The following is a 109742-nucleotide window of genomic DNA, read 5'->3' as shown; positions in this document are numbered from 1 at the left end:
CACCTTCACCACGCGGCTGCCGGCCTCCGTGAACCGCCTGATCGACGCCTTCTGGGACTTCGTCTACGCCGCGATGATGGCGCTGCTCGCCTGGTGCCTCATCGGCGGCGCGCGCGACACCATCTCCAACGGCACCAACTCCATGGTGATCGGGGTGCCGCTCGGGCCGGTCTTCGCGCTCTGCGTCGTGCTGTGCGCCGCCGTCTCGCTGACCGCATTGCGCACGGGCCTCAAGCTGCTCAGGGTAGGCCGATGAGCGGAGCCGCCGTCGCCGCGCTCGGCTTCGTCGCCATGCTGGTCCTGATCGGCCTGCGCATGCCGGTCGGCCTGTCGCTTCTGGTCACCGGCGCCGCCGGCTATGTCTGGCTCTCGGGCTGGCTGCCCTTCCTCTCCTACATGAAGACGAACACCTATTATCAGTTCGCCAACTACACGCTCTCGGTGATCCCGCTCTTCATCCTGATGGGCGCCTTCGCGGAGCGCTCGGGGCTGGCGCGGGACCTGTTCGTGGCGGCGCGCGCCCTGATCGGCCACCTGCGCGGCGGCCTCGCCATGGCGGTGATCGGCGCCTGCACCATCTTCGGGGCGATCTGCGGCTCATCCGTCGCCACCACCGCGACGTTCGGGCGCGCCGCGCTGCCGGAGCTGCGCCGCTACGGCTACGAGCCGGGCTTCGCCACCGGCATCATCGCTGTCGGCGGCGTCGTCGATCTGCTGATACCGCCCTCGGTGATCCTCGTCGTCTACGCGATCGCGACCGAGCAGAACGTCGCCAAGCTGTTCCAGGCGGCGTTGCTTCCCGGCCTGCTCGCGGTCGTGTTCTACTGCATCGTCATCGCCATCGTCGTCAGGCGCAATCCCGGCCTCGCGCCCGAGCTGCCGCGCTCCGAGCGGGTCGACGCCGGCTCGGCCCTGGTCCGGGTCTGGCCTGCCCTGCTCGTCATCCTCGTCGTCATCGGCGGCATCTATGGCGGCGTGTTCACGCCGACGGAGGCCGCCGCGGTCGGCACGGTCTCGATGTTCCTCGTCGGCGTCCTGATGGGCCAGCTCGCATGGGCCGACATCCGCGAGAGCCTGATCCAGACCGCCGAGACCTCAGGCATGATCTTCATCATCCTGCTCGGTTCGGAGGTGTTCAACGCCTTTCTCGGCCTGTCGCAACTGCCGACGCAGGTCGCCGAGCTGGTCGCGGGGCTGGGCCTGTCGCCCTATGCGGTGATGGCGCTGCTGCTCGGCTGCTACATCCTGCTCGGGGCGGTCATGGACGAGCTCGCCATGATCCTGCTGACGCTGCCGGTGTTCTTCCCGATCGTTTCGGGGCTGGATTTCGGCATTCCGGCCGACGAGGTCGGCATCTGGTTCGGCATCCTCGTGCTGATCGTGGTCGGCATCGGGCTGACCGCGCCGCCGATCGGCCTCAACGTCTTCGTCATCAGCGCCATCGCCAGGAATGTGCCGATCGCCAAGACCTATCGCGGCGTCATGCCGTTCCTGCTGGCCGACCTCGTCAGGCTCGGGCTGATGCTGGCTTTTCCGGGCTTCACGCTCTATCTCGTTCGTCTGCTGAACTAGCCGACCCACCCATCCGGAGGCCCGAGTTGATCGTCCACGACCTCGACATCGACGCCGTCAAGGCCGGGCTCGCCGACGGCTCCATCCTGATCGTCGACGTGCGCGAGCCGCACGAGTTCGCGGCCGGCCGCATCCCGGGCTCGGTCTCGCTGCCGCTCTCGCAATTCAACCCCGCCGACATTCCCGACGCGCCGGGCAAGCGCATCGTCCTGTCCTGCGCCGCCGGCGTGCGTTCGCGCCGGGCGCTGGAATTCGCGCAATCGGCTGGCCTCGCCATCGACAGCCACTATATCGGTGGCTTCAAGGACTGGGCCATGCGGGGCGAGCCGGTCGAGCGTTGACGAGGGACGGCCGTCGCGCTTGCGCCCGGCGCATTGCCCCATATCGTCGTGCGGGGCTGACCTTGCCGTTTTCCTGAGCCAGTTTCGCATTCGAATGATCTGAGGATTTGAGCCTATGCGCCCGATGAAGTTTGGATTTGGACAGCCGGTTCGCCGTGTCGAGGATCACCGGCTGACGACCGGCGCGGGGCGCTACACCGACGACACCGCCGTCGAAGGCGCGCTGCATGCCTTCTTGCTGCGCTCGCAATATGCCCATGCCAGATTCACGATCCGCGACAAGGAAGCAGCGCGCCGGATGAAGGGCGTCAAGCTGATCCTGACCGGCGAGGACGTCGCCCATCTCGGCAACATTCCCTGCAAGGGGCTGATCAAGACGCTCTCGGGCGAGCCGGTGACGCCGACCGATGTGCCGGTGCTGCCGGTCGACACGGTCCGCCATGTCGGCGAGGCGGTCGCCTTCGTCGTCGCCGAGACGCTGGCGCAGGCGCGCGACGCCGCCGAGGCGCTTGACATCGACTGGGAGTCGCTGCCCTCCGTGACCGGCATTTCCGAGGCGCTCGACCCGAAGGCGCCGCAGGTCTGGCCGGACCGCAAGGGCAACATCGCCTTCGAGGCCGAACAGGGCGACCGCAAGAAGACCGAGAAGGCCTTCGCCAAGGCGGCGCGGACGGTGTCGGTGACGATCGTCAACAACCGCCTCGCCTCGAACTACATGGAAACGCGCGCCTGCATCGCCGAATACGACAAGGGTTCCAAGCGCTGGACCCTTACGCTCGGCAGCCAGGGCAGCCACGGCACGCGCGATATCCTCGCCAAGAACATCCTGAAGGTCGATCCCGCCCGTATCCGGGTCGTGACGCCGGATGTCGGCGGCGGCTTCGGCACCAAGATATTCATGTACCGCGAATATCCGCTGACCATGGTCGCGGCCGAAAAACTCAAGCGTCCGGTGCGCTGGGTCGCCGACCGCACCGAGCATTTCCTCGCCGACACGCATGGCCGCGCCAATCTGGCGACCGCGACCATGGCGCTCGACGCGAAAGGCAAGTTCATCGCGCTCAGGGTCGATCTCGCCGCCGAGATGGGGGCCTATCTCTCGCAGTACGGACCGTTCATCCCCTGGGTCGGCACCACGATGACGCCGGGCTGCTACAACATCCCGGCCGTGCACGTGCATTTCCGCGGCGTCCTGACCAACACCACGCCGGTCGACGCCTATCGCGGCGCTGGCAGGCCGGAGGCCGCCTATCTGATCGAGCGGCTGGTCGACGCCATCGCCATGGAGACGGGCAAGACCCCGGACGCCGTACGCGCGCGGAACTTCGTCAAGCCGAGCGAGATGCCGCACAAGACGCAGACCGGGCCGACCTATGATTCCGGCGAGTTCGAGGGCCATATGCGGCGCGCCATGGAGGTGGCCGGCTGGAAGGGCTTCAAGAGCCGTCTCAAGGCCTCGGCCAGGGCCGGCAAGATCCGCGGCATCGGCATGGGCTGCTATATCGAGGCTTGCGGCGGCGGCGGCCCGGAAAGCTCGACCGTGATCCTCGAGAAGGACGGCATGGTCACCGTGCTGATCGGCACGCAGTCGAACGGGCAGGGCCACGAGACCGCCTATTCGCAGCTCGTCTCGCAGCATCTCGACATTCCGATGGACCGCATCCGCGTGATCCAGGGCGACACCGACAAGGTCGAGACCGGATCGGGCACCGGCGGCTCGCGCTCGATCCCCGTCGGCGGCGCGGCGCTGAACAAGGCGACCGAAATCCTGTCGGACAACCTCAAGCAGTTGGCCTCCGAAAAGCTGGAGGCCGGCGTCGGGGATCTGGAGATCGTCGACGGCGCGGTGCGCGTCGTCGGCACCGACAAGGCGCTCGATCTCGCCGCGATCGCGGCGCTGCCCGGCGCGACCACGGCGATGCTGCGGGTTCATCAGAGCTGGACACCGCCGGAGGCGACCTATCCGAACGGCACCCATGTCTGCGAGCTGGAGGTCGATCCCGCGACCGGCAACACCGAGATCCTGAACTACGTCGTTGTCGACGATTTCGGCGTGACGCTGAACCCGATCATGCTGCAGGGCCAGGTCCATGGCGGCGCGGGGCAGGGCATCGGCCAGGCGCTGATGGAGGAGATCAGGTTCGATTCCTCCGGGCAGATGCTGACCGCGACCTTCATGGACTACGCCCTGCCGCGCGCGATCGACATCCCGAACTTCCATTTCGAGACCCGCAACGTCCGCTGCGTCACCAACGCCATCGGCGTGAAGGGCGCGGGCGAGGCGGGTGCGATCGGGGCCTGCCCGGCGGTGATGAACGCCATGGTCGATGCGCTGAACCGGGCTGCCGGGATCAAGGCGATCGACATGCCGGCGACGCCGGTGAAGGTCTTCAACGCGCTGAAACAGGCGGGCTATCCGCTTTGATGCAAGATTGGACTTGCTGCAATGCGGATCCAATCGCGTGATTGCGACTTGGCGACACGGCGCTCTTGCTATGAGTTTGAGTCGTTCTAAACGGGGCCGTCTTCCAGAGCCCTCGCAAGGGGTTCACGCATGATCCGTATCGCTCTCGTCGCCGCCAGCCTCGCTATCGGCCTCACCACCGTCGTGGCACAGTCCGATCCGGTCGCCGAGCGCAAGAATGCGATGAAGGGCGTCGGCGCCGCGACCGGACTCGGAGCCAAGATCGCCAAGGGCGAGGAGGCTTTCGACGCCGCCAAGGTCCAGGGCATCTTCAAGACCTATGTCGACGCCGCCAGAAAGATGCCGACGCTTTTCCCCGACAATTCCAAGACCGGCGGCGACACCTCGGCCGGGCCCAAAATCTGGGAGGACGCGGCCGGCTTCAAGGCCGCCTTCGTCAAGTTCGAGGCCGACGCCACCGCCGGCGCGACAGGCGCGACCGACCTCGCCGGTTTCCGAACCGCCTTCGGCAATGTGACGAAGAACTGCGGCTCCTGCCACGAGATCTATCGCATCAAGAAGTGACGCGGCGCGGTCGCTGCCGTCATGCGATGGGAGCTTCATGGAGCGGGCCGCCGGCGCGGGCGGCTCGCTTCTCGCCTCCGCAAGGCGCGATGCGACGAACCTTCTCGCCGGCTGGCGCGTTCGGTTTGGGTTGGTGTGAACTGGAATGGGTCGAGGTTCGATGCGCCGGCTTCCGATAACGCTCGCCGTCTTCGCCGTGCTCGGGCTCGCCGGCTTCATCGTGCTGACCGATCCGCGCCTGGTCTCGCCTTCGCCGCAGATCGGCACGCTGCCGGCGCCCGATATCGAGAACGGCAAGCTGCTTTTCGCCGCCGGCGGCTGCGCCTCCTGCCATGCGACGCCGGGCCAGGACGACAAGCTGAAGCTCGGCGGCGGGCTCGAACTCGGCTCGCCCTTCGGCAAGTTCAACGCGCCCAACATCTCGCCGCATACGCGCGACGGCATCGGCAACTGGGGCGTCAAGGACTTCGTCGACGCCATGGCGCGCGGCGTCTCGCCGTCGGGCCAGCACTATTATCCGGCCTTCCCCTACACCTCCTACCGGCTGATGCCGCCCAAGGCGCTGGCCGACCTCTTCGCCTATATCCGCACGCTTGCGCCCGTCGAGGGCAGGGCGAAGGACCACGAGTTGGCTTTCCCATTCAACATCCGCCGCATCGTCGGCGGCTGGAAGCTGCTGTTCTTCGACGGCGCGCCGTTCAAGGCCGACGCATCGAGGAGCGAGGAGTGGAATCGCGGCGCCTATCTCGTCAACGGTCCCGGCCATTGCGCCGAATGCCACTCCAACCGCAACGCGCTCGGCGCGATCGTCCAGGCGACGCGCTTCGCCGGCGGACCCGATCCGGAAGGCAAGGGCTTCGTGCCGAACATCACCCAGGCCGAGAGCGGCCTCGCCAAATGGTCGAAGAGCGAGATCGCAGAGCTTCTCAAGAGCGGCTTCACGCCGAGCTTCGACAATGTCGGCGGCAAGATGGCGGCGGTGGTGCGCAACACCGCGCAGTTGTCCGACGCCGATCGGCTGGCGATGGCGGAATATCTGAAGTCGCTGCAGGCTGTGCAGGGGCCGCCGAAGCCGGTGAAGACGGACGGGTAAACGACGCCGACCATTGCGTTTGCTGAAGGCGAATGGCAGGAAACCCTTCGCCGCACGTCGTTTCGGCGTGCCAAACCAGCCGGCCCGCATTTCGATTGCTTTCGATGACCGTCTCGACGTTCCGATTCTACCTGCGCGAGCAGACTCAGGCGGCGCATCAACGGCTCGACGACATGGTGGGTCCGATCGGCACAGCCGAACGGTATCGGGCCTTCGCGAGCGCCTCCTACGCGCATCGACATGCCGTGGAGGGCTATCTGCGATCGGTCGAATGGTCTTCGGCGGTCGGCGCCTGGCGCCCGGGCGCCATCGTCGACCTGATGGAACAGGATCTGGCCGATCTCGGCCTCGACCTGCCGCCGGTCGAACCACTCGACCTGTCAAATGACATAGCCCGCGCGATCGGTGTCGCCTATGTGCTCGAAGGGTCCGCGCTCGGCGCGCGACTGATCGCGCGCATGGTGGCCGATCTCGGCTTCGGGGCCTCGCATGGCGCACGCCATCTCGCCGCCCAGGAACGCGGTCTCTCCAACTGGCGCGATTTCCTCTTGCTCGTCGAGGAGCTTGAATGGATCGATCGCGACGTCGCAGCCGCAGCAGCGAGCGCCACTTTCGACCATGCGGCCCGTTCGATGAGGCTTAACGGGTTCTGCTGAGATGACGACCGTCGACCTGACGAATTGCGACCGGGAGCCGATCCACATTCCCGGCAGCATCCAGCCGCATGGCTGCATGCTGGTCTGCGACGAAGCCGCCGTGACGATCAGGCGTCATTCGTGCAACGCGGCCGCCTTTCTCGGGCTTCCGGAGCAGAATCTTGTCGGCCGGACGCTCGAAGACATCATCGGGGCCGCGCCGGTGCACGAGCTGCGCAACGCGCTGGCTCGCTCGAACCTGCCATCGCGGCCGGGTCTCATGCCGAACGTTCGGCTGGCGAATTCATCCGGGGCGTTCGACGTCAGCGCCCACCGCTTCAAGGGCAATGCGATCGTCGAGTTCGAGGTCGCGGCGGAGGAGGGATCGAACTCGCCGCTTGAATTCGCGCGCACGCTGGTCGGCAGACTGAGTCATGCGGCGAGCCCGCGCGAGCTGATCGCGGGCGCCGCGCGGTTGCTGCGCGCCGTCCTGCAATACGACCGCGTGATGATCTATCAGTTCGCCGCCGACGGGGCCGGCCAGGTGGTCAGCGAGGCCAAGCGCGCCGACCTCGAAAGTTTCATGGGCCAGCACTTTCCGGCGAGCGACATCCCGCGGCAGGCACGGCAGCTCTATCTGCTCAATACGATCCGGCTCGTCTCGAACTCCAGCGGCGAGCGTTCGGTGATCGAACCGACGCTCGACGCCGATGGCGAACCGCTCGACCTGTCCTACGCCCATCTGCGCAGCGTCTCGCCGATCCATTGCGAATATCTGCGCAACATGGGCGTGAGCGCCTCGATGTCGATCTCGATCATCGTCGACGGCGCCCTGTGGGGGCTCATCGCCTGCCACCATTACTCGCCTCGCGCGATGTCGATGAACCAGAGGATCGCGGCCGAGATCTTCGGCGAATTCTTCGCCCTCCAGCTCGGCGCGCTGACGCAGAAGGAAAAGAACGAAGCCGAAGGCCGCGCGAGGGCGTTCCTGAACACGCTGCTGACCGCGTCCTCCCACACGACGGACGTCGCCGAGCTGCTGAGATTGCATCTCGGCGATTTCCGTCAGCTCATGCCCTGTGACGGCGTCGGGTTGCTGATCGACGGCGCGTGGTCGTCCGTCGGCTCCGCGCCGCCGGCAGAGGCGGCGCCGCAGCTTGCGGCCTTCGTCGGTTCCGTGGCGTCGCGGGCGGTCTGGGCGACGAGCCATCTTTCGGAGTCGCTGCCGTCCGCGCGCGCCTTCAGCGCGTCGGCGGCGGGCGTTCTCGTGATTCCGCTGTCGCAGTTGCCGCGCGATTACCTGTTTTTCTTCCGGCGCGAACTCGTGCAGACGATCGAGTGGGGCGGAGACCCCAGCAAGACCTATGAGAGCGGACCGCTCGGCGACAGGCTGACGCCGAGGCAGAGTTTCGCAGTCTGGAAGCAGACCGTCGAGAACCGCTCCCGACCGTGGACGCGCGTCGAGCGGGACATGGCCGAATCGGCGCGAAGCGCGCTGGTCGAGGTGCTGCTGCGGCACAGAGAATTGCTGGCGGAAGAGCGCGAAAAGGCCGACATCCGGCAGAAGGTGCTCAACCAGGAACTTAATCACCGGGTCAAGAACATCCTCTCGCTGATCAAGTCGATCATCGCCCATCCATCGCGGGACGCCATCGACATCGAGGCCTATGTCGCCACCATCCAGGGGCGGATCGACGCCCTGTCCTTCGCCCATGACCAGGCGATGCAAGCCAGCGGGGGCGGCGTCCTCAAGGATCTGCTCGATGCCGAGCTGAGCCCCTACCGGACCGAAGCCGAACGCATCGTCCTGTCGGGCCCGCCCGCGGCGCTCGATTCGCGCGCCTTCGCCGTCCTGGCTCTCGTCGTCCATGAACTCGCGACCAACGCGGCGAAATATGGTGCGCTGTCCCGCGACAGCGGGCGGCTCTCGATCGCATGGCGGCGGGACGGCAATGGCGACTGCGAGATCGGCTGGCGCGAAAGCGGCGGGCCGATCGTCGTTCCGCCGTCGCGGGCCGGTTTCGGCAGTGCGCTCATCGCCCGCAGCATCCCGTTCGATCTCGGCGGCCGCAGCGACGTGTCATTCGAACCGGCCGGCCTCGTCGCGCGCCTGACGATCCCGGCGCGTTTCGTCAGCTGGCTGCAGCAGAACCCCGGAGCGCAATCCGTCCCGGTCGTCCGCGCGTCCGGTGTTGGCACGGCGCGGCCGCTGCGCGACAAGGCCGTGCTTCTCGTCGAGGACCAGTTCCTGATCGCGATGGATGCCGAGGACATGCTGCAGGCGCTCGGCGCGACGAGGGTGGTCGTCTGCGCGAGCATCAGGGAAGCCATGGCCGCGCTCGACCAGGGCCTGCCCGACATCGCCATGCTGGACATCAACCTCGGCAGCGAGACCTCGATGCCCGTGGCGCGACGCCTGCGCGAGCAGGGCGTGCCGTTCGTGTTCGCGACGGGCTACGACGACGGCATGCTGCTCGCCGAGGAAGCCGTCCAGGCGCCGATCGTGCACAAGCCCTATTCGGAGGCCGCGATCGCAGCCGCGATGCTGCAGGCCGTGTCCGCCCCGGCTGGATGAGCGAGCCGGCGGAGTCCATTCGTCGATCTTGAATGCCGCAACTCCTGACGCTATATTGCGTCAGCTAATGTGGCTCCGAGGCCGATCATGTCGCTTGCTCAATATGCCGATCACGGCCTGTTCGCGCCGCGCAAGATCGCCGAGGCGTTGCGCACGACGAGCGAGGAGGTCGCTCGCACGGCAGGCCTGGGCCGTGACGCGGTGCAGCGCCAGGAGCGGGTTCGCTCCGCCAGGACCCAGCGACGCTTGCGTGAGATGGTCGAGATCATCAACAAGGCGGAGCCCCGCTTCGGCTCCGCCTTGATGGCCTATGCCTGGTATCGCTCGGAGCCGCTTTCCGGGTTCTCCGGACAGACGGCGATGCAGCTCGTCCGCGGCGGCCGCGTCGACGAGGTTCTCGACTATATCGATGCGATCGACGCCGGCGTTCATGCCTGAACGCGATGCGCTATCGCGGAACGCTCTACCGGGCTCTGAACCCGATCTACGCGCGTGAACCGCTTTCGGGGCGGGGGGCGGCGCTGCACGGAGGCCGGTTCAACCCGAAGGGCATGCCGGCGCTCTACCTCTCGCTCGCGGTCACGGCCGCGCTGCGCGAGGCCAATCAGGCCGGCAGCCTTCAGCCGACGACGCTGGTCTCCTATCGCGCCGATATCGACGCCATTTTCGACAGCCGCGCCGAAGACGAGTTAACGCAGCACGGCATGGACGCCGCTGCCCTTGCGGATACGGGATGGCGCGACAGCATGCGGATGGCCGGGAAAGCGCCGACGCAACGATTTGCGCTTGGCCTGATCGCCCGGGGCTATCGCGGCTTGCTGGTGCGCAGCTTCGCTCCCGGCGCGAAACCGGACGATCTCAACCTCGTCCTCTGGAGCTGGGGCAAGGCAGCGCCCGAACGCCTGGAACTGACCGGCGACGAGGGACGTCTTTCGCGGTAGAGGGCTGCAAAGCGCCTATTCCATCACCGCCGCCTTGAGGATGCACACCATCATCGCCGCGCCCGGCTCCGAGCCGACGCAGCGCACGATATGGCGCCTGTCGCAGCGATAGCGCAAAGTGTCGCCGGCTTTCGCGCGCTGGACGATGTCGCCGACCTCGACCTCGAATTCGCCGGCCGTCACCGAGAGCGATTCGATCGAGCCGCGCTGGTGGCCCTCGGAATCGAGTTCGCCGCCTGGCTCGGCCTGGACATCGTACCATTGCAGCCATTCCACCGTCTTGATCCAACCGATGATGGCGAGCCTCAGCTTGCCGTCCTCGGAGACCAGGATCGGGGTATCGCTTCGGCTGGTCTTGTCGATGAAGGGCTCTTCCTCGCCGCTGGAGAGCACGCGCTCGATCGAGATGTCGAGCGCCTGCGACAGCCTCCAGATCGTCGCCAGCGTCGGGTTCGTCTCGTTGCGCTCGATCTGGCTGATGATCGATTTCGCGACGCCGGACTGCTCGGCCAGCTCGGAAAGCGAGAGATTATAGGCCTTGCGAAGGCGCTGGATCGTCTTGCCGAGCTGGCCCGAGATGACCTGGGCCCCGGATTCGAGCTCGCGTCCGGCGCGTTCCTTCGTCTCGATGCCCATGACGTCCGCTCGACCTCTCCGCCCGGATCGTTTGCGGAAGCGAACGATCGTTTGACGAAAAGGACTTTGCCCGTTCCGGTTCCACGGGGCAAGCCGGGCCCGCGCAGCGCCGCTCAGGTCGCGCGCGGCGGGCCGACCTCGCGCTGCTCGCGCTTGAGCAGGCCGAGCTGCTGCTCGCGCAGGATGACGTAGATGCCTGAGGTGATCACGATCACGGCCCCGACCAGAACCGTCGTCGCCGGCCAGTCGCCGAAGACGAACCAGCCGATCGCCACGGCCCAGAGCATCGTCGAATACTCGAACGGCGCGATCAGCGAGGCGTCGCCATGGCGATAGGCCTGGACCAGGAGGATCTGGCCGAGCCCGCCGAGGATGCCGACCGCGACCATCAGGGCTGCATCCTGCGGGGTCGGCAGGTTCCAGCCGAGCAGGATGGTCGAGAGCCCGAGCAGGCTGGTCATGATCATGAAATAGAACACGATCGCGCCGGTGCCCTCGGTGCGTGTCAACTGGCGCACCTCGATCGAGGCGAAGGCCGAGCAGCATGCGCCGGCGAGCCCGAGCGCCGCGCCGAAGGCCGGCCCCGCGGCAAGGCCGTTGCCGACGCCGCTGAGATAGGGGGCGAGCATGATCAGGACGCCGGTAAAGCCGATCGTCACCGCGCTCCAGCGGTAGACCCGCACGCGCTCCTTCAGGATCACCGCCGCGAGCACCACGACCGCGAGCGGCGCGGCATAGCCGATCGCGACCGAATCGGAGAGCGGCAGGAACTGCAGCGAGGCGAAACCGCAGAACATTCCCGTCGAGCCGATGACGCCGCGCTTGAGATGGCCGCGCAGGTTTCTGGTCTTGAGCGCCGCGACGACGGGCCCTTGCCAGGCGAGCCAGATCAGCAGGGGGATCAGCGCGAAGAAGGAGCGGATGAAGACGATCTCGCCGGTAGGATAGCGCGCCGCGAGCGACTTCACGCCGGCCGACATCAACGTGAACACCAGCGCCGAAAGCAGCTTGAGGGAAATGCCGAGAAGAGGGGACAACGGACCGGCGCGGCGGGAGGAGACAGCGGTCTTCTACAGGACCGCTCTCCTTAGACCATGGCGGCGAAGCCCCTCAAAGCGTGAAGAGCGCAACCCCGACCGGCGGCAGGCGGGACGAAGCCCGCCACGGCGCCATCAGAAACTGCCCCTGAACACGCCGCCGTCGATCAAGAGGTTCTGGCCGGTGATGTAGCCGGCATGCGCGCTGGCGAGGAAGGCGCAGACATTGCCGAACTCGCCCGGGTTGCCGAAGCGGGCGGCGGGAACCTCGGCCTTGCGGCTGGCCGCCATTTCCTCGGGCGTGACCCCCTTGATCGCCGCCATCTTCGTGGTCGAGCCCTTGAGCCGGTCGGTGTCGAACATGCCGGGCAGCACGTTGTTGATCGTGACGTTGGCATGGGCGACCTCGCGCGCCACGCCGGCGAGGAAGGCGGTCAGCCCGGCGCGAGCCGCCGATGAGACGTCGAGACCGGTCAGCGGCGTCAGCACGCTCATCGAGGTGACGTTGACGATCCGGCCGAAGCGGCGCGCGATCATGCCGTCGACGACGCGCTGAACCAGCTCCAGCGGCGTCGCCATGTTCTGGACGACGCCCTCGAGAAGCGCCTCGCGGGATACATCGCGAAACGGTTTCGGCGGAGGACCGCCATTGTTGTTGATCAGGATGTCGGGCGCGGGCGCCGCTGCAAGCAGCGCGTCCTGGCCGGCGCGCGTCGAGACGTCCGCCACCACCGCGATCACGGTCGCGCCGGTGGTGGCACGAATCTGGCTCGCGGTGGTCTCGAGCGTGGCCGCGTCGCGGCCATTGATCACCACGATGCAGCCGGCCTCGGCCAGCGCCTGCGCGGCGCCGCGGCCGAGCCCCTTGCTGGAGGCGCAGACTATGGCCGTGCGGCCTGAAATTCCCAGATCCATCAGTTTTCTCCGAAGCCTTTTCAACCCGAACGCCAGCCAGAGCACGCTTTCGATACGGCGTCATCAAAGCGCAATGCAAATCAGCCAAACGCCCGGCACATCGCAACGGCACGGGCCCGGCGGCATGAGCGACGACGACGACGCGAAGCAGGTCCGCAGCATCTTCATTTCCGATCTCCATCTCGGCACGCGCGGCGCGAAGGCCGACCTCGTGCTGGAATTCCTGCGCGCCTACGACGCGCCGCAGATCTATCTGGTCGGAGACATCATCGACGGCTGGCGGCTGAAGAGCGGCTGGTATTTTCCGCAGTCGCACAACGACGTGATCCAGAAGCTGCTGCGCAAGGTGCGCAAGGGCTCGAAGCTGACCTACGTCACCGGCAACCACGACGACTTCCTGCGCGATTTCACCGGGCTGCGGTTCGGCGGCATCACGCTGGTCGACGAGGTCATCCACGAGACGGCCGACGGCAAGCGCCTGCTCGTCATCCACGGCGACCTGTTCGACCTGATCGTGCGCAACGCCAAATGGCTCGCGCTGCTCGGCGACTGGGCCTACACGCTGGCGCTCAGCCTGAACACGGTGGTCAACAAGGCGCGTCGGCTGGTCAACCTGCCGCACTGGTCGCTTTCGGCCTGGGCCAAGCTCAAGGTCAAGAACGCCGTCAACTACATCGGCGAGTTCGAGACCTGCCTGGCCGCCGAGGCGCGCCGTCACCAGGCCGACGGCGTGGTCTGCGGCCATATCCATCACGCCGCCTATCGCGAGATCGACGGGCTGACCTACATCAACACCGGCGATTGGGTCGAAAGCTGCACGGCCTTCGTCGAGCATCACGACGGCCGCTTCGAGCTGATCCGCTGGCCGCAGTACCGGCTGAAGGGGCAGGCGCCGGTTCCCGTCGTCGTGCCGGCGCCGCCTCGGCCCGCCCTGGTGGAGGCCGCCTGATGCGCCTGATGATCGCGACGGATGCCTGGCGGCCCCAGATCAACGGGGTCGTCCGGTCGCTGGAGCGAATGGTCGAGGCCGGGCCGGCTTTCGGCGTCGAGGCGAGGATGCTGACGCCGGAAGGCTTTCGGCAGATCGGCCTGCCGAGCTACCCCGATATCCGGATCGCGCTGGCGACGCGCAAGGCGATCGCCCGCCGCATCGCCGATTTCGGGCCCGACCATATCCATATCGCCACGGAAGGGCCGATCGGCTGGCTGACGCGAGCGGTCTGCCTCGTCCAGAAGCGGCCCTTCACCACGAGCTACCACACGCGCTTCCCGCAATATGTCGCGGCGCGCTGGCCTATCCCCGAGCACTGGAGCTACCGTTTCCTGCGCCGCTTCCACGGGCCGGCGGCGGCGGTGATGGTCTCAACGATGACGGTCGAGGCCGAACTGCGCCGGCACGGTTTCGAGAAGATCGTGCGCTGGGGACGCGGCGTCGATCTCGGGCTGTTCCATCCGCGCCCTGCCAGCGTGCTCGATCTGCCGCGGCCGATCTTCCTCAGCGTCGGGCGCGTCGCGGTCGAGAAGAACCTCGACGCCTTCCTGTCGCTTCGGCTGCCGGGCAGCAAGGTCGTGGTCGGCGACGGGCCGGCGCGGGGCGATCTGCAGCGCGCCTATCCGGACGCGACCTTCCTGGGCACGCGCGAGGGCGAGGAGCTGGCGGCGATCTATGCTTCCTGCGACGTCTTCGTCTTCCCGAGCCTGACCGACACCTTCGGCATCGTGCTGCTGGAGGCGGCCGCAAGCGGCTTGCCCGTCGCCGCCTTCCCGGTGCAGGGGCCGAGCGACGTCTTCGCCGGCAGCGGCGCGGCGGTGCTGTCGGAGGATCTGCGCGCGGCGGCATTGGCGGCGCTGCGGATACCGCGCGAATCCTGCCTGGTGCTGGCCGCCGGCCATAGCTGGCGGCGCAGCGCCGAGCAGTTCTACGGCCATATCGCAAGTGTCGCGCGCGACGAGGCCGGCGCGCTCGCGCGCAGCGAGACCAGGACCGGCGTGCCGGCTTCCTCGGGCCTCAGAGCCTTCGCGAACGCTCATCGCGCGGAAGCGCCCGCTCCGGAGCGCCTGCGGGCTTGAGCTCGGCGCGGTACTGGTCGCGCCGCTCGTGAACGGAGGCGATGACGAGGCCCATCGGCACGCCGAGCCCGACGAGAGCCGCCTCCGAGAGCTGAAGGCTCGCCTCGATCGTCTCGGGCACCGCATCGTTCACGCCGATCTCGTAGAGATGCCGGGCATGGGCCGCGTCGCGGGCGCGGGCGACTATGATCAGGTCGGGTCTCAGCGCGCGCGCCGCCAGGACGGTCTCGTCGACGACGCGGGCGTTGTTGATGCTGACGATGAGCGCCGTCGCCTCCTCCAGACCGCATAGGCGCAGGAAATCCGGCCGCGTCGCGTCGCCGAAGAAGGCGGGCTTGCCGGCCCGGCGCTGGGCCGCGATCACCGATGCATCGGAGTCGATCACGATGTAGGGCTTGCGGTGGTCCTCCAGCATGGCGCTGACCAGCTTGCCGACGCGGCCGCAGCCGACGACGATGGCGCGCGCCGAATGATCGTCCGGCGGCAGGATTCTCGCCTCGTCGGGAACAGCGGCCGGCACGACCAGCCTCGATGCCCAGGCCCGAGCCAGGCGCGCCAGCAGGGGCAGCGTCACCATGGTCAGCGAGACGGCGGCGAGGACGAGGCTCGCGGCCTCCTGCGAAAGCAGTTTGGCCGCGACCGCGCCGCCGAACAGAACGAAGGCGAACTCGCCGCCGGGCCCGACCATGATGGCGATCTCGAGGGACGTCGCCGGCGACAGCCTGAAGCGGCGCGCCAAGGCGAAGACGATCAGCGATTTCGTCGCGAACAGGCCGATCGCGATGCAGAGGATGGCGACGGGATAAGCCGCCAGCTCGGCCGGGTTCACGCTCATGCCGACCGTCAGGAAGAAGACGCCGATCAGGAGCGACTTGAACGGCTCGATCGTCACCTCGATGGCGCGCCGATATTCGGTTTCCGCCAGCAGCAGCCCGGCGATGAAGGCGCCCAAGCCCATCGAGAGACCGGCCGCGGCCGCGATCAGCCCGGTGCCGAGCGCGATCAGGAGCGTCGCCGCCATGAAGCTCTCGGAGGAATCGGTCGAGGCCACGAGCCGGAACAGCGGCCTGAGCGCCACCCGGCCGATCACCACGATGGCCGTGATCGCGACGAAGGCCTGCACCATCGCCTGCGCGAGGCCGGCCAGCAGCGAACCGCCCCCGGCCTGCGCGCCGAGCACGCTGACGAGGAAGAGCAGCGGGATCACCGCAATGTCCTGGCAGAGCAGGATGGCGAAGCTGGCGCGGCCGGCCGAGGAGGTCATGCGGCGCTTGGCCGAGAGCAGTTCCACCACCATCGCCGTCGACGACAAGGCGAGGCCGAAGCCGATGATCAGGGCCGCCGCCGCCGGCTGCCCGAAGGCGTAGGCGACGGCGCCGATGACCAGCGCCGAGAGCACGACCTGACCAAGGCCCAGGCCGAAGACGAGCCGGCGCATCGTCATCAGGCGCTCGAAGGAGAGTTCGAGCCCGATGACGAAGAGCAGGAAGGCGACGCCGAGCTCGGCCGGGCCCGCCAGCGCCTCCGCGCTCGACACGGTGATCGTGCGCAAGAGCGGGATCGACGAGACGAGGCCGCCGAGGCCGAAGGGGCCGAGGACGGCGCCGCAGGCCATGAAGGCGACGACCGAGTTGACCTTGAAGCGCTTGGCGAAAGGCACGATCACGCCGGCTGTCGCCAGGACCACGATGGCGTCGCGATAGGCTGAGGGATCGACGGTTCCGGCCACGTGCTGTCCTGCTGAATCGTTCGAATGTGAATCGGTCGGGAAGTCCTCGCCGAACCTTGCGGTCTCGCCACCCGCAACACAATCGCGGTGGGCGCTGTCGCCGCGAGAAACTTGAGTTGCGGCATGGGCCGTCATGCCCGGCGGCTCCCGCAAGGCCTCACGGGCTTGGCGTTTCCAATCCAGGACATCCTGGTCTAGCGTCCGCGCAATCGTCCAGAAGGGTCGTCCATGCGCTTTGCCGGCACCGAAAACTATGTCGCCACCGAAGACCTCGCCGTCGCCGTCAACGCCGCGATCCGGCTGGAACGGCCGCTCCTGGTCAAGGGCGAGCCCGGTACCGGCAAGACCGTGCTGGCCGAGGAGATCGCGACCGCGCTCGGGGCGCCGCTGATCACCTGGCACGTCAAATCGACGACCAAGGCGCAGCAGGGGCTCTACGAATACGACGCGGTCAGCCGTTTGCGCGACAGCCAGCTCGGCGACGCGCGCGTTTCCGACATCGCCAACTACATCAGGCGCGGCAAGCTCTGGGACGCCTTCGTGGCGCCGGAGCGCCCGGTGCTGCTGATCGACGAGATCGACAAGGCCGACATCGAGTTCCCGAACGACCTGCTGCTCGAACTCGACCGCATGGAATTCCATGTCTACGAGACCGGCGAAACAATCCGCGCGGCGCGTCGGCCGGTGATGATCATCACCTCCAACAACGAGAAGGAACTGCCCGACGCCTTTCTGCGGCGCTGCTTCTTCCACTACATCCGCTTTCCGGACGCGGAGACGATGAAGGCGATCGTCGAGGTGCATTTCCCCGGCATCAAGAAGCGGCTGATGGAGGAAGCGCTGCGCGTGTTCTTCGAGGTGCGCGACGCGCCGGGCCTCAAGAAGAAGCCCTCGACCTCCGAACTGCTCGATTGGCTCAAGCTGCTCGTCGCCGAGGAGATGACGCCCGAGATGCTGCGCGAGCGCGACCCGCGCAAGCTGATCCCGCCGCTGCACGGCGCGCTCCTGAAGAACGAGCAGGATGTCGGCCTGTTCGAGAAGCTGGCCTTCATGACGCGCCGCGAACAGCGCTGACCGCCGAAGGCGCAAATCCGGGATTGAGCGCCATCCCGATGATCTTGCGCGCCGCTAACCAGGCACGGTCCCGGAAGCGTAATCGGTCATCGTCATCGAATACGACTTCAGCGGCTTGCCGTTGTGATGAACGTCGCCGACAAACCTCATTCCGACCTTTTCGGCGACGCGCATGGAGCCGGTATTTTCAGGATGGATGTCGGCGAGGACTCGATCGAGGCGCAGGCTCTCGAACGAGTGACGGATGAAGGGCAGGGCCGCCTCCGTGGCATGGCCCTTGCCCCATGAAAGCCGATTCAGCGCCATCCGATCTCGACCTCCGGTCCGACGCCGTCATGGGGGATCAGAAGTATCCATCCGAGAAAATCGGCCGGACGAGCCTTCGCGAAGATCGACCAATATCCAAGCCCCTCGCCGAACGATCTCTCGATCCTGTCGCGCAGGAAGCGCTCGTGCTCGGCAGGATCATTCCATGGTCCGACGACGTATTTCGTCACGTCCGGATCGCGATCCATCGCCAGACAGGCGTTGAAATCCGCAATGAAACGCGGGCGGATGAGCAGCCGCTTCGTTTCAAAGTTCGGCAACATTCGTCGAGCCCTTTCGCGAAAGCCATGATCGACAGCCTCTCGCAAAAACGCGGCCGTATCACTAGGTTCGCAGCATGCGACGCCTGATGCTGCTCCGCCACGCCAAATCGAACTGGCCCCAGGGCGTGGCCGACCGCGAGCGCCCGCTCGCGGCGCGGGGGCGCGAAGCGGCGCCGGTGATGGGGCGCTATCTCGCCGACGAAATGCTGCTGCCCGACCTCGTGCTGGTCTCCCCGGCGCGGCGGACGGCCGAGACCTGGGATCTGGTGGCCCCGATGCTGCCGCGGCGGCCGCCGGTCCATGTCGAGCCTCGGATATACGAGGCCGCGACGAAGCGGCTGCTGGAGGTCGTGCTGGAACAGGAAGCGCCTGTCCGCACGCTGCTGATGATCGGCCACAATCCCGGTTTCGAGGAGCTGGCGGCGCTGCTGACCGGCCATGGCGACCGCTATGCGGCGGCGCGGATGGCCCAGAAATACCCGACCTGCGGGCTTGCCGTGCTCGATTTCGCGGTCGAGGACTGGCGGGACGTCGCGGCACGCGGCGGACGGCTCGACCGTTTCGTGACGCCTGCCTCGCTCGGCGAAGGCCCCGACGAGTGAGCCTGGTCAAGTCGTGAGCACTTCCTATCTCGACGAGGCGCGCAATGCCGCGCTCGCCTTCGGCGACAGCCTGCTCGGGCTGGCGCGGCCGAGGCTCAGGCTCGGCGTCACCGGACTGTCGCGCTCGGGCAAGACCGTCTTCACCACCGCGCTGATCCAGAACCTGATCGAGGGCGCGAAACTGCCGGTGCTCAAGGCCTCGGCCCAAGGCCGGATCAGCCGCGTCAGGCTGTCGCCGCAGCCCGACCCCGACATCCCGCGCTTTCCCTACGAGGCGCATCGCGCGGCGCTGGGCGGCCCCGCGCGGCGCTGGCCGGAATCGACGCGGCGCATCTCCGAACTGCGCGTCGAGATCGACTACGAGCGCGCGGAGGGCTGGTTCAGGGGGCCGGCGACGCTGACGCTCGACATCGTCGATTACCCCGGCGAATGGCTGCTCGACCTCGCCCTGATCGGGCAGGACTACGTCGCCTGGTCGCGGCAGGCCGCGACCGATGCGCGCAAGGCCCACCGGCGCGAGGCGTCCGCCGCCTGGCTGGACGATCTGGCCGATCGCGACCCGGCGTCGCCCGCCGACGAACTGGCGGCCGAGGCGGCGAGCGGGAGCTTCAAGGCCTATCTCGCGCGGCTGCGGGACGATCCGGAAGCCGTCGCGGTGACGCCGCCGGGGCGTTTCCTGATGCCGGGCGACCTCGAGGGCTCGCCGGCCCTGACCTTCGCGCCGCTCGATCTCGGCCCCGACGCGTCGATCGTGCCGGGCACGCTGGCGGCGCTGATGGCGGAGCGTTTCGAGGCCTATAAGCGCGTCGTCGTCGCGCCGTTCTTCCGCGACCATTTCGCCCGGCTCGACCGCCAGATCGTGCTGGTCGACGCCTTGGCCGCGCTCGACGTCGGCGCGCCGGCTCTGGCCGATCTCGAAACGGCTCTGGGACAGGCGCTGGCGGCCTTCCAGGTCGGGCGCAACTCCTGGCTCTCCAGCCTGTTCTCGCCGCGCATCGAGCGCGTGCTGTTCGCGGCGACCAAGGCCGACCATCTGCACCATACCAGCCATGACCGGCTGGCGGCCGTGATGAGCCATCTCGTGGCGCGCGCCGCGGCGCGGGCGCAAGGGGCGGGCGCGCGCGTCGAGACCATGGCGCTCGCCGCGGTGCGCGCGACCCGCGAGGTCCGCATCAGGGAGGGCCGCGACGAGCTTCCGGCGATCGTCGGCGTGCCGGAAGCCGGCGAGAGCGTCGGCGCGGACACCTTCGACGGATTGACCGAGGCCGCGATCTTTCCGGGCGAATTGCCGGAACGGCCCGAGGCGATCTTCGATCCGGCCGCGCGCTGGGAGATCCGCGCGCCGCGCTTCCGGCCGCCGCTGGTCGCGGCCGATGCCGGCGGGCGGGTGCAGCCGCCGCCGCAGATCCGGCTCGATCGCGCGCTGGAATTCCTGATCGGCGACCGGCTGGCATGAGGGAGGCGACGAGGTGAACGGCAAGACTCCCCGCGCCATCCGGCTCGATCCCGCGAGGCCCGATGCCTCGGTCGACGTTTCGGCGCGCGGGAACGGCTTCTCGATCCTGCCCGAGAGCGAGCCGCTCGATCCTGTCGAGCCGGCGGCCGTGCCTGTCGCAAGGCGGCGCTTTTCCTGGGGCGGCGTCTTCGTCGCCGGGCTGTCCGGCTTCCTGGCGCTGGCGATCGGCGTCTGGGCCGAGCGCGCCGTCGCCAGCCTGATGAGCCGGAACCCGGCGCTGGGCTATGCCGCGCTGGCCTGCGCGGCTGTCGCCGCGCTCGCGCTGCTCGTCATGCTCGGCCGCATCCTGCGCGACATCCTGCGCGAGCGGAGGGTCGAGGCGCTGCGCCTGCGCGCGACCGAGGTACTGGCCGGCGGCACGCTCGACGCCGCCAAAAGGCTCGCCGGCGATCTCGTCGCGCTCTACGGCTCGCGCCCGGAGACGGCCAAGGGCCGCGCCGCGCTCACCGACGCGCTGCCGCGGCTGTTTGCGCCGCGCGACGTGCTGAGCGTCACCGAGCGCGCTTTGCTCGGCCCGCTCGACGCCGCGGCGCAGGCTCAGATCGCCCAGGCGGCGCGGCGCGTCTCGCTCGTCACCGCGGTCAGCCCGCGCGCGCTGATCGACATCGTGTTCGTGCTGGTCGCCTGCGCGCGGCTGCTGCGGACGATCGCGAGCATCTATGCCGGGCGGCCAGGCGCGCTCGGGCTCATCAGGCTCGGGCGGCAGGTGCTCGGCCATCTCGTCGTGACCGGCGGCATCGCGGCCGGCGACGCGGTGATCCAGCAGGTCGTCGGGCAGGGGCTCGCCGCGCGGCTTTCGGCCAAGCTCGGCGAGGGCGTGCTGAACGGCCTGCTGACCGCGCGCATCGGGCTGGCGGCGATCGCGGTCTGCCGGCCGCTGCCCTTCGTGGAGCGCGCGCCGCCGACATTGTCGGAGGTGGCGGGCGATCTGACGGCGTGGCGCGGCTCATCCTCCGAGGGCTGAACGACCCGGCAGTTTTTGCCGGACGGCGGCGAATTTGCCCGGTGAAAAACGTCGCTTAAACGCTGGAAAACCATCTAAGCGCTTGGAAAACAAAGCGCGTTTGCATGGCACAGGCCGTGCAGAACCGGCCTCGGGTTTGCGCGCGGCCAAGTCGGCCGCCAGTCGAGGCGAGGATCTCATGGGTGTTTTCAGTGCGTTGACGACGGCGGTGTCGGGCCTGCAGGCGCAGTCCTACGCGCTGGAGAACATCTCCGGCAACATCGCCAACTCGCGAACGGCGGGCTTCAAGCGCGTCGATACGACCTTCGCCGACCTGGTGCCGGATTCGGCGCTGAACCGCCAGATCGCCGGCTCGGTCGCGGCCTACAGCCAGGCGACCAACACGATCCAGGGCGACCTTTCGGCGACCCGAATCGACTCCAACGCGGCGATCAACGGCGACGGCTTCTTCGTCGTCGACCAGCGCCAGAGCGGGCTCGGCGCGAACACGCAGTTCACCAACTCCAACTTCTACACCCGCCGCGGCGATTTCGACTTCGACGCCAACGGCTATCTCGTCAACGGCGCGGGCTACTATCTCAAGGGTCTGAAGATCGACACGGTCACCGGCCAGCTCGTCGGCACCCAGCCGGAGGTGCTGCGCATCACCAAGGAGCAGTTCCCGGCCAAGGCGACGACCTCGATCGAGTATCGCGCCAACATCCCCGCCTATCCGAAGACCAACGAGGCGAGTACGACGGTTCCCGATTCGGAGCTGCTGCAGGCGCCGGGCGACTATCCCGGCGCCGACCCGCGCGCCACGCCGACCGGCACGGGCACGGTGGTCGGCAGCGACCTGACGAACTTCCTGAGCCAGTCGATCCCGGGCGGCTCGGTCACGGTCTACGACCAGCTCGGCAAGGCGACCAGCGTCGAACTGCGCTGGGCCAAGATCGACAACACCGCCGGTGGCGGCACCGATACCTGGAACCTGTTCGTCGCCGAGAACACGGCCGCGACCGGCGCGACCGTCGCCTATCGCAACGCCAACACCGCGATCACCTTCGGGGCGACCGGCCAGCTCACCGCGCCGGCGGGCGGCAACATCCCGCTGCCGACGATGACGATCGCCGGAACCACCATCACGGGAATCAACCTGACCACCGGAGGCAACGGCCTGACCCAGAACGGCGACGTCAGCGGCCAGATCGACGCCCGCAGCATCCGCCAGGACGGCTACACCGCCGGCACGCTCGACCGCGTCTCGGTCTCGGGCGAAGGGCAGGTCATCGGCACCTTCAGCAACGGCCAGGTCGTCGCGCTGGCGCAGCTCTCGGTCGCGCGCTTCAACGCCGGCAACTCGCTGAAGCGGCTCGATGGCGGCGCCTTCGAGGAGACGATCGAATCCGGCGCGCCGATCGTGGGCCTCGGCACCTCGCAGCTCATCGGCGGCAACGTCGAGCAGTCCAACACCGACATCGCCGACGAGTTCTCGAAGATGATCGTCACCCAGCAGGCCTATTCGGCCAACACGAAGGTCATCACCACGGCCCAGGAGATGCTGCGCGACGTCTTTAGCATCATCCGCTGAGGGCCGGCAGCGCGCCCCCGTAACGCGCGGTCCAGAAGGGCCGGGCTGACGACAGGAGTTGACGATGGGCCTCAGCTCGTCATTGGGAACCGCGATTTCCGGTCTGCAGGCCACGCAGATCGGCATCGGCGTGATCTCGCAGAACGTCGCCAATGCCGACAAGACCGGCTATGTGCGCCGCACGGTCTCGACCAACGACACCTATGCCGGAAACAAGGTCGGCGCCAACAGCACGGCGGTCCAGCGATTGCTCGACCAGGTCGTGCAGCGCCAGCTCTGGCAGGAATCCTCGGGCGCGGCCTACACCTCGGCGCGGGCCGATATGCTGTCTGGCCTCGACAGGCTCTATGGCGCGCCCGGCAGCACGACGGCTCTGGACTCCGTCTACAGCAGCTTCACCAGCGCCTTGCAGGCGCTGCAGAACGACCCCGGCTCCTACGCCGGCCGCACGGCCGTGCTCGACGCCGCCTCGCAGCTGGCGCAGCGGCTGAACGGTCTCTCGTCCGGCGTGCAGGCGCTGCGCACGGAGGCCGAGACCGGCATCGCCAATGCGGTGACGCAGGTCAACGAGCTCCTGAACGCGCTGACCACGGTGAACGGCCGCATCGCGACGGGCCAGAACGACAGCAACACTGCCGATCTGCGCGACCAGCGCGACCTGATCGTCGCCGAACTCTCGCAATACATCGACATCCGCACCAGCGAGGACGCGCGCGGCAACCTCACCATCGTCACCACCTCCGGCGCGCAGATCTTCGACGGCCGGCCCTCGGTCACCTTCGCCTTCGACCAGCGCCCGGTGCTCGGCGCGCAATCGCAGTGGAGCCCCGTCGCCGCCGAGCGCGGCGTCGGCACCATCACGTTGACGGACAATTCCGGCAACACGATCGACGCCATCGCCAACAGGGCGTTCCGCTCCGGCGAGATCGCGGCCTTCGTCGAATTGCGCGACAAGACGCTGGTCCAGGCGCAGGCGCAGCTCGACGAGATCGCGGCGCAGCTTTCCGGCGCGCTGTCCGACCGCGAGGTCGCGGGCACCGCGGTCACCGCCGGCGCGGCGGCGGGCTTCGAGGTCGACCTGACCGGCCTCCAGTCCGGCAACAGCGTCACGCTCGACTACAAGGTGACGCCGGGCGGCCAGCCGCAACGCTTCACCTTCGTGCGCGTCGAGAGCGCGGGCACGCTGCCTTTGCCGGCCAATGCCAGCGGCGACGCCAACAACCGCGTCGTCGGCATCGATTTCTCCGGCGGCCCGGCCTCGGTCGCGACGCAGATACAGGCCGCGATCGGCGGCGGCTTCACGGTTTCCAACACGGGTTCGGTGCTGCGCATCGTCGATGACGGCGCCGGCGCCACGCGCGATGTCGTCGGCCTGACGGCGCGCCCGACCGCGACCGGCCTGGCGTCCGCCGGCGGCGCGGTCGAACTGCCCTTCTTCGTCGATGCGGGGGCCGGAAACGCCGCTTTCACCGGGTCCTTCGAGGGAGGTTCGCAGGCGTTGGGCTATGCCGCCCGGATCGTCGTCAATCCGGGCCTGATCGCCGACCGCTCCCGGCTCGTGGTCTACAACACCTCGCCGGCGACCGCGCAGGGCGACCCGGCAAGGCCGAAACTCCTGCTCGAGCGGCTGAGCCAGAGCCAGCGCGCCTTCACCGGCGCGACCTCGCTCGACGGCTCGACCGCGACCTCGACGGGGACCGTATCGAGCTTCGTGCAGCGCGTCGTCGCCTCGACCGGGCAGGCGGCCGAGGCCGCCAAGCGGCTCGACGAAGGCCAGCAGGTTGCGCTGTCCTCGGTCCAGAGCCGCTTCCAGGCGACCTCCCAGGTCAATGTCGACCAGGAAATGTCGACGCTGATCGAGCTGCAGACAGCCTATGCCGCCAATGCGCGCGTCATCTCCACGGTCAAGGAGCTGATGGACGTGCTGCTGCGCATCTGAAGGGCCATCGTCATGACCATCACCACCAACGGGACCGGCGCCTACCGCGCGGCCAAGCCCAGCGAATTCGTCTCGACGCGCTCGCAGTTCGACGACCTGCAGCGCCAGCTCGCCACCGGCAAGCGCAGCGAGACCTATGGCGATCTCGGCATCGGGCGGCGCGCCAGCCTCGATCTCAACGCCAAGGTCGCCTCGATCGATTCCTGGCTGCAGGGCGTCAAGCTCGCCGAGATCAATCTGAGCCTGTCGGCCAAATCGGTCGAAAACTTCGCGAAGCTGACGACCGAGACGAAGAACGATGTCCGCTCGAACAGCTATACGGCGAGCGCCAGCGGCCGCTCCGCGCCGCAGGTGCTGGCCGAAGAGAAATTCAAGCAGACGCTCGATCTGCTCAACACCGACGTCAACGGCCGCTACCTGTTCTCGGGCCGGACCTCGGATATCGAGCCCGCGGTCGGGTATTCGCTGATCGTGGATGGCGACGGAGCGGGCCGGGCCGGGCTGAAGCAACTGATCTCCGAGCGCAAGCAGGCCGACCTGGGTTCCGGGCTCGGCCGCCTGACCGCTGGCGGAGCCGGTACGAGCGCGACGATCGCCGAGGAAGCGACCGTCCACGGCTATGGCTTCAAGCTCGCCGGCGCGACGACGAATTCGGCAGGGCTGGCGCCGACCTACACCGCCGGTCCGCCGGCGGACATCGCGGTCAACGTCGCCGGCCAGCCGCTTCCGGGCGAGAACCTGCGCATCCTCCTCGATCTACCCGACGGCACCAGGGAGGAGATCGTGCTCACCGCGCGCTCGGAAAGCTCGAACGGCTCGGCCTCGGACAGCTTCGTGATCGGCGCCAGCGTCAATGCGACAGCCGCCAATCTGCGTGCGGCTATCACGGCCGCGCTGACCAAGGAGGCGCAGACGACGTTGTCGGCCGCCTCGGCCACCGTCGCGGCAAAGAACTTCTTCGACGGCAGCCTCAGCAGCCCGCCCCTGCGCGTGCCGGGGCCGGGCTTCGCCACGGCGACAGCCGCGCCGACGGCCGGCACGGCGAGCAACACAGTGATCTGGTATCAGGGCGACGACGGGGCCGGTTCGGCGCGCGCCACGACGACCGTCCAGGTCGACCAGAGCCAGCTCGTCGCCACCGGCGCGCGGGCGAACGAGCAGACCTTCCGCGTCGGCCTCGCCCAATTCGCGGTGCTCGCGGTCGAGACCTTCCCGGCCAGCGACGCCAATTCGCAGGCGCGCTACGAGGCGCTGACCGATCGGGTGCGCGAGGCGCTCGGCTTCGGCGGCGCGGTCCAGAAGCCGTCCGAGATCATCACCGAATTCGGCACGGCGCAGAAATCGATCGCCTCGGCCAAGGAGCGGAACACCGCCGCGAAGAACTATTTCGACACGACGCTCGCCGGCATCGAGAACGTCACCACCGAGGATGTGGCGGTGCAGATCCTGGCCGTGCAGAACCGGCTCCAGGCGAGCTACCAGACGACCTCGATCCTGTCGAAGCTGTCCCTGACCAACTACCTCTGAACGACGGCCGTTTCGCCGGGCAAGGGGGCGTCGCCATGACATGGCGACGCCCCTGGTCGTTTGCGTCTCGTGCCGGCCTCAGCGGCCGCGCAGGCCGGCGGCGATGTCGCGGTTGATCTGGATCAGGGAGCCCAGCGCCTCGGGCGCGGGCGCGGCCGCTATCCGGAAGGTCTGGTTGAAGATGAAGTTGGCGAGGCCGAGGATGTTGCGCTTGATGTCGACGGGGAGGGGATTGTCCTCCGCGATCACGGCCGAGACCAGCAGCGTCCAGAGCTTGCGGTTGTAGCCCAGCGCCTCGTCGAGCTCGCGGAGGCGGCCCGTCCAGTCGTCGGCGATGGCCTGGAGCCGCATCGCCGCCTTGATCAGAAGCGAGGCTTCGAGGTCGCGGGGGGAAACGGTCGACTGGGCTGACTTGGCGGCGGCAACGTAAGCGCTAAACCCGTTTTGCATTCTCGATGAGTTCCGCTTCGTAGGCGATGAGCTTCTTGGCTGCCTTCAAAGCCTTGTACAGGTCGTTGCTTAAGATGCGGTTATTGATCTCGTGGATGTGCTCGAGCGCGCTCGGCGCGGCCTGGACGAAGTCGCGGACGAGGTCGAAATAGAGCTGGTGCTCGTAGGTCGGATCCTGGGCGAGATACATCAGCTGGATCGCGAGATAGATCTTCCTGGCCGGGCTGTCGGCGGTCGCCGCGGTGAGGATGTCCTTCTCGCGCAGGATCGGGGCGTCGCCCTCGATGAAGAAGCGCGTGCGCTGCTCGTCGTTGCGGATCACCACCTGGCCGATGATGATGCGTTCGCGCGGCTTGAGCTCGACCTTGAGAGCCATGACGGTCTTAGCCTTCTGGCTGGAGGGAGGGGCCTCGCCGGCGGTATCAGCCGAAGAGACGAAGCACGCCCTGGTCGGCCTGCGAGGCGAGGGAGAGGGCGGTCTGCGAGAGCTGCTGGCGGGTGTTGAGGGCGAGCAGCTTGGCGCCTTCCTCGTTTGAATCCGCCAGCACCAGGTTGTCGGCGCCGTTGGTCAGCGTGTTGACCAGGTTCTTGGTGAAATCCTGGCGGGTCTGCACGACCGAGAGGTTGGAGCCGAGCGTCGAAGCGATCGAGCGCAGCGAGGTCAGCGAGCTCGTCAGAGCATCCGCGACCGAGTTGAGCGAGACGTCGTCCTGGATGTTGAATTCGCCGGTGACGGCACCGGAGCCGGCGGCGGTCAACACGCCGAGATTGGCGGCGGTCAAGGTCTCGCCCTGGATGTCGAGCTTGGACTGGTTGGTGCCGGTCTTCTCGTTGAAGATGATCGAGAGCTTGTCGCCGTTGAGCAGGTTCTTGCCGTTGAAGCCGGCGTCCTTGGCCAGCAGATCGATCTGCGAACGGAGGTCGTTGAACTGCTTGATCAGATTGGAGCGAACGGTCGAATTGCCGCCGGCCGAGACGATGCCTGCGCCGGCGCTGTCGCCGTCGGCGACGGCCAGGCCGAAGGCGACGTTCTGGTTGGTGCCGCTGGAGGCGTTGGCGCGGGCTGCCGTCGCATCCGCGCCGGCGCCGATGCCGACACGAAGCGTCGCCGAGCCATTGCCGGTGACATTGAGGCGGCCCTGATCATCGACGGTCGCGGTTGCGATGCCCGATGCGTTGATCGCGTTGACGACGTCGCGGACCGTCGCCGTCGCGGAGAGATCGACCGTGTAAGTGGTCGCGCCGGCCGACACCGTCAAAGCGGTGGCGGGCGTTGTCGTCGCATTGATCAGATGACCCGATGAGGAGGACGTCGCGTCTGCTGGAGCGCCGGCGTTGCTGACACGCTTGTCGAGCGCAATGTCCTTGCGGCTCTTTCCGCCGGTCGCCGTGACCTCCGCGGCTTTGGCGAGCACGTCGGCCGTGCCGACCTTGTTGGGGCGGTTGGCGGCATTGTCGGCCTGCGCCTGCTTGACGGTCGATTGCAGCGACTGGACCAGCTTGGTGATCGAGTCGATGCCTTGCGATGCCGCCGTGATCGTCTGGATGCCGTTGGAGATGCCGTCGAGCAGCCCCTTCAGCTCGCCGGCGCGGTCGTTCAGGCCAAGCGAGGTGAAGAAGTTGACCGGGTTGTCGATCGCCGAATTGACGCGCTTTCCGGTGGCGAGGCGGTTCTGGATGACGCCCTGCTCGGCCGTCGTCTGCTGCAGCGAGAGCAGGTTCTGCCTGACGCCGGCGGTAAGAATCGTATTGGCCATCTCTCGGTCCCCTGAAAGCGCGATTCGGCGCAAGCCCGGTTTGATCTGGACCGATCATCATTTGTTAAGGCTAAAAATTGGTTAATCGCTTCGGAAGCCGCTCGGAGCATGATGCCGAAAAGTGTGAAGCGGTTTTCGGCATCATGCCCTGACTCTCGAGTGAGAGACGAATCCGGGTATCAGGCGCGATCGCGTAGCGATCTCGCCTGGCGTCATCCGGCTCCGACGAAAAGCGGCGGCGCTTGCGCGCCGCCGCTTTCCTTGTCTTCGGCCCACATCCTGTGGGCAGCCCGCTTCTGCGGACGAAGGATCAGAACAGACGCAGGACAGCCTGATCGGCCTGGCTGGAGAGCGTCAGAGCCGTCTGCGACAGCTGCTGGCGGGTCTGCAGGGCAAGCAGCTTGGCGCCTTCCTCGTTGGTGTCGGCCAGGACCAGGTTGTCCGCGCCCTGGGTCAGGGTGTTCACCAGGTTCTTGGTGAAGTCCTGACGGGCCTGGACGACCGAGAGGCTCGAACCCAGCGAGGACGAGGTCGAACGCAGCGAGGACAGGGCGTTGGTCAGGGCATCCGCGGCGCCGGCAAGCGCCGTGTCGCTCTGGATGTTGAATTCGCCGGTGGTCGCGGTGCCGCTGACGGCCGTGTTGATGCCGAGGTTGGCGGCGTTCAGGACGGAGCCCTGCACGTCGAGCTTGCTCTGCTGCGAGCCGGTCTTCTCGTTGAACGTGATCGAGAGCTTGTCGCCCTTGAGCAGGTTCTTGCCGTTGAAGCCAGCGTCCCCGGCCAGCTGGTCGATCTGAGTGCGCAGGTCGTTGAACTGCTTGATCAGGTTCGAGCGGACGGTCGAGTTGCCGCCGGAGGCCGCGATGCCCGTCGTGGCGTCGGCCGTCGCGAAACCCAGCACCGCGTTGGCGTTGGTGCCGGTGAGGGAGGCGGCGCGGGCGGCTGACGCAGTCGTGTCGGCGGCGAGACCGATCTTGACCGTGTCCGAACCGTTGCCGGTGACGTTCAGGCGGCCCTGATCGTCGACCGAAGCCGTAGCCACGCCCGACGAGTTGATCGTATTGACGAGGTCGCGAACAGTGGCGGTGGAGGCGAGATCGACGGTGTAGCTCGTCGCGCCAGCCGAAACGGTGAGGGCGACCGCGACGTTGGTGGTCGTGTCGATCAGGTTGCCGACGTCGGACGCCGTCGCGCGGGAAGCCGTGCTGGCATCGCCGATGCGCTTGTCGAGCGCGATGTCCTTGCGGCTCTTGCCGGTCGCCGTGACTTCAGAGGCGTCGGCGAGGACGTCAACCGTGCCGACCTTGGCAGGACGGTTGGCGGCGGCGTCGGCCTGGGCCTGCTTGATGGTCGACTGCAGCGATTCGACCAGCTTGACGGTCGAGTCGATGCCCTGCGAGGCGGCCTGGATGGTCTGGATGCCGTTGGAGATGCCGTCGAGCAGGCCGGTGAGCTGGCTGGCGCGATCGTTCAGGCCGGCGGCGGTGAAGAAATTGACGGCGTTGTCGACGGCGGAGTTGACCTTCTTGCCGGTGGCGAGACGGAGCTGGCCCTGCTGGGACGTCGCGGTCGTGGAAGAAAGCGAAGAAAGCGCGGCGCGGACGCCAGCGGAGAGCGAGGTAACGGTCATGTGAGTGAAACCTTCTGGTTTGATGCCTTCTGGCGTCGGGCCCTTCTGGCTCCGACCCACGGACCCTGACCGGCGAGCCCGTAACAAGCGGTAAATTTTTGCCGGCGGATTGTGCGGGCACGTGACCGAGCCGTGACGTGGTTAACGCCGCCTGAACCCGGCGCGGAACGATGCCGACGCCGCAAAACCAAAGCCGCCCGCATTGGCGGACGGCTTTCACATGCGTCGTATAGTGGCGCGGACGCGCTGATCAGGCGGTGCGTTCGATATAGCGCGCGGTGGCGTCCTCCGCGAGCCTGGCGCGCTCCGTCATCTCGCGCGAGTAGAGCCGCAGCTTGAGCGTGACCTCGTCGGGAAGCGTCTCGACCGTTTCGCCGGTCTCGACGTTCTTCTTCTGCAGAACGACGGTGCGGGTCGTCGGCTCGATCACCAGACGGCGTTCGATGATGTCCGAGAGATCGGTGTTCTTGAGATCCTCGGCCCTTGCCGACTGAGCCCGCTGGAGATCGCTCTCGCGCCGCTCGCCGCTGCGTTCGGCGGACGGCTCATCGCGGTCCTGCGAGGATTGCTTGCGGATGTCGAGCTTGACCGCCTCGCCGGCCTGCGCCGACTGGACGGTCTTCTCGGGCGCCAGATCGACCGGGACGCCGCCGGTCGCGGCGACGACGTCGGAGCGGGGGACGAGGCCGGCGGCGCTGGCGGGCGCGAGCCTCGGTGCGTTTCCAAGATCCATGTCTCACTCCTTCTGGAGCGTGGGTCGGCGGCGTCCGGCCGCCTCATCGCGTGTGGTCCGGATGGACACCGCCCATCCGATCAGGCCACGATGACAGGGAATCTTGAATCTTACGTAAGGGAATTAGGTAAACATCGACGGATGCCCGGAAGCACCCCTCACAGGTTGCGCGAGATCACCAGCGGCCCCGCATTGGGACGCGCGAAGGCGCCCGCGCCGACCGTCGCCGTCGGACCATAACCCGGAGCGCACATCGCCTTGTTGGCCTCGGCGGCGAGATCGCGGACGATCGATTCCGAGACGGCGCGCGCGGTCGCCAGCACCATCTGGTTGGTCTCGATCAGCGCCTGGAAGGCGTCATGCTCGGTCTTGAGGCGGCGGACCTGCTCCGGCGCGAAGCGCGCCAGCGCCACCGCGTTGAGCTTCACCTGCTCGACGCCGCGCATGTAGACGCCGGCGAGTTCGGTCTTGCGCGGCTCGCGCTCCATCGCTTCCCTGAGCTTGCCGGCGCGCAGCAGGCCGGTCTCCTCGCCGACGACATGCGACAAGGCGCCGAGCGCCTCGATCACCGCCTCGATCAAGGCCTTGGCGTCGAGCGGCCCGGCGATGCGGGGGCGTTCGTCGAGGACGCGTCTAACCGCGGACATTCTGCGCTCCGGCGATCGCGGCCCGCGGCGTCGACTGCTCCTGGACCTTGATCAGGTCGCGGAAGATCTGGTCCGACAGGCCGATGCCGCCCGCCTTCTGGATCTGCTTGGCGTATTGCTGGGTGAGCTGCGACTTGAAGATGCCGCCGCCGGCGCCGTTCTCGCCGAGCGGGCCTTCCGTGCCTTCGGGCGTCGCGAACAGGCGCTCGGTCACCTGCTCGAGGAAGACCGTCTCGAAATCGTCGGCCTGTTTCTTCGCCTTGGCCTTGGCGGGGTCGAGCAGGGCGTTCTTGACGCCGCCGAGAACGCTTTCGGCCGCGCTGATCGCGAGCTTGGCGGCGGGGAGGGCAAGGGCGGCAGTCATCACATCACCTCGATTTCGGCCTGCAGGGCGCCTGACGCCTTGATGGCCTGGAGAATGGAGATCAGGTCGCGCGGGCCGATGCCGAGCGCGTTCAGCCCGTCGACGAGCTCGGCCAGCGTCACGCTCTCGCGGACGAGGGCGAGCTTGTTGCCGCCCTCGGTGTCGACCTTGACGTTGGAGCGCGGCGTCACGACCGTCTGGCCGCGCGAGAGCGGGGCGGGCTGGCTGACCTGCGGCTGCTCGGTGATCGTCACGGTGAGGTTGCCCTGCGCCACCGCGACGGTGGAGACGCGGACATCCTTGCCCATGACGATGATGCCGGAGCGCTCGTCGATGACGATGCGGGCGAGCTGGTCGGGCTCGATCTTGAGCTGCTCGATGTCGGTGAGCATCCGGATCATGTTGCCCTGGAAGCGGGCCGGGATCTGCAGCACGACGGTCGAGGGGTCGGTCGGCTCGGCCGCGTCGCCGCCGAGGAAGTCGTTGATCGCGGCGGCCATGCGGCGCGCCGTGGTCAGGTCGGGATTGCGCAGCGAGAGGCGGAGCGTCTTCAGCTTGTTCAGGGCGAAATCGATCTCGCGCTCGACCAGGCCGCCATTGGCGATGCGACCGACGGTCGGGACGCCGCGCGTGATCTTGGAGGCCTCGCCCTCGGCCGAGAAGCCGGCGATGGCGACCGGCCCTTGCGAGACGGCGTAGACCTCGCCATCGGCGCCGAGCAGCGGCGTCGCCAGGAGTGTGCCGCCCTGCAGCGACTTGGCGTCGCCCAGCGCGGAGACCGTGACGTCGAGTCGCGTGCCCTGCGTGGCGAAGGGCGGCAGGTTGGCCGTCACCATCACGGCGGCGACGTTGGCGGTGCGCATGTTGGCGCCGCGGGTGTTGACGCCGAGCCGCTCCAGCATCGCCTGCAGCGACTGCTTGGTGAAGGGTGCGTTGTTCAGCGTGTCGCCGGTGCCGTTGAGGCCGACGACGATGCCGTAGCCGAGGATCTGGTTGGCGCGCACGCCCTCGACCGCCGCGAGATCCTTGATCCGCGACAGCGCCTGCGCCGGGCCGGCGGCGAAAGCCAGGCAAAGCGCAAGGCCGAGCGCCAGCAGGCGCGGCAGCCGTGTCGTCAGGAGGGAAAGGGCAGGCGGACGGGGCATGGGCTGAACCGCTGGAGGACAATCGTTCCGCCATCCGCCCTGCGAGCCGCGTGCCAGATCGCTCGCAATTGAAAACCTATATTTTCCAATCGTTTGGGTTTGGCGTGCAGGTTTGCGAAAGCCACGAAAACCCTGCCGAAGCTGCCGGCCCGGCAGTTTCTGCCGGGTGGTTTACCGGCTGTTAACCATGGCGGCCCAAGCGTGGGTCGTCGCATTTCGCAGGATGGAAGGAGCGCGCCATGATCCGTATCGACCCGCGCGCCCCGATCGCCGGCGCGGCGCCGGCCAGTCAGGCGAAGCGCACGGGCGCCGCCTTCGAGCTGCCGAAGAAGGACCAGGCCGCCCCGGCGCGCACGGCATCGCTACAGTCTTCCACCCCGCTCGACACGCTGCTCGCCGTGCAGGCGCAGGAAGACCCGGCCGAGCGCAGGAAGCGGCAGGCCAGACGCGGCCACGACCTGCTCGACGGGCTCGACCGGCTCAAGGCCGCGCTGTTGTCGGGCCGCGTCCAGATCGCCGAACTGGAGCGTCTGAAGGTCATGATGGCGTCAAGGCGCGAGACCACGGACGATCCGCGCCTCGACGAGGTGCTGGCGCATATCGAACTGCGCGCGGCGGTGGAGCTGGCGAAGCTCGGCCGCTAGCGCCGCGCGACGGGCAGGGGCTGCTGCGCCAGCAGGTTGACCGGACCTGGCCGCTCGCTCTTCAACCCTCCGAGACACGTCCTGATCCCGGCGTCGCCATGGGCGCGGCGGCTGATCGCGAACAGCATCACGCCGTCACGCCCGCCCGCTCCCTTGCGCGGGGCATAGCGACAGGCGTTCCATTCGGCGATCGCCGCGCCCTGCGCTCTTGCCGCCGAGGATGAAATCGAGGATGGCCTCGCCGCTCCGCCGGTTGCGGATCGCGCTGAAATTGACCAGAGGGTCGCTGCCCTCGCGCGCGTTCAGCACCCGGATCCGCGCGCCGAGCGCGGCCTCGCGACCGTGGTCCCGCCATCGGCGACCTCGACCAGCGGCATGCTGGTATGGCCGCCGGCCGCCTGCCCGGTGGGGAGGTATTCCTGCTCGATGTAGGTCGGCGAGGGCGTGGCTCGCGCCGTCGAAGTTCAGCGGGCCGGGGATGCCGAGGCGGTCGCGGGAGTCCCGCGCTACGGCCGCCGAAGCAAATCCGACGAGCGCGATCGCGGCCAGAACCGCGCGGCGGCTCGGCAGCGCGCACGGATATCGCGCCGGATGGGCTCCTCGCATCGATGCGCCGGTCAGCGGATGAACTGGTCGGCGAAATCGGCGCCGAGCCCGTTCGCCGCGTAATGCGCGCGGCATTTGTCGAGCCGGGTGAAGACATCGTCGTAGCCGAGGCATTCGCCGTCCGGATCGACATAGATCATCGCGCCGTTGACCTGGAACATGGTGATCATCTCCTCGACGTCCGGGTCGACCACCAGCGTATGGGTCTCGCCCGGCGCCTCGTAGACATAGGAGCCTTCCGTCGCGACCCAGTCGTGCTCGAGGTAGCGCCATGTCCCTTTCAGCACATAGCCATGCACCGGCTGGGGATGGCGGTGGCGCGAGAGCACGCCGGCGCGGCGCACGCGCAGGAGATTCATCCAGTAGCCGCGCGTCACGCTGAGGCAGAGCGGCCGGAACCAGACATTGTCGTCGACCGGCACCCAGACGCGCTCGTCCCGCGGGATCACGTCGTGGACGATCAACTCGGGCGGAGAATCCTTCGGCTGCGGATGGCGATAGGGCGTCCAGCGCTCGGCGTCGCTTGCGGAGACCGGGATGGGACTGACCTTGTTCATGGCGTTCCTCGCGCTCTGATCTTCTGATTCAACGCCTTGCCGAACCGATTCACCATGCTGCGCCAAGGCCCTGTTCCGGAATCGCTTTCTCCGATCGGTTCACACCGCCAGATAGCCGCCGTCGACCGGCAGGATCGCGCCGGTGACGAAGGCGGCCGCGTCCGAGAGCAGGAAGGCGATGGCGCCGCCGACATCGGCCGGCTCGCCCCAGCGGTTCATCGGCGTGCGCGCCAGGATCGGCGCCGCGCGGGCGGCGTCCTCGACCAGCGGCCGCGTCAGTTCGGTCGCGATCCAGCCCGGCGCGACGGCGTTGACGCGGATGCCGTCGCCGGCCCAGGCGGCGGCCAGCGACTTGGTGAGCTGGCCGATCGCGCCTTTCGAGGCGGCGTAGCCGGGCGCGTAGGCCGAGCCGTGGAAGGTCAGCATCGAGGCGATGTTGACGATCCCGCCGCCGGTCTGGCCATCGGCCTTCGCGGCGAGCCTGTCCTTGGCCGCGAGGCACATCCGCATCGTGCCCGACAGGTTGACCTCGATCGTCAGCCGGAAGGAGTCGATCTCGAACTCCCTCCCGTTGCGCTGGATCATGCCGGCGCAGTTGACCAGCGCGTCGATGCGCGGGCAGCCGGCGATCAGGCTCGCGACCTGCGCGTCGCTGGTGACGTCGAGCCGGGCATGACGGATCTCGGCATGGCGCGGGGCGGCCGCGACCTCGTCCGCCGTCAGGCCGGTGGCGAGAACCTGATAGCCGGCCTGCGCGAGCGCGAGCGCGGCTCCCGCGCCGATGCCGCGCGTACCGCCGGTGACGAGTGCGAATCTGGGGGAGGGCTTCGTCATAAGCTGAAGATCAGGCCGGGCCTGCCCACTGTAAAGCGCGACGAAGCCGGCGGCTCCTGCCTCGGGCACAACGCCTCGGCCTTGCCCAAAAGCCGCGCTTCCCCCGGCGCGCCTAACCCGCTAGGAAGCGGCGAACCGCCTGCGACGTGCTTGCCGCAGGTCGAAATCGTTCCAGTCTGGCCAGAAGCAGGGGTCGTTTCACATGAGCAAGATCAAGGTCGCCAATCCGGTCGTCGACATGGACGGCGACGAGATGACCCGCATCATCTGGCAGAAGATCAAGGACACGCTGATCTTCCCCTATCTGGATCTCGAACTCGACTATTTCGATCTCTCCGTCGAGAACCGCGACGCCACCGACGACCAGGTCACGATCGACGCCGCCAACGCCACCAAGAAGCACGGCGTCGCGGTGAAATGCGCCACGATCACGCCCGACGAGGGCCGCGTGAAGGAGTTCAACCTCAAGTCGATGTGGAAGTCGCCGAACGGCACGATCCGCAACATCCTCGGCGGCGTGATCTTCCGCGAGCCGATCATCTGCAGGAACGTCCCGCGCCTCGTTCCCGGCTGGACCCAGCCGATCGTGATCGGCCGCCACGCCTATGGCGACCAGTACCGCGCCACCGACTTCCGCTTCCCCGGCAAGGGCACGCTCTCGATCAAGTTCGTCGGCGAGGACGGCGCGGTCATCGAGAAGGAGGTCTTCAAAGCCCCGGAATCCGGCGTCGCCATGGCGATGTACAATCTCGACGATTCGATCCGGGACTTCGCCCGCGCTTCGCTGAACTACGGCCTGATCCGCAAATATCCGGTTTATCTCTCGACCAAGAACACCATCCTCAAGACCTATGACGGGCGCTTCAAGGACATCTTCGAGGAGATCTACCAGGCCGAGTTCAAGGCCGAGTTCGACAAGCTCGGCATCACCTACGAGCACCGCCTGATCGACGACATGGTCGCCTCGGCGATGAAGTGGTCGGGCGGCTATGTCTGGGCCTGCAAGAACTACGACGGCGACGTTCAGTCCGACACGGTGGCTCAAGGGTTCGGCTCGCTCGGCCTGATGACCTCGGTTCTGATGACGCCCGACGGCAAGACCGTCGAGGCCGAGGCCGCGCACGGGACGGTGACGCGCCACTATCGCGAGCACCAGAAGGGGAAGGAGACCTCGACCAACTCGATCGCCTCGATCTTCGCCTGGACGCGGGGCTTGAGCCATCGCGCCAAGCTCGACGGCAACGACGAACTGGCGAAATTCGCGAGCCTGCTCGAGAAGGTCACCGTCGACACGGTCGAGGCCGGCTCCATGACGAAAGACCTCGCGCTCCTCGTCGGCCCCGACCAGGGCTTCCTCTCGACGACGGGTTTCCTGGAGAAGGTCAGCGAGAACATGCGCAAGGCGATGGCCGCCTGAGACGAGGCATCGGTTGCGGACAACGCCAAGCCCGGCCACTCTGGCCGGGCTTTTTCGCGGGAGCCATGCGATGGCCGAAACAGAACCCGTGACCGGCGGCTGCCAGTGCGGCGCCGTGCGTTACCGGCTCAATCATGCACCCTCGAAGGTGTCGATCTGCTTCTGCCGGATGTGCCAGAAGGCCGTCGGCAACTATTTCGGCGCCTTCGCGAGCGTGGCCCTCGACGACATCGTCTGGACGAAAGGGGAGCCGGGCCGTTTCGCTTCCTCCGAGGCCGCGGAGCGCGGCTTCTGCAGGGCATGCGGCACGCCGCTGACCTTTGGATATCGCGGCTCGGGCCGGATATCGGTGAGCGCCGGAAGCCTCGACGAGCCCGCGGCGATGCCGCCCACGCAGGCCTACGGCACGGAAAGCCGCATGCCCTGGTTCGACGACCTCTGTCGGCTGTCGGGCACCCGCACCGAGGATGACGTGCCAGCCGAGGATCTCGTCCGCTACCGGTCGCGTCAGCACCCCGACCACGAAACCTGAAGCGATCCGGCTATCGGCCGCCGGCGCTGGAAGGCTTCCTGACAAATCCTGACATTGAGAACGGAAAAAGAACTTGCCGACAGGAACAAACCGTGTCCATATTCCTGACGTCGGCGCGGATTTGAGATGTCACCGCGCCCCTGCCATAAGGAGCGCGACCCGTGAATCAGCCGAATCTCAAGCTCGTGGAAGGCTCCTCGATGGACAAGGCCAAGGCGCTCGACGCGGCGCTCTCGCAGATCGAACGCGCCTTCGGCAAGGGCTCGATCATGCGGCTCGGCAAGAACCAGCAGGCGATCGAGATCGAGACGATTTCGACCGGCTCGCTCGGGCTCGACATCGCGCTCGGCGTCGGCGGCCTGCCCAAGGGTCGCGTCGTCGAGATCTACGGTCCCGAATCCTCGGGCAAGACGACTTTGGCGCTGCATACCATCGCCGAGGCCCAGAAGAAGGGCGGCGTCTGCGCCTTCGTCGATGCCGAGCACGCGCTCGATCCGGTCTATGCCCGCAAGCTCGGCGTCAACCTCGACGATCTCCTGATCTCGCAGCCCGATACCGGCGAGCAGGCGCTGGAGATCACGGACACGCTGGTGCGTTCCGGCGCGATCGACGTGCTGGTGGTCGATTCGGTCGCGGCGCTGACGCCGCGCGCCGAGATCGAGGGCGAGATGGGCGATGTCCAGCCCGGCCTGCAGGCGCGCCTGATGAGCCAGGCGCTGCGCAAGCTGACGGCCTCGATCTCGCGCTCGAACTGCATGGTCATCTTCATCAACCAGATCCGGATGAAGATCGGCGTGATGTACGGCTCGCCGGAGACCACGACCGGCGGCAACGCCCTGAAGTTCTACGCCTCGGTCCGGCTCGACATCCGCCGCATCTCGACGCTGAAGGACCGCGAGGAGGCGACCGGCAACCAGGTCCGCGTCAAGGTCGTCAAGAACAAGGTCGCGCCGCCCTTCAAGCAGGTCGAGTTCGACATCATGTTCGGCGAGGGCATCTCGAAGGTCGGCGAACTGGTCGATCTCGGCGTCAAGGCCGGCATGGTCGAGAAGTCGGGCGCCTGGTTCTCCTTCGACAGCCAGCGTCTCGGCCAGGGCCGCGAGAACGCAAAAGCCTTCCTCAAGGCCAATCCGGAGATAGCGGCGCGCATCGAGGCGACGATCCGGCAGAATTCCGGCCTCGTCGCCGAGCGCATCCTCGACGAGGCGACGCCGACCGAGGACGACATGGACGAGGGCGAGGCCTGAGCGGCCTCTCTTGCGGGGAGGTGTCCGGCGGGCGGCTCATCGAGCCGCCCGTTGTCGTTTGGGGTCAAGGCTTTGGCGACGGCGCGTCTGCAAGGGCTCTCTCGACAGGACCATGCCGCCTGACTAGAAACCCTGATGTCGCCGGGCTTCCCGGCCCCCCATCCGAGAAGCAGAGTTCGACATCACGATGAGCGGCGTCAACCAGATCAGGTCCACCTTCCTCGACTATTTCAAGGGCGCCGGCCACGAGGTCGTGCCGTCGAGCCCGCTCGTGCCGCGCAACGATCCGACGCTGATGTTCGCCAATTCGGGCATGGTCCAGTTCAAGAACGTCTTCACCGGCCAGGAGAAGCGCCCTTACGTCCGCGCGACGACGGCGCAGAAATGCGTGCGCGCCGGCGGCAAGCACAACGACCTCGACAATGTCGGCTACACCGCGCGCCACCACACCTTCTTCGAGATGCTGGGGAATTTCTCCTTCGGCGACTATTTCAAGGAGCGGGCGATCGAGCATGCCTGGACGCTGGTCACGCGCGAATTCGGCCTGCCCAAGGAGAAGCTGACGGTCACGGTCTATTCCGAGGACGACGAGGCGCACGGCCTCTGGAAGAAGATCGCGGGCCTGTCCGACAGCAAGATCATCCGCATCGCGACCTCCGACAATTTCTGGCGGATGGGCGAAACCGGCCCCTGCGGCCCCTGCTCGGAGATCTTCTACGATCATGGCGATCACATCCCCGGCGGCCCTCCGGGTTCGCCCGACGAGGACGGCGACCGCTTCATCGAGATCTGGAACCTCGTCTTCATGCAGTATGAAGAGGCTGCGGGCGGCGTGCGCACCGATCTGCCGCGCCCCTCGATCGACACCGGCATGGGCCTGGAGCGGATCGCGGCCGTGCTGCAGGGCACGCATGACAATTACCAGATCGACCTCTTCGCCGCGCTGATCCGCGCCATCGCCGAGCTGACCTCGGTCGCGTCGGACGGGCCGATGAAGGCGAGCCACCGGGTCATCGCCGACCATCTGCGCTGTTCCGCCTTCCTGATCGCCGACGGCGTGCTGCCCTCGAACGAAGGCCGCGGCTATGTGCTGCGCCGGATCATGCGGCGCGGCATGCGCCATGCGCAGTTGCTCGGCGCCAAGGACCCGCTGCTGCACCGGCTCGTGCCGGTGCTGACGCGCGAGATGGGCCAGGCCTATCCGGAGTTGCCGCGGGCCGAGGCGCTGATCTCCGAGACGCTGAGGCTGGAGGAGACGCGCTTCCGCACCACGCTGGCGCGCGGGCTCTCGCTGCTCGACGATGCCTCGCGCGATCTGACCTCGGGCCAAAGTCTCGGGGGCGACGTCGCCTTCACGCTCTACGACACCTATGGCTTTCCGCTCGACCTGACGCAGGATGCGCTGCGGGCGCGCGGCGTCGCGGTCGACGTCGCCGGCTTCGACGCGGCGATGCAGCAGCAGAAGGCCAAGGCGCGCGCGGCCTGGTCCGGAATCGGCGAGGCGGCGACCGAAAAGCTCTGGTTCCCGCTGCGCGACAAGGTCGGTGCGAGCGAGTTTCTCGGCTACGACGCCGAGACCGCCGAGGGCGTGATCACGGCGCTGATCCGCGACAATGCCGAGGTCGAAACCCTGAACGCGGGCGAGCGCGGGCTCATTGTCGTCAACCAGACGCCGTTCTACGGCGAGTCCGGCGGCCAGATCGGCGATACCGGCGTGATCAAGGCCGCGGGCGCGCTGGCCGAGGTCGGCGACGCGCAGAAAAAGCTCGGCGACGTCTTCGCCCATGCGGTCACGGTCAAGGAAGGCGCGCTCAAATGCGGCCAGCCGGTCGAGCTCATGGTCGACCATGCCCGCCGGTCGGCGATCCGCGCCAATCATTCCGCGACGCATCTGCTGCACGAGGCGCTGCGCCTCGTGCTCGGCGACCATGTCGCGCAGAAGGGCTCGCTGGTCTCGCCCGAGCGTCTGCGCTTCGATTTCTCGCATCCCAAGCCGATCTCGGACGAGGAGCTGGCCCGCGTCGAGGACATCGCGAATGCGATCGTGCTGCGCAACGAGCCGGTGACGACGCGGCTGATGAGCGTCGACGACGCGATCGCGTCCGGCGCGCGCGCGCTCTTCGGCGAGAAATACGGCGACGAGGTCCGCGTCGTGGCGATGGGCACGCGCGACGAGGACGGCAAGGCCTTCTCGATCGAGCTCTGCGGCGGCACGCATGCGAGCCGCACCGGCGATATCGGCCTCATCAGCGTGGTCGGCGAGAGCGCGGTCGCGGCCGGCGTGCGCCGGCTCGAGGCGATGACCGGGGCGGTCGCGCGGCGGCAGTTGAACGAGGATGCGCGCCGGCTGAGCGGACTCGCCGGTCTGCTGAAGGTGTCGGCGGGCGAGGCCGAAGCGCGGCTCGCGGCCCTGATCGAGGAGCGCCGCAAGCTCGACCGCGAATTGACCGAGGCCCGCAAGAAGCTCGCCATGGGCGGCGGCGGGGCGGCGCAGGATCCGATCCGCGAGATCGCCGGCGTGAAGCTCCTGGCGCGCGCGGTCACCGGCGTCGGGGTGAAGGACCTGAAGAGCCTCGTCGACGAGGCCAAGTCGCGCATCGGCTCCGGCGTGGCCGCCATCGTCGGCGTCACCGAGGACGGCAAGGCCGGCGTCGTCGTCGGCGTCACGCAGGACATGACCGAGCGTTTCGACGCGGTGGCGCTGGTCCGCGCTGCCTCCGAGCAACTCGGCGGCAAGGGCGGCGGCGGCCGGCGCGACATGGCGCAGGCCGGCGGACCGGACGGGGCGAAGGCCGAGGCGGCCCTGGAAGCCGTCGCCGCGGCGATGGGCTGAGCCGTCATGGCCAGACCGGCGCGGCCGGTCCAGGCCGCTCTCGCCTGCGCGCTGCTGATCGCGACGGGAGCCTTGGCCCAGCCGCGTCCGGCGCCGCGGGCGGGTCCGTCGCTCTCGGCTTCGCGCAGCGTGATGGCGGGTTCCGTGCTGAGCGTGTCCGTGTTGCGCGTGCCGGCGGGCGCGCGCATCGCCATCGCCAGGCCGGACGATCCCGCCACATCGGCGATCGTCGTGGTCGAACCCGGGGTGGGGCAGGCGCTGCTCTCCGTTCCGGGCGCCGCCGGCAGCTACGAGTTGCGGCTCGCCGCGGGACCCAGCGACGCGCCGGGGATTCTGTTCCGCCAACCGCTGACGGCGACCGAACCGAGCGCGACGGTTTCGGCGCCCGACCGTGTCAGGCGCGGCGCCAGCTTCCCGGCGCGCGGCATCGGCCCCAACGGCGCGCAGGACCGCGTCGTGCTGGCGCCGGCGGATGCGCCGCCGGAGGCGGCCGGGCCGGCCTTCTTCCCGGCCGAGAATGTCGAGGCGGTGCTGGAGGCGCCGGAGCGGGCAGGAGCCTACGAGCTGCGCTATGTGATGGATGCACCCGTCAGCGGTCTGCGCGTGCTGGCGCGCAGGCCCGTCGCCGTCGAATAGACCAAAGCGCTCACCCCATCGCCGCCTTCACCGTCTCCATAAGCTGCTTCATCGTGAAAGGCTTGGGCAGGAAGTGGAATTCCTCGCCTTCGGGCAGGTTCTTGCGGAAGGCTTCTTCCGCATAGCCGGAGACGAAGACGACCTTGGTCGCGGGGTTGCGCTGGCGCAACTCGCCGAGCAGCGTCGGGCCGTCCATCTCGGGCATCACGACGTCGGAGACGACGAGGTCGATCCGGCCGTCATGCCGCAGGAAGATGTCGAGAGCCTCGACGCCCGACGCCGCCTCGTGGACCGTATAGCCGCGCGAGACAAGCATGCGGGCGTTGAGCGCGCGCACCGCGTCCTCGTCCTCGACCAGCAGGATGACGCCCGCGCCGGTATGATCCGCCGCGAGCTTCCTCGGCGCTTCCTTCGCGGCGCGCTCGGCGGCGACATCCTCCTCGGTCGGCACGTAACGCGGCAGGAAGATCAGGAACTTCGTGCCTTGGCCGACGACGGATTCGCAGAAGACGAAGCCGCCGGTCTGCTTGACGATGCCGTAGACCATAGAGAGGCCGAGGCCCGTGCCCTTGCCGACCTCCTTGGTGGTGAAGAAGGGCTCGAAGATCTTGTGCAGATGCTCGGGCGCGATGCCGGTGCCGCTGTCGGCGATCTCCAGCAGCACGTAGTCGTCAGGCGGCAGGGCCTGCTGGCCGAAGCTCCCGCTGTCCGCCGCCTCGACGTTCTGCGTGCGGACCGAGAGCTTGCCGCCGTTCGGCATGGCGTCGCGGGCGTTGACGGCGAGGTTGACGACGACCTGTTCGAGCTGGCCGAGATCGGCCTTGACCGGCCAGAGGTCGCGGCCCTGCCGGACATCGAGCGTCACCTTGTCGGCGACGACGCGCTTCAGCATCAGCGAGAGATCGGAGAGAACGTCGCCGAGTTCCAGCACCTGCGGGCGCAGCGTCTGCCGGCGCGAGAAGGCCAGCAGTTGCCTGACCAGCGCGGCGGCGCGGTAGGCGTTCTGCTTGATCTGCATGATGTCGGGGAAGGACGGGTCGGTCGGCCGGTGGCTGGCGAGCAGGAATTCCGAGGCGTTGATGATGACCTGCAGCACGTTGTTGAAGTCGTGCGCGATGCCGCCGGCGAGCTGGCCGACGGCCTGCATCTTTCCGGCCTGGTCCATATTGTCCTTGAGCTTGCGCTCGTCGGTCGTCTCCAGCGCGTAGATGATGGCGCGTTCGCCGTCGCCGTCCTCGCCGGCCGCGACGGGCGCGATGTAGAGCCTGGCCGAGCGGCCGTCCTCTCCGGCGAGCGTGAGGTCGAGCGGGGCGGTGTCCGCACCGCTTTCCATCGCGGTCGCAAGCGCACGCTCGAGCGTGCCCCCGCCGGGCAGGACCAGCTCCTGGATCGTGGCGGGCTGCGCCGCGTCCTGGGTGAGGCGCGTGAAGGCGGCGTTGGAGCGCAGGATCGCGCCGGCCTTGTCGACTGTCGCGATCGCCATCGGCGTCGAATGGAAGAAGCGCGCGAAGCGGACCTCGGCGTCGCTGCGGCTGTCGGAACCGGCCTCGCCGGTCGTGCGGTTCAGCACGAGCGTGCGCGACGGGCCGGCGCGGCCATCGCTGCCGAAGGCGACCTGATGGTGCAGGCGCACGGGGAAGGACTGGCCGTTGCGGCGCTTCAGATCGACGTCGAGCACCTCGATGCGGACATCGCCGGGCTGGCCGCGAATGGCCTGGACGAGAGCGGCCGCGTTGGGCGTGGCGATGTCGTCGAGGTTGAGGCCGCCCGAGCCGAAGCGGGCGAGGTCGAAATCGAGCCAGCCCGACAGCGTCGCGTTGAGATAGGAGACCTCGCCGTCGGCGTCGATCGAGAGAAACCCGGCCGGGGCGTGGTCGAGATAGTCGATCGCGTGCTGGAGTTCCTGGAAGGCGTTCTCCTGGCGCTCGCGCTCGGGCGTCACGTCGGCGACGCTCCAGAGCAGCGCCGGCCGTCCGTCGCGGCGAAGCCCGGACACCCGGACCCGGTACCAGCCGACGCCGCCGCGACCGCCGAGCGCCGGCTCGAGCCGGATTTCCTCGACCAGGCGGCGCTGCTCGCGCGAGGCCGTGGCGAGCCGGTAGATCGCTTCCGACACCTCGGCGCGCCCGGTGAAGAGACGCTCGACCGGGCGGACATCGCTCGCGCCGCGCGCTCCCGACAGCGTCAGATAAGCCTCGTTGGCGTAGACGATGCGGTTCTCGCCCTCGGTGACGACGATGCCGTCCTCGGCGGTATCGACGATCGCCTTGGTCAGATCGTTGCGGGCGGCGCGGCCGGAGAACCGGATCAGCCCGATCGCGAAGGCGAAGAGCCCGAAGACGCCGATCACCGAGAGCAGCGCGAGCAGGCCGAGGATCAGCGGCTGCGCCCATTCATTGGCGATGAAGCCGAGCGCGATCGCGGCGCCGACGAGAACTGCCGACACCCCCACGATGATCCCGACATGGCCGGGCTTCTCGGAGCGATCGATCGCGGTGGTCGTCGTGGCTCCGCTCATTGCGGTCTGGTCCGTTCCCATGCCGTCTAGCGGCGGCCCTGGGCCGCCAGCCGACGCGATATCCAACATGCGAGTTAGGCGCGGCGGCCCTTCAGGCGCAAGACGTATCCGATCACTTCGGCCACGGCCTTGTAGTGTTCGACAGGAATCTCGTCGTCGATCTCGACGCTGGCATAGAGCGCGCGGGCCAGCGGCACGTTCTCGACGATCGGGACGCGGTGCTCGCCGGCGACTTCCCGGATCTTCAGCGCCATGGCGTCGACGCCCTTGGCGAGGCAGAGCGGCGCGGCCATGCCGGGCTCGTATTGCAGCGCGACCGCGAAGTGGGTCGGGTTGGTGACGATCACCGTCGCCTTGGGCACCTGCGCCATCATGCGCTTCCGCACGCGCTGCGCGCGGAGCTGGCGCAGCTTGGCCTTGATCTCGGGATTGCCTTCCGAGTTCTTGTACTCGTCCTTCAGCTCCTGCTTGGTCATCTTCTGGCGCTGGTACCAGGAGTAGCGCTGCCAGCCGAAATCGCCGATCGCGACGATGGCGAAGAGCGCGAGCGCGCTCGCCATCAGCTTGATCGTCAGCGCCAGCGTCGCCGGCAACAGCGCCTGGACGCTCATCTGGGCGAAGCTCTCGAGCCGGGCCTGCTCGTTCCACAGCGTGATCCAGAGCACGATGCCGACGAGCGCGGTCTTGGCCAGGCCTTTCGCGAAGTTGACCCAGGCCTCCTTGCCGAAGAGCCGCTTGGCGCCGGCCATCGGCGAGATGCGATCGAACTTCGGCATCATCGGCTCGAAGGTCCAGAGCGGCTTGTGCTGGATCAGCGCTCCGGCGAGCCCGGCGAGAATGATGAAGGCGAAGGGCAGGCCGAGCGTCATGAAGCCGGTCATGACCCCTTTCTGCGTCACCACCGCGAAGCCGGCGGCGTCGGCGGGGACCTGATGGGCGTTCATCAGGAAGGAGCGCAGCGAAAGCGCCGCCTCGCGGGTCGACCATCCGGCCGCGACCAGCAGCGCCAGCGCGAAGCCGCAGAGCACGAAGAAGGTGCCGATCTCCTGCGACCTGGCGACGTCGCCCTTCTCGATCGCCTGCTCCAGCTTTCGCGGCGTCGGCTCCTCTGTCCTGTCCTCGTTGTCGGCCTCCTCGGACATCGCCGCCTCAGTTTCCCGTCAGCTGGCGCAGGAAGCCGCCGAGATCGTCGATGAAGACGCTCATCATCACGCCGATGACGGCGAGCAGCACCAGCATGCCGCCGAGGATCGAGGCCGGTATGGCGAGGAAGAAGACCTGCAGCTGCGGCATCATCCGCGCCAGCAAGCCGACACCGACATTGAAAAGCAGGCCGAAGACGATGAAGGGCGCGGAGATCTGCACCGAAAGCGAGAACCCTTGCGTCACGGCCCGGATCGCGAGCTGGACGACATCGCCCAAGGCCGGCAGACCGCCCGGCGGCAGCACCCGGTAGCTCTCATGCATCGCCGCGATCGCGATGTGGTGCAGATCGGAGGTCAGGACCAGCGTGATGCCGAGCATGGTCAGGAGGTTGCCGATCGAGGGGTTCTGCAGGCTGCCGGTCGGGTCGACGGTCATGGCGAATCCGAGCCCCAGGGTCTGGGCGACGATAACGCCGGCCGTCTGCAAGGCCGCCATCAGCATGCGCACGCTGATGCCGATCGTGAGCCCGATCAGGATCTCGCTGATCAGCAGCGTGACGAGGCCGGCGGTTTCGGTCGGTATCGTGATCAGCGGGCGGGCCATCGGCGCGATCATCAGCGCGATGAAGAACGCCAGCGCGAGCCGGGCGCGCGACATGATGAAGCGCTCGCCGATGCCCGGCATCAGCATCACCAGAGTCCCGATGCGCGCGAAGACGAGCACGAAGACGGTGCTGATCTCCGGCAGCAACGGGATCTGCATCTGCATCGGACCGCGCGGGCCTTCTCGCCATTCGTGGCTCGGGCGCGCGCGGCCCATACAGAGGGCGGGCCGCTGCGCGGGGATCATTCGCCCGTGGCGATTCGGACGGCGATCCGTCCCATATAACCCGCAAGCGCGTCGCCCATGAACGGCAGAAACAGCATCATGGCCGCGAAGGTGGCGAGGATCTTGGGGACATAGACCAGCGTCTGCTCCTGGATCTGCGTCAGGGCCTGGATCAGCGAGACGACGAGGCCGACGAGCAGCGCCACGACCATCAACGGCCCGCCCGCCTTTAGGAAGACGACAATGCCGTCGCGGGCGACGTCGAGGATGGCTCCGGAGGTCATGATGGCGTGTCCGACAGGATGATGAAGGCTGGGCAGGCGAGGTCGAGACGTTCAGGCTCAGATCTGCATCCGCATGATTTCCTCATAGGCCGCGATGACACGGTCGCGCACGGCGACCAGCGTCTCGATCGCAGCCTCGCTCTCGGCGACGGCGGTGACCACGTCGACGACATCGGCCCGGCCGGCGGCGACATTGGCGGTCTGCGCGTCGGCCTTCTTGCCGGCGTCGGCGGTCGCTTCCAGCGCCTTGCCGATCAGCGCCGAGAAGTCGGCCCCGCCCGCGCCCATGCCGGCCGAGAGCGGCTTTTTCATCAGGTTGCCCGCGCCCATGCCCTGGATCGAGGCATAGGCGCCGGCGGCGGCGAAGCTGGGCATGGCCATGGCGTTCTTGTCCCTCCGGGAGCGTCAGGCGCGCAGGATGTCGATGGTGCGCTGGACCATGCGGCGCGTGGACGAGATGACGTTGAGATTGGCCTCGTAGCTGCGCTGGGCCTCGCGCATGTCGGTCGCCTCGATCAGCGAATTGACGTTCGGCATCTGCACATTGCCGGCCGCGTCCGCGGCCGGATTGCCGGGGTCGTATTTGCTGCGGAAGGCGCTCTGGTCGCGCTGGACGCGACCGAGGCTGACCACCTGCGCCTCCAGCTCACGGTCGACATGACGCTGGAAGGTCGGGATCTTGCGGCGATAGGGGTCGCCGCCGGCCCGCTCCGGCCCGGAATCGGCGTTGGCGAGGTTCTCGGCGATGATGCGCATGCGGCCGGACTGGCTGCGCAGGCCCGATGCCGCCACCGCGATGCTCTTGAGCAGATCCATGACGCGCTTTCCTTTCCAGGCCAGTGCTCAGCGGCCCGATTCTAGCGGCCCTTGCCGATGGCGATCCGCATCAGGCCGAGGCCCTTGCTGTAAAGCGAGGCGGCGAGCTGGAAGTCGCCCTGGTTCTGGGAGACTTTCATCATCTCGTCCTCGAGATTGACCGCATTTCCGCTCGGTGTGACCTCGAAGCGGCGCGCGCCCGTCGGGTCGAAGCCGGCGCGCTGGCCGCTCGAGCCCATGTGCGAGGGGCTGGTCCGCGCCATCGCGACGGTGGCGCCCGCGCCGCCGCGGCGGATATCTGGCGCCTTCAGGTCGGAGGGCCGGAATTTCGGGCTGTCGGCATTGGCGACGTTCTCGGCCAGCACCTTCTGGCGCGCCTGATTCCAGCGCATGCGCGTCTTCAGCGCCTGCATCAGGTTGCCTTCCGTGCCCAAAGCGTTGTCGGCCATGGCCCCTTGCCCCATTTGCGCGCGGCCATTGTCCGGTCGAAATCCGGACCGCGACGCGCTCGACTGGGCAAATATTGCCGGGAGCAGGGTTAACGGACGGTTAAGAAGCCGGCGTTTCGAGGCTGTGGTTAACCACGCATTCACCATGTTTCCCGAAAACAGGGGCGCTATGCTATAGCCAAGGCGTTGATCCACGGGCGGAAACATCGGCCGCCCCGGGTCGTCGCCGTTGCGTATGAGGCAGACCTTGCAGACCTTGTTTGGCTACGATCTCTCGACCGGGACGAAATGGGTCATCGCCTTCGCGATCATCCTCGTGCTGCTCGCGCTGCTCGGCCTGTTCGCCAGGCAGATCAAGGGCGGGCGGCTGAGGATGAAAGGGCAGGGCGGCGGCCGGGCCCGCCTGCCGCGGCTCGGCGTCGTCGACACGCACGATCTCGACCGGCAGCGCCAGCTCGTGCTGATCCGGCGCGACAACGTCGAGCACCTGATCATGATCGGCGGCCTCTCCGACGTCGTCGTCGAAAGCAACATCGTGCGGGGCGGCCAGCGCGCCGCGGGGTCGGGCCAGACCGACCTGGCGCTGCCCGATCGCCCGCTCGCGACGGAAGCGCCTGTCCCGGCCGAGCCGTCGCGCGCCGAGTCCGCGCCCGCGCCGATTCCCAAGCCCGCTCCCGAGCCGCGCCGCACCGTGCCGCCGGCCGCGAACATGCCAGAGCCGCTGCCGCCCTTGCCGCCGCGCGCCAGCCCGCCGCAACCCGCCCCGCGCGCAGCGCCCGATGTCGGGCTCGCGGTCGCGTCCGCCGCGGCCGGCGCCGGCGTCGCCGCCGCCTTGGGTGGAGCCGTGCGCAAGCCGTCGCCCGCCGCGCCGAGTTTCGCCCGCGATCATTCGCCGGCGCCCGCCGTCAGCGCGACCGAGCTCGACGACATGGCCCGCCAGCTCGAAGAGGCGCTGAAGCGGCCGCACTCCACCGTGAGGCCGTCGCAGCCGGCCGGGACGGCGCTTGCGCCCGAACCCGTCCCGCCACCGCGGGAGCCGCCCGCGGTCATCCGGCTGCCGCCCCCGATCGAGCCGCCCGCGCCGATGCCGAGCCCGCCCGCGCCGCCCGTGACGTCGGGCCAGCCGATCTCGCCGCCGCTCGATGTCGAGGCCGAACTCGAACTCGCGCTCGGCCTGAAGCCGGAGCGGACCTCGTTCAAGGCCCCGGACACGCCGCCGATTCCGGCTTCGCCGCCGGTCTTCGCGCCGCCGCCGGCCTTCCTCGCGCCGGCTCCCGTGGCCGATGCGTCCAAGCCTCACGGCAATCCTGAAACCAGGCCCGAGCCGGAGCCGAAAGCCGCCACGCAGCCCGAGTCGGAGGATGCGCCGGAGCCGGATGCCGGCCTGTTCGCCGAGGCCGAGGAAGCGCCCGGCAAGGACGAGCGGGCTCCCGAGCCGGCGTTCCAGCCCGAACCCGAACCGGAAGACGAGCCCGGGCCCGATACCGCGAAGCCGGAAGCGCAGCCGCCCGCGCCGGAGCCGAAGCCGGCCGCGATCGACCCGTTCTCGGTCGATGCGATCGAGGCCGAGTTCGCGCGATTGCTGGGTCGCGATCCCAAGCCGAAAGGCTAGCCGTCAACAGGAATATCCCCGCGCGGCCGGCTGCGACGCCTGCGCCGGTTGCCGCGCGGCGAGTGTGCGCCTTAGCCTTGGGCGGCCCGGCAGGTTGAGTCGGGCGCGAACCCATGGCGGCGCGTGAGCTTCATCGCAACGACCTCGATCTGGCGTCGCCGCCGCCTGCCGGCGCTCGTGCTGGCGGCGCTCGCGCTGCCGTTCGCGCCCGCGCTGGCGCAGACGCTGTCGCTCGATCTCGGCCAGGGCGGCGGCATCGCCGAGCGGGCGCTGCAGCTGATCGCGGTCATCACGGTGCTCTCGCTCGCGCCGTCGATCCTGATCATGGTGACGTCGTTCACGCGCATCGTGGTGGTGCTGTCGCTGCTTCGCTCGGCGCTGGGCACGCAGACCGCCCCGCCCAACGCCGTGATCATCGGCCTCGCGATCTTCCTGACCGGCTTCGTCATGGCGCCGACCCTGCGCGAGGCCTACACCACCGCCGTCGAGCCGCTGATCGCCGGGCAGATCCAGCCGCAGGAGGCGTATAACCGCGGCATCGCGCCGTTCAAGACCTTCATGCTCAGGAATGTCCGCGAAAAGGACCTCGCTCTGTTCATGGAGATGTCGCGCGCGCCCGCGCCGGCGACGCCGCAGAACGTGCAGATCCATGTGCTGGCGCCCGCCTTCATGATCTCGGAGCTGCGCCGCGCCTTCGAGATCGGCTTCCTGCTCTTCGTGCCCTTCCTGATCATCGACCTCGTCGTGGCCTCGATCCTGATGTCGGTCGGCATGATGATGCTGCCGCCGGTGACCGTGTCGCTGCCCTTCAAGCTGATCTTCTTCGTGCTGGTCGACGGCTGGGGGCTGGTCGCGGGGTCGCTGGTGAAGAGTTATGGGGGATAGGGGGTTGCTTGCGACCCATAGCGGCCTGCGCCGACTGCTCAAATCTCTCCCGCCCCTTCGCCGTCAGCATCACCGTCCCGTTCGGCCCGTCCTCGAACCAGCCCAGCGTCACGCCATGGCGAAAGCCCTCCGTCACGTCGGTCGTCTGCCAGCCGTTCATCGCGGCGATCGAGAGCAGGTTTCCGGCGGCCAGCGGCTCGCCCGGCTCGGTGTCGAAATGGCTGAAGATGTCGAGCACGAGCCGCGCCTTCTCCTCGTCGGTCGATGACATGGGTCGGGCTCCTCGTGGGCGGTCTCGCGGCCATAACGCCATTGCCGAACGGGCGAGGCAAGTGTTCAAACAGGCCGCCGTTGGCAGGCGCCGCGCATTCCCTTCCCCCCGCTTGCGGCGGAAAGGGGACGGAGAGCGTCGCGCTTGAAACGATTGCCTCGCCTCACCCCTGCCCGGGCGCTGCGGGTAGCGCCGGAGCCGCGCCTTGCGGAAAGGGCTGGGCGGCCGGCTCGGCCTCGGCCGCCGGCTGCTCGGGCTTCGGCTTCTGGCGCACCGCCGTCGCATAGCTCGGATAGCGCTCGCGATAGGCGCGCATGAAGTCGGACAGCGTGTCGGCCCCGGCGGCGTTGCGCGCCATCTCGCGGATGTCGGCGGCGCGCGCGCGGCTCGCGCCGGTGACGAAGGCGAAGGTGCGCGCATCGGCGCTGTCGACCATCTTGCCGGCGAACTTGCTGCGCAGCCGGTCGAGCGAAAGCGCCTCGCCGGCCATGACATAGGAGATCGCCGCGCGCATCACGTCGGCGCGCTGCGCCTCGCCGAGCGGACCGTCGCCGCGCCAGCTTTCGCCGAGCATGCGCTCGTGGGATTCGCCGGCCTCGCGCCAGCGCCGCCCGGTCCAGTAGATGTCGGCGCGCAGGCGATCGACCTCGGGGCCGCGCTCGGGCTCCAGCATCTCCAGCGCCTGGTCGGCGCGCGAGAGGTCCGACAGCGCCTTGGCCTCCAGCAGCAGGCGGGCGCGCTTGACGTCGGCCGGCAGCTCGATCAGCCGCGTCGTCGAGATGGCGCGCAGCGCCTCGGCCGGTTTGCCGTTCATCAGCGCGACCATCGCGAGCCTGGCCGCGATGGTCGAGCGCGCCGCGCCGGTCAGGCGCTTCTGCATCTGGTAGCGCAGGATCTCGCTCGCCTGGTCGAGCAGGTCGAGCTCGACCAGCCTGTCGGCGAGCAGGCGGGTGATCTCGTCGCCGCGCCGGCCGATCGGCAGGAACTCCTTGAAGTCGTAGAACAGCGCCAGCGCGTCGATACGCGGCAGCTGCTCGGCCCCGCGCCCGCTGAAGAGTTCGGCGAAACGCTGCGCCGTTTCGTCATGCATGCGCCGCGTCAGCGGGTTGTCGGAGAAATTCTCGTTGGCCCGCCTCGCGGCCATGAAGGCGTCGCGCCAGCGCTGCCGGTCGATGTAGAACCGGCCGAGTTCGGCCAAGGCCTCGATCTCGATCTCGCCGCCGCGCCAGGTCACCGCGACGGTCTCCAGTCGCGAGATGGCCTCCTCGGGGCCGATGTCGGCGCGTTTTTCGGTCTGCACGAGGCGTATGGCGCGCAATTGCGCCTCGGCCGCGACCGGGCGGCTGCGTGCCTCGAACAGCGGCTTGTAGCCGTTCAGCGCGGCTTCCGGCCGGCCGGCGGCGTCGTCGAGCATGGCGCGCAGCAGAGCCAGCCGCTCGGGCTCGACGACGCCTTCCGGCAGCTCGGCCACGCGCCCGATCTCTTGCTCGGCCACCGTCAGGTCCTGCTGGGACAGCGCGGCGCGCGCCTTGGCGACGCGGAATTCGCCCTGGATGTCCCTGGGATAGCGCTCGAGAATCGCGGCCGCGCGACGGAAGCCGAGCAAGGCCTTGTCGTTCTGCCCGAGCCGCTGCTCGACCAGCGCGCGCCACAGCCCGGCCTCGGCGTCGTCCTTGAGCGGCACGGCGTCGAACGCCTTCAAGGCCTCCGCGTTGCGGTGCATCCGCGTCGCGATCATCCCCTTCAGGAACAGCGCCTCGCGGTTGCCGCGCATGCCGGGGTCGTCGGCCAGCATCGCGTCGAGCGGGCCGGCCGCCTCCGCCATCAGGCCGTTGGCCGCGTAGAAGCGCGCCAGGGCCAGCCGCGCCTCGGATTTGCGGGCGCGCGAGGCGTCGGCGACGTCGCGCAGCAAGGCGCGCGAGGCATCGCGAACCGAGCCGCCCTGCAGCGTGCGCCAGAGTTCGCCGTCGAGCAGGGGCAGCGGCGTGGCCGGGGTCTTGTTCTGGTCGCTCCCGGCCTCGACCGCGACGTCCAGGGTGACGGTCAGGCCGCCGGCGCGGCCGATCAGGGCCTGCTCGGCTCCGGCCCGCACCACGACATCGTCGGCGCGCGGGCTGACGGCGAGCCCATGCGCCGTCTGCAGCAGCGAGAACTCGACGAACTGGTAGGGCTTCGGCAGCAGCCGCGTCGGCCCGGTCGCGGTCGCGATCGCGACCGGCAGGCCGCCCGGGCCGGCCTCGATCCAGTGAACGCCGGTCATGCCGGGCAGGGGGGCCGCGACGATGGTCTGGCCACGCTCGTCGACGGAGCGGCGCGGCGCGATCGCCTCGGTCGCGCGGGCGCGCTCCTCGCCGAAGGCGAGCGACCAGACGTTGCCCTCGTCGCTCAGGCGCGTCAGCGGCTGGTTCGCCAGGCGCAGGCGCACCAGCGCGACCTTGCCCTCGCGCGTGACGGTCGCGTCCTCGACGAGCTCCGGCAGGACGCCCTTGAGGTCGACCGGATCGATCGTGTCGCGGGTGTCGAAGACGAGCGTCGCCGTGCCGGCCTCGACGAAGGCGGCCGCGCCGGTCGGCCGGGGAAAGCGGAAATCGATGCGCGCGCCGTCGCCCTGCCTGACCGCCTGGATCTTCACCGCCTGCGGCGCAGGGTCCGGGATCGGCGCCGCCTTGGCCTGCGCCGGCGCGGCAGCGGCAGGCCGGGCCGCCGGCATCGCCTCGGCAGGCGCGGGGCCCGGCTTGGCCGGCGCCGGCGGCTCGGCCGCCGGCTCCGCCAGCGTCAACGCCGGGGCCTTACTTGGGCGCACGAGGTCGACGACGAGCCCGGCCTCGTCGCGGAAGGAGCGCATCCGCCAGTCGGTCGGCAAGCTCAGGTCGAGCTGCGTCGAGCCCTCGCCCGTGGCGTGATCCGCGAGCGAGACGGCCTCGGGCAGGGCCGCGCGGATGGCGCCGGGCTCGACGGTCATCGCCTTGTCGAAGCTCAGCCGCAGCGTGCCGTCGACCAGCTCCGGCGAGAGCTGCGTTCCGGGCGGGGTCTGGAAGATCAGGCGGTCGAGCGTCGGCAGCGCCGCCCCGCGCACGGCCAGGATGGGGCGGGGCGGGGCCGGCCGCCGGGCCACGTCGCGGGCGCGCGCCTCGGCCAGCCGCAGCCGTTCGGCGAGGCTGGCGATGACCTCCGGCGGCGGCCCGGGCATCAGCCCGGTCCAGTTTTCCGGCAGGAGGTCGATGAAGACCTTGTCGCCGGCCTCGATCAGGTTCGCCTTGTAGGGGCGCGCCAGGGCGAAGCGCAGGCCCTTTCCATCGGGATCGCCGCGGGCGATCGAGACATAGCCCGGCAGGTCCCTGGCGATCTTGCCGACATCGATCTTCACGGCCTCGCCGAACGCGACCACGAGCACGCCGTTGGCGACGCGGATCCTCGTCGGAGTGGCCTCGTCGAAGGACAGCGAGAGGCGGCCGAAGCCGGCGGGCATGACCTCGCCGCGCAGCGTCGCGCTGGCCGCCAGCGCCGGTCCGCCAAGGCCCGCGGCGACGCCGAGCGCGGCCAGCCCGATACCGACAGACAGGGACAGCGGGATACGCAAAACCGGCACTTTCACGCAACGCGACACAGCGGGACGACGCGGCGTCCCGACAGGCTGGCACGCTAGCGCGTCAGGAATAACGGTGCGTTAAAGCGCGGAGCCTTTCAGCGTCTCGGCGGGGCGATCGCGGGCAGTTCGTTGCCGGGCAATTGCGCGTTGTCGAGCGACCGATCGGGGGCCGGGCCGCGCCCGCTCGACGCCAGCGCGACGGTCAGTTTTTCGGCCCGGTCGGGCGCCATCGCGGCCAGAACCTCGGACATCTTGCGCGGGTTCATCTGCTGGACGACGGGCACGAGCACGTCATGGCCGAGCCTGTCGAAGACGCGGGCGGCGTCCTTGGGCTTCATCGCCTCGTACATGATCACGAGGTTCTTGATCGCCTTCGCCTCCTCGGCGGCGGCGGCCTTGGGCCCCTCCAGCTTGGTTTCGAGCTGCTTCAGGTCGCCGACGCGGCCGTCGAGCTTCTTCTCGGCGGTGTCGAGCAGGCGCTCGCGCATGTCGAGGTCGCGCATCCGGGCCTCGATCTCCTCGCGCCGTTCGCCGAGGCGTTCGAGCAATGCGCGCTCGGCCGACGAAACCGGGGCGCTGCCGTTCATGAGGCCGGCCTTGTTGTTCGCGGCGCGGGCGGCCTCCGCCTTGGCCGCTTCCTCGGCCTTCTTCGGGTCGGGCTTGTCGACCGAGCCGGTCGTTTCGGGATCGAAGAGGACAGGATCAGGTGCGGGAGCATTGGCGGTCGTCCGGGCGGAGGCCCAGTTTTCCGGCCGTGCCTTGCCCCCGCTACCGGAGGCGAAGGCCTGCTCGCTCGCCGGAATCTTGCCGGGATAGGGCTCCGCCGTCCAGGCAAGCAGCTTCAGCGCCAGGAGACCCATGGCGCCGAGGATGACTGCCGGAATGAGGCGGGGCCGTTCGATCACGCCGCCTGGCCCTCGAGCCGGCGGGCGGCGCGGGCGCGGATGGCGGCGGCCGATTCCGCCGCGCTCGCCATGCGCGAGATCGGGGTCGGCTCGGGCGCCGGAACCTCGGACTGGCGCGGCGCGACCATGGCGGCGGCGCTGACGATCTGGGTGATGCGCTCCATCACGCTCTGGCCGGCCTCGACCTGGGCCGCGAGATCCGCCGCATAGCGCTCGGCTGTCAGGAGCCGCGCGGCCAGCGTGCGGTCGCAATCGCCCAGCGTCAGCTTGAGGCCGGCGATGGCGCGCTCGGCGGTGTCGGTCGCCGCGATCAGCGCGCCGATGGTCTGGCGCATGCCGGCCTCGTCGCCCTTCAGCCGGTCGATGCGCTTGGCCAGCACGTAGCAGGCGATGATCGTGGCGACGAGCAGGCTCGCGACCAGGACTTCGGCGATGAGGGTGATCGTCATGGCGGCTTTAACCCGAACGCTAAAGAGGTGAACCGAGATGGTTGGTGGCGCTGTCGAAGGCGGCGATCGTCGTCTTGGAGCGGCGCAGCGGGCTGACGACCTGCACCGCGATCTTGTCGTCGACGCGCCCGATCCGGCCCTCGCTGATGATGAACTCGCCGCAACGCAGCGCGACCACCGAATCCGGCCGCGCGTCGAACATCAGCGTGTCGCCGATCTCCAGCTTCATCACGCGCTTGAGCGGCATCCGCGCCTCGTGCAGGAGGCAGGTGACATCGACATCGGTCTGCCAGACTTCGGTCGCGAGATGGTTCTCCCAGATCGGGTCGCGGCCGAGCTTCTCGCCCATGAAGCTTTCGAGCAGCAATTCGCGGATCGGCTCGATCGTGGCGTAGGGCAGCAGCAGGTGCAGCGAGCCGCCGCGCCCCTCCATGTCGAAACGGAGCTCGACCCGGATCGCGGCGTTCGCCGGCCGCGAGATCGAGACGAAGCGCGGATTGGATTCGATCCGGTCGACCGCGAAGGTGACGGGCGAGAGCGGGCGGAAGGCGGCCTCGGCGTCGCTCAGCACCAGCGCGATGACGCGCTTGATCAGGCTGATCTCGATCGAGGTGAAGGGCCTTCCGTCGATGCGCGGGGCGGGCTGGCCGCGCTTGCCGCCGAACATCGTGTCCAGCACCGAATAGATCAGCGAGGATTCGATCGTGATCAGGCCGAAATTGTCCCATTCCTCGGCCTTGAAGACCGAGAGCATGGCGGGCAGCGAGATCGAGTTGATGTAGTCGCCGAAACGCACGGAGCGGATGCTCTCCAGCGTGACCTCGACATTGTCGGTGAAGAAGTTGCGCAGGCTGGTCGAGAGCAGGCGCACCATGCGCTCGAAGATGATCTCCAGCATCGGCAGCCGCTCATAGGCTACGGAGCCGGAATCGACGATGGCCTGGATGCCGTTGCGGCTGGCTTTCTCCTCGGTGGAAAAGCCGAGCATCGTGTCGATTTCGTCCTGCGACATCAGGCGGTCGGTGCCGCCTTCCTGTTCGCCTTCGTCCTCGACCATGTCCGGCATGGTCGCCCATTCGGCCGCCATCCCTTCCGGGGTCAGCGGCTCGTCCTTGGGCTTGGCGTCGCGGTCGTCGGTGCTCATCGCTCTTCGATCTTCTGTCGGGGCCTGGTCCGCGCGCTGCTCACTGCACCAGCAGTTCCTTGAACAGCACGGCGTCGATCTTCGCCGGGTAGACGGTCACGTTGACGCGGCGCAGCAGCTCTTCCTTGAGCCGGTACATGCCGGCCGAGCCTTCGAGATCGGCCGGGCGCAATTCGCGCATGAAGACCTGGAAGGCGTCCTCGACGCGCGGCAGCAGCGGCTTGATCTCGTCGGAGACCTTGGCGTCGGCGATCTCGAGCACGACCTTGATCTTGATGATGGGCTGCCGGTTCGTGTCGCCGCCGTTCGAGATGCCGATCATCATGTCCTTCATCTCGACGAAGGAGACCGGCTTCCTGGCGCCCTTGGCCATCTCGGCCGCCGCCACCTGCTCGGCCGACGGCTTCTTGAGGAAGAAGAACCAGCCGCCGCCGCCCAGCGCCAGGAGCGCGACGGCGCCGCCGACGATCATGATCAGCTTCTTCTTGCCGCCGCCGGCCGGAGCCTCCTCGGCGGGAGCGCCGTCTTCCTCGGTGTTCTTCGGCTTATTCGACATCGACTGACCGCCCGGAACCGGGGCATGCGACACATCCGCATCGTCCCCATCCCGCACCCTGATCAATCACGGTTAACGCACTGTTAAGGGCGGCAAATTCTGCCGGGCCGATCTTGCCGTCATGGCGCGTCGTGCCGGGTGTCGCCAGCCCATGAGATTGGAGAAAATATAGCAATATCAATGTGATAGTTGGCTTTAACCATGCTGGCACGGCGCTTGCGGAACTGTTGGCGTGGCTGCTGCGCTGGGGAGCGTCGAGGCGGCCGCGGGAAATTCGGGAGACCATGCCGTGGAGAACGCGCTTCTCGTCGGCCTGTCGCGCCAGATCGCTCTGGCGCGCGAGCTGGACGTCATCGCCAACAACGTCGCCAATACGGGCACGAACGGCTTCAAGGCGCGCTCGGCGCGCTTCAACGAATTCATCATGCCGGTCGCCAGCGCCGAGGCCTTCCAGCTGCGCGACCGGCCGCTGTCCTATGTGATCGACAAGGGCACCCCGATCGACCTGACGCAAGGCGCGGTCGAACGCACCGGCAACCCGCTCGACGTCGCGCTCAAGGGCGACAACTACCTCGTGGTCCAGACGCCCAACGGCGAGCGCTATACCCGCGCCGGATCGCTCGCCGTCAACGCGCAGGGGCAGCTCGTCACCCAGACCGGCCAGCCCGTGCTGGGCGACGGCGGGCCGATCGTGTTCGGCCCCGGCGAGACCGACGCCAAGATCGCCGCCGACGGCTCGGTCTCGAGCGACCAGGGCGTGCGCGGCAAGCTGCGCCAGGTCCGTTTCGACAATCCGCGCGCGCTCGTCAGCGACGGCAACAACCTGTTCTCGTCGACCACGGCCGCTCAGCCCGCTGGCCCGCTGGCGCGGGTCGAGCCCGGCGCGCTCGAAAGCTCGAACGTCAAGGCCGTGCTGGAGATGACCCGGCTGATGGAGGTCCAGCGCTCCTATCAGAGCATGGCCAGCATGATGGCGAGGTCCGACGAACTGCGGTCCAGGGCGATCACCCGCCTGGCCGACCAGCAAGCCTGATCCGGAAAGGGAGCAAAGCGATGCGCGCTCTTCAGACAGCCGCCACCGGCATGATGGCCCAGGAACTCAACGTCCAGGTCATCTCCAACAACATCGCCAACGTGCGCACCACCGGCTACAAGCGCCAGCGCGTGCATTTCCAGGATCTTCTCTACGAGAATTTCCGGCGCGCGGGCTCGGCCACCTCGGACCAGAACACGCAGGTTCCGGCCGGCACCTTCATCGGCTCCGGCGTCAAGACGGTCTCGACCGGCCGCGTGATGACCCAGGGCAACCTGACCCCGACCGAGAAGCAGTTCGACGTCGCGATCCGCGGCGAGGGCCTGTTCAAGATCAGGATGCCGGACGGCCGCACCGCCTATTCGCGCGACGGCTCCTTCGATCTCGACGCGCAGGGCCAGCTCGTCACCCGCGACGGCTATCAGCTCGAACCCGGCATCACCGTCCCCAACAACGCCTCCAGCGTCTCGATCAACGCCCAGGGCACGGTCGAGGTCACGATCCCCGGCCAGACCGCGCCGCAGCAGCTCGGCCAGATCCAGCTCGCGCGCTTCATCAACAAGGTCGGGCTGGAATCGATCGGCGACAACCTCTTCCTCGAGACGGCGGCCTCCGGCCAGGCGATCGACGGGTTCGGCGGCGGCGAAGGCTTCGGCACGCTGCAGCAGAACTACCTCGAAGAGGGCAACGTCCAGGCGGTCACCGAGCTGTCCTCGCTGATCGCGGCGCAGCGCGCCTACGAAATGAACTCCAAGGTCATCACCGCCGCCGACCAGATGATGTCGGCGACGACCCAGATGTTCCGCGGCTGACCGGAAGGATGAGCCTCATGATCCGTCCCCTGACCGTCCTGACCGCCCTGCTCATGGCCGGCGCGTCGTTCGCGGTCTCGCCGAAGGTCGAGCGCGTCTCCGTTCCGGCCAGGGTCGAGCGCGTGGCGATCCCGGAGCCTGCGCCTGTCCCGGTCGCCGCGCTCGCGGTCGAGCCGGCGCCGGCCGCGACCGCGCCGCGCCGTCCGCAGCTGCGCCCCGAACTGACGCTGAACCGCGACTTCGTCACCTATGGCGACCTGATCCCGGGCGCTCCCGCCGAGCTTGCGAACGCGCCCGCCTTCCGGGCGCCGGCGCTGGGCGAGACCGGGACGATCCAGGTCAGCCGCATCGTGGAGGCGGCGCGCGCCGCCGGCCTCGTCCGCGAGGCGGGCGACCTCGACACGCAGGGCATGGCCCAGGTCGTCGTCAGCCGCGCCGCCCGCCGGCTGCTGGCGTCCGACCTCGACGCCGCCGTCAAGACCGGGCTGCAGGAACGCTTCGGCGTCGATGCGCGCGCCTTCGTGCTCGCCGTCGACGGCGGCGCGCCCGCGGTCGCGATCGAACCCGAGCTGACCGGCGACGCCGTCGTGCTCGATCTCGGCTACGATCCGCGCTCGCGCCGCGTCCAGGCGAGGCTGATGGTGCCGGGCAGCACGGCGATGCGGCTGAAGCCGCTGCGCATTTCGGGCCAGCTCGTCGAGACCGTCGAGGTCGTGGTGCCGAGACGCGCCATCGCGCGCGGCGAGACGCTGGGCAAGGCCGACGTCGTCGTCGAGCGCCGCCCGCGCGACGCCCAGACCGGCGAGTTCGTCGGCGATCTGCGCGCCGCGGTCGACAAGGTCGCGCGCCGGGCGCTGCTCGCCGGCATGCCGCTGCGCAGCGGCGACGTGCAGCGCGAGGAGATCGTCGCCAAGGGCGACCTCGTCACCATCGTCTACGAGGCGCCGGGGCTGATGATCACCATGCGCGGCCGCGCCAGCGACGCCGGCGCGATGGGCGATGTCGTCTCGGTCACCAACCCCCAGTCGAAGCGGGTGCTGCAGGGCACGGTCAGCGGTCCCGGACGGGTTTCCGTCCAGGCCTCGTCGGCCGGCCGGGTCGCCAGCGCCAACTAGTTCCCGTCAGCGCGGAAGCCAATCATGACAACGCATTCTCTCGTCAAACTGTCCGGCGTCCTGCTGCTCGGCGTCTCGCTTGGCGCCTGCGGCGCGATGGACCGCCTCGCCAATGTCGGCCAGGCGCCGGCGCTGTCGGCGATCGAGGACCCGACGGCCGCGAAGGGCTACAAGCCCGTACAGATGCCGATGCCGCAGATGGAGCATGCCTCCTTCGCGCCGAACTCGCTCTGGCGCACCGGCTCGCGCGCCTTCTTCAAGGACCAGCGCGCCAGACTCGTCGGCGACCTCGTCACGGTCAAGGTCAAGGTCACCGACCGGGCCCAACTCGACAACACCACCAAGCGCAGCCGCAAGAGCGGCGAGGATGTCGGGGCCGACAACGTCTTCGGCTTCGAGAACAAGCTCGACAAGTTCCTGCCCAACGGCGCCAGCGCCGGCTCGCTGCTGAAGCTCGATTCGGAAGGCTCGCATGAGGGCTCGGGCTCGGTGCGCCGGGCCGAGCAGCTCACCACCAACGTCGCGGCGGTCGTCACGCAGACCCTGCCCAACGGCAATCTGGTGATCGAGGGCAAGCAGGAAATCAGGGTCAATTTCGAGGTGCGGGAGCTGATCGTCGCCGGCGTGATCCGGCCCGAGGACATCGAATCCGACAACACGATCGAATCGACCAAGATCGCCCAGGCCCGCATCGCCTATGGCGGCCGCGGCCAGATCACCGACGTCCAGCAGCCGCGCTACGGCCAGCAGGTGATGGACATCCTGCTGCCGTTCTGAGCGAAGCTCTGCCGTCGGCGATCCCCTACCGAAAGTCCCGGCCGGCGCGGAACGCTCCCCGCTTTCTCCGCCCCGGTCGGCCGGCGGTCTCCTCCCGAGCCGCCACTCCTCCCGGCCGTCCGCCATGCTCCCCAGGCAAAATGGCGGCGGCCCAAAAGAAGCCCCGCGTTTCCCCCGCGCGGGGCTTCATTTCGTCCGAGCGCTGTTTGTCGGCTCGACCCGCTCAATCGTCCCTGAACACCTTCTCGTTGCGCTCGTGGCGCTCCTGCGCTTCGAGCGACAGGGTCGCGATCGGGCGGGCCTCGAGGCGCTTCAGCGAGATCGGCTCGCCGGTGTCGCGGCAATAGCCGTAGGAGCCCTCGTCGATCCGGGCGATCGCCGCCTCGATCTTGGAGATCAGCTTGCGCTGCCGGTCGCGGGCGCGCAGTTCGATGGCGCGGTCGGTCTCGGAGGAGGCGCGGTCGGCGATGTCGGGATGGTTCTCGCTCTCGCTTTGCAGGGCGACCAGCGTTTCCTTGGCCTCCTTCAGGATTTCGTCCTTCCAGGCCAGCAGCTTGCCGCGGAAATACTCGCGCTGACGGTCGTTCATGAACGGCTCGTCCTCGGTCGGTTTGTAGTCCGCCTCGAGTGTAATCTGCTTCGGCATAGGCGCACTCTCTCGGTTCGTCGTCTCGCCGCGCCCGTCGGCATCGCCGCTGAGCCGCCGCCGATTTGGCTGCCTTATAGCGAGGGACGCCGATGGGAACAATCGCTTCGACACCGCCATCAACCGGCATCGCCAGGGTCTGGCGTCGAATGGTGAATTTTCATGACGCATCAGCGTGATGGCCGCCTGCGGGGGGCTGTTTCGCATCCGTTTTTCAAGGGCGGGCAGCATTGGCGCGCCATATCGATTCGCGAAGGGCTCCGTCACCTCCGGCCGTTACGGCTCAGCCGCAGAGCAGAGCGGCCGATTTCGCCAGAGGCGCCCGATAATCGACGAGATGCACGCCGTCGCGCGTGACGCCGGGGCGGGCGATCGCGGGGTTCTCGCCGCGGGCCTCGGCGAACGGATCGAGGAAGAGGCAGCCAGACTTGCGGCAGATGCCTTCCAGCTCCTCCGAATAGGCCTTCAGCGCAGCGAGATCGAACAGAGGCGCGACTTCGGCCCCGACGGGCGGAACGGCGGTGACGACGAGCCGCCGCGTGCGCGTCTGGAGCGCCGCGATCAGCGCGGCAGCGTTGTCGCGGAAGGCGCTTCTGCTGCGAGGCAGCGGCTTGTCCAGCGCATTGTTGGTGCCGATGGTCAGCAGGCCCGCGCCGGCGCGGCGCGGCATCTTGAGTTCGGCGAGCAGGTTGAGATAGCCGCGCGCGCCGATGCCGCCGACGCCGGCGTTGATCACCGGCTTGCCGCAGAGCGGCGAGGGATCGCCGACGAAGGCGTTGTGCGAGTCGCCGAACAGAACGACATCGTCGCCCATCGCCGCGAAGGCGCGGTTGAGCGCGGCGATGCGGTCGGGCGCGATCAGATGATCGTAGTCGCCACGGTCGTATCCTTCCATCCACAGGGCGATCGCGCCGCCGACGAGCGCCAGCACGAGCGTCACGCCGATGCTCGTCCTGGGCCGCCGCATCACGAGGCGGCGCAGGCCGTCTAGCCTCACAGCGGGATGTTGTCGTGCTTCCGCCACGGCCGTTCGACACTCTTGGTGCGAAGCATGGCGAGCGCGCGCGCGATCCGGCGGCGCGTGCCATGCGGCATGATGACCTCGTCGACATAGCCGCGCTCGGCCGCGACGAAGGGCGACATGAAGCGGTCCTCGTACTCCTTGGTCTGGCGTGCGATCGTCTCCGCATCGCCGCCCCTAAAGATGATCTCGACCGCGCCCTTGGCGCCCATCACCGCGATCTGCGCGGTCGGCCAGGCATAGTTGACGTCGGCGCCGATATGCTTGGACGCCATCACGTCATAGGCCCCGCCGAAGGCCTTGCGCGTGATCACGGTGACCAGCGGCACGGTGCACTCGCTATAGGCGAAGAGCAGCTTGGCGCCGTGCTTGATCAGCCCGCCATATTCCTGCGCGGTGCCCGGCAGGAAGCCGGGAACGTCGACCAGCGTCACGATCGGGATCTCGAAGGCGTCGCAATAGCGCACGAAGCGCGCCGCCTTGCGCGAGGCGTCGGAATCGAGCACGCCGGCCAGCACCATAGGCTGGTTCGCCACGACGCCCACCGTGCGGCCCTCGATGCGGCCGAAGCCGGTGACGATATTGGCGGCATAGGCCGCCTGGATCTCGAAGAAATCGCCTTCGTCCAGCGTCTTCCGGATCAGTTCCCTGATGTCGTAGGGCTTGTTGGGATTGTCCGGCACCAGCGTGTCGAGGCTCATGTCGACGCGGTCCGGAACGTCGAAGGAAGGCCATTCCGGCACGCCGGCGGTGTTGTTCGCCGGCAGGAAGTCGATCAGCCGGCGGACCTGCAGCAGCGCCTCGACATCGTTCTCGAAGGAGCCGTCGGCGACCGAGGATTTCGAGGTATGGACCTTGGCGCCGCCGAGTTCCTCCGATGTCACGGTCTCGTTGGTGACGGTCTTCACCACGTCCGGGCCGGTGACGAACATGTAGCTCGTGTCGCGGACCATGAAGATGAAATCGGTCATCGCCGGCGAATAGACGTCGCCGCCGGCGCAGGGGCCCATGATCACCGAGATCTGGGGAATGACGCCGGAAGCCTGAACGTTGCGCTTGAAGACCTCGCCATAGCCGCCGAGCGCCGCGACGCCCTCCTGGATGCGCGCCCCGCCGGCGTCGAAGAGGCCGACGATCGGCGCGCGCATTTTCAGCGCCATGTCCTGGATTTTCACGATTTTTTGCGCATGCGTCTCGGAAAGCGAGCCGCCGAACACCGTGAAATCCTTGGAGAAGACGAAGACGGTGCGGCCATTGACGGTGCCCCAGCCGGTGACGACGCCGTCGCCGGGGATCTTCTCGGCCTTCTCCATCCCGAAATCGACGCAGCGATGCTGCACGAACATGTCGAACTCCTCGAAGGAATCCCGGTCGAGCAGGAGTTCGATGCGCTCGCGGGCGGTGAGCTTGCCCTTGCCGTGCTGGGCCGCGACCCGCCGGTCGCCGCCGCCCTGGCGCGCGCCCTCGCGCCTGTCTTCGAGTTGTTCGAGAATGTCTTTCATGACGATCCAGGCCCCGCGACCGACGATAGGTCTGGCATTCGATTAGGGGCCGCGGGCGCGCCTGTCCATCGGTTGGCGATCAGACCTTGGGCCCGGTCACGATGTGGGGTCGACGCGCTCGTCATCGTCCCTGTCGCGGGAATGGCCGCGGATCCCGGGGAAGGGCGGCAGCCAAGGCTCGCGTCGGACGGTCCAGAGTTCGTAGGTCGGGGTGAAGCGACCCGGCTCGTCGAGTGAGCCGAGGCCGATCTCGATCTCGTCGCGCGTGCGCGCAAAGACCGACGATCCGCAGTGCGGGCAGAAGGAGCGGCCGGCGAAGGCGCGCGTCTCACCGTCCACCGTCACCGCATCCGACGAGAAAATCGCCGACGCGTGAAATGGCGAGCCGTGCTGTTTGCGGCAATCGATGCAGTGGCAGATGCCGACCCGTAACGGGCTTCCGGTCGCGACGACACGGACCTTGCCGCATAGGCATCCGCCGCTGATGCGCTCCATGCTGCTCGCCCGCTCCAAGCCGACTATCCGTGCCGTAGCAGCAACGCCGCTGCGTCGAACTCCGTCCGCCGGATGACACGGCGCTCGGCCGCCTCCTCGTCCTGGCCCCAGATCGCGATCTGGTAGTCCTCGTCGCAATGGGCGGCGGTCCAGATCGCGTCGGGATCGCGCCGGCCATCCGCCAGCGCCAGCATCAGGATGGTCGAGCCCGTCAGCGTCATGACGTTGTGCGCGCCGGCGAGCGCGACCGGCGCGGCAATCGCGGCGACGCGGGCCGCCACTGCCGCCAGCGTCTCGCGCGGCTGCTCGGCGTGAACGACGCCCTGCGCCAGCATGAAGCGTATGCCGAGCGCGCCTTCCGTCTCACGCAGGATCGGGTTCCAGAGTTCGTCCTGGCGAGCCACCAGCGCTTCGGGTTCGCCGGCGCGGTAGCAGAGCGCGTCGCTGCCGGCATAGCGCACGATCTCGGCGCGCACGGCCTCGTGCTGGTCGGCGACGCCGTCCAGCGCCGAGTTGACCAGCCGGGTCAGCGGCATTCTCGCCGGGTCGATGCGCTGATCCTGGGCCTGCCATTCGGCGGCGAGCGCTTCCGCGACCGGCCTCGAGCTTACGGCCAGCGGGTTGCGCGCCGGGGTGCGGGCGGTGCGGCCGTCGAGCGCGACATGGAAGCGGCCGTCGCGCTCCAGCGCGGCGGCGTTCTCGTAGAAGCGTTTCGGCAGGGCGTTGCGCATCGCCGATTGCGCGGCGGCGACGGGGTCGGGCTGGCGCTGGCCTTGAGCGCCGAAGCGGGCGAGGAATTCATCGGTCGACATGCGGCGGCGTCTAGCACGCCGGCGCGCGCCGGTCAGCCGCCATGGATGTCGCGCCAGGCCGGCCCGGCGTTGCCGAAGGGCAGGGCGGTCGCGGCATGGACGCCGCGCGCGATGGCGCGGGCCAGCACGTCGGCGGCGGTCGCGCAGATCTCGGTCAGCGCGAAGGCGTCCGACGGCGCGCCGGAACGCCCGGTCGCGGCCGAGAAGACGACGTCGCCGTCGAGCGGGGCGTGGACGGGGCGCAAGGCCCGCGCCAGCCCGTCATGGGCCGCGAGCGCGAGGCGCTTGCACTGCGCCTTGGTCAGCGCGGCGTCGGTCGCGACCAGCGCGATCGTGGTGTTGCGGCCGGGCCCGCCCTTGTAGCGCAAGGCGAGGTCTTCGGCTGAGATCGTCCGCGGCCAGCCGAGACCGCCGAACTCGGCGTCGCGCTCGTAAGGCGCGGCCCAGAAATGCGGACCATCCCCGATCGTGGCCGAGCCGACCGCGTTGACCGCGACCAGCGCGCCGACGACATGGCCGGTGGCGGCCCGCGCGCTGGCCGAGCCGAGCCCGCCCTTGAAGGTCTTCGTGGTCGCGCCGTAGCCCGCGCCGGCCGTGCCGAGCCCAAACTCCTCGGCTGCGCCGGCCGCGGCCCGCAGGCCGAGCCCGCGATATGGCGTCTCGCCCGCGCCCGCCGCCCAGGGCTTGTCGCCGCCATTGGCGAGATCGAACAGGATCGCCTGCGGCACGATCGGCACGCGCAGGGCCCCGACCGGGAAGCCGCGCCGCTCCGCCGCGAGCCAGGCCATCACGCCGTCGGCCGCGCCCAGGCCCCAGGCCGAACCGCCCGAGAGCACGATCGCGTCGACATGCTCGACCGTCATCTCGGGCTCGAGCAGCGCCGTGTCGCGCGTGCCGGGCGCGCCGCCGAGGATGGCGACGGAGGCGATGGTCGGCCGGTCGAACAGGGCGACGCTGACGCCGGTCGCGGCCCGCTCGTCATGCGCCTGCCCGACGAGGACGCCGCGAACATCGGTGATCAGGTTGCGCATGGAGCAGGCCGGCCGAAGGTCAGGAACTTCGCGCCACCTCGCGCGTCCTTGCTACATTACGATCTTTTCATGCTTGCGCCATCGCCGGGTCAGGGCCGCGCCGGCATGCTGGCCTGATCGCGGACCGGCTTTTCGAGACCCTCGCGCGACCGGGCTCGCCTGAAACGCCATTGGAGATTGTCGCATGAAACGCATCGCTCTCATCACCGCCTCCTCGCTCGCCGCGATGGCCGCGACCTTCGCGATCGCACAGCCGCAGCCGATCCCGCCGGCCGGAGGCGGTGGCGACCGCGACGGCACGCGCCAGGAGCGACAGGACGGACGCGACAGCTATCAGTCGCGCGAGGAGCGCCGCACGGAATGGCGCCAGCGCCAGTCCGAGCGGATGCAGGCGCGTCTCAACGAGCGCCTCGCCAGGCTGCGCACCGACATGAACCTGAAGCCCGATCAGGTGCCGCTGTTCGAGCGCGTCGAAGCTGTGATCAAGAAGAGCGCCGAGCAACGCCGCGAGCGCTGGGCCTCGATGCGCGAGCAGCGCGAGAATTTCCGCGATGCCGACATCATGGAGCGGCTCGACAGCCTGTCGGCCCGCAGCAACGAGCGCGCCCAGCGCATGAAGGAGATGGCCGATACGGTGCGCCCGCTCTGGGTCACGCTCAGCGACGAGCAGAAGACCGTCGCCCGCCGCGCCGTGCGCGAGGCGATGGCCGAGGGACGCGGCCGCATGGAGCGGATGGGCGAGCGCTGGGACGAGCGTCGCGGCGGCGGCCAGGATCGCGACGACGACGATCGCGGGGAGCGCCACTGGCGCGATCGCGGCGGCGACTGGGATCGCCGGGGCTGATCTGGCCTCAAAACATGCAAGGGCGGCTCAGGGAGCCGCCCTTCTTCATTTCGTATCAGAGCAATCTGAGCTCGCACGGCAACAGACCGTCATCCCGGATCGGCGCGGCTTCGCCGCTTGTCCGGGATGACGAGGCGCTTCTGAGGAAAACCAGTCGGTTCGAGGCCCGGCGCCCGTCAGGTGCCGACGGCGTCGGTGACGCATTTCTTGGTGAAGCTCGTCTTGGCCGCGCCGTTGAGCTTCTTGTCGGCGGCCTGCTTGTCGCAGGCGGCGGTGGCGTCCTTCTCGCATTTGCCGAGGAAACTGGTCTTGGCGGCGCCGGCCAGTTTCTTGTCGGTGGCCTGCACCGCGCAGCTTGCGCCTTGAGCGAAGGCCTGGCCCGACAGGCATCCGAGCGCGAGCGCTGCGATCAACATCATCTTCATGATCGTCGTCCCTTTCCCGTTTGGGTGATCAAGGATTACCCGAGTCGAGGACGCTTGTCAGCGCGGCGCGCGGACCCCGAGGCAATCCGGCCCGTGTCTCGTGAAACAATCGGTAACCTTTCGTTTACATTAGCTGTTCAAGTTCGATTCAGAGTTTTGCGTTTACGATTTGGCAGTAAGTTCACCGCGAGTGGCCGCCATGAGCAACAAGACAACGACCTGGGCGATGCGGGCCTTCATCGCGTCCGTCTTCGTGCTGAGCCTGTTCGGCCCCTATGCGATCTCGATCCTGATCGGCTGCCTGGGCCTCGGCTGCTATTTCTTCCGAGACGAGGTCGGCTCGCATCTGTGAGGTCGTTTCGCGGGATCAACCTCCGCTTCCCGAACGACGGGCAAAACAAAAAAGGGCGGCTCCTGCGAGCCGCCCTTTCGTGTTTTCGGCCAATGCCTTGTGGCGCGACCCTGCCATATCGAATCAGCGCGAGTAGAACTCGATGACCAGGTTCGGCTCCATCTGCACCGCATAGGGCACGTCCGTCAGGGTCGGCGTGCGGGTGAAGGTGGCGGTCGATTTGGTGTGGTCGGCGTCGAGATAGTCGGGCACGTCGCGCTCGGCGAGCTGGGCCGATTCGATCACCAGCGCGAGCTGGCGCGAGCTCTCCTTGACCGCGATCACGTCGCCGGGCTTGACCTGGTAGGAGGCGATGTTGACGCGCTTGCCGTTCACGGTGACGTGGCCGTGGTTGACGAACTGGCGGGCGGCGAAGACCGTCGGCACGAACTTGGCGCGGTAGATCACCGCATCCAGCCGGCGCTCGAGCAGGCCGATCAGATTCTCGCCCGAATCGCCCTTGAGGCGGATCGCCTCGGCGTAGTAGCGGCGGAACTGCTTCTCCGAGATCGAGCCGTAATAGCCCTTGAGCTTCTGCTTGGCGCGCAGCTGCGTGCCGAAATCGGACGGCTTGCCCTTGCGGCGCTGGCCGTGCTGGCCGGGGCCGTATTCGCGGCGGTTGACCGGGGATTTCGGACGACCCCAGATGTTCTGACCGAGACGGCGGTCGATCTTGTATTTCGCCTCATGGCGCTTCGACATTTCGCGTGTCCTCTTGGTTCGCGAGTGAGGACCGCGCCCTCCTGTCCCTGGCTCCCAGGGCGACAGATCCGGCTCGATCGAGCGGATCACGGGTGCGGAAAAAGCCGCGCGGGCCGTTTCGGGCCCGCGCGACGTGGCTCTAGAACCATGCGGAGGCCGGTTTGTCAAACCGGAACGGCTCGTTCTGGCGTCAATTCACCAGCGGCATCGGCTCGACCGCGACCTCGGCGAGGCCGTAGCCGGCGAGCGCGATGCGCAGGGGGCCGGTCAGGCCGCCGCCGTCGGTGAAGAGCGCGAGCGCGTCTCCGGCCGTCACGGCGGGCGTCGCGGCTATGGGGCCGAGCAGGCCGGCGACGCGGCGCGCGATCGCGGGCGCCGGGTCGATCCAGTTCACCGGCCAGGGCGCGAGCCGCTTCATCCGCTCCAGCAGCAGCGGATAATGCGTGCAGGAAAGGGTGACGACATCGGTGCGCACGCCGTCCCGGTCGACGAAGCAGGGCGCGATCTCGGCCAGGATCGCCTCGTCCGCGACCGCCTCGCCCTTCAGCGCCGCCTCGGCAAGGCCGGCGAGCGCGGTCGAGCCGACGAGGGTGACGCGGCAGCCGCCGGCATAGGTCGCGATCAGCCCGCGCGTATAGTCGCGGGCGACCGTGCCCGGCGTCGCCAGCACGGTGATCCGTCCGGTCTTCGTCAGCTCCGCCGCCGGCTTGATCGCGGGCACGGTGCCGACGAGGGGAATCGAAAAGCGCGCCCGCAGCGCCGGCAGGACCAGCGTCGAGGCGGTGTTGCAGGCGATGACGACGAGATCGGGATGACAGCGCGCGACCAGCCGCTCCATCACCGCCAGCACGCGCGCGACGAGCTCGGCCTCGCCGAGACGGCCATAGGGGAAGCCGGCGTCGTCGGCGGCGTAGACGATCCTCGCGCCGGAACAGGCCCGCATGGCGGCTTCCAGCACGGTCAGGCCGCCGAGGCCGGAATCGAAGATGAGGACGGTCGGCTGGCGCCGCGGCATCGCCAGCGCGGCATAGGCCGTTCCGGCCATGAAATCGACCTGCATGGAAAACCTGCGGCAGCGAGAACAGCCAAGGATTGCGCCAGAATGAGGTTAAGGCGACGTCAAGAAACAAGGCGCGGCATCGGGCAAATTTAGTTGACAAAGTCCACTATAACGGCGAGCTTCCGATTGCGGAGGATCGCCATGACCCACCCCGAAATCGACAGCCCAGGCGTCGCGGCGATCCGCCGCTTCAACCGTTTCCATACGAGCTGGGTCGGCGCGCTCGGCGGCAGCCTGCACGGCTCCGGCTTCGCGCTGACCGAGGCCCGGGTGCTCTACGAGCTCGCCCAGCGCGACGGGCTGACGGCGAGCGAGCTCGCACGCGATCTCGGGCTCGATCCGGCCTATCTTTCGCGCATCCTGAAGCGCTTCATCTCGGCCGGCTGGCTGCAGCGCGACCGCTCCTCGCGGGACGGCAGGGCGCTGCGGCTCGCGCTGACGCCGGCCGGCCACGCGGCCTTCGCGCCGCTGGACAGCGCCTCGCGAAGCCAGGCGCAAGCGATTCTGCAACGGTTGCCGCAAGCGGAGCAGGACAGGCTGGCGGCCACGCTCGGGCAGGCCCAGATGCTGCTATCGGGCGAGACGCCCGCGATCGACGCGCCGCTGATCCGAGCGCACCGGCCCGGCGACATCGGCTGGGTGATCGCGACCCATGGCCGGCTCTATGCGCGGGACCATGGCTGGGACATCTCGTTCGAGGCGCTGGTCGCCGAGATCGCCGCAAAGTTCCTGCGCGAGTTCCGGCCCGGCCTGGAGCGCTGTTTCATCGCCGAATGGGGTGGCGAGCCGGTCGGCAGCGCCTTCGTCGTGCGCGGGAGCGACGAGGTTGCCAAGCTCAGGCTGGTCATCGTCGATCCGCGAGCGCGCGGGCTCGGGCTCGGCAAGCGGCTGGTCGCGGAGGCGGTCGGTTTCGCGCGGAGCGCCGGTTATGCCCGCATGGTGCTGTGGACCAACGACATCCTGCATGCGGCGAGGGCCATCTACGTCGCGCAGGGCTTCCGGCTGGTGGCGGAGGAAAAGCACCGTTCCTTCGGGCAGGAACTGGTCGGCCAGAACTGGGAACTGGACCTTTGAGCCTGCCGTTCACCCAACCGAAAGGCCCGCAACCGAAAGGCCCGCCGCATAGCCGCGGCGGGCCGATCCGACCAAAGTCGGGATGATCAGGTCAGTTGATCACCTGGACGATGCGGCGAGTGCGAGGCTCGACCAGCACCGTGCGGCCGTTCACGACCGTATAGCGGTACTCGGTGTTGCCGTATTCGCGGGGAATCTCGCGATAGACCACGCCGTCGGCGGGAAGCACGGTGCCGACGGCGACCGGCTCGGCATAGGTATAGGACGGCACGCGCTGCTCGACCACATAGGTCTGGAAGCGCGGGGTCTGGTCGCCGATGATGCCGCCGACGACAGCGCCGCCGACGCCGCCGACGACAGCCCCGACCGGACCGCCGACGATCGCGCCGCCGACCGCGCCGGCCGTTGCGCCGCCGACAGCGCCGCCCTGGGCGCCCTGCGGGTTCTGGGCAAAGGCCGCGGCCGGCACGGTGGCCAGCAGCGCGGCAATGGCGATCTTCTTAAGCATATCACTCTCCCGTGATGGTGATCGATGGGCTGACAACGCGGAGAGTTCGGGCGGGGTTCCGTCAAAAGACGTAATTTACCGAACGGCAAGGAAGAGGCCGCCGGGGAATGCCCGACGCTGCCGTCCATCAGACTTTGAGTTTTGCGACGGCCGCCGCGGCCGTCCGGCCGGCCAATGTCGCGCCGCCGACCGTCATCGCGCCGCCGCCGGCCGTCGCCTCGCCGGCAAGCCAGATGCGGTCGCCGATGGGCAGGCCGAGCGCATCGCGCGCCGACTCCTGGCCGGGCTGGCAGACGGAATAGGAGCCGAGCGCGAACGGGTCGGTCCACCATGCGGGGAAAGAGACGCCCGTGACGGCCTTGCGGACATCCTCGCCGATCATCCGCGCCAGCAGATCGACGACATGGGCGCCGGCCTCCCGCGCGCCGGCCTTCGACAGGTCGCGGGCATAATCGCCGCCGCAATAGCCGATGACGATGTCATTGCCGTCCGGGAACAGGTCGAAATTCATCAGCTTCCGCGATGATCCGGCCTCGATGTAGCTCGTGCCGGGGCTGATGCCGAAACGCTGGCCCTCGAGCTTCAGCGCGATCTTGGTCAACGCGCCCATGCCGATGCCGCCCAGCGCATCGCGGTGCCGCGCCGGCAGCTCCGGCGTGAAGCGGATGTGGCCCGCCTTCAGCACGCCGACCGGCACGGTGACGATCACCGCATTGGCGCGCAATGTTCCCGAGCGGCTTGTGACGCCCACGCCGGGCCCGTCCCAGGCGATGGCGCTGACCGGCTCGTTCAGACGGATGTCGAGGCCCTGGCCATGGCGGACGACGAGGTCGCCATAGCCGGAGGGCACGAGGTAATCGTCGCCGGCCCAGAGCCGCTGGTAGTCGCGGGCCGAAATCCTGTCGGCTTCCTCGCCGATCGACAGCAGCAGGCCCGACGCGGCGATCGGGGCCATGTCGGGACCGAGATCGCCGAGCAGTTCGGCGATCGAGAGGTCGCGCGCCGTGATGTCGACCGTCTCCAGCCGGCGGTCGATCTGGCCGAAGGCGCCGCGCCGCTTCAGGCGATCGCTCTCCGCCATCGGCCGGCCGTCGGCGAAGACCTGGAAGCCGCCTCCGCCCCAGCTCTCCTCGCGCGTCGCGACGCCGAGTTCCCTGGCGATCTGGGCCCAGGGGTTGCGCTCGGCCCAATGGATGAACATCGCGCCGGCATCATAGGCCGGGCCAAGCGAGGTGTCGGTGAAGGCGCGCCCGCCGGTGCGGTTGCGGGCCTCGAGGACGATCGCCGTGCGGCCGGCCGCCCCCAGCGCGTGCGCGGCCGCCATGCCGGCCGCGCCGGCCCCGATGACGACGACATCGACATCGGTGGCGCTGGCCGGCCTCGCGACCGTGAGGAAACCCGCCGTCATGGCGCCCGAGCCCATCAGCAAAGTTCGGCGATCGAGCATCGGGGATATCCGTGTGCCTGTCGTGACGGATGAGTATCCGCGATAGCGCCTTTCAAGCCGCATGCCATGGCGGAATTTCGGCCGCGCCGATCACGAGATCGGGAGTGCCGCATTGCGCCGGGCGACAGGCCGGAGGGAACGCTGATTTTTACAAAGGATCAAATCAAAGTAGTAATTTAGACCAGAACAATTCTATTATTTTGCGGAAACATCGAGGCGTATTGACAGCATCATTGCGGCCCAATATCGGCATATTGTCTTATGCGAGCGTATAAGAACTTGTTTATATTGACTTTAGACTGCCGGCCCGGCTCACGGCGTGGGCCGCGCGGGCGAGAACAGGATTCGGGCGATGGGCAATCCCTTCAGGCTGCGCGATGGCGTGGCGTTCGGCGCGCTGATGACGGCGATACTGGCCTCGTCGGCCCAGGCGCAGCAGAGCCGTGCACGTCCTCCCGCCGCCCAGCCGGGCGCGGAAAGCCCGGTCGTTCTCGACCAGATCAATGTCCAGGGCGAGACTACCGCGGGCTCCGCATTGGTCGAAGGGCCGACGACGACCCGCACGACGCGCGAGGAGCTCGACCGGCGGCAGGTCCAGAGCATCGCCGACCTCGCCAACCGCGTCGAGGCCGGCATCAGCTTCAACCGCAACACCAACAGCATCAACATCCGCGGCCTCGACGGGGCGCGCGTGCTGACGACGATCGACGGCATCCGGCAGCCGTTCCTGACCGATACCCGCATCGACCGCAGTTCGACCAACGCGTTCGACTTCGATTCGCTGTCGACGCTGGACCTGCTGCGCGGAGGCGGCGGCGGGGCGACGCTCGGTTCCGGGGCGCTCGGCGGCGCGCTCGCCGTCCGCACGCTCGATCCCGAGGACCTGATCAAGGGCAACAAGACCTTCGGCGGGCTCGCCAAGACCGGCTTCGACAGCACCGATCAGGCCTGGTTCGGCAGCGCGGCGGTCGCGGCCCGGCTGCAGCAGACCTATTTCCTGCTCCAGGGCAGCCTCCGCAACGGCAACGAGACCGACAACAAGGGCAGGATCGACAGCATCGGCGCGACCCGGACGTTGCCGAACCCGACCGATTTCACGCAATACGGCTTCCTCGGCAAGATCAACCACAATATCGGCGACGTGCACCGCTTCGGCCTCACGGCGGAGCTCTACAAGCGCGAGGACCGCATCCAGACGCTGACCTCGACCGTGTCGCCGACCGGGAATTTCCGGCCCGGCGCCTATCGGCAGGGCGAGGACGTCGAGCGCCAGCGCGTCTCGCTGTCCTACGATTACAAGCTGCCGGGGAGCTTCGTCGACGCGGCCAATGCGACGCTCTACTGGCAGAAAATCAAGCGCAACGTGCTGATCGACGCCTATCGCTTCACCAGCATCGTCGGCCCCTATGGCCGCGACAACGAGTCGGAGCAGGCGGCCTACGGCTTCAACGGCCATATCGTGAAGACCTTCCAGACCGGCATCTTCTCGCATGGGATCACGCTGGGAACCGAGCTGCGCGCGACCACGCTCGACCAGTACTCCAAGGGCTTCGACAACTGCCCGGCGCGCCCGGCGTCGGGCCTCTACACCGGCGCTTTCGCGACCTGCAACAACCTGCACACCAACCAGGCCGACCAGCCAAAGGTCGATGGCAAGGCGGTCGGCATCTTCCTGCATGACGAGATCGGCATGCTGGACAACCGCCTGCGCCTGACGCCGGGCGTGCGCTTCGACTGGTATGAGGAGGTTCCGCAGCCGACGCCGGCCTACAGCAATGGCGGCTCGCGGCCGGTCGGCCTGCCGCCATCCTCCAGCGATTCCGCCTGGTCGCCGCGCGTCCGGCTCGAATACGACATCCTCAAGAACGCATCCTGGCTGAAGGACGTCACGGCCTTCGCGCAATGGTCGAAGGGTTTCCGCGCGCCGACGGCGAGCGAGCTCTACGGCCGCTTCGGCGGACCCGGCACCTATCTGCGCATCGGCGATCCGACGCTGCGCAGCGAGACCAGCAACGGCGTCGATGTCGGCCTGCGCTTCGGCGACAGGGCGCTCGGGGGCTCGCTGACATATTTCCACACCAACTACCGCAACTTCATCGACACGGTGCAGATCGCGCCGCCCGGCGGGGACTATCCGCAGGGCGGCATCCAGGGGCCGCGCAACGTCGCGCGGGCCGAGATCCAGGGCTTCGAGGCCAACGCTCAATACGCCTTCGCGCCGAACTGGCTGGTGCGCGGCTCGTTCTCCTACATCCGCGGCGTCAACGAGAACAACAACACCTTCCTGAACTCGATCCCGCCGGTGCAGGGCATCGTCGCGGTCGTCTACGGAACGGACAGGTGGGGGGCGGAGCTGTCGACCAAGCTCGCCGGCCGGCGCGACGACGTCGCCGCGACCACGGGCACGGCCCAGGGCTTCCGGGCGCCGGGCTATGCGATCTTCAACGCGTCGGCCTGGTGGAAGCCGCTGCCCCAGATCGCCGATCTCGAACTGCAGGTCGGCGTCTACAACATCTTCGACCGGAAGTATTTCGATGCCCTGACGGTGCCGACCGGCGTCCTCGCCCAGGCGCGCGACTATTACAGCGAGCCTGGCCGCACCGTGAAGGCGACGCTGAAGTACCAGTTCTGAGCCAAGGCCGCGTTTCGAGACCCGCCTTGACTGGCCCGCCCTCTCCGGAGGGCGGGTTTTTCGTTCAGGGTTCGTCCTTCAGCGCGAGCGAACGGGCTCGGCGCGGTCCTTCCGCCAGCGACTTGAAGACGCCGCGCAGCGTCCGCGCCTCCTGCTCGGTCAGGCTGAGCCGGTGCAGGATGTCGCGCAGGTTGGCGGTCATGACCGGCTTCTTGCCGGGCGGGAAGAAGCCGCGGATGTCGAGCTCACCCTCGACATAGTCGAACAGCGACAGCACCGTCGCGCGCGTCGCCGGCGGCGAGAGCAGGCTCTCGCGGAAGGGCGGCTCGCCGCCATTGGCCTTGAACCACTCATACCCGGTCAGCAGCACGGCCTGGGCGAGGTTGAGCGAGGCGAAGGCCGGATTCACCGGAAAGGTCAGGATCGCGTCGGCGAAGGAAATCTCCTCGTTGGTCAGGCCGATGCGCTCGCGCCCGAACAGGATGCCGACGCGCTCGCCCGCGCCGATCCGGTCTGACAGCGGCGGCATCGCCTCGGCCGGCGTGACGACGCGCTTCATCTGGCCGCGCTCGCGCGCCGTGGTGGCGAGGACATGGTTCAGATCGGCGATCGCCTCGGCCGCGCTGGAAAAGAGCCGGGCGTTTTCGAGGATATGGGTCGCGCCCGAGGCGGCCGAGGTCGCGCCCTTCTTCAGGCCGCCGCCGCTCGGCCAGCCGTCGCGCGGGGCGACGAGGCGCATCTCCGACAGGCCGAAATTCGCCATGGCGCGCGCGCACATGCCGATGTTCTCGGCCATCTGCGGCTCGACCAGGATGATCACCGGGGCCGCGGCCTGGACGGGCGGGCGGGTGCGGTCGGTGCCGGAGCCGGGCATTGACGAAGCCGTTGCAGAGGGTGGACGCGATCGGCGATACGAGGCAGTGGTGTCAGACGGGGAGGGCGCGCGGTCAAGCGCCGGCTGTCGCATTTCGGATAAGGCAAGACTTCGGATAAGGAATGGCGGCGACGATGGACGGCGACAGCGGCTACCTCATCGTGCTGCTGATGCTCTGCGTCCCGCTCGGACTGTTCCTCGCGCAGATCTGGGCGCGCTCGCGCTCGGCGGGCGCGGCGCGGCTGGAGGCGCATACGGATGTTTCGGAGGCGCCTCCGGCGCTGCAGCCGGAAATGGAGTTGAAGCCCGAACCGACCGCAAGCGACGAGCGCACGCCATGAGATCGATAACTAAGAACGGCGGGCCGAAGGCCCGCCGCACTGTCACGACCGGGTAATGGCGACCCCGGCTCAGGCCGCGTGACGCCTTGGAGGCTGAACGCTCGTCGCCGTCGCAACGCGATCGGTCCTGAAGGACGAGACCAGATCGTTCAGGCGCTGGATCTGGTTCATCAGCGCGGTCGCGGAGGCCGCGCTTTCCTCGGCGAGCGCCGCGTTCTGCTGCGTCATCTCGTCCATGTGGGCGACGGTCTGGCTCATCTCGTCGATGCCGTTGGCCTGCTCGGCCGCGGCGGCGGAGATGTCCGAGACCGTGCCCGAGACCTTGCGCGAGGCGTCGACGATCTGCTCGAGCGCCTCGCCGGCCGAGCGCACCAGCGCCACGCCCTGCTCGACCTCGCGACCCGACTCGCTGATCAGCGCCGTGATGTCCTTGGCCGCCTCGCCGGAGCGCTGGGCCAGGGTGCGCACCTCGGAGGCGACCACCGCGAAGCCCTTGCCGGCGTCGCCGGCGCGCGCGGCCTCGACCGCGGCGTTGAGCGCCAGCAGGTTGGTCTGGAAGGCGATCTCGTCGATCACCGAGGTGATGTCGGAGATTTTCTTCGAGGCCGTCTCGATGCGCGTCATGGCGTCGACGGCGTCGTTGACGATGGCGCCGCCCTTTTCCGCGACCGACATGGCCTGCTGCGCCAGCGTGACGGCCTGTTTCGAGGAGCCGGCCGAGGCCTTCACGCTCGCCGCGAGTTCCTCGGTGGTGGCGGCGGTCTCCTCCAGCGAGGACGCCTGCTCCTCGGTGCGCTTCGACAGATCGTCCGCTCCCATGTTGATCTCGCGGGCGGAGTTGCCGACATCGGCCGAGGTCGCCTGGATGGTCTGGACGGTCTCCGAGAGACGATTGACGGCGGTGTTGAAGTCGTCGCGCAGTTTCTCGTAATCGGCGGCGACGCCTGAATCGATCCGGCAGGTCAGGTCGCCCTTGGAGAGCAGGTCGAGCCCGTTGCCGAGCAGCGCCATGACCGCGCGCTGCTCGGCGGCGAGGCGTTCCTGCTCCTGCACGCGGGTCGCACGCTCGCGCTCGCTTTGCTGCCGCTGCGCGTCCGAGGCCGAGCGCGCCTGCTCGGCTTCGGCTTCGAGGCGACGCATTTCGAGGCCGTTCTGCTTGAAGATGAGGACGGTCTTCGCCATGTCGCCGACCTCGTCCTTGCGGGCGTCGCCGGTCACCGCAGCATCGTAGTTGCCTGCGGCCAGTTCGTTCATCGCCAGCTTCAGGCGGTTCAGCGGCTGCGTGATGGTGCGCGTGGACATCAGCAGCGCGCCGGCCAGGCCGAGCAGAATGCCGATGCCGGTTCCTGCGAGGGTCACCAAAATCGTATTATTTGTGGTCGCGGTCAGACCTTGGGAGATCTTGTCGAGCTCCTTGATCAGCCCCGTGTTGAACGAGGCGATGTCGTTGATGAGGTTACGCAGGTTCTCGTCCAGCGATCTCATGACGTTAAGCGCTTTTTCGTTCTCGTCGCGCGCGCCGAGAGCCACCGCTTGATCGACGAAGGTCTTCAAACCACGCGCCTGGGCGGAGAAGCCGTCGAAACGGGCTTTCGCTTCGGGCAGAAGAGACGCGGCTTCGGCAAGAAAATCGAGAGTCGATTTGAAGGCGGCTTCGCTCCGCGCCTTCGCCTCGGGGATTTCCGGCGCGCTGGCCGGCATGGCGATGATTTTGTAGGCTTGCGCTATCAGGTCGTTGGCCGTGCGCGATGCGCGCGCCGACGCCAGGATCGCTTTGGGATGGCTGTTCAGGACCTGCGAATAGTTGGCGTCGACCTTTTGCATTTGCTGGCCTGCATAAAACGCGGCGCCGAGGCCGATCAGCCCCATAAGGATGATGGCGGCTGCGAATTTCGCACCGATTTTCACATTGTCGAGGGTCATGATCGCCGTCCGCGTAAGAGCTCCACGTCGGCGAATTCCGCACTTATACGGTTAAAAAACTTCTAAAACAGCAATTTTTTGCTTTAAAATGCAAAGAGATGCGTCGCCATGCGTCCTTTTTCGGCGTTTCCTGTAAGGAATGCAATGTAAGCATGCGTGGAGTCGTACGCCCTTCGTCTTAGTTCCCCGGTGTCGCCAACGTTGCGGGGCCGGCAATCGCTTCCACCGCCCGCATCGCCCGCAGCATGTTGCCGCCGGCGAGCTTTTCGAGATTCTCTTCAGACCAGCCACGCCTGATCAGCTCCGCGATCAGCGCCGGAAAGACGGAGGCGTCCTCCAGCCCGTCCGGATTGACCCAGCCGAAGAAGTCCGAACCGATGCCGACATGGTCGTGGCCGATCCGGCCTGCGAGATAGTCGAGATGGTCGCAGTATTCCGGCAGCGTCGCCTTGGGGCGCGGGCCGGCCTTGCGCTCGATCTCGGCCTCGGCCTTGGCGTAATCCATCCCCTCGGGCGTCTTGCCGTACTGGTCCTTGGCCGGCCGGTGCCAGTCGCGCGAGGCCTGGCTGATGAAGTCGGGCACGAAGGTCGCCATCACGACGCCGCCATTGACCGCCACACGGTCGAGCACGTCGTCGGGGACGTTGCGGGGATGGTCGCAGAGCGTGAACGCGTTGGAATGCGACCAGACGACCGGGGCCGTCGTGATGTCGAGCACGTCGTGCATCGCCTTGGGCGAGACATGGGCGAGATCGACGACCATGCCGAGTCTGTTCATCCGGCCGATCACCTCCTTGCCGAAGGCCGAGAGGCCGTTGTGCCGGGGCGCGTCGGTGGCGGAATCGCACCAGTCATGGGTGCCGTTGTGGCACAGCGTCATCAGCCTGACGCCGAGGCCGAAATAGGCGTCGAGCGCATCGAGTTCGTTGTCGATCGCCGAGCCGTTCTCGATCGTCATGAACAGAGCGATCCTGCCCTCGGCCTTGGCGGCGGCGACGTCGTCGGCGCTCAGCCCCGGCCGGAAGACATCGGCATGCAGACGCAGAATGTCGCGCATCAGCGCGATCAGCGCGAGCGCGAACCCGGCCGGGTGCTTGTGGTTGGGCGGGACATAGGCCGCGAAGAACTGGCCCGCCAGCCTGCCGGCCTGCATGCGCGGGATGTCGGTATCGACCTCCTCGTGCACGCGCGTCAGGTCGTAGGCCGCGACGTCGCCCTTGGCGGCGCGGCTCGTGCGGATGACGTAAGGCAGGTCGTTATGGCCGTCGATCAGCGGGGCGCGCTCGAGCAGAGCGAGCGCCGCCGCGTAGGCATTGTCCTGGACGGGCGGTTTGGCGAGGGCCATGGGCTGAAACCTTGGTCGGAGAATCTGCGGACGCGATCGTGGCAGCGGTCCGGGCGGCAGGCGAGGGGGCCTGGCGCAGGGCCGCCCCTCGTCATTGACGCGATCAGCCGAACCGCGCCGGCGCGAACGGCGTCGGGTCCACGAAGACCTTCTGCCCCGTCACCATCTCGGCGATCATCCGGCCGGTCACGGCGGCGAGCGTCAGGCCGTGATGGGCGTGGCCGAAGGAGAACCAGAGGTTCCTGTGCCTGGGCGCCGGGCCGATGATCGGCATCATGTCGGGCGTGCAGGGCCGGCTGCCGAGCCAGGGCTCGGAATCGAGCCGCTCGCCGAGCGGGAACAGCGTCTTGGCGATCGGCTCGGCGCGGGCGAGCTGCACCGGGGTCTTCGGCGCATCGCGGCCGGCGAACTCCGCGCCGGTGGTCAGTCGCACGCCCTGGCGCATCGGCGCGAGGAAATAGCCGCGTTCGGTGTCGAGCACCGGATGGTTCAGCACGGCGTTGCCGAGCGGCTTGTAATGCATGTGGTAGCCGCGCTTGACCGCCAGCGGCAGGCGGTAGCCGAGCTTGTGGTTGACCATGTCGGCCCAGGGGCCGAGCGCCACGACGGCATCCTTCGCCGTGGCGCTCGCGCCGTCGGCCAGCGTCACGCTCCAGCCCGCGCCGTCCCGCGCCAGCGTGCCGGCGTCGCCCTGCGCCAACCGGCCGCCGAGGGTCTCGAACAGCGCGACATAGGCCTTCGACAGGCCGAGCGGATCGATGACGGTGACCGGATCGGTCCAATGCAGGCCGCCGATCAGGCTCTGGTCGAGATGCGGCTCCTCGGCGCGCAGGGTCGCTGCGTCGAGGGCGCGATGGTTCAGGCCGAAATCGCGCTTCCAGCGCGCGGCCTCGGCCAGGCGCGCATCCTGCTCGCCCTGCGTGCGGAACACCTTCATCCAGCCCTTGCGGCGCAGCAGCTCGGTCGCCCCGGCCTCGCGGGCGAGCGCGTCGTGCTCGCTGACGCAATGCTCGATCAGCGTCGCGTATTTCCGTGCGATCGCCTCATGCCGCGAGGCGCGCGAATGCATCCAGTAGGACCACAGGAACGGCGCCAGCCTGGGGATCGCGTTCCAGTGGTAATGCGCGTCGATGGTGTTGTTCATCGCGTAGCGGATGAGCGCGCCGAAATCATGCGGGAAGCCGTAGGGATAGACGCCCTCGCGCTGGATCAGCCCGGCATTGCCGTAGCTCGTCTCGCCGCCCGGCTGGCCGCGATCGATCAGCAGCACCGATCTGCCGGCCTTCCGCAGATGCAGCGCCACCGAGATGCCGACGATGCCGGCTCCCAGAACGATCGTATCCGCCTGCATCAAACCGCTCCCGTCAGCCGCCCATTTTCTTAGGAATAGCCGTTTCCGGGCCAGAGTCAGCGGCCAAGCACGGTTCCGCAAGGCGTTTGGCGAAGTTTCGCAAGATGTGCGCCGGAGGCCGCGCAGCCGCCGCGCGCATCCGCGCCGAGCGCCATTCGCCGCAATTTTCTGTCGGCGGCCGGGGGCGATATGGTAACGCGATGACGCGCCGCCGCGCCCGGCGGCAGCGCTGCTGCCTGTCCCGGATCGATCGGCCTCCATGATTTCGCGCTTTGCCGCCCTCCTCGCCGCCGGCCTCGCCTGGCTCGGCCGCTACGGCACGCAAGGTTTCGCGCTCTCGATCCTGCTCGGCCTGGCGCTGCCGCAGTTCTCCGCCGCGGCGCGGCCGCTGCTGCCGGTCTCGATCTTCTGCTTCACCACGGTCACCTTCATGCGCGCCGATGCCGGCGTCATCATGGGGCTGGTGCGGCGGCCGAGGAAGCTCCTGCTCTGCGCGCTCTGGCTCGTCGTCGCGCCCGTCGCGCTGGTCGGGGCTGGCATCCTGCTGACCGGCCGGGCCTCGCTCGATCCGGGCCTCGTGCTGGGCCTCGCGATCCTCGCCGCCGCGCCGCCGATCATGTCCTCGCCCGCGGTCGCGATCATCTACGGCTTCGAGCCGTCGCTGATCATCGCCGGCGTCATCGTCACGACGCTGGTCAGTCCGCTCGTCGCGCCGCTGCTCGTCGATCTGCTGGCGGGCTCGGCTGTCCCGCTCGACCGCTGGGTGCTGACGCTGCGGCTGCTGTTCTTCATCGGCGGCGGCATGGCGGTCGCGACGCTTGCGCGGCTCTGGCTCGGCACGGCGCGGATCAGGGAGATGAAGGCCAATCTCGATGGTTTCGGCGTACTGATGTATTTCATCTTCGCGGTGGCGGCGATGGACGGCGTCACCCGCGCGGCGGTCGCCGATCCGGGCAAGGTCGCGTTCTTCCTGGCCTGCGCGTTCGGCGTCTCGCTGGTCGGACTGACGGCGAGCTATCTCGTCCTGCGCCCGCTGCGGCCGTCGGACCGCTTCATGGTCGGCTACGGTTCGGGACAGCGCAATATGGGCCTGCTCGTCGCGGCCCTGGGCGCGGGCATGCCGCCGACGACCTTCCTGTTCTTCGCGCTGGCGCAGTTCCCGATCTACCTCCTGCCCTGGCTGCTGGGCGGGATCGCGGCAAGGATCAAACGCGGCGAGCGCGCTGCTGACGGGGCTTGACGCTGCGCCTTGCGAGGTTCGGCTGCCGTCGCAGCCGGAGCCTCGAGCCATGATCACGCTTTACACCGGACCCTTGAGCCTGTTCGCCCGCAAGGTCGAGATCGCGCTGGGCGAGAAGGGGCTGGCCTATGAACGCCTCACCGTGCCGTTCAACCAGACCACCGGCTACGATCCGAAGCACCCCGAGGTGCTGGCGCTGAATCCCAGGGGCCAGGTGCCGGTGCTGAGCGATGGCGGGCTCGTCGTCTATGACTCCACGATCATCCTGGAATATCTCGACGAGGCCTATCCGCGGCCGCCGCTCTATCCGGCGACGCCGGTCGAGCGGGCGCGCTGCCGCATGGACGAGCTCTTCGCCGACGAGATCCTGCTCGCGGCGCTGCGGCCGCTGATGCACCGGACTTCGCCCCCGGCGCGGGACCGCCAGCAGCGCGCGGCCCAGGCCGCCGATGCGCAGATCGCCGAGGCCGCGCTGGCCCGCCACCATGCCGAGCTCGATCAGCGCCTCGGCGGCCGCGAGTTCTTCGGCCCCGCGCTGTCGGTCGCCGACATCGCCCTGTTCATGGGCGTGCTGTTCGGGCTTCGTCTCGGCGGACCTGACTTCTCCTGCCATGCCGGCCTGTCGGCCTGGTTCGGGCGGTTGCGCAAGCGGCCGGCCTTCGCCGAGGCGGCGGCCGGGATCGCGGAGGCGGATCGGCGGCTCTCCGTTCCGGTGGAGCGTCGCCAGGACCGGGCGGTTTCGATCGCGGGGCCGGCCCGGCGAGCTTTCTGATCGCGCATCGGCTTTTCCGAAAACCGCGTTCCACTTTTCGGGCCAATGCTCTAAACCCGCCTGCATGAGCGCCCCCATCCGCATCTCCCCCTCGATCCTCTCGGCCGACTTCTCGAAGCTGGGCGAGGAGGTGCGCGCGATCGACGAGGCCGGCGCCGACTGGATCCATTGCGACGTGATGGACGGGCATTTCGTGCCCAACATCACCTTCGGCCCCGACGTGCTGAAGGCGATCCGGCCGCACACGACGAAGCTCTTCGACGTGCATCTGATGATCGCTCCGGTCGACGCCTATATCGACGCCTTCGCCAAGGCCGGGGCGGACCTGATCTCCTTTCATGTCGAGGCCGGCCCGCATCCGCACCGGACGCTGCAGGCGATCAGGGCGCAGGGCAAGCAGGCCGGCATCGTGCTCAACCCCGGCACGCATGAAAGCGCGATCGAGCCGCTGCTCGACGATCTCGACCTTATCCTGCTGATGACGGTCAATCCCGGCTTCGGCGGGCAGAGCTTCATCCGCTCCGTGGTCGAGAAGATCGCTCGCGTCCGGGCCATGATCGGCGAGCGGCCGATCGCGCTCGAGATCGATGGCGGCGCGGCGCCGGAGACCGCGCCGCTGGCGGCCAAGGCAGGGGCGAACGTGCTGGTCGCGGGCTCGGCCGTGTTCAAGGGCGGGCCGCAGGCCTACGCCGCCAATATCGCGGCAATCCGAAAGGCGGCCGAAGCCGCGCGCGGGGGCTGGGTCTGACCGCAGGGCGTAATCGAGCCTCAGGGGGTCAGATCGAGCTGCGAGAAGCCGCCGTAGATCATCCGCTTGCCGTCGAACGGCATCGGATTCGTGCCGGGCTGCATCGCCGGATCGTCCATCAGCTTGGCCCAGGCGGCATCTCGCACGTTCTTGCTCGGCCACTCGATCCAGGAGAACACCACGACCTCGTCCTCCGTCGCCTCGACGGCCCGGAAGAAATCGGTCTGCTTCCCCTTGGGAACGTCATCTCCCCAGGTTTCGACGACGTTGAGTGCGCCGTGCTGGCGGAAAAGCGGCGCCGCCTTGGCCGCGTGGGTTCTGTATGCCTCGCGATTGGCTGCGGGGACGGCGGCGACAAAGCCATCGAAGTAACTCATCAGCCTTCTCCTCTTGCGTTGGCCTCTTCTGTCAACGGCCCATCATGCAGGTGGTTTCACCCGATCATGTCAGGGAGTCGTTCCGTTGCCCGGCCGGGCGTGGTAGCGACCGCGCAAGCAAAGCCCCGATCAGCGAGCCGCACATGATCCTCCGCTATTCCCGACCCGAGATGGTCGCGATCTGGGAGCCGCAGACGCGGTTCCGGATCTGGTTCGAGATCGAGGCGCACGCCACCGACAAGCTCGCCGAGCTCGGCGTGGTGCCGAAGGAGGCGGCCGCGACGATCTGGGCCAAGGCCAGGGACGCGACCTTCGACGTCGCCCGCATCGACGAGATCGAGCGCGTCACCAAACACGACGTCATCGCCTTCCTGACGCATCTGGCCGAGATCGTCGGGCCGGAGGCGCGCTTTGTCCATCAGGGCATGACCTCGTCCGACATTCTGGACACCACGCTTTCGGTGCAACTCGCGCGCGCCACCGACATCCTGATTGCGGATGTCGATGCCCTGCTCGCCGCGATCAAGCGGCGTGCCTTCGAGCACAAGCTGACGCCGACGATCGGCCGTTCGCACGGCATCCATGCCGAGCCGGTGACCTTCGGGCTCAAGCTCGCGCAGGCCTATGCCGAGTTCGACCGCTGCCGCGCGCGGCTGGTGGCGGCCCGCGCCGAGATCGCGACCTGCGCGATCTCGGGCGCGGTCGGCACCTTCGCCAACATCGACCCAAGCGTGGAGGCCCATGTCGCGCAGATGATGGGGCTGACGATCGAGCCGGTCTCGACCCAGGTGATCCCGCGCGACCGGCACGCGATGTATTTCGCCACGCTCGGCGTCGTGGCCTCGTCGGTCGAGCGGCTGGCGACCGAGATCCGGCATCTGCAGCGCACCGAGGTCTACGAGGCGGAGGAGTTCTTCTCGCCGGGCCAGAAGGGCTCCTCGGCGATGCCGCACAAGCGCAACCCGGTGCTGACCGAGAATTTGACCGGCCTCGCGCGCCTCGTGCGCGGCATGGTCGTGCCGGCGCTGGAGAATGTCGCGCTCTGGCACGAGCGCGACATCTCGCATTCGAGCGTCGAGCGTATGATCGGGCCCGACGCCACGGTGACGCTCGACTTCGCGCTGGCGCGTCTGACGGGCGTGATCGACAAGCTGCTGATCTACCCGCGGAACATGCGCAGGAATCTCGACCGGCTCGGCGGCCTGCACAACTCGCAGCGCGTGCTGCTGGCGCTGACGCAAGCCGGAGCGAGCCGCGAGGAGAGCTACAGCCTCGTCCAGCGCAACGCGATGCGGACCTGGGAGCATGGCGAGGACTTTCTGACCAACCTCAAGGCCGACGCCGAGGTGACGGCGAAACTGTCGGCGGCGGAACTCGAGGCGATGTTCGACGAGGGCTATCACTTCAAGCACGTCGACACGATCTTCGCGCGGGTGTTCGGGGAGGCTTGAGCCGACTGGTCAACCAGTCTAAATTCTCGCCATGATCATCGTCGGCGCATTCGAGGCCAAGACCAAGTTTTCCGAACTGCTCGACCGCGTCGAAGGTGGCGAGGAGATTATCGTGACGCGCCACGGCAAGACGGTTGCCCGCATCGTCCCCGAGGGCCTTCCCGATGCGGAGACCGAGCGCAAGAAGCGCGAGGCCAAGGCTGCTGAAATCATGGCGGAGTTCGTGCGCGTCAGGGAGATGTTGCGCGCCCGGGGGGTATCCTTCTCGATCGAAGATATCATCTCGGCCAGGGACGAAGGTCGCCGCTGATGGCGGTCATCGATGCGTCGATCGTGATCGCGGCCCTATCGCCAGACGAGCGGAGCCGAGAGGCTCTGACGAAGATCGCGCCTTATTTTCTTGGCGGCGGATGTGTTCCCGGTCTTTGGCCGATCGAGGTCGCCAACGTCTTGTTGACGAAGCATCGGCGTAGAATTCTCGGCTTGGACGATTGCGAAAATGTCTGGCGGACCGTCGCGCTCATTCCGATCGATATCCACCACTTCGAGGCCAGCAGGGTCGGGAGTCATATCCGGCCGCTTGCCCTCTTGCATGGTCTCTCGAGTCACGACGCCTGTTATCTCCAACTCGCACTCGACCGCAGCGCGCCGCTTGCGACCGTCGATCGAAAACTGATGGCGGCGGCCCGTGCCGAAGGCGTGATGGTCCTCTGACAATGAAATCCTCCGACGTCGACATTCTCATCATCCCCGGCTGGTCCGGCTCCGGGCCCGACCACTGGCAGAGCCGCTGGGAGAGCAAGCTCAAGACCGCACGGCGCATGGTCCAGGACGACTGGGAGAAGCCGTCGCGGGAGGGTTGGGCGCGGCGCATCGTCGAGGCCGTGCGGGCGGCGAGCCGGCCGGTGGTGCTGGTGGCGCATTCCTGCGGGGTCAGCGCGGTCGCCCATGCGGCCGGCCAACTGAGGCCCGGCGAGGTCGCGGGCGCTTTCCTTGTCGCTCCCGCTGGTGAGGAGGCCAAGCGCGCGCTCCCTGGCGTGGAACCGGCCTTCGCCGAGCACCGGCGGCAAAAGCTGCCGTTCCCGGCCCTCGTTATCGCCAGCGCGACCGATCCGCATTGTCCGCAGGACGAGGCGAGGGAACTGGCGCAGGCCTGGGGCGCCGATTTCGTCGACGCCGGCGACAGCGGCCACCTCAACAGCGAATCCGGGCACGGCCCCTGGCCCGACGGCCTGCTGCAATTCGCCGGATTTCTCAGGAAGTTGGGCTGAGCGGCCCGCGAGCTTGATTAACCCGTCAGGTCGTATCGCCGGCCATGGCAAAACCGCCCCGGATCGCTCCGGGGCGGTCTTGTCTCACGCGAAAGCGCGATCAGCGATCGAGGTCAATTCTCGACATAGGTGATCTTGCCGTCGGCGGCCTTCTTCCAGGTGTAGACGGTGTAGTCCGGGCGGGTGATGTCGCCCTTCTTGTCGAAGGCGAGCTTGCCGATCACCGTGTCGACCGGCTGGCCGCCATGCAGGGCGGCCGCGACCTTCTTCGGGTCGAGCGAATTGGCGCGCTTGGCGCCTTCGGCGATGACCTGAACGGCGGCGTAGCTGTAGAGCGTGTAGGCCTCGGGCTTGAACTTCTTGGCCTCGAACTTCTTCAGGACGGCGGCCGCCTCCGGGCGCTTCTGCGGATCCGGCGGGAAGGTCATCAGCGTGCCCTCGACGCCGGGGCCGCCGATCGTGGCGAACTCGTCGGTGGTGATGCCGTCGCCGGAGATCATGACCGTCTTCAGGCCCTGGTCGCGCATCTGGCGCACGATCAGACCGCCCTCGGTGTGCAGGCCGCCCCAGTAGATGTAGTCCGCGCCGGCCGCCTTGAGCTTCGAGATCAGCGCCGAGAAGTCCTTCTCGCCGGCGTTGACGCCTTCGTACAGCACGTCCTTGATGCCCGCCTTGGTCAGGCCCTTGCGGGTCTCGTCGGCAAGGCCCTGGCCATAGGTCGTCTTGTCGTGGACGACGGCGATCTTCTTGTCCTTCAGGTTCTTGGCGATGTAGGCCGCCGCGACCTCGCCCTGCTGGTCGTCGCGCCCGCAGGTGCGGAAGACGTTCCAGAGGCCGCGCTCGGTGATCTTCGGGTTGGTCGCGGAGGGCGAGATCGCCAGGATGCCGTTCTCGGCATAGACTTCCGAGGCCGGCATGGTCACGCCGGAGTTGAAGTGGCCGATCACGAACTTGACGCCGTCGCCGACGAACTTGTTGGCGACGGAGACGCCCTGCTTGGGATCGGAGACGTCGTCGCCGACGGTCAGCGTGATCTTCTGGCCGAGGATGCCGCCGGCGGCGTTGATGTCCTCGATCGCCTGCTCGGTGCCGTTCTTCAGCTGGGCGCCGAAGGCGGCGTTGGGGCCGGTGATCGGGCCGCCGACGCCGAACTTGATCTGGGCATTGGCCACGCCCGAAAAGGCGAGGACCGCGCCGAGCGCGATGCCGCTCAACAGCAGTTTCTTCATGAGATGAGACTCCCCTGCATTGACACTATGAACGGGCTGGATCGTCCGCCCGTCTCGGCGCGTGGTGCCACCGTGAGGCGCAGTCTTGCGCTTTTTCAACGGTCTGTCACGCGTCAAGCTCGCTGCCTTTTCAGGCGAGTTCAGCCTTGATCGCGACGCCCTCGCGAGGCTTCCAGCCGAAGGGGCCGGCGCGCTCGAAGAGCCAACGATACTGGGTCGTCATCTGTCTCGCCCGGTTGAAGCGCCAGCCCGCGAAGGCGAACATCATCAGCACTATCGTATCGACGGCATAGTAGTGCAGCGTCAGCAGCGTCGCCTGGAACAGCGCGAAATGGATGAAGCGCACGACGAGGCCGAGCACCAGCACATAGATCACGAGCTGGTAGTTCGGTTTCCAGGTCAGCGCGACGGCGCGCCCCGTCATCCAGGCGAGCCAGCCGCCCATCACCACGGTGACGAGCAGGAACAGCCAGATCGTCGGCTCCTCGTGGAGAATGCCCTGCATGTCAGTGCCTCCCGCCTTCGAGATAGGCCGCGCGCACCTGCGGGTTGGCCAGCAGCTCCTGGCCGGTGCCGCTCATGGTGACGACGCCGTTGACCATGACATAGCCGCGATGGGCGAGCTTCAGCGCATGGAAGGCGTTCTGCTCGACCAGGAACACGGTCAGCCCCTCGGTCTTGTTGAGTTCGCGGATCGCCTCGAAGATCTGTTTCACGATCAGCGGCGCGAGGCCGAGCGAGGGCTCGTCGAGCAGGAGCAGCTTCGGCCGCGCCATCAGCGCGCGGGCGATCGCGACCATCTGCTGCTCGCCGCCCGAGAGCGTGCCGCCGCGCTGCTGCAACCGCTCCTTGACGCGCGGGAAGAGCACGCAGATCTTTTCCAGATCCTCCTCGAAATGCTCGAGGCCGCGCACGGCCGCGCCCATCTGCAGATTCTCGAAAACTGTCATGCGCGGGAAGATGCGCCGTCCCTCCGGAGACTGCGCGATGCCGAGCCGCGCGATCTCGTGGCTCGGCATCTTCGTGATGTCGCGACCCCGATAGACGATCGTGCCCTCACGCGCCTGCGGATTGCCGAAAATCGTCATCATCAGCGTCGATTTGCCGGCGCCGTTGGCGCCGATCATGGTGACGATCTCGCCCTCGTTGACATCGATGTCGACGCCCTTCAGGGCGATGATCTTGCCGTAATAGGTCTTGACGCCCCGCACGGCGAGCATTGCAGCGGTCTCGATCATGCGATGCCGACCTCCGCTTCGACGGCCGCGACCTCGTCGTCGTCGACGCCGAGATAGGCCGCGATCACCTTCGGATCGGCCTGGACCTGCGCCGGCGTGCCGTCGGCGATCTTGGTGCCGTAGTCGAGCACCACGACATGGTCCGAGATCTCCATCACCACGGACATGTCGTGCTCGATCAGCAGGAGCGCGGTGCCGATGTCCTTGCGGATCGAGAGCAGCAGCGCGTTGAGGTCGGCGCTCTCGCGCGGGTTGAGGCCGGCGGCGGGCTCGTCGAGGCAGAGCAGCACGGGGTCGGTGCACATGGCGCGCGCGATCTCGAGCCGGCGCTGGTCGCCATAGGGCAGGTCGGCGGCGGGGTCGTCGGCGCGGTCGATCAGGTTGATCTTCTCCAGCCAGAACTTGGCCTTCTCGATCGCCTCGTTCTCGCGCGCCTTGTAGCCGCCGACGCCGAGCACCCCGAGAAACGTGAAGCCCGACGCGATCATCAGCGGGTTGTGCTGCGCGACCAGCAGGTTCTCCAGCACGGTCATGCCGCCGAACAGGCGGATGTTCTGGAAGGTGCGCGCGACCTTGGCCCGCCACGAGATCTGGAAGTCCGGCATGCGCTCCAGCAGGAAGCTCGCGCCCGAATCCTGCGTCAGCGTCATCATGCCTTCGGTCGGCTTGTAGAAGCCGGTGATGCAGTTGAAGACGGTGGTCTTGCCGGCGCCGTTGGGGCCGATCAGGGCGGTGATGTCGCCCTTGCGGGCCTCGAAGGAGAGGTCGTTGACGGCGGTCAGGCCGCCGAAGCGCATCGTCAGATGCTCGACCTGCAGCAGCGGGGCCGATGGGAGAGGAGCGCTCGTCATCAGCCGTGCCCCTCCTGCACCATGTCGGCCGAGATCGCCTTCTTCTCTTTCAGGAAGGCCGTCGGTTCGCGCGTCGAGATCAGCCCGCGCGGCTTCCAGATCATGATCACGACCATGGCCGCGCCGAAGATCAGCATGCGGTACTTCGTCGGATCGAAGTCGTTGCCGAAGACCGCCTTGAGCAGATCGAGCTCGCGCAGCAGTTCGGTGCCGCCGATCATCACCGTGGCGGCGATGGCGCAGCCCCAGAGCGAACCCATGCCGCCTAGCACGACGATGGCGAGGATGATCGCCGATTCCATGAAGACGAAGGATTCAGGCGAGATGAAGCCCTGCCGCGCCGAGAAGAAGGCCCCGGCGAAGCCGCCGAACATGGCGCCGATCGAGAAGGCGGTGAGCTTGGTGTTGGTGGTGTTGATGCCGAGCGAGCGGCAGGCGATCTCGTCCTCGCGCAGCGCCTCCCAGGCGCGCCCGACCGGCAGGCGGCGCAGGCGCAAGGTGACGAAAGCCGTCAGCAGGGCCAGGCACAGGATCAGGTAGTAGAGGAAGATCGTCCGGTAGAGCGGTGAGAATTCGAGCCCAAAGACCGCGGCGAAGCCGGTGTCGCTGGCGTTGAACGGGATGCCGAAGAAGCTCGGGCGCGGAATTCCGGAGATGCCGGCATAGCCGCCCGAGAACTCGACCCAGTTGACGAGGACGAGGCGGATGATCTCGCCGAAGGCGAGCGTCACGATGGCGAGATAGTCGCCGCGCAGCCTGAGCACGGGAAAGCCGAGGAGCATGCCCCAGAACGCGGCGAGGATCCCCGATAGCGGCAGCAGGATCCAGAAGGACAGGCCGAAATTCTTGGCGAGCAGGGCGTAGGAATAGGCGCCGACCGCGTAGAAGGCGACATAACCCAGATCGAGCAGGCCGGCGAGGCCGACGACGATGTTCAGCCCCCAGCCGAGCATGACGTAGATCAGGATCTGGACGCCGAAATTGTCGATCCATTTCAGCGCGCCGCTCCAGCCGGAGAGCGTGATCGCGATGATCGGGAAGGTGACGAGGAAGCCGAGGCCCAGTAGCGAGAACGTCCGCGAACGCGCCTGCAGCCAGGCGAAGGTGCCGTGCGGCAGGAAACGGACGAGCGATTGCCGCTCGGATTTGCCCTGCGCCTGCAGCGCCACGAGGAAGCGGCCGACGAAGACGATCGCGACGGCCCAGGCGACGGCGTCCCAGCGCGGGTCGAGCACCAGCACGTTCTCGATGTTCTGGCGGGTGCCCCAGGCGATGATCGGGATGCACAGGCCGAAGGTGACGAGCGCCGAGAAGCCGGCCTCCTTCAGCGCGGCCTTCATGTCGCGTTCGCGGGCGGCCGGAGTCGTTGCCTTTGTCATCGGGTCAGACCTTCTCGACTTCAGGTCGGCCGAGAATGCCGGACGGCATGAAGACCAGCACGATGGCGAGGATGCAGAACGCCGCGACGTCCTTGTAGTCGATGGTGAAATAGGCCGACCACATCACCTCGATCAGGCCGATCAGCAACCCGCCGATGACCGCGCCGGGCAGCGAGCCGATGCCGCCGAGCACGGCCGCGGTGAATGCCTTCACGCCCGGAATGAAGCCGTCGTTGAACGAGACCACGCCGTAGAGCACGAGATACATCACGCCGGCGACGGCGGCGAGCGCGGCGCCCATGACGAAGGTGATCGAGATCGTCCGGTCGACGTCGATGCCGAGCAGGGCGGCCATCTTGCGGTCCTGCTCGCAGGCGCGCTGGGCCCGGCCGAGCGGCGTCTTCTGGACGATCCACCAGAAGGCGGCGAGCAGCACGGCGGTCGTGACGATGATGACGATCTGCTTGTAGGAGATCTGGACCGAATAGGTCGCGCTCTCGATCAGCGTGATCGACTTGTTCAGCATCGGCGGCGTCGACTTGTTGCGCGGGCCCTGCACGACCTGGACGAAGTTCATCAGGAAGATCGACATGCCGATCGCCGAGATCAGCGGCGCGAGCCGGAAGGAGCCGCGCAGGGGGCGATAGGCGACGCGCTCGATCGCCCAGTTCCAGAGCGAGGTGAAGAACATCGCCAGGACCAGGACGACGATCAGCGCCACCACGATCAGCCCCGCCCCGAACCACGCCGCGATCAGCATGAAGAAGATCAGCGCGATGAAGGCCGAGAGCATGAAGATGTCGCCATGGGCGAAGTTCACCATGCCGATGATGCCGAAGACCATCGTGTAGCCGATGGCGATGAGGCCGTAGATCGACCCGAGGGTCAGCCCGTTGACGAGCTGCTGCAGGAACACTTCCATCGAGACGCGCGACCCCTTGAACCAGCTCCCGTTCTCTTGAGCCGACATGACGACGGCGCATGCGGGATGCGACTTCCGCGCAGAGCTACCAATCCCGCGCGGCTTCGACAATCGCGCCGCGCCACAAAACTGTCAAAAGCAATCTGCCACCGTCTGCCGAAGGATTAGGCAGTCGACTTTGCCGCCGCGCGGCGATTTGGCGCAACATGATTGCGAGGTGGGCAGGGCGGAAATCCGAACTCAGGCCGCACTCATATGAAGGGTCGAGACGATCTCGGCCTCGCGCTGGCGCGCCTGCGCCAGATCGAACGCGAGCTGCATGCGAAGCCAGGTCTCGGCCGTGGATCCGAACACCTTCTCGAAGCGGATCGCCATGTCAGGCGTGATGCCGCTGCGGCCGTTGACGATCTTGTCGAGCGTCTGGCGGCTTACGCCGAGCCGGTCGGCAGCCTTGCCCACCTTTAGTCCCAGCTCCGGCAAACAGTCATCCCTGACAATCCGTCCCGGATGAGGGGGATTCTTCATGGGCATAGCGTTGCAACCTTCTAGTGGTAGTCGATGTGGTCGACATCGACGGCGTCCTGACCCTCAAAGCGAAAGATTATTCGCCAGTTGCCAGTAACTTTGACGGCGAAGAACCCTTTCAAAGGCCCAGCCAATGGATGGAAGCCGTATCCGGCGATGTTCATGTCCTGAGGACGCGTAGCCGCATCAAGGGTAGCCAAACGGTTTTCGATCCTCGTGCGCTGTTCGGCGGGTAGCCCGCGCGCATCGTCTGTCTCGAATAACTTCTCCAAGGCTTTACTTTTGAAACTGCGGATCATGCGTGTGGGCTCCTTCTGAAAGGTCGAGGCACTGAAATTGGACGAACTGAAAAATATAAGTGTTGCTGATATGTAAACTGAAAGTTGTCTGTTGTCAACCCAGTATGGCGGTGACGGCATGCATTGACGAGAAGGCCGCATACCTCTGCTGGTAGCGGTGACCAGAAGCGTTGCCGCTTACCGATCCGCCACCGTGAACCCGTGCGCCAGCGGGTCGCGCTCGTCGATGAAGATGGTGTTGTAGCCGGTCATCCGGGCCCAGCCCTCGATCGAGGGGATGATCGCGTCGTGCTCGCCGACCTTGGCGGCGGCCTCGACGCGGCCGCGGAACAGCGTGCCGATGATGCTTTCGTGGACGAAATCGTCGCCGACCTTGAGCTTTCCCTGCGCCGCCCATTGCGCCATCCGCGCCGAGGTGCCGGTGCCGCAGGGCGAGCGGTCGAGCGCCTTGTCGCCGTAGAACACGGCGTTGCGGGCATGGGCGTCCGGCTTGGTCGGCGCGCCGGTCCAGAGAATGTGGCTCAAGCCGTTGATCGCCCGGTTCTCCGGATGGACGAACTGGTATTTGGCGTTCAGCGCGGCGCGCAGCTTCGGACTCCAGCGCAGCAGGTCGGACGGGTTGACCTCGGCGATGTCGCGGATCGCGCTCTGCGGATCGACGATCGCATAGAAGTTGCCGCCATAGGCGACATCGACCATGACCTCGCCAAGCCCGTCGACATCGGCCGTGAGCGCGGTCGCATGCAGATAGCTGGCGATGTTGGTGATGCGGACGCTGTCGACATGAGGTCCGTTGCGGACATAGGTCGCGGTGACGAGGCCGGCCGGCGTGTCGATCCGGAGCACGCCTTTCTCGCGCGGCGTCACCAGCCCGCGCTCCAGCGCCATGGTGACGGTGCCGATGGTGCCGTGGCCGCACATCGGCAGGCAGCCCGAGGTCTCGATGAAGAGGAAGGCGATGTCGGCGTCGTCGCGCGTCGGCGGATAGAGGATCGCGCCCGACATCATGTCGTGGCCGCGCGGCTCGAACATCAGCCCGGTCCTGATCCAGTCGAACTCGGCCAGGAAATGCGCCCGCTTCTCGACCATGGTGGCGCCGTTCAACATCGGGCCGCCGCCCGTGACCATCCGCACCGGATTGCCGCAGGTGTGGCCGTCGACGCAGAAGAAGGTGTGTGTCGTCATGGGCTTGGCTCGAAGGGTTGAGAGGCTGAATCTAGAAGCGCCGCGGGCTGAACGGGGCCAGATCGATCGCGGGCGGACGTCCGGCGATCAGGTCGGCGACGAGTCCGGCCGTCGCGATCGATTGCGTCATGCCGTAATGGCCGTGTCCGAAGGCATAGAGCACATGCGGGTTGCGGCTGGCCTCTCCGATGACGGGCAGCGAATCCGGCAGGGACGGGCGAAATCCCATCCAGAGCGTGCCGCTCTCGAAAGCCGGCAGGCCTTCGACGAAGCGCGTCGCCTTGTCGTGGAGCACCCTGGTGCGGGCATGGTTCGGGGCGGCCTCGAGGCCGCCGAACTCGACCGCGCCGCCGATGCGCAGGCCGCTCTCCAGCGGCGTCATGACGAAGCCGTGGCCCTCGAAGCCGATCGGGCGCGAGGTCAGGCCGGTGACGCCCGGAAAGCTGACATTGTAGCCGCGCTCGGTGTCGAGCGGCACGCGGTCGCCGAGCGCCGCCGCCAGAGGCTTCGACCAGGCGCCGGCCGCGACCACAACGCGATCGACCACGCGCTGCCAGCCGTCGCTGCCGACCAGGGCGGGCCGCTCTCCCGTCGAGATGTTCGTGATCTTTGCTTTCTCGAATGTCGCGCCGCGCGCCAGCGCTGATTCGAACAGCGCCAGCGTCAGCTCCAGCGGATCGGAGATATGGGCGGTGTCCGGGTGGAAGGCCGCGCCGACGAACTGGTTCTTCAGCGCCGGCTCGAGCTGGCGCAGTTCCTCCGGACCGATCATCTCGACCGCGATGCCGAACTCCGACTGCTTCCTGGCGATCTCGCCGGCCTCCGCGAAGCCGGCCCGGTCGGTGAAGGCGTAGAGCCCGCCGTTGCGGTGGATGTGTCGGCCGAGCCCGAGCGACCCGGTGCGCGCCAGCCAGGCCGGCAGGGCGAGCCGGTTCAGCGCCGCGATCCCCCGGATCGAGCGCTCATAGGCTTGCGGACGCGCCGCCAGCGCGAAGCGGGCGAGCCAGGGCAGCAGCCTTGCGAAATAGGCCGGGCGGATCGCGAGCGGGCCGAGCGGATCGAGCAGGAACTTCGGCGCCTGCCGCAGGATCTTCGGGCTGGCGATCGGCAGGATGTCGGTATGGGCGATCCAGCCGGCATTGCCGCGCGAGGGGCCGAAGGCCGGCCCTTCCCTGTCGAGGATCAGAACCTCGTGCCCCTCGTCGAGCAGGGCATGGGCGGTGGCGCAACCGACGATGCCGGCGCCGACGATCGCGATCTTCATGGCAGGCACGGCATCCGGAACGTCGGAAGCGCGGAGATCATGCAGGCTGGGGCCATTCTGCTTTTCCCCGCTCCTTCTTCCAGGGCCGCGGCCGCGAGACCGCGGCCGGATCGAGTTCCGCACGAGCGGGGGCGAGGGCGTCGAGGCCGCGCCGCCGTGCAGGCCCCGCACAAGGTCGCCGTCCGGCCGCCACGGCACAAGCTCCTTGCGCCAGGACCTGTTTCGCTTTCAGATTGCAATCCAGGCGGGCGGCAGATATCGAATCGGTGATATATCAATGCGCGATGCAGCGTCAATGCCGCGGTCCCCGGGCGAGGGCCGTTCGTGACGTATCGTCTGCTCGACGACCTGCGTCATGGCGGCGAGCCGCCGGCCTCGGCCGCCAACGATCTTGGCCTGAGCCTGTCGGAGATCGCCTATCGCCGGCTGGAGGAGGCGATCGTCACCCTGTCGCTGCGGCCCGGCGCGAGCCTGACGGAAGCGCAGCTGATCGACCTCGTCGGCGTCGGCCGCACGCCGGTCCGCGAGGCGCTGATCCGGCTGGCGCAGCAAGGGCTGGTCGAGGTCCTGCCGCGCAAGGGCGTGGTCGTCGCCGGCATCGACGCGATCGACGTCATGGCGGCGCTCGACGCGCGCGAGGCGCTGGAGCGGCTGATCGCCGCCGAGGCCGCCCGACGCGCGAGCCCGCGCGAGCGGATCGCCATCGTCGAGACGGCGCGCGCCATGCGAAAGGCTGCCGAGGATGGCGACGCCAACGCCTATATGCGGCTCGACAAGGAGCTCGACGCCGCGGTCGCCGCCGCCGCGCGCAGCCCCTATGCGACGCGCGCGGCCGAGCCGCTGCAGGCGCTGATCCGGCGCGCCTGGTACCATTTCGAGCGGCAGGACGACCTCGTCCCCGCCGCCCGGCACCATGTCGCCTTCGCACAGGCGCTGGCGACGGCCGATCCCGAGGCCGCGGTGGCTGCGAGCGCCCGGCTGATGGCGCATCTGCGCGCTGGCCTGCTGGCGACGCTGGGACGGGAATGACGGATATACGCCGCAGTGGCGGGTTCAGTCTCTGGCAGCCTCCCCATCGACCTCGGCGAAGACGCTCGCCGCCTCCTTGAAGGCGTGGTTGGAGGCCGGCACGCCGGCATAGACCGAGGCGTGCATCAGGATCTCCTTGATCTCGTCGCGGCTGATGCCGTTGTTGAGCGCGCCGCGGACATGGATGCGGAACTCGCCCCAGGCGCCGAGCGCGGCCGCGATCGAGAGCACGATGATCGAGCGCTCGCGGCGCTTGAGCCCCGGCCGGTTCCAGACGTCGTTCCAGGCGTTGCGCGTGATGAATTCCTGCCATTCGCGGTTGAAGTCGGTGAGGCCTGAACTCGCCTTGTCGACATAGGCCTCGCCGAGCACGGCGCGGCGCGTCTTCATGCCCTCGGCATAGCGGGTCTCGTCGTCCATGGCAGGCTCCTCGGGCGTCGGCGGGTCAGGCGTTCAGGAAATCGAGCACGGTCCTGGTGAAGGCCTCCGGCTGCTCGAGATTGGAGAGATGGGCGGCGTCGAGCTCGATGCGCCGCGCGCCGTGGATCGCGTCCGCGATGAGATGCCCGGCGGCTGGCGGCGTCGCCGGATCGAGCTTGCCGATGATCACCAGAACAGGGTTGACGATGGCGCGGATCGGCTCGCGCTGGTCCATGTCGCGGATCGCCGCGCAGCAATTGGCGTAGCCGAGCGGCGGGGTGGTCTTCAGCATCTCGCTGACCTTCGCCACTGTCCCCGCATCGCGTTCGCGGAAGGCGGGACTGAACCAGCGTTCCAGCGTCGGCTGGACGAGCCCGGCCATGCCGTTGGCGCGCACGGTCCTGATGCGGCCGTTCCAGAGATCGGGCGGGCCCATGCGGGCGCCGGTATTGGCGAGCACGACGCGGTTCAGCCGCTTGCCGTGATGGGTCGCGAGCCATTGCCCGACCATGCCGCCCTTGGACAGCCCGCACCAATGCGCGTTCTCGACGCCGAGATGGTCGAGCACCGCCAGCGCGTCGTGCCCGAGCCGCGCGATGGAACAGGGCCGGTCCTCGGCGGTCGACTGTCCATGGCCGCGCGAATCGTAGCGCACGACGCGGAAGCTCCTGGCCCATTCCGCAACCTGCGGATCCCACATCGAGAGGTTCGTGCCGAGCGAGTTCGACAGCAGCAGCACGGGCGCGTCCGGCGCGCCGTCCAGCGCGATGTTGAAGGGCTCGCCCCTGATGGTCTCGATCGGCATCGGCATCTGTCTCCGTCGGCTCTTGTCTGTCTTACGCTGGCGCGATCGTGCCGTCGCCGGCCAGGCGCAGCCTGCGGCCGGAAAGCGCCGTCTGCTGCGAGGCCGGCAGTTTGAGCGCCTGCGGCGCCGGCCAGCCCATCTCGCGCGCCACGATCAGCCCGAGCAGCAGGATGGCGTCGGGCTCGTGCATCAGGATCGCGGCCGGAGCCTTGCCGACGCGGACGAGTTCGAGCAGCACGGCGGAGGCCGAGGAGGAGCCGATCGTGCCGGGCAGGGCCAGCACGAGGCCGGCGATGCCGAGCCCCCGCTGCGGATGGCGCGCATCGATGACCATGCCCGAGCGCGGATCGACGCCGCCCCAAAAACTGATCGGCGCGGTCAAGGCGAGGCATCGCGCCGTGACCGCCGGGCCAGGGAACAAAATTTCGGCGCTCAGGACCATGCGCGCGGCTCCCGGACCAGCCGGCCCGCCACCGCGCTCTCGACGCATTCGGAAAGCGAGCCGTAGCTCACCGCATAGCCGGTGTTGCCGGGCGCGTAATGCGCGAATTTCCCCGAATTCGTCATCAGCACCGCGCCGTCCAACTCGGGCAGGACCGGGGTGACGACGACGCAGGTGTCGACCACGAAGACGACGCCCTGCGCTTCCAGCGCCGCGCGCCGGCCATTCCGTGCAAGCGGCCCGACGACGTGGCGGCCGGTGTTGGCATAGAGTGGGATGGCGAGCTTTCTGCCCGCGAGCCGCTGCTCGACCTCCTCGATCTCGGCGAGCGAGAGATGGGGCGACCCGATCGCGACCGCGTCGACGCGGTCCGTGCCGGCGCTGGTCGAGAGCCGCGCCAGCGTGGCCCGAACGATGTCCGGCGTGAGCAGGATCCGTTCCGCGGGCGGACGCTGTCCGAGCGCGGTTCCAAGATCGGGCGCCTCCGGCGTCACGCCGGCGACATGGAACAGCCCGACGCCGCCGGCCGAGGCGGCGGACGCCCCGAGCGCCTTCAGCCGGTCCTCGGTGGCGCAGCCCCGCAGGCCGTCGATCACGGCGACGGCGGTCCCGGCCGTGCGCCCGAGAAACGCGCCGAGCACGGGATAGAACACGTCCGACGCGCGCAGGCTCCGCGACAGGCCGGAGACGTCGATGACCAGCGTCGCCAGCCGGTTCTCCGGCCGGTGCAGGCCGTAATCCGGCGCGACGCCGCTGACCGCGCAGGCGATGTCGAGGAAATCGCCGTAGCGGTTGGTGCGCGCGCCCAGCACCGAGTTGCAGAACACGACCGCGTTGGATTCTCCCCAGGCGACGTCGGCGCCGGCCCTGGGCCGGTGACCGGCCTGATAGGGCGCGCAGGTCCAGGACGGCTCGCAGCCCATCGCCTCATAGGCGCGCATCATCCGGCCCGCCATGTCGCGCTCATGCGGCGGCAGACGGATTTTCGCGCAGCCGGCCGGGGTCAGCGCCCCGACGTTCAGCGTGGCCCGGACCGCGACCCTCGCGCCGCCCGCGACCAGCCTTTCGGCGAAAAGCGTGCCGGAATCGCCGTGATAGAGCGCGCCGTCGATATGGGCGGAGGCGACCGGGATCAGGCGCGGCGCGCCCATCAGCCGCGCGGATTCCGCGACGATGCGCATGGCCATGCCGGCGGCGTCCGAGCCGGCGGCGATGGCGCGCTGGCTGTCGGACAGCTCAACCATGGGCGGCCATATGCTCGCGCTCGGCCTCGTAGCGGGCGAGGATGCGGTCGATGATGGCGTCGCTCGCTCCGCGATAGGTGGCGGGATCAAACAGCGCGTCGAGGTCGGCCGGCGACATCGCAGCGGCGATTGTCGGGTCGTCCGCCAGTACCTCGCGGAGATGCCGGGCCTGCGCAACGCAGGTCCGGCTCGCCTGTTCCAGCAGATGATGGGCCTGCTCCCGGCCGATGCTGGCGGCGAGCGTCAGCGAGACCCGCTCTGCCATGACGAGGCCGTTGGTCAGATCGAGATTGCGGCGCATGGCCTCCGAGAAGACCTGCAGGCCTTCGATCAGGGTCAGCGTCTGGGCGAGCGCCGAGCCGGCGGTGAGGTAGAGCTCGCGCATGGTCGGCCATTCGGCATGCCAGCCGCCGATGGCGCGCTCATGCTCCTGCGGCATCGCCGCCAGCACGGTCGCGACGAGGCCGGGCGTGCGCTTCGAGGCGGCGACGATCAGCGCGCAGAGCACCGGATTGCGCTTGTGCGGCATCGCCGAGGAGCCGCCCTTGCCTGGCGCCTCCGGTTCGGCCAGCTCCGCGATCTCGGTCTGCGCCATCAGCGCGACGTCGAGCGCGATCTTGCCGAGATGGCCGGTCAGGATGCCAAGCTGCGCGGCCATCAGGGCGATGTCGCCGCGCTGCGTATGCCATGGCGTGTTCGCCGCGCCGATCGAGGGCATGGTCCTGACAAATGCGTCGAGCACGGTTGCGCCTTTGTCGCCGAGCGAGGCGAGCGTGCCGGCCGCGCCGCCGAGCTGATGCGCGGGCTGGCCCCAGATCCGGCAGTGATCGTGGAACGTCACCAGTGGGTCGAGCCACTGCGCCGCCTTGACGCCGAACGGGATCGGCACCGCATGCTGCAAAAAGGTGCGGCCGATCATCGGTGTGTCGCGATGACCGCGGACGAGGGCGGCGAGGGCTTTCGCGAGGCGGGCGGCGCGGGCGAGCAGCAGGCTTTGCGCTGCCCGATATTGCTGGGCGTGGCCGGAATCGATCACGTCCTGGCTGGTCGCGCCGTAATGCACCCATTTGGCGGCCTCCGCGTCGCGGCCGGCGACACGGGCGGTCAGCACCTTGACCAGCGGGATCGCCGGATTGCCGGCGAGCGTCGCGGCCTTGCCGATCGCGGCGATATCATAGAATTCCACGCGGCATTCCGCTGCGATGGCCTTGGCCACCGCCTCCGTGACCAAACCCGCCGCCGCCTGCGCGCGGGCGAGAGCGGCCTCGAAATCGAGCATGCCCTGCAGCGCGGCCCGGTCCTCGAACAGAACCGCCATCTCGCCATCGGCGAAGAGCTCGCCATAAAGGCCCGTCGCCGCTCCACTCATGCCGATCTCGATCCGGCGCCGGGCGCGGCGTCGCAAACCATCTTCACGCTTCGTCCCCTTCGTGCGCGCCGCCTCTTGTGCGGGCTCGCCGTTTCCGCTCATGGATAGCGTGCCCCGCCATCTTGGATAGACCCGGGGCAGGGCGGGCGGCAACTGGCCCGCGCGACAAGCCGCGACGCAGGGAGTGACGCCATGGCGATGACGATGAATGGCGAGGTCACCTTGCCCGCGGCCAGGGACGTGGTCTGGGCCAGTCTCAACGACCCCGACGTGCTCAAGGCCTGCATTCCGGGTTGCGAACAGCTCGTCAAATCCGACGACACGCATTTTTCGGCGGTGGTCAAGGTCAAGCTCGGTCCGGTCAAGGCGACCTTCAAGGGCAAGGTCGAACTCGTCGATCTCGATCCGCCCAACGGCTACCGCATCCAGGGCGAGGGCGAGGGCGGCATCGCCGGCTTCGCCAAGGGCGGCGCCAAGGTGACGCTGAGCGACGCCGGGGGCGGCCAGACGCTGCTGCGCTACGACGTCGAGGCGCAGGTCGGCGGCAAGCTGATGCAGATGGGCTCGCGGCTGATCGATTCGGTCTCGAAGAAGCTCGCCGACGAGTTCTTCGCCAATTTCGCCAAAGCGGTCGGCGGAGGCTGAGCCGCGTCAGGACGCGCGGCGCAGCGCCGTGAGCGCCGTGCTGACCGCGGCTTCCGCCGCGCCGACCTGAAGCGCGATGCCGGTCGCCGCCGCGTTGGCGCGGTCGAGGGTGCGGGCGGTCGCGACCAGGCTCTCGTTGACGGCGCTGGCCGCCGCGATGGCCTCGTCGGATCTGCCGGCGACGTCGGCCGCGTCGCGCGCGATTCCGGCCGTGACGTGGCCCTGCTGCGAGACGGCGTCCGAGATCGCCTCGGAATCGAGCCGCATCTCCCCGATCGTGCCGCCGATCGCGGCGGCGTGGCTGCTGCAGGCCTCGGCGCTGGCGGCGAGTTCGGCGATCTGACGGGCGATGTCCTGCGTCGCGCTCGCCGTCTGCGTCGCGAGCGACTTCACCTCGGACGCGACGACGGCGAAGCCGCGCCCGGCCTCGCCGGCGCGGGCCGCCTCGATCGTGGCGTTGAGCGCGAGAAGGTTGGTCTGGGCCGCGATGTCGGCGATCATGCCGGCGACGGCGCCGATGCTGCCGGTTACGTCGCGCAGGCGCGCGATCGCCTTGTTCATCGCGTCGGCGTCGTGGACGGCCCGGTTGGCGATCGAGAGGCTCTGGCGGGCGCGCTGGCCGATCTCGGCGATGTTGGCCGACATCTCTTCGGTCGCGGCCGCGGTCTGGGTCGATTTCTCGCGCACCAGCATCGAGGTCTGCTCGAGCGAGGCGACCTTCGTCTTGATGAACGCCGTCGCGCGGTTGGTCTCGTCATTGGTCAGGGCGAACTGCTCCACCGCCTCGGCGATCGAGGCGTCGATGCCGCCGATCCTGGCCTTCAGCGTCGCGGCGGCCTCGTCGAGCGTCATCGAGCGGCGCTGCGCCTCGCCGGCCTCGATCTGCTGGTCGAGGGTGATCGCGGTGTTGACGTCGTAGGTCAGGACGCGTTCGACGATGTAGAGATCGTCGGAGGTCCGTTTCGGCCGGGTCAGCACGCGCGCTTTGCTCTCGACGAGGATCTCGCGGAACAGCGTGAAGGCGATCGAGACGCGCGGGCGCGGACCGACGCCCGCGATGCGCTCCAGACGGCACAGGGCGTCCACGGAGGCGGTGTAGCGCTCGTCGAAGACGCCTTCGAAAAGCAGCCGGAAATGGTTCGCTTCCATCGCGTAGAGCTGCTCCGCGACCGGGTCGACGGCGTCGCGAAGGACGGGATGAATCCTGAAGGCGCGCTCGAAATCGGCCGCGACGATGCGGCCGATGACGCGTTCGACCACGGCGCTGTATGTCATCAGCCGCGCGCGCTGCGCGTCTCCGTAGCCGATCGCCTTCAGGCGACGCTGGATCTGGTCTTGGATCGACGACACGGCACGGCCCGGACTTGCGGCGGCGTGCAGTTGCCGCGGCAACGTCAGATTGCGAGCGCCCGATTAAGAATCCGCAAAGATCGAGCCGTCGAATGACCGCGTCCGTCGGCGCATGCCCGCCTTTCGTCGCCCGATGCGCTAATTGTGATTTTGCTCAAAAACCTGAGCAAACGCGCTGTCGTCCTGGCTCGCAGCCCGCTTGACCGCGCAAATCAGCGGGTCCACAGTCGGTTTGGAGCTGTTCCAAGGAAAAGCTGCCGCGCCGGCCGCATGCCGCGCGAGGGATGAGATGCGACGGCTACGAGATGTCATAGCCGGCCGCCAGAGCCGGGTTCGGGAGGAATGACCATGGCCACCGTTTCCATGACGGTGAACGGCAAAGCCGTCACCGCCGCCATCGATCCGCGCACGCTTTTGGTGCAACTCCTGCGCGAGAACCTGCGTCTGACGGGCACGCATGTCGGCTGCGACACCAGCCAGTGCGGCGCCTGCGTCGTCCATGTCGACGGCAGGGCGGTGAAATCCTGCACCGTGCTCGCGCTGTCGCTGGACGGAGCGGAGGTCACGACGATCGAGGGCTTGGCGACGAACGGCGCGCTGCATCCGATGCAGGAAGCCTTCCGCGAGCATCACGGCCTGCAATGCGGCTACTGCACGCCGGGCATGATCATGGCCGCCGTGGACATGGTGAACCGGCGCGGCCACGCCCTCGACGAGAAGACGATCCGCGAGGATCTCGACGGCAACATCTGCCGCTGCACCGGCTACCACAACATCGTCAAGGCTATCGCCGCCGGCGCCGAAGCCATGGGCGGCAAGGCCGCGCCGGTCCGGCAGGCGGCCGAGTAGGGCGTTTCAGGCCCGCGCCATTCCGTGCGGGCTTTTTCTCATGCCATGACGCGCCCGCCAGAGGCGCGCTGCGAGGAGGAAACACCAATGTCTGCTCAATCGGGCTCCGCGACGGGCATCGGCGCGTCGGTGCGTCGCAAGGAGGACCACCGCTACATCACCGGCCAGGGCCGCTATACCGATGATATCGACCGGCCGGGCCAGGCCCATGCCTGGTTCCTGCGCTCGCCGCATGCGCACGCGACGATCAAGACGATCGACGCGAAGGCGGCCGCGAAGATGCCCGGCGTGCTCGGCATCTTCACCGGCGACGATCTCGCCGCCGACAAGGTCGGCGGGCTGATCTGCGGCTGGATGATCCACAACAAGGACGGCTCGCCGATGCGGGCGGGCGCCCATCCGGCGCTTGCCCGGGGCAAGGTCCGTTATGTCGGCGACCATGTCGCGGTCGTGGTCGCCGAGACGCTGGCCCAGGCGCGCGATGCGTCGGAAGCCATCGTGGTCGACTACGGCGTGCTGCCGGCGGTGGTCGAGACCGCCAAGGCCGCCGGGGCCAAGACGGTCGTGCACGACGAGGCGCCGGACAACACCGTGTTCAACTGGCATCTCGGCGACAAGGACGCGACCGAGAAGGCCTTCAAGGCGGCCAAGCACGTCACCAGGCTCGACATCGTCAACAACCGGCTGGTGCCGAACCCGATGGAGCCGCGCGCCGCCGTCGGCGACTACGACCGGGGCGAGGGCGCGTTCACGCTCTACACCACGAGCCAGAACCCGCATGTCGCGCGCCTCGTGCTTTCGGCCTTCATCGGCATCGCGCCGGAGAACAAGCTGCGCGTGATCGCGCCCGATGTCGGCGGCGGCTTCGGCTCGAAAATCTTCATCTACGCCGAGGAGACGGTCTGCGTCTGGGCGGCGAAGAAGGTCGGCCGTCCGGTGAAATGGACCTCGGACCGCACCGAGGCCTTCCTCTCCGACGCGCATGGCCGCGACCACGTCACCCATGCCGAGCTCGCGACCGACGCGGACGGGAAGATCACGGGCTTGAGGGTCAAGACCACCGCCAATCTCGGGGCCTATCTCTCGACCTTCTCCTCCTCGGTGCCGACCTATCTCTACGCGCCGCTGCTCTCGGGGCAGTACGACATCCCGGCGATCTATGCCGAGGTCGACGCGGTCTACACCAACACCGCCCCGGTCGACGCCTATCGCGGCGCGGGCCGGCCCGAGGCGACCTTCGTGGTCGAGCGTCTGGTCGAGGTCGCGGCGCGCCAGCTCGGCAAGGATCCGGCCAGGTTCCGGATGCAGAACTACATCAGGAAGTTCCCGCACCAGACGCCGGTGATCATGATGTACGACGCCGGCAACTACGCCGCCTCGATGAGGAAGGCGCTGGAGATCATCGACTACAAGGGGCTCGGCAAGCGCAAGCGCGACTCGGCCCGCAAGGGCAAGCTGCGCGGCATCGGCTTCTCGGCCTATATCGAGGCCTGCGGCATCGCGCCGTCCGCCGCCGTCGGTTCGCTCGGCGCGGGCGTCGGCCTGTGGGAATCGGCCGAGGTGCGGGTCAACCCCGTCGGCACCGTCGAGGTGCTGACCGGCTCGCACAGCCACGGCCAGGGCCATGAGACGACCTTCGCCCAGCTCGTCTCGGGCAAGCTCGGCATCCCGATCGAGAACGTCTCGATCATCCATGGCGACACCGATAAGGTGCAGATGGGCATGGGCACCTATGGCTCGCGCTCGGGCGCGGTCGGCATGTCGGCGATCTTCAGGGCGCTCGACAAGGTCATCGCCAAGGGCAAGAAGGTCGCGGCCTATGTGCTGGAGGCCGACGAGGCCGACATCGACTTCGCGGACGGGCACTTCCAGGTGAAAGGCACCGACAGGACGCTCGATTTCGGCTCCTGCGCGCTGCAGGCCTATGTCGCGCACAAGTTCAACGGCCAGGATCTCGAACCGGGGCTGAAGGAGGGCGCCTTCTACGACCCGACCAACTTCACCTTCCCGGCCGGCGTCCACATCTGCGAGGTCGAGATCGACCCCGACACCGGCGTCACCCGGATCGAGCGCTGGGCGGCGGTGGACGATTTCGGCGTCGTGATCAATCCGATGATCGTCGAGGGCCAGGTCCATGGCGGCATCGCCCAGGGCGTCGGCCAGGCGCTGCTCGAAGGCGCGAGATACAATGCCGACGGGCAGCTCGTGACGGCGAGCTTCATGGATTACTGCATGCCGCGCGCCGACGATCTGCCGTCCTTCGAGGTCGGCATGACGGTGACGCCGTGCCCGTCCAACCCGCTCGGCATCAAGGGCTGCGGCGAGGCCGGCGCGATCGCCGCCCCGCCGGCCGTGATCAACGCCATCACCGACGCGCTCGGCCATGAGGACATCGCCATGCCGGCGACGCCGCAGGCGGTCTGGCGCGCGGCGCAGAAGAGCATCCGGAAACTGGCAGCCGAGTGAGCTGAAGGGACGCCACGATGTACGCTTTCGCCTATCACCGCCCCGCAACCGCCCGCCAGGCCGCCGGCCTCCTCGCCAAGAAGGAGGACGCCAAGCTGCTCGCGGGCGGGCACACCCTGCTGCCGACGATGAAGCAGCGGCTCGCCTCGCCGGCCCATCTCGTCGATCTCGGGGCCTGCTCCGACCTCAAGGGCATCGAGCGCAAGGGCCGCAACGTGGTCATCGGCGCGATGTCGACCCATGCCGAGGTCGCGGCGTCCCCGATCGTGCAGGAGGCCATTCCGGGCCTTGCCTACCTCGCCTCGCATATCGGCGACCCGCATGTGCGCCATCGCGGCACGATCGGCGGCTCCGTCGCCAACAACGACCCGGCCGCCGACTATCCCGCCGCCTGCCTGGCGCTGGGCGCGACGATCGTCACCAACAAGCGCAGGATCGAGGCGGACGCCTTCTTCACCGGGCTCTACGAGACCGCGCTGGAGGAGGGCGAGATCATCACGAGGATCGCCTTTCCGGTCGCGTCCAGGGCCGGCTACGCCAAGTTCCGCAACCCCGCCTCGCGCTATGCGCTGGTCGGCGTGTTCGTGGCCAAGCGCGGCTCCGATGTCCGCGTCGCGGTCATCGGCGCGGGCGAGGGCGGCGTCTTCCGCTGGGCCGAGGGGGAGGCGGCGCTGAAGACCCGCTTCGCGCCGAAATCGCTCGACGGCGTCAAGGCCTCGGCCAGGGGCATCAACGCCGACATGCATGCGGATGCGGAATATCGCGCCCATCTGATCGGCGTGATGGCCAAGGAGGCGGTGGCGCGGGCGGTGGGGAAATAGGGCGGGACCAAAGGCGCGTCATGCTCGGGCAGGTTTTGACGGAGACCGACATATGTCGGTCATCCGTCACCCTCGGGCTTGACCCGGGTATCTCCTGCAAGCCTATCTCTCGGCTCATCCCCACGAGATGCTCGGGTCAAGCCCGAGCATGACGCGAGTTGTCATGCCCTCCGCGCTTCCCGCTTCCATCGACGCCACGCTCACCCTTCTCCTGTCACAGGGCTATGTCTCGGATCGCTCGCTCGCGACCGTGCTGTTCCTGGCGCTCAGGATGAAGCGGCCGCTGCTGCTCGAGGGCGAGGCCGGGACCGGCAAGACCGAGATCGCCAAGACGCTGGCGGCAGCGCTGGGCCGTAAGCTGATCCGGCTGCAATGCTATGAGGGGCTCGACCTCGCCTCGGCCGTCTACGAGTGGAACTATGCCGGGCAGATGATGGCGATCCGGCTGGCCGAGGCCGGCGGCGCAACCGGCGATCGTGCGCAGCTCGAAGCCGACATCTTCTCCGGGCGCCATCTGATCAAGCGGCCGCTGCTGCAGGCGCTGGAACCGCAGGAGGGCGGCGCGCCGATCCTGCTGATCGACGAACTCGACCGCACCGACGAGGCGTTCGAGGCCTTCCTGCTCGAGGTGCTGGCCGATGCGCAGGTGACGATCCCGGAACTCGGCACCATCAAGGCCGCCGAGCCGCCGATCGTGATCCTGACCTCGAACCGCACGCGCGAGATCCACGACGCGCTGAAGCGGCGCTGCCTCTATCACTGGGTCGGCTATCCGGACGCCCCGCGCGAACTCGCCATCGTGAAGGCGCGCGCGCCGCGGGCCCCGGCAAAGCTCGCGAAACAGGTCGTCGCCTTCGTTCAGGCGATCCGCAAGGAGGAGCTGTTCAAGGCGCCGGGCGTCGCCGAGACGCTGGACTGGGCGAGCGCGCTGGTCGAGCTCGACGCGGTCGCGCTCGACCCGGCGCTGGTCTCCGACACGCTGGGCGCGCTGCTCAAATACCAGGACGACATCCAGGCGATGCAGGGCTCGAAAGTGAAGGAGCTGCTGGACCAGGTGAAGGCGGAGGCGGGGCGGTGAGGCTCTTCCTCTTCCCGCACGGGGAAGGGGAAGTATCAGGACCACGAACGGGAGACATGCCATGAACAGCGACATCAAGGCGATCGAGGCCGCGACCTGGACCTATCTCAACGGGCTCTACGAGGGCGATGTCGGCAAGCTCGAGCAGGTCTTCCATCCGACCAGCGCGCTGACCTCGGCGCAGGACGATGGCCACATCAAGATTCTGCCGCGCGACGACTGGTTCGAATGGGTGCGCAACCGGCCTTCGCCGAAGGCTGCGGGTCTGGCGCGGGCCGACCATATCCTGACCATCGACCTCGTCGGGCCGACGCTGGCGCTGGTCAAGGTCAAGTGCCAGATGCCGCCGCGCTACTTCACCGACCTGCTTTCCTTCCTGAAGATCGACAGCAAATGGCAGGTCGTCCAGAAGGTGTTCATGACCGAGACGCAAGGGTGAGCGTGTCTGCCTTCCCGAGCGCCGCAGTCTCTTCTCCCTCCCCCCGCTTGCGGTGGGGAGGGCCGGGGTGGGGG

At 68.1% G+C, this 109742-nt stretch carries 110 protein-coding genes and 2 pseudogenes (1 of these 112 running past the window's edge); 50 read left to right on the top strand and 62 right to left on the bottom strand.

The window, feature by feature from the left end:
- The 10 genes from AC1RRW_RS20220 to AC1RRW_RS20175 form a co-directional block, all read left to right on the top strand.
- Nucleotides 1-256: the 3' end of a TRAP transporter small permease gene (locus AC1RRW_RS20220; protein WP_492903221.1), read on the top strand. The gene continues 260 nt to the left of window position 1, outside the view; only the last 256 of its 516 coding nucleotides appear in the window; its start codon lies off the left edge, out of view; the stop codon is at nt 254-256.
- Nucleotides 253-1572, top strand: coding sequence for a TRAP transporter large permease (locus AC1RRW_RS20215; protein WP_492903219.1), 1320 nt, complete (start codon nt 253-255; stop codon nt 1570-1572). The genes AC1RRW_RS20220 and AC1RRW_RS20215 overlap by 4 nt, the downstream gene beginning before the upstream one ends.
- A gap of 26 nt (nt 1573-1598) precedes the next feature.
- Nucleotides 1599-1913, top strand: coding sequence for a rhodanese-like domain-containing protein (locus AC1RRW_RS20210; protein WP_492903217.1), 315 nt, complete (start codon nt 1599-1601; stop codon nt 1911-1913).
- A gap of 115 nt (nt 1914-2028) precedes the next feature.
- Complete coding sequence (locus AC1RRW_RS20205; RefSeq protein WP_492903216.1) at nt 2029-4338, top strand: xanthine dehydrogenase family protein molybdopterin-binding subunit; 2310 nt, start codon at nt 2029-2031, stop codon at nt 4336-4338.
- Between the two features lie 129 nt (nt 4339-4467).
- Complete coding sequence (locus AC1RRW_RS20200) at nt 4468-4902, top strand: c-type cytochrome (protein ID WP_492903214.1); 435 nt, start codon at nt 4468-4470, stop codon at nt 4900-4902.
- A gap of 160 nt (nt 4903-5062) precedes the next feature.
- A complete protein-coding gene (locus tag AC1RRW_RS20195) occupies nt 5063-5995 on the top strand; it encodes a c-type cytochrome (RefSeq protein WP_492903212.1) in 933 nt (310 codons plus the stop codon).
- 104 nt (nt 5996-6099) lie between these two features.
- Nucleotides 6100-6651: a biliverdin-producing heme oxygenase gene (locus AC1RRW_RS20190; protein WP_492903210.1), complete on the top strand. Its 552-nt coding sequence runs from the start codon at nt 6100-6102 to the stop codon at nt 6649-6651.
- A 1-nt stretch (nt 6652) separates the two neighbouring features.
- Nucleotides 6653-9205 (top strand): HWE histidine kinase domain-containing protein, encoded by a 2553-nt coding sequence (locus AC1RRW_RS20185; RefSeq protein WP_492903208.1) that lies wholly within the window; start codon nt 6653-6655, stop codon nt 9203-9205.
- A gap of 87 nt (nt 9206-9292) precedes the next feature.
- On the top strand, nt 9293-9643 hold the full coding sequence (locus AC1RRW_RS20180; protein WP_492903206.1) for an antitoxin Xre/MbcA/ParS toxin-binding domain-containing protein: 351 nt from the start codon (nt 9293-9295) through the stop codon (nt 9641-9643).
- Nucleotides 9644-9648: 5 nt separating this feature from the next.
- Complete coding sequence (locus AC1RRW_RS20175) at nt 9649-10146, top strand: RES family NAD+ phosphorylase (RefSeq protein WP_492903205.1); 498 nt, start codon at nt 9649-9651, stop codon at nt 10144-10146.
- A 15-nt stretch (nt 10147-10161) separates the two neighbouring features.
- Here AC1RRW_RS20175 and AC1RRW_RS20170 read toward each other — a convergent pair whose 3' ends face one another.
- The 3 genes from AC1RRW_RS20170 to AC1RRW_RS20160 all read right to left on the bottom strand — a co-directional run bounded on the left by AC1RRW_RS20170 (nt 10162) and on the right by AC1RRW_RS20160 (nt 12734).
- On the bottom strand, nt 10162-10782 hold the full coding sequence (locus tag AC1RRW_RS20170) for a helix-turn-helix domain-containing protein (protein WP_492903203.1): 621 nt from the start codon (nt 10780-10782) through the stop codon (nt 10162-10164).
- Between the two features lie 113 nt (nt 10783-10895).
- Nucleotides 10896-11819 carry a DMT family transporter gene (locus AC1RRW_RS20165; RefSeq protein ID WP_492903201.1) on the bottom strand — a complete coding sequence of 308 codons (924 nt, stop codon included), beginning with the start codon at nt 11817-11819 and terminating at the stop codon, nt 10896-10898.
- Nucleotides 11820-11954: 135 nt separating this feature from the next.
- On the bottom strand, nt 11955-12734 hold the full coding sequence (locus AC1RRW_RS20160; RefSeq protein WP_492903199.1) for an SDR family oxidoreductase: 780 nt from the start codon (nt 12732-12734) through the stop codon (nt 11955-11957).
- Between the two features lie 124 nt (nt 12735-12858).
- On the opposite strand from AC1RRW_RS20160, the gene AC1RRW_RS20155 reads away from it, so the two are divergent.
- Together AC1RRW_RS20155 and AC1RRW_RS20150 are read left to right on the top strand one after the other, a co-directional pair.
- Nucleotides 12859-13683 carry a UDP-2,3-diacylglucosamine diphosphatase gene (locus AC1RRW_RS20155; protein WP_492903197.1) on the top strand — a complete coding sequence of 275 codons (825 nt, stop codon included), beginning with the start codon at nt 12859-12861 and terminating at the stop codon, nt 13681-13683.
- Nucleotides 13683-14804 carry a glycosyltransferase family 4 protein gene (locus AC1RRW_RS20150; protein ID WP_492903195.1) on the top strand — a complete coding sequence of 374 codons (1122 nt, stop codon included), beginning with the start codon at nt 13683-13685 and terminating at the stop codon, nt 14802-14804. Before AC1RRW_RS20155 ends, AC1RRW_RS20150 begins: the two co-directional genes overlap by 1 nt.
- On the opposite strand, the gene AC1RRW_RS20145 is transcribed toward AC1RRW_RS20150, so the two are convergent.
- On the bottom strand, nt 14743-16533 hold the full coding sequence (locus tag AC1RRW_RS20145; RefSeq protein WP_492903193.1) for a cation:proton antiporter domain-containing protein: 1791 nt from the start codon (nt 16531-16533) through the stop codon (nt 14743-14745). The two genes, AC1RRW_RS20150 and AC1RRW_RS20145, sit on opposite strands and share 62 nt — an antisense overlap.
- Nucleotides 16534-16761: 228 nt before the next feature.
- On the opposite strand from AC1RRW_RS20145, the gene AC1RRW_RS20140 reads away from it, so the two are divergent.
- Nucleotides 16762-17607, top strand: a complete 846-nt coding sequence (locus AC1RRW_RS20140; protein ID WP_492903191.1) for an AAA family ATPase — start codon at nt 16762-16764, stop codon at nt 17605-17607.
- A 54-nt stretch (nt 17608-17661) separates the two neighbouring features.
- On the opposite strand, the pseudogene AC1RRW_RS20135 reads toward AC1RRW_RS20140, so the two are convergent.
- Nucleotides 17662-18122, bottom strand: a pseudogene (locus AC1RRW_RS20135) (GNAT family N-acetyltransferase).
- A 161-nt stretch (nt 18123-18283) separates the two neighbouring features.
- On the opposite strand from AC1RRW_RS20135, the gene AC1RRW_RS20130 reads away from it, so the two are divergent.
- The 6 genes from AC1RRW_RS20130 (at nt 18284) to AC1RRW_RS20105 (ending at nt 26315) form a co-directional block, all read left to right on the top strand.
- A complete protein-coding gene (locus tag AC1RRW_RS20130; RefSeq protein ID WP_492903189.1) occupies nt 18284-18799 on the top strand; it encodes a SixA phosphatase family protein in 516 nt (171 codons plus the stop codon).
- A 13-nt stretch (nt 18800-18812) separates the two neighbouring features.
- Nucleotides 18813-20255, top strand: a complete 1443-nt coding sequence (locus AC1RRW_RS20125; protein ID WP_492903187.1) for a YcjX family GTP-binding protein — start codon at nt 18813-18815, stop codon at nt 20253-20255.
- A 13-nt stretch (nt 20256-20268) separates the two neighbouring features.
- The gene (locus AC1RRW_RS20120; RefSeq protein WP_492903185.1) at nt 20269-21279 is read left to right on the top strand and encodes a YcjF family protein; all 1011 of its coding nucleotides are present in this window, start codon (nt 20269-20271) and stop codon (nt 21277-21279) included.
- 178 nt (nt 21280-21457) lie between these two features.
- Entirely contained in the window at nt 21458-22849 is a 1392-nt protein-coding gene (locus AC1RRW_RS20115; protein ID WP_492903183.1) for a flagellar hook protein FlgE, read from the top strand.
- Between the two features lie 64 nt (nt 22850-22913).
- The gene (gene flgK, locus AC1RRW_RS20110; RefSeq protein WP_492903181.1) at nt 22914-24788 is read left to right on the top strand and encodes a flagellar hook-associated protein FlgK; all 1875 of its coding nucleotides are present in this window, start codon (nt 22914-22916) and stop codon (nt 24786-24788) included.
- 12 nt (nt 24789-24800) lie between these two features.
- Nucleotides 24801-26315: a flagellin N-terminal helical domain-containing protein gene (locus tag AC1RRW_RS20105; RefSeq protein WP_492903179.1), complete on the top strand. Its 1515-nt coding sequence runs from the start codon at nt 24801-24803 to the stop codon at nt 26313-26315.
- A gap of 78 nt (nt 26316-26393) precedes the next feature.
- Here the strand turns inward: AC1RRW_RS20105 and flaF are convergent, their stop codons facing one another.
- The 8 genes from flaF to AC1RRW_RS20065 form a co-directional block, all read right to left on the bottom strand.
- Entirely contained in the window at nt 26394-26765 is a 372-nt protein-coding gene (flaF, locus tag AC1RRW_RS20100) for a flagellar biosynthesis regulator FlaF (RefSeq protein WP_492903177.1), read from the bottom strand.
- Nucleotides 26749-27141 carry a flagellar biosynthesis repressor FlbT gene (gene flbT, locus AC1RRW_RS20095; RefSeq protein ID WP_492903175.1) on the bottom strand — a complete coding sequence of 131 codons (393 nt, stop codon included), beginning with the start codon at nt 27139-27141 and terminating at the stop codon, nt 26749-26751. Before flbT ends, flaF begins: the two co-directional genes overlap by 17 nt.
- 46 nt (nt 27142-27187) lie before the next feature.
- Nucleotides 27188-28522: a flagellin N-terminal helical domain-containing protein gene (locus tag AC1RRW_RS20090; protein ID WP_492903173.1), complete on the bottom strand. Its 1335-nt coding sequence runs from the start codon at nt 28520-28522 to the stop codon at nt 27188-27190.
- 310 nt (nt 28523-28832) lie between these two features.
- On the bottom strand, nt 28833-30152 hold the full coding sequence (locus AC1RRW_RS20085) for a flagellin N-terminal helical domain-containing protein (protein WP_492903171.1): 1320 nt from the start codon (nt 30150-30152) through the stop codon (nt 28833-28835).
- Nucleotides 30153-30402: 250 nt separating this feature from the next.
- The gene (locus AC1RRW_RS20080; protein WP_492903169.1) at nt 30403-30885 is read right to left on the bottom strand and encodes a hypothetical protein; all 483 of its coding nucleotides are present in this window, start codon (nt 30883-30885) and stop codon (nt 30403-30405) included.
- Nucleotides 30886-31043: 158 nt separating this feature from the next.
- Nucleotides 31044-31532, bottom strand: coding sequence for a hypothetical protein (locus AC1RRW_RS20075; protein WP_492903167.1), 489 nt, complete (start codon nt 31530-31532; stop codon nt 31044-31046).
- Nucleotides 31519-31896, bottom strand: a complete 378-nt coding sequence (locus AC1RRW_RS20070; protein ID WP_492903166.1) for a rod-binding protein — start codon at nt 31894-31896, stop codon at nt 31519-31521. Before AC1RRW_RS20070 ends, AC1RRW_RS20075 begins: the two co-directional genes overlap by 14 nt.
- On the bottom strand, nt 31896-33041 hold the full coding sequence (locus AC1RRW_RS20065) for a flagellar basal body P-ring protein FlgI (RefSeq protein ID WP_492903164.1): 1146 nt from the start codon (nt 33039-33041) through the stop codon (nt 31896-31898). The genes AC1RRW_RS20070 and AC1RRW_RS20065 overlap by 1 nt, the downstream gene beginning before the upstream one ends.
- Before the next feature lie 239 nt (nt 33042-33280).
- On the opposite strand from AC1RRW_RS20065, the gene AC1RRW_RS20060 reads away from it, so the two are divergent.
- Nucleotides 33281-33685 (top strand): flagellar assembly protein FliX, encoded by a 405-nt coding sequence (locus AC1RRW_RS20060; RefSeq protein WP_492903163.1) that lies wholly within the window; start codon nt 33281-33283, stop codon nt 33683-33685.
- On the opposite strand, the gene AC1RRW_RS20055 is transcribed toward AC1RRW_RS20060, so the two are convergent.
- From AC1RRW_RS20055 to AC1RRW_RS20040, 4 genes are all read right to left on the bottom strand, one after another.
- The gene (locus tag AC1RRW_RS20055) at nt 33682-33813 is read right to left on the bottom strand and encodes a hypothetical protein (protein ID WP_492903161.1); all 132 of its coding nucleotides are present in this window, start codon (nt 33811-33813) and stop codon (nt 33682-33684) included. The two genes, AC1RRW_RS20060 and AC1RRW_RS20055, sit on opposite strands and share 4 nt — an antisense overlap.
- Before the next feature lie 7 nt (nt 33814-33820).
- Nucleotides 33821-34291 (bottom strand): hypothetical protein, encoded by a 471-nt coding sequence (locus AC1RRW_RS20050; RefSeq protein WP_492903159.1) that lies wholly within the window; start codon nt 34289-34291, stop codon nt 33821-33823.
- An 11-nt stretch (nt 34292-34302) separates the two neighbouring features.
- Complete coding sequence (locus AC1RRW_RS20045; RefSeq protein ID WP_492903157.1) at nt 34303-34848, bottom strand: 2,4'-dihydroxyacetophenone dioxygenase family protein; 546 nt, start codon at nt 34846-34848, stop codon at nt 34303-34305.
- 99 nt (nt 34849-34947) lie between these two features.
- Nucleotides 34948-35682 (bottom strand): SDR family NAD(P)-dependent oxidoreductase, encoded by a 735-nt coding sequence (locus AC1RRW_RS20040; protein WP_492903155.1) that lies wholly within the window; start codon nt 35680-35682, stop codon nt 34948-34950.
- 202 nt (nt 35683-35884) lie between these two features.
- Between AC1RRW_RS20040 and AC1RRW_RS20035 the strand changes: the two genes are divergently transcribed.
- The 5 genes from AC1RRW_RS20035 (at nt 35885) to AC1RRW_RS20015 (ending at nt 42347) form a co-directional block, all read left to right on the top strand.
- Nucleotides 35885-37099 carry an NADP-dependent isocitrate dehydrogenase gene (locus AC1RRW_RS20035; RefSeq protein ID WP_492903153.1) on the top strand — a complete coding sequence of 405 codons (1215 nt, stop codon included), beginning with the start codon at nt 35885-35887 and terminating at the stop codon, nt 37097-37099.
- A gap of 70 nt (nt 37100-37169) precedes the next feature.
- The gene (locus AC1RRW_RS20030) at nt 37170-37631 is read left to right on the top strand and encodes a GFA family protein (protein WP_492903151.1); all 462 of its coding nucleotides are present in this window, start codon (nt 37170-37172) and stop codon (nt 37629-37631) included.
- Between the two features lie 161 nt (nt 37632-37792).
- The gene (gene recA / locus AC1RRW_RS20025) at nt 37793-38878 is read left to right on the top strand and encodes a recombinase RecA (protein WP_492903149.1); all 1086 of its coding nucleotides are present in this window, start codon (nt 37793-37795) and stop codon (nt 38876-38878) included.
- A gap of 187 nt (nt 38879-39065) precedes the next feature.
- The gene (gene alaS / locus AC1RRW_RS20020; RefSeq protein WP_492903147.1) at nt 39066-41711 is read left to right on the top strand and encodes an alanine--tRNA ligase; all 2646 of its coding nucleotides are present in this window, start codon (nt 39066-39068) and stop codon (nt 41709-41711) included.
- A 6-nt stretch (nt 41712-41717) separates the two neighbouring features.
- Nucleotides 41718-42347 carry a hypothetical protein gene (locus tag AC1RRW_RS20015; protein ID WP_492903145.1) on the top strand — a complete coding sequence of 210 codons (630 nt, stop codon included), beginning with the start codon at nt 41718-41720 and terminating at the stop codon, nt 42345-42347.
- A gap of 10 nt (nt 42348-42357) precedes the next feature.
- Here the strand turns inward: AC1RRW_RS20015 and cckA are convergent, their stop codons facing one another.
- The 7 genes from cckA to flgB form a co-directional block, all read right to left on the bottom strand.
- On the bottom strand, nt 42358-44865 hold the full coding sequence (gene cckA, locus AC1RRW_RS20010; protein WP_492903143.1) for a cell cycle histidine kinase CckA: 2508 nt from the start codon (nt 44863-44865) through the stop codon (nt 42358-42360).
- A 74-nt stretch (nt 44866-44939) separates the two neighbouring features.
- Nucleotides 44940-46007, bottom strand: coding sequence for a flagellar biosynthesis protein FlhB (gene flhB / locus AC1RRW_RS20005; RefSeq protein ID WP_492903141.1), 1068 nt, complete (start codon nt 46005-46007; stop codon nt 44940-44942).
- A gap of 7 nt (nt 46008-46014) precedes the next feature.
- Nucleotides 46015-46779, bottom strand: coding sequence for a flagellar biosynthetic protein FliR (gene fliR, locus AC1RRW_RS20000; protein ID WP_492903140.1), 765 nt, complete (start codon nt 46777-46779; stop codon nt 46015-46017).
- A 77-nt stretch (nt 46780-46856) separates the two neighbouring features.
- Nucleotides 46857-47123: a flagellar biosynthesis protein FliQ gene (fliQ, locus tag AC1RRW_RS19995; protein WP_492903138.1), complete on the bottom strand. Its 267-nt coding sequence runs from the start codon at nt 47121-47123 to the stop codon at nt 46857-46859.
- A 57-nt stretch (nt 47124-47180) separates the two neighbouring features.
- Nucleotides 47181-47504 (bottom strand): flagellar hook-basal body complex protein FliE, encoded by a 324-nt coding sequence (gene fliE, locus AC1RRW_RS19990; RefSeq protein ID WP_492903136.1) that lies wholly within the window; start codon nt 47502-47504, stop codon nt 47181-47183.
- 24 nt (nt 47505-47528) lie between these two features.
- On the bottom strand, nt 47529-47939 hold the full coding sequence (gene flgC, locus AC1RRW_RS19985) for a flagellar basal body rod protein FlgC (RefSeq protein WP_492903134.1): 411 nt from the start codon (nt 47937-47939) through the stop codon (nt 47529-47531).
- 41 nt (nt 47940-47980) lie between these two features.
- Nucleotides 47981-48595 (bottom strand): flagellar basal body rod protein FlgB, encoded by a 615-nt coding sequence (gene flgB, locus AC1RRW_RS19980; RefSeq protein WP_492903132.1) that lies wholly within the window; start codon nt 48593-48595, stop codon nt 47981-47983.
- 40 nt (nt 48596-48635) lie between these two features.
- On the opposite strand from flgB, the gene AC1RRW_RS19975 reads away from it, so the two are divergent.
- Nucleotides 48636-50000, top strand: a complete 1365-nt coding sequence (locus AC1RRW_RS19975) for a hypothetical protein (protein ID WP_492903131.1) — start codon at nt 48636-48638, stop codon at nt 49998-50000.
- Between the two features lie 123 nt (nt 50001-50123).
- Nucleotides 50124-50885 (top strand): flagellar type III secretion system pore protein FliP, encoded by a 762-nt coding sequence (fliP, locus tag AC1RRW_RS19970; protein ID WP_492903129.1) that lies wholly within the window; start codon nt 50124-50126, stop codon nt 50883-50885.
- Here the strand turns inward: fliP and AC1RRW_RS19965 are convergent.
- From AC1RRW_RS19965 to fliL, 6 genes are all read right to left on the bottom strand, one after another.
- Nucleotides 50809-51156, bottom strand: a complete 348-nt coding sequence (locus AC1RRW_RS19965; protein ID WP_492903127.1) for a hypothetical protein — start codon at nt 51154-51156, stop codon at nt 50809-50811. The genes fliP and AC1RRW_RS19965 overlap by 77 nt on opposite strands.
- Nucleotides 51157-51319: 163 nt before the next feature.
- Nucleotides 51320-54751, bottom strand: a complete 3432-nt coding sequence (locus AC1RRW_RS19960; RefSeq protein WP_492903125.1) for a hypothetical protein — start codon at nt 54749-54751, stop codon at nt 51320-51322.
- Between the two features lie 89 nt (nt 54752-54840).
- Nucleotides 54841-55650: a MotE family protein gene (locus AC1RRW_RS19955; RefSeq protein ID WP_492903123.1), complete on the bottom strand. Its 810-nt coding sequence runs from the start codon at nt 55648-55650 to the stop codon at nt 54841-54843.
- Entirely contained in the window at nt 55647-56099 is a 453-nt protein-coding gene (locus tag AC1RRW_RS19950; RefSeq protein WP_492903121.1) for a DUF6468 domain-containing protein, read from the bottom strand. The genes AC1RRW_RS19955 and AC1RRW_RS19950 overlap by 4 nt, the downstream gene beginning before the upstream one ends.
- A gap of 19 nt (nt 56100-56118) precedes the next feature.
- Complete coding sequence (gene fliM, locus AC1RRW_RS19945; RefSeq protein ID WP_492903119.1) at nt 56119-57243, bottom strand: flagellar motor switch protein FliM; 1125 nt, start codon at nt 57241-57243, stop codon at nt 56119-56121.
- Nucleotides 57244-57283: 40 nt separating this feature from the next.
- On the bottom strand, nt 57284-57799 hold the full coding sequence (gene fliL, locus AC1RRW_RS19940; protein WP_492903117.1) for a flagellar basal body-associated protein FliL: 516 nt from the start codon (nt 57797-57799) through the stop codon (nt 57284-57286).
- Between the two features lie 289 nt (nt 57800-58088).
- Between fliL and flgF the strand changes: the two genes are divergently transcribed.
- The 4 genes from flgF to flgH are packed head-to-tail and all read left to right on the top strand — an operon-like array spanning nt 58089 to nt 61536.
- A complete protein-coding gene (gene flgF, locus AC1RRW_RS19935) occupies nt 58089-58832 on the top strand; it encodes a flagellar basal-body rod protein FlgF (RefSeq protein ID WP_492903116.1) in 744 nt (247 codons plus the stop codon).
- Nucleotides 58833-58852: 20 nt separating this feature from the next.
- A complete protein-coding gene (gene flgG / locus AC1RRW_RS19930) occupies nt 58853-59644 on the top strand; it encodes a flagellar basal-body rod protein FlgG (RefSeq protein WP_492903115.1) in 792 nt (263 codons plus the stop codon).
- 17 nt (nt 59645-59661) lie between these two features.
- Entirely contained in the window at nt 59662-60759 is a 1098-nt protein-coding gene (gene flgA, locus AC1RRW_RS19925) for a flagellar basal body P-ring formation chaperone FlgA (protein WP_492903113.1), read from the top strand.
- A gap of 24 nt (nt 60760-60783) precedes the next feature.
- Entirely contained in the window at nt 60784-61536 is a 753-nt protein-coding gene (gene flgH, locus AC1RRW_RS19920) for a flagellar basal body L-ring protein FlgH (RefSeq protein WP_492903112.1), read from the top strand.
- 223 nt (nt 61537-61759) lie between these two features.
- Here flgH and dksA read toward each other — a convergent pair whose 3' ends face one another.
- From dksA to AC1RRW_RS19890, 6 genes are all read right to left on the bottom strand, one after another.
- Nucleotides 61760-62182: an RNA polymerase-binding protein DksA gene (gene dksA, locus AC1RRW_RS19915; RefSeq protein ID WP_492903110.1), complete on the bottom strand. Its 423-nt coding sequence runs from the start codon at nt 62180-62182 to the stop codon at nt 61760-61762.
- Nucleotides 62183-62465: 283 nt separating this feature from the next.
- Nucleotides 62466-63122: an SGNH/GDSL hydrolase family protein gene (locus AC1RRW_RS19910; RefSeq protein ID WP_492903109.1), complete on the bottom strand. Its 657-nt coding sequence runs from the start codon at nt 63120-63122 to the stop codon at nt 62466-62468.
- A gap of 53 nt (nt 63123-63175) precedes the next feature.
- Nucleotides 63176-64705 (bottom strand): acyl-CoA carboxylase subunit beta, encoded by a 1530-nt coding sequence (locus AC1RRW_RS19905; RefSeq protein WP_492903108.1) that lies wholly within the window; start codon nt 64703-64705, stop codon nt 63176-63178.
- Nucleotides 64706-64801: 96 nt separating this feature from the next.
- Complete coding sequence (locus AC1RRW_RS19900; RefSeq protein WP_492903106.1) at nt 64802-65200, bottom strand: GFA family protein; 399 nt, start codon at nt 65198-65200, stop codon at nt 64802-64804.
- A gap of 23 nt (nt 65201-65223) precedes the next feature.
- Nucleotides 65224-66012 (bottom strand): ATP12 family chaperone protein, encoded by a 789-nt coding sequence (locus AC1RRW_RS19895; protein WP_492903104.1) that lies wholly within the window; start codon nt 66010-66012, stop codon nt 65224-65226.
- Nucleotides 66013-66044: 32 nt separating this feature from the next.
- Nucleotides 66045-67043 carry a P1 family peptidase gene (locus AC1RRW_RS19890; RefSeq protein ID WP_492903102.1) on the bottom strand — a complete coding sequence of 333 codons (999 nt, stop codon included), beginning with the start codon at nt 67041-67043 and terminating at the stop codon, nt 66045-66047.
- Nucleotides 67044-67227: 184 nt separating this feature from the next.
- On the opposite strand from AC1RRW_RS19890, the gene AC1RRW_RS19885 reads away from it, so the two are divergent.
- Nucleotides 67228-67887: a Spy/CpxP family protein refolding chaperone gene (locus tag AC1RRW_RS19885; protein ID WP_492903101.1), complete on the top strand. Its 660-nt coding sequence runs from the start codon at nt 67228-67230 to the stop codon at nt 67885-67887.
- 176 nt (nt 67888-68063) lie between these two features.
- Here AC1RRW_RS19885 and AC1RRW_RS19880 read toward each other — a convergent pair whose 3' ends face one another.
- Complete coding sequence (locus tag AC1RRW_RS19880; RefSeq protein WP_492903099.1) at nt 68064-68312, bottom strand: hypothetical protein; 249 nt, start codon at nt 68310-68312, stop codon at nt 68064-68066.
- A gap of 199 nt (nt 68313-68511) precedes the next feature.
- On the opposite strand from AC1RRW_RS19880, the gene AC1RRW_RS19875 reads away from it, so the two are divergent.
- On the top strand, nt 68512-68664 hold the full coding sequence (locus AC1RRW_RS19875; RefSeq protein ID WP_492903098.1) for a hypothetical protein: 153 nt from the start codon (nt 68512-68514) through the stop codon (nt 68662-68664).
- Between the two features lie 123 nt (nt 68665-68787).
- Here AC1RRW_RS19875 and rpsD read toward each other — a convergent pair whose 3' ends face one another.
- Complete coding sequence (rpsD, locus tag AC1RRW_RS19870; RefSeq protein ID WP_492903096.1) at nt 68788-69405, bottom strand: 30S ribosomal protein S4; 618 nt, start codon at nt 69403-69405, stop codon at nt 68788-68790.
- A gap of 190 nt (nt 69406-69595) precedes the next feature.
- A complete protein-coding gene (murI, locus tag AC1RRW_RS19865) occupies nt 69596-70465 on the bottom strand; it encodes a glutamate racemase (RefSeq protein WP_492903094.1) in 870 nt (289 codons plus the stop codon).
- A gap of 141 nt (nt 70466-70606) precedes the next feature.
- Between murI and AC1RRW_RS19860 the strand changes: the two genes are divergently transcribed.
- The gene (locus AC1RRW_RS19860; protein WP_492903092.1) at nt 70607-71539 is read left to right on the top strand and encodes a bifunctional helix-turn-helix transcriptional regulator/GNAT family N-acetyltransferase; all 933 of its coding nucleotides are present in this window, start codon (nt 70607-70609) and stop codon (nt 71537-71539) included.
- A gap of 91 nt (nt 71540-71630) precedes the next feature.
- Here AC1RRW_RS19860 and AC1RRW_RS19855 read toward each other — a convergent pair whose 3' ends face one another.
- On the bottom strand, nt 71631-72047 hold the full coding sequence (locus AC1RRW_RS19855) for a DUF1236 domain-containing protein (RefSeq protein ID WP_492903090.1): 417 nt from the start codon (nt 72045-72047) through the stop codon (nt 71631-71633).
- A 127-nt stretch (nt 72048-72174) separates the two neighbouring features.
- Nucleotides 72175-73494: a flavin monoamine oxidase family protein gene (locus AC1RRW_RS19850; RefSeq protein ID WP_492903088.1), complete on the bottom strand. Its 1320-nt coding sequence runs from the start codon at nt 73492-73494 to the stop codon at nt 72175-72177.
- A 352-nt stretch (nt 73495-73846) separates the two neighbouring features.
- Here AC1RRW_RS19850 and AC1RRW_RS19845 point away from each other — a divergent pair, with 352 nt between their 5' ends.
- The gene (locus AC1RRW_RS19845; RefSeq protein ID WP_492903086.1) at nt 73847-76126 is read left to right on the top strand and encodes a TonB-dependent hemoglobin/transferrin/lactoferrin family receptor; all 2280 of its coding nucleotides are present in this window, start codon (nt 73847-73849) and stop codon (nt 76124-76126) included.
- A 64-nt stretch (nt 76127-76190) separates the two neighbouring features.
- On the opposite strand, the gene AC1RRW_RS19840 is transcribed toward AC1RRW_RS19845, so the two are convergent.
- A complete protein-coding gene (locus AC1RRW_RS19840) occupies nt 76191-77000 on the bottom strand; it encodes an RNA methyltransferase (RefSeq protein ID WP_492903084.1) in 810 nt (269 codons plus the stop codon).
- Nucleotides 77001-77122: 122 nt separating this feature from the next.
- Here AC1RRW_RS19840 and AC1RRW_RS19835 point away from each other — a divergent pair, with 122 nt between their 5' ends.
- Nucleotides 77123-77341: a hypothetical protein gene (locus tag AC1RRW_RS19835; protein WP_492903082.1), complete on the top strand. Its 219-nt coding sequence runs from the start codon at nt 77123-77125 to the stop codon at nt 77339-77341.
- A 69-nt stretch (nt 77342-77410) separates the two neighbouring features.
- Here the strand turns inward: AC1RRW_RS19835 and AC1RRW_RS19830 are convergent, their stop codons facing one another.
- The 3 genes from AC1RRW_RS19830 to AC1RRW_RS19820 form a co-directional block, all read right to left on the bottom strand.
- Nucleotides 77411-79264, bottom strand: a complete 1854-nt coding sequence (locus AC1RRW_RS19830; protein ID WP_492903081.1) for a methyl-accepting chemotaxis protein — start codon at nt 79262-79264, stop codon at nt 77411-77413.
- 178 nt (nt 79265-79442) lie between these two features.
- Complete coding sequence (locus AC1RRW_RS19825) at nt 79443-80609, bottom strand: dipeptidase (RefSeq protein ID WP_492903079.1); 1167 nt, start codon at nt 80607-80609, stop codon at nt 79443-79445.
- 103 nt (nt 80610-80712) lie between these two features.
- On the bottom strand, nt 80713-81960 hold the full coding sequence (locus tag AC1RRW_RS19820; RefSeq protein ID WP_492903078.1) for an NAD(P)/FAD-dependent oxidoreductase: 1248 nt from the start codon (nt 81958-81960) through the stop codon (nt 80713-80715).
- 259 nt (nt 81961-82219) lie between these two features.
- Here AC1RRW_RS19820 and AC1RRW_RS19815 point away from each other — a divergent pair, with 259 nt between their 5' ends.
- From AC1RRW_RS19815 to rpe, 3 genes are all read left to right on the top strand, one after another.
- Nucleotides 82220-83200: a hypothetical protein gene (locus AC1RRW_RS19815; RefSeq protein WP_492903077.1), complete on the top strand. Its 981-nt coding sequence runs from the start codon at nt 82220-82222 to the stop codon at nt 83198-83200.
- Between the two features lie 49 nt (nt 83201-83249).
- Nucleotides 83250-83972: a glutathione S-transferase family protein gene (locus AC1RRW_RS19810; protein WP_492903075.1), complete on the top strand. Its 723-nt coding sequence runs from the start codon at nt 83250-83252 to the stop codon at nt 83970-83972.
- Nucleotides 83973-84036: 64 nt separating this feature from the next.
- A complete protein-coding gene (rpe, locus tag AC1RRW_RS19805; protein ID WP_492903073.1) occupies nt 84037-84720 on the top strand; it encodes a ribulose-phosphate 3-epimerase in 684 nt (227 codons plus the stop codon).
- Between the two features lie 20 nt (nt 84721-84740).
- Here rpe and AC1RRW_RS19800 read toward each other — a convergent pair whose 3' ends face one another.
- Entirely contained in the window at nt 84741-85097 is a 357-nt protein-coding gene (locus AC1RRW_RS19800) for a DUF1428 domain-containing protein (protein WP_492903071.1), read from the bottom strand.
- A 143-nt stretch (nt 85098-85240) separates the two neighbouring features.
- Here AC1RRW_RS19800 and purB point away from each other — a divergent pair, with 143 nt between their 5' ends.
- From purB to AC1RRW_RS19780, 4 genes are read left to right on the top strand one after another with little or no spacing between them, the layout of a single operon-like run.
- Nucleotides 85241-86548: an adenylosuccinate lyase gene (purB, locus tag AC1RRW_RS19795; protein WP_492903069.1), complete on the top strand. Its 1308-nt coding sequence runs from the start codon at nt 85241-85243 to the stop codon at nt 86546-86548.
- 31 nt (nt 86549-86579) lie between these two features.
- Nucleotides 86580-86858 carry a type II toxin-antitoxin system Phd/YefM family antitoxin gene (locus AC1RRW_RS19790; RefSeq protein ID WP_492903067.1) on the top strand — a complete coding sequence of 93 codons (279 nt, stop codon included), beginning with the start codon at nt 86580-86582 and terminating at the stop codon, nt 86856-86858.
- Nucleotides 86858-87262 (top strand): type II toxin-antitoxin system VapC family toxin, encoded by a 405-nt coding sequence (locus tag AC1RRW_RS19785; RefSeq protein ID WP_492903065.1) that lies wholly within the window; start codon nt 86858-86860, stop codon nt 87260-87262. Before AC1RRW_RS19790 ends, AC1RRW_RS19785 begins: the two co-directional genes overlap by 1 nt.
- A gap of 2 nt (nt 87263-87264) precedes the next feature.
- Entirely contained in the window at nt 87265-87819 is a 555-nt protein-coding gene (locus AC1RRW_RS19780) for an RBBP9/YdeN family alpha/beta hydrolase (protein ID WP_492903063.1), read from the top strand.
- A gap of 113 nt (nt 87820-87932) precedes the next feature.
- On the opposite strand, the gene AC1RRW_RS19775 is transcribed toward AC1RRW_RS19780, so the two are convergent.
- The 10 genes and pseudogenes from AC1RRW_RS19775 to AC1RRW_RS19730 all read right to left on the bottom strand — a co-directional run bounded on the left by AC1RRW_RS19775 (nt 87933) and on the right by AC1RRW_RS19730 (nt 96711).
- Entirely contained in the window at nt 87933-89048 is a 1116-nt protein-coding gene (locus tag AC1RRW_RS19775; RefSeq protein ID WP_492903061.1) for a branched-chain amino acid ABC transporter substrate-binding protein, read from the bottom strand.
- 130 nt (nt 89049-89178) lie between these two features.
- Nucleotides 89179-89553 carry a DUF6867 family protein gene (locus tag AC1RRW_RS19770; RefSeq protein ID WP_492903059.1) on the bottom strand — a complete coding sequence of 125 codons (375 nt, stop codon included), beginning with the start codon at nt 89551-89553 and terminating at the stop codon, nt 89179-89181.
- Between the two features lies 1 nt (nt 89554).
- Nucleotides 89555-90286 carry an ABC transporter ATP-binding protein gene (locus AC1RRW_RS19765; RefSeq protein WP_492903057.1) on the bottom strand — a complete coding sequence of 244 codons (732 nt, stop codon included), beginning with the start codon at nt 90284-90286 and terminating at the stop codon, nt 89555-89557.
- Nucleotides 90287-90312: 26 nt separating this feature from the next.
- Nucleotides 90313-91137, bottom strand: a pseudogene (locus tag AC1RRW_RS19760) (ABC transporter ATP-binding protein); the annotation flags it as partial.
- Entirely contained in the window at nt 91137-92516 is a 1380-nt protein-coding gene (livM, locus tag AC1RRW_RS19755) for a high-affinity branched-chain amino acid ABC transporter permease LivM (RefSeq protein ID WP_492903055.1), read from the bottom strand. The gene livM and the pseudogene AC1RRW_RS19760, both read right to left, overlap by 1 nt.
- A 4-nt stretch (nt 92517-92520) precedes the next feature.
- On the bottom strand, nt 92521-93438 hold the full coding sequence (locus AC1RRW_RS19750; RefSeq protein WP_492903230.1) for a branched-chain amino acid ABC transporter permease: 918 nt from the start codon (nt 93436-93438) through the stop codon (nt 92521-92523).
- Nucleotides 93439-93678: 240 nt separating this feature from the next.
- Nucleotides 93679-93969: a HigA family addiction module antitoxin gene (locus AC1RRW_RS19745; RefSeq protein ID WP_492903054.1), complete on the bottom strand. Its 291-nt coding sequence runs from the start codon at nt 93967-93969 to the stop codon at nt 93679-93681.
- Nucleotides 93970-93983: 14 nt separating this feature from the next.
- The gene (locus AC1RRW_RS19740) at nt 93984-94262 is read right to left on the bottom strand and encodes a type II toxin-antitoxin system RelE/ParE family toxin (RefSeq protein WP_492903052.1); all 279 of its coding nucleotides are present in this window, start codon (nt 94260-94262) and stop codon (nt 93984-93986) included.
- Between the two features lie 177 nt (nt 94263-94439).
- Nucleotides 94440-95447: a 4-hydroxyproline epimerase gene (locus AC1RRW_RS19735; RefSeq protein ID WP_492903051.1), complete on the bottom strand. Its 1008-nt coding sequence runs from the start codon at nt 95445-95447 to the stop codon at nt 94440-94442.
- A 31-nt stretch (nt 95448-95478) separates the two neighbouring features.
- Complete coding sequence (locus AC1RRW_RS19730; protein WP_492903049.1) at nt 95479-96711, bottom strand: NAD(P)/FAD-dependent oxidoreductase; 1233 nt, start codon at nt 96709-96711, stop codon at nt 95479-95481.
- A 324-nt stretch (nt 96712-97035) separates the two neighbouring features.
- Here AC1RRW_RS19730 and AC1RRW_RS19725 point away from each other — a divergent pair, with 324 nt between their 5' ends.
- Nucleotides 97036-97740: a GntR family transcriptional regulator gene (locus tag AC1RRW_RS19725; protein WP_492903047.1), complete on the top strand. Its 705-nt coding sequence runs from the start codon at nt 97036-97038 to the stop codon at nt 97738-97740.
- Nucleotides 97741-97764: 24 nt separating this feature from the next.
- Here AC1RRW_RS19725 and pcaC read toward each other — a convergent pair whose 3' ends face one another.
- From pcaC to pcaB, 5 genes are read right to left on the bottom strand one after another with little or no spacing between them, the layout of a single operon-like run.
- A complete protein-coding gene (gene pcaC / locus AC1RRW_RS19720) occupies nt 97765-98160 on the bottom strand; it encodes a 4-carboxymuconolactone decarboxylase (RefSeq protein ID WP_492903045.1) in 396 nt (131 codons plus the stop codon).
- Nucleotides 98161-98185: 25 nt separating this feature from the next.
- The gene (gene pcaD, locus AC1RRW_RS19715) at nt 98186-98965 is read right to left on the bottom strand and encodes a 3-oxoadipate enol-lactonase (protein ID WP_492903044.1); all 780 of its coding nucleotides are present in this window, start codon (nt 98963-98965) and stop codon (nt 98186-98188) included.
- A gap of 31 nt (nt 98966-98996) precedes the next feature.
- On the bottom strand, nt 98997-99347 hold the full coding sequence (locus AC1RRW_RS19710) for an aconitase X swivel domain-containing protein (RefSeq protein WP_492903042.1): 351 nt from the start codon (nt 99345-99347) through the stop codon (nt 98997-98999).
- Nucleotides 99348-99397: 50 nt separating this feature from the next.
- Nucleotides 99398-100651, bottom strand: coding sequence for an aconitase X (locus AC1RRW_RS19705; RefSeq protein ID WP_492903040.1), 1254 nt, complete (start codon nt 100649-100651; stop codon nt 99398-99400).
- Nucleotides 100644-102020 (bottom strand): 3-carboxy-cis,cis-muconate cycloisomerase, encoded by a 1377-nt coding sequence (gene pcaB / locus AC1RRW_RS19700; protein WP_492903039.1) that lies wholly within the window; start codon nt 102018-102020, stop codon nt 100644-100646. Before pcaB ends, AC1RRW_RS19705 begins: the two co-directional genes overlap by 8 nt.
- A gap of 192 nt (nt 102021-102212) precedes the next feature.
- On the opposite strand from pcaB, the gene AC1RRW_RS19695 reads away from it, so the two are divergent.
- Nucleotides 102213-102665, top strand: a complete 453-nt coding sequence (locus AC1RRW_RS19695; protein ID WP_492903037.1) for an SRPBCC family protein — start codon at nt 102213-102215, stop codon at nt 102663-102665.
- 6 nt (nt 102666-102671) lie between these two features.
- Here AC1RRW_RS19695 and AC1RRW_RS19690 read toward each other — a convergent pair whose 3' ends face one another.
- Complete coding sequence (locus tag AC1RRW_RS19690; RefSeq protein ID WP_492903035.1) at nt 102672-104015, bottom strand: methyl-accepting chemotaxis protein; 1344 nt, start codon at nt 104013-104015, stop codon at nt 102672-102674.
- Between the two features lie 348 nt (nt 104016-104363).
- Between AC1RRW_RS19690 and AC1RRW_RS19685 the strand changes: the two genes are divergently transcribed.
- The 5 genes from AC1RRW_RS19685 to AC1RRW_RS19665 all read left to right on the top strand — a co-directional run bounded on the left by AC1RRW_RS19685 (nt 104364) and on the right by AC1RRW_RS19665 (nt 109668).
- Entirely contained in the window at nt 104364-104864 is a 501-nt protein-coding gene (locus tag AC1RRW_RS19685; RefSeq protein WP_492903033.1) for a (2Fe-2S)-binding protein, read from the top strand.
- A gap of 87 nt (nt 104865-104951) precedes the next feature.
- Nucleotides 104952-107330 (top strand): xanthine dehydrogenase family protein molybdopterin-binding subunit, encoded by a 2379-nt coding sequence (locus tag AC1RRW_RS19680; protein WP_492903031.1) that lies wholly within the window; start codon nt 104952-104954, stop codon nt 107328-107330.
- A 17-nt stretch (nt 107331-107347) separates the two neighbouring features.
- The gene (locus AC1RRW_RS19675) at nt 107348-108151 is read left to right on the top strand and encodes an FAD binding domain-containing protein (RefSeq protein ID WP_492903029.1); all 804 of its coding nucleotides are present in this window, start codon (nt 107348-107350) and stop codon (nt 108149-108151) included.
- Nucleotides 108152-108314: 163 nt separating this feature from the next.
- Nucleotides 108315-109229 (top strand): AAA family ATPase, encoded by a 915-nt coding sequence (locus AC1RRW_RS19670; protein ID WP_492903028.1) that lies wholly within the window; start codon nt 108315-108317, stop codon nt 109227-109229.
- A gap of 61 nt (nt 109230-109290) precedes the next feature.
- A complete protein-coding gene (locus AC1RRW_RS19665) occupies nt 109291-109668 on the top strand; it encodes a nuclear transport factor 2 family protein (protein WP_492903026.1) in 378 nt (125 codons plus the stop codon).
- The last annotated feature ends 74 nt before the right edge of the window (nt 109669-109742 follow it).

This window comes from Allobosea sp. GW821-FHT12C12, assembly GCF_058807355.1.
Note: the sequence above shows the minus strand (reverse complement) of the source record. Positions and strands in the feature narration are given on the sequence as shown.

What these genes read in the sequence shown, in the direction of transcription:
- AC1RRW_RS20050 (WP_492903159.1), bottom strand. Translation starts at nt 34,291, where the DNA reads ATGCGAGGAGCCCATCCGGCGCGATATCCGTGCGCGCTGCCGAGCCGC.
- AC1RRW_RS20150 (WP_492903195.1), top strand. Translation starts at nt 13,683, where the DNA reads ATGCGCCTGATGATCGCGACGGATGCCTGGCGGCCCCAGATCAACGGG.
- cckA (WP_492903143.1), bottom strand. Translation starts at nt 44,865, where the DNA reads ATGAGCGGAGCCACGACGACCACCGCGATCGATCGCTCCGAGAAGCCC.
- flaF (WP_492903177.1), bottom strand. Translation starts at nt 26,765, where the DNA reads ATGCAAAACGGGTTTAGCGCTTACGTTGCCGCCGCCAAGTCAGCCCAG.
- AC1RRW_RS19825 (WP_492903079.1), bottom strand. Translation starts at nt 80,609, where the DNA reads ATGGCCCTCGCCAAACCGCCCGTCCAGGACAATGCCTACGCGGCGGCG.
- flhB (WP_492903141.1), bottom strand. Translation starts at nt 46,007, where the DNA reads ATGTCCGAGGAGGCCGACAACGAGGACAGGACAGAGGAGCCGACGCCG.
- AC1RRW_RS20140 (WP_492903191.1), top strand. Translation starts at nt 16,762, where the DNA reads ATGCGCTTTGCCGGCACCGAAAACTATGTCGCCACCGAAGACCTCGCC.
- AC1RRW_RS20115 (WP_492903183.1), top strand. Translation starts at nt 21,458, where the DNA reads ATGGGTGTTTTCAGTGCGTTGACGACGGCGGTGTCGGGCCTGCAGGCG.
- AC1RRW_RS19765 (WP_492903057.1), bottom strand. Translation starts at nt 90,286, where the DNA reads ATGATCGAGACCGCTGCAATGCTCGCCGTGCGGGGCGTCAAGACCTAT.
- murI (WP_492903094.1), bottom strand. Translation starts at nt 70,465, where the DNA reads ATGCAGGTCGATTTCATGGCCGGAACGGCCTATGCCGCGCTGGCGATG.
- pcaD (WP_492903044.1), bottom strand. Translation starts at nt 98,965, where the DNA reads ATGCCGATCGAGACCATCAGGGGCGAGCCCTTCAACATCGCGCTGGAC.
- AC1RRW_RS20080 (WP_492903169.1), bottom strand. Translation starts at nt 30,885, where the DNA reads ATGGATCTTGGAAACGCACCGAGGCTCGCGCCCGCCAGCGCCGCCGGC.
- AC1RRW_RS20185 (WP_492903208.1), top strand. Translation starts at nt 6,653, where the DNA reads ATGACGACCGTCGACCTGACGAATTGCGACCGGGAGCCGATCCACATT.
- AC1RRW_RS19785 (WP_492903065.1), top strand. Translation starts at nt 86,858, where the DNA reads ATGGCGGTCATCGATGCGTCGATCGTGATCGCGGCCCTATCGCCAGAC.
- AC1RRW_RS20055 (WP_492903161.1), bottom strand. Translation starts at nt 33,813, where the DNA reads ATGCTGTTCGCGATCAGCCGCCGCGCCCATGGCGACGCCGGGATCAGG.
- dksA (WP_492903110.1), bottom strand. Translation starts at nt 62,182, where the DNA reads ATGCCGAAGCAGATTACACTCGAGGCGGACTACAAACCGACCGAGGAC.
- AC1RRW_RS19675 (WP_492903029.1), top strand. Translation starts at nt 107,348, where the DNA reads ATGTACGCTTTCGCCTATCACCGCCCCGCAACCGCCCGCCAGGCCGCC.
- AC1RRW_RS19840 (WP_492903084.1), bottom strand. Translation starts at nt 77,000, where the DNA reads ATGCCCGGCTCCGGCACCGACCGCACCCGCCCGCCCGTCCAGGCCGCG.
- AC1RRW_RS19885 (WP_492903101.1), top strand. Translation starts at nt 67,228, where the DNA reads ATGAAACGCATCGCTCTCATCACCGCCTCCTCGCTCGCCGCGATGGCC.
- purB (WP_492903069.1), top strand. Translation starts at nt 85,241, where the DNA reads ATGATCCTCCGCTATTCCCGACCCGAGATGGTCGCGATCTGGGAGCCG.
- AC1RRW_RS20170 (WP_492903203.1), bottom strand. Translation starts at nt 10,782, where the DNA reads ATGGGCATCGAGACGAAGGAACGCGCCGGACGCGAGCTCGAATCCGGG.
- flgC (WP_492903134.1), bottom strand. Translation starts at nt 47,939, where the DNA reads ATGGATCTGCTCAAGAGCATCGCGGTGGCGGCATCGGGCCTGCGCAGC.
- AC1RRW_RS19850 (WP_492903088.1), bottom strand. Translation starts at nt 73,494, where the DNA reads ATGCTCGATCGCCGAACTTTGCTGATGGGCTCGGGCGCCATGACGGCG.
- AC1RRW_RS20200 (WP_492903214.1), top strand. Translation starts at nt 4,468, where the DNA reads ATGATCCGTATCGCTCTCGTCGCCGCCAGCCTCGCTATCGGCCTCACC.
- AC1RRW_RS19790 (WP_492903067.1), top strand. Translation starts at nt 86,580, where the DNA reads ATGATCATCGTCGGCGCATTCGAGGCCAAGACCAAGTTTTCCGAACTG.
- AC1RRW_RS20130 (WP_492903189.1), top strand. Translation starts at nt 18,284, where the DNA reads ATGCTGCTCCGCCACGCCAAATCGAACTGGCCCCAGGGCGTGGCCGAC.
- flbT (WP_492903175.1), bottom strand. Translation starts at nt 27,141, where the DNA reads ATGGCTCTCAAGGTCGAGCTCAAGCCGCGCGAACGCATCATCATCGGC.
- fliL (WP_492903117.1), bottom strand. Translation starts at nt 57,799, where the DNA reads ATGTCGAATAAGCCGAAGAACACCGAGGAAGACGGCGCTCCCGCCGAG.
- AC1RRW_RS19895 (WP_492903104.1), bottom strand. Translation starts at nt 66,012, where the DNA reads ATGTCGACCGATGAATTCCTCGCCCGCTTCGGCGCTCAAGGCCAGCGC.
- AC1RRW_RS19835 (WP_492903082.1), top strand. Translation starts at nt 77,123, where the DNA reads ATGGCGGCGACGATGGACGGCGACAGCGGCTACCTCATCGTGCTGCTG.
- AC1RRW_RS20190 (WP_492903210.1), top strand. Translation starts at nt 6,100, where the DNA reads ATGACCGTCTCGACGTTCCGATTCTACCTGCGCGAGCAGACTCAGGCG.
- AC1RRW_RS19775 (WP_492903061.1), bottom strand. Translation starts at nt 89,048, where the DNA reads ATGAAGAAACTGCTGTTGAGCGGCATCGCGCTCGGCGCGGTCCTCGCC.
- AC1RRW_RS20040 (WP_492903155.1), bottom strand. Translation starts at nt 35,682, where the DNA reads ATGACGAAGCCCTCCCCCAGATTCGCACTCGTCACCGGCGGTACGCGC.
- AC1RRW_RS19890 (WP_492903102.1), bottom strand. Translation starts at nt 67,043, where the DNA reads ATGCGCAACCTGATCACCGATGTTCGCGGCGTCCTCGTCGGGCAGGCG.
- flgB (WP_492903132.1), bottom strand. Translation starts at nt 48,595, where the DNA reads ATGTTTCCGCCCGTGGATCAACGCCTTGGCTATAGCATAGCGCCCCTG.
- AC1RRW_RS19815 (WP_492903077.1), top strand. Translation starts at nt 82,220, where the DNA reads ATGATTTCGCGCTTTGCCGCCCTCCTCGCCGCCGGCCTCGCCTGGCTC.
- AC1RRW_RS19900 (WP_492903106.1), bottom strand. Translation starts at nt 65,200, where the DNA reads ATGGAGCGCATCAGCGGCGGATGCCTATGCGGCAAGGTCCGTGTCGTC.
- rpsD (WP_492903096.1), bottom strand. Translation starts at nt 69,405, where the DNA reads ATGTCGAAGCGCCATGAGGCGAAATACAAGATCGACCGCCGTCTCGGT.
- AC1RRW_RS19740 (WP_492903052.1), bottom strand. Translation starts at nt 94,262, where the DNA reads ATGATCCGCAGTTTCAAAAGTAAAGCCTTGGAGAAGTTATTCGAGACA.
- AC1RRW_RS19875 (WP_492903098.1), top strand. Translation starts at nt 68,512, where the DNA reads ATGAGCAACAAGACAACGACCTGGGCGATGCGGGCCTTCATCGCGTCC.
- AC1RRW_RS20045 (WP_492903157.1), bottom strand. Translation starts at nt 34,848, where the DNA reads ATGAACAAGGTCAGTCCCATCCCGGTCTCCGCAAGCGACGCCGAGCGC.
- fliR (WP_492903140.1), bottom strand. Translation starts at nt 46,779, where the DNA reads ATGCAGATGCAGATCCCGTTGCTGCCGGAGATCAGCACCGTCTTCGTG.
- pcaB (WP_492903039.1), bottom strand. Translation starts at nt 102,020, where the DNA reads ATGAGTGGAGCGGCGACGGGCCTTTATGGCGAGCTCTTCGCCGATGGC.
- AC1RRW_RS19780 (WP_492903063.1), top strand. Translation starts at nt 87,265, where the DNA reads ATGAAATCCTCCGACGTCGACATTCTCATCATCCCCGGCTGGTCCGGC.
- AC1RRW_RS19745 (WP_492903054.1), bottom strand. Translation starts at nt 93,969, where the DNA reads ATGCCCATGAAGAATCCCCCTCATCCGGGACGGATTGTCAGGGATGAC.
- AC1RRW_RS20195 (WP_492903212.1), top strand. Translation starts at nt 5,063, where the DNA reads ATGCGCCGGCTTCCGATAACGCTCGCCGTCTTCGCCGTGCTCGGGCTC.
- AC1RRW_RS19680 (WP_492903031.1), top strand. Translation starts at nt 104,952, where the DNA reads ATGTCTGCTCAATCGGGCTCCGCGACGGGCATCGGCGCGTCGGTGCGT.
- AC1RRW_RS19750 (WP_492903230.1), bottom strand. Translation starts at nt 93,438, where the DNA reads ATGGAAGTGTTCCTGCAGCAGCTCGTCAACGGGCTGACCCTCGGGTCG.
- AC1RRW_RS19705 (WP_492903040.1), bottom strand. Translation starts at nt 100,651, where the DNA reads ATGGTTGAGCTGTCCGACAGCCAGCGCGCCATCGCCGCCGGCTCGGAC.
- AC1RRW_RS19695 (WP_492903037.1), top strand. Translation starts at nt 102,213, where the DNA reads ATGGCGATGACGATGAATGGCGAGGTCACCTTGCCCGCGGCCAGGGAC.
- AC1RRW_RS20085 (WP_492903171.1), bottom strand. Translation starts at nt 30,152, where the DNA reads ATGACCGTTACCTCGCTCTCCGCTGGCGTCCGCGCCGCGCTTTCTTCG.
- AC1RRW_RS19950 (WP_492903121.1), bottom strand. Translation starts at nt 56,099, where the DNA reads ATGACGATCACCCTCATCGCCGAAGTCCTGGTCGCGAGCCTGCTCGTC.
- AC1RRW_RS20160 (WP_492903199.1), bottom strand. Translation starts at nt 12,734, where the DNA reads ATGGATCTGGGAATTTCAGGCCGCACGGCCATAGTCTGCGCCTCCAGC.
- AC1RRW_RS20205 (WP_492903216.1), top strand. Translation starts at nt 2,029, where the DNA reads ATGCGCCCGATGAAGTTTGGATTTGGACAGCCGGTTCGCCGTGTCGAG.
- AC1RRW_RS19845 (WP_492903086.1), top strand. Translation starts at nt 73,847, where the DNA reads ATGGGCAATCCCTTCAGGCTGCGCGATGGCGTGGCGTTCGGCGCGCTG.
- AC1RRW_RS20155 (WP_492903197.1), top strand. Translation starts at nt 12,859, where the DNA reads ATGAGCGACGACGACGACGCGAAGCAGGTCCGCAGCATCTTCATTTCC.
- AC1RRW_RS19730 (WP_492903049.1), bottom strand. Translation starts at nt 96,711, where the DNA reads ATGAAGATCGCGATCGTCGGCGCCGGCATCGTCGGTTGCGCCACCGCC.
- AC1RRW_RS19830 (WP_492903081.1), bottom strand. Translation starts at nt 79,264, where the DNA reads ATGACCCTCGACAATGTGAAAATCGGTGCGAAATTCGCAGCCGCCATC.
- flgK (WP_492903181.1), top strand. Translation starts at nt 22,914, where the DNA reads ATGGGCCTCAGCTCGTCATTGGGAACCGCGATTTCCGGTCTGCAGGCC.
- flgA (WP_492903113.1), top strand. Translation starts at nt 59,662, where the DNA reads ATGATCCGTCCCCTGACCGTCCTGACCGCCCTGCTCATGGCCGGCGCG.
- AC1RRW_RS20180 (WP_492903206.1), top strand. Translation starts at nt 9,293, where the DNA reads ATGTCGCTTGCTCAATATGCCGATCACGGCCTGTTCGCGCCGCGCAAG.
- AC1RRW_RS19685 (WP_492903033.1), top strand. Translation starts at nt 104,364, where the DNA reads ATGGCCACCGTTTCCATGACGGTGAACGGCAAAGCCGTCACCGCCGCC.
- flgG (WP_492903115.1), top strand. Translation starts at nt 58,853, where the DNA reads ATGCGCGCTCTTCAGACAGCCGCCACCGGCATGATGGCCCAGGAACTC.
- AC1RRW_RS19665 (WP_492903026.1), top strand. Translation starts at nt 109,291, where the DNA reads ATGAACAGCGACATCAAGGCGATCGAGGCCGCGACCTGGACCTATCTC.
- AC1RRW_RS20035 (WP_492903153.1), top strand. Translation starts at nt 35,885, where the DNA reads ATGAGCAAGATCAAGGTCGCCAATCCGGTCGTCGACATGGACGGCGAC.
- AC1RRW_RS20215 (WP_492903219.1), top strand. Translation starts at nt 253, where the DNA reads ATGAGCGGAGCCGCCGTCGCCGCGCTCGGCTTCGTCGCCATGCTGGTC.
- fliM (WP_492903119.1), bottom strand. Translation starts at nt 57,243, where the DNA reads ATGAGCACCGACGACCGCGACGCCAAGCCCAAGGACGAGCCGCTGACC.
- pcaC (WP_492903045.1), bottom strand. Translation starts at nt 98,160, where the DNA reads ATGGACGACGAGACCCGCTATGCCGAGGGCATGAAGACGCGCCGCGCC.
- rpe (WP_492903073.1), top strand. Translation starts at nt 84,037, where the DNA reads ATGAGCGCCCCCATCCGCATCTCCCCCTCGATCCTCTCGGCCGACTTC.
- AC1RRW_RS20075 (WP_492903167.1), bottom strand. Translation starts at nt 31,532, where the DNA reads ATGTCCGCGGTTAGACGCGTCCTCGACGAACGCCCCCGCATCGCCGGG.
- AC1RRW_RS20015 (WP_492903145.1), top strand. Translation starts at nt 41,718, where the DNA reads ATGGCCAGACCGGCGCGGCCGGTCCAGGCCGCTCTCGCCTGCGCGCTG.
- AC1RRW_RS20060 (WP_492903163.1), top strand. Translation starts at nt 33,281, where the DNA reads ATGATCCGTATCGACCCGCGCGCCCCGATCGCCGGCGCGGCGCCGGCC.
- AC1RRW_RS19965 (WP_492903127.1), bottom strand. Translation starts at nt 51,156, where the DNA reads ATGTCATCGACCGACGAGGAGAAGGCGCGGCTCGTGCTCGACATCTTC.
- fliQ (WP_492903138.1), bottom strand. Translation starts at nt 47,123, where the DNA reads ATGACCTCCGGAGCCATCCTCGACGTCGCCCGCGACGGCATTGTCGTC.
- AC1RRW_RS20090 (WP_492903173.1), bottom strand. Translation starts at nt 28,522, where the DNA reads ATGGCCAATACGATTCTTACCGCCGGCGTCAGGCAGAACCTGCTCTCG.
- AC1RRW_RS19810 (WP_492903075.1), top strand. Translation starts at nt 83,250, where the DNA reads ATGATCACGCTTTACACCGGACCCTTGAGCCTGTTCGCCCGCAAGGTC.
- AC1RRW_RS19905 (WP_492903108.1), bottom strand. Translation starts at nt 64,705, where the DNA reads ATGAAAGACATTCTCGAACAACTCGAAGACAGGCGCGAGGGCGCGCGC.
- AC1RRW_RS19880 (WP_492903099.1), bottom strand. Translation starts at nt 68,312, where the DNA reads ATGAAGATGATGTTGATCGCAGCGCTCGCGCTCGGATGCCTGTCGGGC.
- AC1RRW_RS19735 (WP_492903051.1), bottom strand. Translation starts at nt 95,447, where the DNA reads ATGACGACACACACCTTCTTCTGCGTCGACGGCCACACCTGCGGCAAT.
- alaS (WP_492903147.1), top strand. Translation starts at nt 39,066, where the DNA reads ATGAGCGGCGTCAACCAGATCAGGTCCACCTTCCTCGACTATTTCAAG.
- AC1RRW_RS20065 (WP_492903164.1), bottom strand. Translation starts at nt 33,041, where the DNA reads ATGCCCCGTCCGCCTGCCCTTTCCCTCCTGACGACACGGCTGCCGCGC.
- AC1RRW_RS20175 (WP_492903205.1), top strand. Translation starts at nt 9,649, where the DNA reads ATGCGCTATCGCGGAACGCTCTACCGGGCTCTGAACCCGATCTACGCG.
- AC1RRW_RS20030 (WP_492903151.1), top strand. Translation starts at nt 37,170, where the DNA reads ATGGCCGAAACAGAACCCGTGACCGGCGGCTGCCAGTGCGGCGCCGTG.
- AC1RRW_RS19860 (WP_492903092.1), top strand. Translation starts at nt 70,607, where the DNA reads ATGACCCACCCCGAAATCGACAGCCCAGGCGTCGCGGCGATCCGCCGC.
- livM (WP_492903055.1), bottom strand. Translation starts at nt 92,516, where the DNA reads ATGACAAAGGCAACGACTCCGGCCGCCCGCGAACGCGACATGAAGGCC.
- fliE (WP_492903136.1), bottom strand. Translation starts at nt 47,504, where the DNA reads ATGGCCATGCCCAGCTTCGCCGCCGCCGGCGCCTATGCCTCGATCCAG.
- AC1RRW_RS19770 (WP_492903059.1), bottom strand. Translation starts at nt 89,553, where the DNA reads ATGCAGGGCATTCTCCACGAGGAGCCGACGATCTGGCTGTTCCTGCTC.
- AC1RRW_RS19800 (WP_492903071.1), bottom strand. Translation starts at nt 85,097, where the DNA reads ATGAGTTACTTCGATGGCTTTGTCGCCGCCGTCCCCGCAGCCAATCGC.
- AC1RRW_RS19670 (WP_492903028.1), top strand. Translation starts at nt 108,315, where the DNA reads ATGCCCTCCGCGCTTCCCGCTTCCATCGACGCCACGCTCACCCTTCTC.
- AC1RRW_RS19820 (WP_492903078.1), bottom strand. Translation starts at nt 81,960, where the DNA reads ATGCAGGCGGATACGATCGTTCTGGGAGCCGGCATCGTCGGCATCTCG.
- AC1RRW_RS20105 (WP_492903179.1), top strand. Translation starts at nt 24,801, where the DNA reads ATGACCATCACCACCAACGGGACCGGCGCCTACCGCGCGGCCAAGCCC.
- AC1RRW_RS20070 (WP_492903166.1), bottom strand. Translation starts at nt 31,896, where the DNA reads ATGACTGCCGCCCTTGCCCTCCCCGCCGCCAAGCTCGCGATCAGCGCG.
- AC1RRW_RS19855 (WP_492903090.1), bottom strand. Translation starts at nt 72,047, where the DNA reads ATGCTTAAGAAGATCGCCATTGCCGCGCTGCTGGCCACCGTGCCGGCC.
- flgH (WP_492903112.1), top strand. Translation starts at nt 60,784, where the DNA reads ATGACAACGCATTCTCTCGTCAAACTGTCCGGCGTCCTGCTGCTCGGC.